At 59.7% G+C, this 82424-nt stretch carries 67 protein-coding genes, 1 tRNA gene and 3 pseudogenes (1 of these 71 only partly in view); 27 read left to right on the top strand and 44 right to left on the bottom strand.

Annotated features, from left to right (window positions below; translation table 11 throughout):
- Nucleotides 1-155: 155 nt before the first annotated feature.
- Nucleotides 156-2240: an ABC transporter substrate-binding protein gene (locus NKI69_RS24555; protein WP_352722678.1), complete on the bottom strand. Its 2085-nt coding sequence runs from the start codon at nt 2238-2240 to the stop codon at nt 156-158.
- A gap of 132 nt (nt 2241-2372) precedes the next feature.
- Entirely contained in the window at nt 2373-3839 is a 1467-nt protein-coding gene (locus NKI69_RS24550; RefSeq protein WP_352722677.1) for an alpha-glucosidase/alpha-galactosidase, read from the bottom strand.
- A gap of 213 nt (nt 3840-4052) precedes the next feature.
- Between NKI69_RS24550 and NKI69_RS24545 the strand changes: the two genes are divergently transcribed.
- A complete protein-coding gene (locus tag NKI69_RS24545; protein ID WP_352722676.1) occupies nt 4053-4961 on the top strand; it encodes an AraC family transcriptional regulator in 909 nt (302 codons plus the stop codon).
- A 27-nt stretch (nt 4962-4988) separates the two neighbouring features.
- On the opposite strand, the gene NKI69_RS24540 is transcribed toward NKI69_RS24545, so the two are convergent.
- From NKI69_RS24540 to NKI69_RS24520, 5 genes are all read right to left on the bottom strand, one after another.
- Nucleotides 4989-7016, bottom strand: a complete 2028-nt coding sequence (locus tag NKI69_RS24540) for an aldo/keto reductase (protein ID WP_352722675.1) — start codon at nt 7014-7016, stop codon at nt 4989-4991.
- Between the two features lie 35 nt (nt 7017-7051).
- On the bottom strand, nt 7052-8146 hold the full coding sequence (locus NKI69_RS24535) for an ABC transporter ATP-binding protein (protein WP_352441089.1): 1095 nt from the start codon (nt 8144-8146) through the stop codon (nt 7052-7054).
- An 8-nt stretch (nt 8147-8154) separates the two neighbouring features.
- Entirely contained in the window at nt 8155-8991 is an 837-nt protein-coding gene (locus NKI69_RS24530; RefSeq protein ID WP_352441090.1) for a carbohydrate ABC transporter permease, read from the bottom strand.
- The gene (locus NKI69_RS24525) at nt 8988-9848 is read right to left on the bottom strand and encodes a carbohydrate ABC transporter permease (protein ID WP_023809272.1); all 861 of its coding nucleotides are present in this window, start codon (nt 9846-9848) and stop codon (nt 8988-8990) included. Before NKI69_RS24525 ends, NKI69_RS24530 begins: the two co-directional genes overlap by 4 nt.
- Nucleotides 9849-10000: 152 nt before the next feature.
- The gene (locus tag NKI69_RS24520) at nt 10001-11272 is read right to left on the bottom strand and encodes an extracellular solute-binding protein (RefSeq protein ID WP_352722674.1); all 1272 of its coding nucleotides are present in this window, start codon (nt 11270-11272) and stop codon (nt 10001-10003) included.
- A gap of 85 nt (nt 11273-11357) precedes the next feature.
- On the opposite strand from NKI69_RS24520, the gene NKI69_RS24515 reads away from it, so the two are divergent.
- The 3 genes from NKI69_RS24515 to NKI69_RS24505 all read left to right on the top strand — a co-directional run bounded on the left by NKI69_RS24515 (nt 11358) and on the right by NKI69_RS24505 (nt 14171).
- On the top strand, nt 11358-12251 hold the full coding sequence (locus NKI69_RS24515) for a helix-turn-helix domain-containing protein (protein ID WP_352441093.1): 894 nt from the start codon (nt 11358-11360) through the stop codon (nt 12249-12251).
- A 321-nt stretch (nt 12252-12572) separates the two neighbouring features.
- Nucleotides 12573-12648, top strand: a tRNA-Phe gene (locus NKI69_RS24510).
- A gap of 212 nt (nt 12649-12860) precedes the next feature.
- Entirely contained in the window at nt 12861-14171 is a 1311-nt protein-coding gene (locus NKI69_RS24505) for a tyrosine-type recombinase/integrase (RefSeq protein ID WP_031204573.1), read from the top strand.
- 456 nt (nt 14172-14627) lie between these two features.
- Here NKI69_RS24505 and NKI69_RS24500 read toward each other — a convergent pair whose 3' ends face one another.
- The gene (locus NKI69_RS24500) at nt 14628-15062 is read right to left on the bottom strand and encodes a hypothetical protein (RefSeq protein ID WP_023671095.1); all 435 of its coding nucleotides are present in this window, start codon (nt 15060-15062) and stop codon (nt 14628-14630) included.
- Nucleotides 15063-15733: 671 nt separating this feature from the next.
- Between NKI69_RS24500 and NKI69_RS24495 the strand changes: the two genes are divergently transcribed.
- Nucleotides 15734-15946: a DUF3892 domain-containing protein gene (locus NKI69_RS24495; RefSeq protein WP_084634073.1), complete on the top strand. Its 213-nt coding sequence runs from the start codon at nt 15734-15736 to the stop codon at nt 15944-15946.
- Nucleotides 15947-16121: 175 nt separating this feature from the next.
- Here the strand turns inward: NKI69_RS24495 and NKI69_RS24490 are convergent, their stop codons facing one another.
- The 5 genes from NKI69_RS24490 to NKI69_RS24470 form a co-directional block, all read right to left on the bottom strand.
- Nucleotides 16122-16562 (bottom strand): Mov34/MPN/PAD-1 family protein, encoded by a 441-nt coding sequence (locus NKI69_RS24490; protein WP_352722673.1) that lies wholly within the window; start codon nt 16560-16562, stop codon nt 16122-16124.
- The gene (locus NKI69_RS24485; RefSeq protein ID WP_352722672.1) at nt 16555-18282 is read right to left on the bottom strand and encodes a ThiF family adenylyltransferase; all 1728 of its coding nucleotides are present in this window, start codon (nt 18280-18282) and stop codon (nt 16555-16557) included. The genes NKI69_RS24490 and NKI69_RS24485 overlap by 8 nt, the downstream gene beginning before the upstream one ends.
- Before the next feature lie 71 nt (nt 18283-18353).
- Nucleotides 18354-19493: an SMODS domain-containing nucleotidyltransferase gene (locus NKI69_RS24480; protein ID WP_031204500.1), complete on the bottom strand. Its 1140-nt coding sequence runs from the start codon at nt 19491-19493 to the stop codon at nt 18354-18356.
- A gap of 2 nt (nt 19494-19495) precedes the next feature.
- Entirely contained in the window at nt 19496-20986 is a 1491-nt protein-coding gene (locus NKI69_RS24475) for an SAVED domain-containing protein (protein ID WP_023685872.1), read from the bottom strand.
- Nucleotides 20987-21558: 572 nt separating this feature from the next.
- Nucleotides 21559-26661, bottom strand: coding sequence for a RecQ family ATP-dependent DNA helicase (locus NKI69_RS24470; protein WP_352722671.1), 5103 nt, complete (start codon nt 26659-26661; stop codon nt 21559-21561).
- A gap of 695 nt (nt 26662-27356) precedes the next feature.
- Here NKI69_RS24470 and NKI69_RS24465 point away from each other — a divergent pair.
- The gene (locus NKI69_RS24465) at nt 27357-28823 is read left to right on the top strand and encodes a caspase family protein (RefSeq protein ID WP_031204498.1); all 1467 of its coding nucleotides are present in this window, start codon (nt 27357-27359) and stop codon (nt 28821-28823) included.
- Between the two features lie 434 nt (nt 28824-29257).
- On the top strand, nt 29258-30541 hold the full coding sequence (locus NKI69_RS24460) for a RusA family crossover junction endodeoxyribonuclease (protein ID WP_050592024.1): 1284 nt from the start codon (nt 29258-29260) through the stop codon (nt 30539-30541).
- Between the two features lie 711 nt (nt 30542-31252).
- Here the strand turns inward: NKI69_RS24460 and NKI69_RS24455 are convergent.
- Entirely contained in the window at nt 31253-31594 is a 342-nt protein-coding gene (locus tag NKI69_RS24455; RefSeq protein ID WP_023685868.1) for a hypothetical protein, read from the bottom strand.
- Between the two features lie 12 nt (nt 31595-31606).
- Nucleotides 31607-32563: a Y4kA family protein gene (locus tag NKI69_RS24450; protein WP_352521988.1), complete on the bottom strand. Its 957-nt coding sequence runs from the start codon at nt 32561-32563 to the stop codon at nt 31607-31609.
- Between the two features lie 48 nt (nt 32564-32611).
- On the opposite strand from NKI69_RS24450, the gene tnpB reads away from it, so the two are divergent.
- The gene (gene tnpB / locus NKI69_RS24445) at nt 32612-33151 is read left to right on the top strand and encodes an IS66 family insertion sequence element accessory protein TnpB (protein WP_198031560.1); all 540 of its coding nucleotides are present in this window, start codon (nt 32612-32614) and stop codon (nt 33149-33151) included.
- 552 nt (nt 33152-33703) lie between these two features.
- Here tnpB and NKI69_RS24440 read toward each other — a convergent pair.
- The 4 genes from NKI69_RS24440 to NKI69_RS24425 form a co-directional block, all read right to left on the bottom strand.
- Nucleotides 33704-35248, bottom strand: a complete 1545-nt coding sequence (locus NKI69_RS24440) for a S8 family serine peptidase (protein ID WP_352722670.1) — start codon at nt 35246-35248, stop codon at nt 33704-33706.
- Nucleotides 35249-35312: 64 nt separating this feature from the next.
- Nucleotides 35313-35939, bottom strand: coding sequence for a cytochrome P460 family protein (locus tag NKI69_RS24435; protein WP_031204492.1), 627 nt, complete (start codon nt 35937-35939; stop codon nt 35313-35315).
- Between the two features lies 1 nt (nt 35940).
- Nucleotides 35941-36477, bottom strand: coding sequence for a hypothetical protein (locus NKI69_RS24430; RefSeq protein WP_023685861.1), 537 nt, complete (start codon nt 36475-36477; stop codon nt 35941-35943).
- On the bottom strand, nt 36478-37818 hold the full coding sequence (locus NKI69_RS24425; RefSeq protein ID WP_023685860.1) for a tyrosinase family protein: 1341 nt from the start codon (nt 37816-37818) through the stop codon (nt 36478-36480).
- Nucleotides 37819-38309: 491 nt separating this feature from the next.
- Here NKI69_RS24425 and NKI69_RS24420 point away from each other — a divergent pair, with 491 nt between their 5' ends.
- From NKI69_RS24420 to NKI69_RS24395, 6 genes and pseudogenes are all read left to right on the top strand, one after another.
- Nucleotides 38310-39275, top strand: a complete 966-nt coding sequence (locus NKI69_RS24420; RefSeq protein ID WP_023685859.1) for an endonuclease/exonuclease/phosphatase family protein — start codon at nt 38310-38312, stop codon at nt 39273-39275.
- A 260-nt stretch (nt 39276-39535) separates the two neighbouring features.
- Nucleotides 39536-40444, top strand: coding sequence for a chymotrypsin family serine protease (locus NKI69_RS24415; RefSeq protein WP_352461186.1), 909 nt, complete (start codon nt 39536-39538; stop codon nt 40442-40444).
- Between the two features lie 15 nt (nt 40445-40459).
- The gene (locus tag NKI69_RS24410) at nt 40460-41938 is read left to right on the top strand and encodes a hypothetical protein (RefSeq protein WP_352722669.1); all 1479 of its coding nucleotides are present in this window, start codon (nt 40460-40462) and stop codon (nt 41936-41938) included.
- A 51-nt stretch (nt 41939-41989) separates the two neighbouring features.
- Nucleotides 41990-43444 carry a LodA/GoxA family CTQ-dependent oxidase gene (locus tag NKI69_RS24405; protein ID WP_352463771.1) on the top strand — a complete coding sequence of 485 codons (1455 nt, stop codon included), beginning with the start codon at nt 41990-41992 and terminating at the stop codon, nt 43442-43444.
- Nucleotides 43441-44556, top strand: coding sequence for an NAD(P)/FAD-dependent oxidoreductase (locus tag NKI69_RS24400; protein ID WP_023685855.1), 1116 nt, complete (start codon nt 43441-43443; stop codon nt 44554-44556). The genes NKI69_RS24405 and NKI69_RS24400 overlap by 4 nt, the downstream gene beginning before the upstream one ends.
- Before the next feature lie 195 nt (nt 44557-44751).
- Nucleotides 44752-45942 (top strand): annotated as a pseudogene (locus NKI69_RS24395) (IS256 family transposase); the annotation flags it as partial.
- A gap of 426 nt (nt 45943-46368) precedes the next feature.
- Here the strand turns inward: NKI69_RS24395 and NKI69_RS24390 are convergent.
- The 9 genes from NKI69_RS24390 to NKI69_RS24350 all read right to left on the bottom strand — a co-directional run bounded on the left by NKI69_RS24390 (nt 46369) and on the right by NKI69_RS24350 (nt 53716).
- Nucleotides 46369-46818: an endonuclease gene (locus NKI69_RS24390; RefSeq protein ID WP_352722683.1), complete on the bottom strand. Its 450-nt coding sequence runs from the start codon at nt 46816-46818 to the stop codon at nt 46369-46371.
- Nucleotides 46819-47166: 348 nt separating this feature from the next.
- Nucleotides 47167-47586: an endonuclease/exonuclease/phosphatase family protein gene (locus NKI69_RS24385; protein ID WP_023686018.1), complete on the bottom strand. Its 420-nt coding sequence runs from the start codon at nt 47584-47586 to the stop codon at nt 47167-47169.
- Nucleotides 47556-48290 carry a hypothetical protein gene (locus NKI69_RS24380; protein ID WP_352722668.1) on the bottom strand — a complete coding sequence of 245 codons (735 nt, stop codon included), beginning with the start codon at nt 48288-48290 and terminating at the stop codon, nt 47556-47558. The genes NKI69_RS24385 and NKI69_RS24380 overlap by 31 nt, the downstream gene beginning before the upstream one ends.
- 21 nt (nt 48291-48311) lie before the next feature.
- Entirely contained in the window at nt 48312-48923 is a 612-nt protein-coding gene (locus tag NKI69_RS24375; RefSeq protein WP_352722667.1) for a trypsin-like serine peptidase, read from the bottom strand.
- Nucleotides 48924-49488: 565 nt separating this feature from the next.
- A complete protein-coding gene (locus tag NKI69_RS24370; RefSeq protein ID WP_023686013.1) occupies nt 49489-50202 on the bottom strand; it encodes a hypothetical protein in 714 nt (237 codons plus the stop codon).
- Between the two features lie 119 nt (nt 50203-50321).
- Nucleotides 50322-51596 carry an AfsR/SARP family transcriptional regulator gene (locus NKI69_RS24365; protein WP_156939324.1) on the bottom strand — a complete coding sequence of 425 codons (1275 nt, stop codon included), beginning with the start codon at nt 51594-51596 and terminating at the stop codon, nt 50322-50324.
- 315 nt (nt 51597-51911) lie between these two features.
- Complete coding sequence (locus NKI69_RS24360) at nt 51912-52217, bottom strand: hypothetical protein (RefSeq protein ID WP_023686011.1); 306 nt, start codon at nt 52215-52217, stop codon at nt 51912-51914.
- A gap of 24 nt (nt 52218-52241) precedes the next feature.
- Nucleotides 52242-52910 carry an acyl-homoserine-lactone synthase gene (locus NKI69_RS24355; RefSeq protein WP_023686010.1) on the bottom strand — a complete coding sequence of 223 codons (669 nt, stop codon included), beginning with the start codon at nt 52908-52910 and terminating at the stop codon, nt 52242-52244.
- A gap of 83 nt (nt 52911-52993) precedes the next feature.
- The gene (locus tag NKI69_RS24350) at nt 52994-53716 is read right to left on the bottom strand and encodes a LuxR family transcriptional regulator (protein ID WP_352460397.1); all 723 of its coding nucleotides are present in this window, start codon (nt 53714-53716) and stop codon (nt 52994-52996) included.
- A gap of 123 nt (nt 53717-53839) precedes the next feature.
- Between NKI69_RS24350 and NKI69_RS24345 the strand changes: the two genes are divergently transcribed.
- On the top strand, nt 53840-54394 hold the full coding sequence (locus NKI69_RS24345) for a hypothetical protein (RefSeq protein ID WP_352722666.1): 555 nt from the start codon (nt 53840-53842) through the stop codon (nt 54392-54394).
- A 396-nt stretch (nt 54395-54790) separates the two neighbouring features.
- On the opposite strand, the gene NKI69_RS24340 is transcribed toward NKI69_RS24345, so the two are convergent.
- Nucleotides 54791-55006 carry a hypothetical protein gene (locus tag NKI69_RS24340; protein WP_352722685.1) on the bottom strand — a complete coding sequence of 72 codons (216 nt, stop codon included), beginning with the start codon at nt 55004-55006 and terminating at the stop codon, nt 54791-54793.
- Nucleotides 55007-55027: 21 nt separating this feature from the next.
- On the opposite strand from NKI69_RS24340, the pseudogene NKI69_RS24335 reads away from it, so the two are divergent.
- The 8 genes and pseudogenes from NKI69_RS24335 to NKI69_RS24300 all read left to right on the top strand — a co-directional run.
- A pseudogene (locus NKI69_RS24335) lies at nt 55028-55300 on the top strand (UvrD-helicase domain-containing protein); the annotation flags it as partial.
- 131 nt (nt 55301-55431) lie between these two features.
- Complete coding sequence (locus NKI69_RS24330) at nt 55432-56037, top strand: hypothetical protein (protein ID WP_352722684.1); 606 nt, start codon at nt 55432-55434, stop codon at nt 56035-56037.
- Between the two features lie 370 nt (nt 56038-56407).
- Nucleotides 56408-57568, top strand: coding sequence for a patatin-like phospholipase family protein (locus NKI69_RS24325; RefSeq protein ID WP_352722665.1), 1161 nt, complete (start codon nt 56408-56410; stop codon nt 57566-57568).
- Nucleotides 57569-57617: 49 nt separating this feature from the next.
- Nucleotides 57618-58559 carry a hypothetical protein gene (locus NKI69_RS24320; protein ID WP_352722664.1) on the top strand — a complete coding sequence of 314 codons (942 nt, stop codon included), beginning with the start codon at nt 57618-57620 and terminating at the stop codon, nt 58557-58559.
- Nucleotides 58556-59830, top strand: a complete 1275-nt coding sequence (locus tag NKI69_RS24315; RefSeq protein ID WP_352722663.1) for a phospholipase D-like domain-containing protein — start codon at nt 58556-58558, stop codon at nt 59828-59830. The genes NKI69_RS24320 and NKI69_RS24315 overlap by 4 nt, the downstream gene beginning before the upstream one ends.
- A gap of 2 nt (nt 59831-59832) precedes the next feature.
- The gene (locus tag NKI69_RS24310) at nt 59833-61227 is read left to right on the top strand and encodes a hypothetical protein (protein ID WP_352463430.1); all 1395 of its coding nucleotides are present in this window, start codon (nt 59833-59835) and stop codon (nt 61225-61227) included.
- A 14-nt stretch (nt 61228-61241) separates the two neighbouring features.
- Nucleotides 61242-62462 (top strand): CHAT domain-containing protein, encoded by a 1221-nt coding sequence (locus tag NKI69_RS24305; protein WP_352460392.1) that lies wholly within the window; start codon nt 61242-61244, stop codon nt 62460-62462.
- A 6-nt stretch (nt 62463-62468) separates the two neighbouring features.
- Nucleotides 62469-64214, top strand: a complete 1746-nt coding sequence (locus tag NKI69_RS24300) for a CHAT domain-containing protein (protein WP_352722662.1) — start codon at nt 62469-62471, stop codon at nt 64212-64214.
- 475 nt (nt 64215-64689) lie between these two features.
- Here the strand turns inward: NKI69_RS24300 and NKI69_RS24295 are convergent, their stop codons facing one another.
- The 13 genes from NKI69_RS24295 to NKI69_RS24235 form a co-directional block, all read right to left on the bottom strand.
- The gene (locus NKI69_RS24295) at nt 64690-64968 is read right to left on the bottom strand and encodes a DUF2274 domain-containing protein (protein WP_352722661.1); all 279 of its coding nucleotides are present in this window, start codon (nt 64966-64968) and stop codon (nt 64690-64692) included.
- A gap of 13 nt (nt 64969-64981) precedes the next feature.
- Nucleotides 64982-66199 (bottom strand): TraB/TrbI/VirB10 family type IV secretion system protein, encoded by a 1218-nt coding sequence (locus tag NKI69_RS24290; protein WP_352722660.1) that lies wholly within the window; start codon nt 66197-66199, stop codon nt 64982-64984.
- A gap of 10 nt (nt 66200-66209) precedes the next feature.
- Nucleotides 66210-67238, bottom strand: coding sequence for a P-type conjugative transfer protein TrbG (trbG, locus tag NKI69_RS24285; RefSeq protein WP_031259890.1), 1029 nt, complete (start codon nt 67236-67238; stop codon nt 66210-66212).
- A complete protein-coding gene (trbF, locus tag NKI69_RS24280; RefSeq protein ID WP_352722659.1) occupies nt 67228-67959 on the bottom strand; it encodes a conjugal transfer protein TrbF in 732 nt (243 codons plus the stop codon). The genes trbG and trbF overlap by 11 nt, the downstream gene beginning before the upstream one ends.
- Complete coding sequence (gene trbL, locus NKI69_RS24275) at nt 67960-69282, bottom strand: P-type conjugative transfer protein TrbL (protein ID WP_352722658.1); 1323 nt, start codon at nt 69280-69282, stop codon at nt 67960-67962.
- Nucleotides 69283-69318: 36 nt separating this feature from the next.
- Nucleotides 69319-70044, bottom strand: a complete 726-nt coding sequence (gene trbJ / locus NKI69_RS24270; protein WP_023697876.1) for a P-type conjugative transfer protein TrbJ — start codon at nt 70042-70044, stop codon at nt 69319-69321.
- A complete protein-coding gene (gene trbE / locus NKI69_RS24265) occupies nt 70041-72491 on the bottom strand; it encodes a conjugal transfer protein TrbE (protein WP_352722657.1) in 2451 nt (816 codons plus the stop codon). Before trbE ends, trbJ begins: the two co-directional genes overlap by 4 nt.
- Nucleotides 72485-72757: a VirB3 family type IV secretion system protein gene (locus NKI69_RS24260; protein ID WP_023689361.1), complete on the bottom strand. Its 273-nt coding sequence runs from the start codon at nt 72755-72757 to the stop codon at nt 72485-72487. The genes trbE and NKI69_RS24260 overlap by 7 nt, the downstream gene beginning before the upstream one ends.
- Nucleotides 72757-73065, bottom strand: a complete 309-nt coding sequence (locus NKI69_RS24255; RefSeq protein ID WP_352722656.1) for a TrbC/VirB2 family type IV secretion system protein — start codon at nt 73063-73065, stop codon at nt 72757-72759. The genes NKI69_RS24260 and NKI69_RS24255 overlap by 1 nt, the downstream gene beginning before the upstream one ends.
- A gap of 11 nt (nt 73066-73076) precedes the next feature.
- Nucleotides 73077-74045: a P-type conjugative transfer ATPase TrbB gene (trbB, locus tag NKI69_RS24250; protein WP_352722655.1), complete on the bottom strand. Its 969-nt coding sequence runs from the start codon at nt 74043-74045 to the stop codon at nt 73077-73079.
- Nucleotides 74042-74455, bottom strand: coding sequence for a CopG family transcriptional regulator (locus tag NKI69_RS24245; RefSeq protein WP_023708017.1), 414 nt, complete (start codon nt 74453-74455; stop codon nt 74042-74044). Before NKI69_RS24245 ends, trbB begins: the two co-directional genes overlap by 4 nt.
- A 120-nt stretch (nt 74456-74575) precedes the next feature.
- On the bottom strand, nt 74576-76606 hold the full coding sequence (locus NKI69_RS24240; protein ID WP_352722682.1) for a conjugal transfer protein TraG: 2031 nt from the start codon (nt 76604-76606) through the stop codon (nt 74576-74578).
- Between the two features lie 356 nt (nt 76607-76962).
- Nucleotides 76963-77859 (bottom strand): LysR family transcriptional regulator, encoded by an 897-nt coding sequence (locus tag NKI69_RS24235; protein WP_352722681.1) that lies wholly within the window; start codon nt 77857-77859, stop codon nt 76963-76965.
- 134 nt (nt 77860-77993) lie between these two features.
- Here NKI69_RS24235 and NKI69_RS24230 point away from each other — a divergent pair, with 134 nt between their 5' ends.
- Together NKI69_RS24230 and NKI69_RS24225 are read left to right on the top strand one after the other, a co-directional pair.
- Entirely contained in the window at nt 77994-78323 is a 330-nt protein-coding gene (locus tag NKI69_RS24230) for a nuclear transport factor 2 family protein (RefSeq protein ID WP_352722654.1), read from the top strand.
- Complete coding sequence (locus NKI69_RS24225; protein ID WP_352722653.1) at nt 78320-79099, top strand: SDR family oxidoreductase; 780 nt, start codon at nt 78320-78322, stop codon at nt 79097-79099. Before NKI69_RS24230 ends, NKI69_RS24225 begins: the two co-directional genes overlap by 4 nt.
- Before the next feature lie 17 nt (nt 79100-79116).
- On the opposite strand, the gene NKI69_RS24220 is transcribed toward NKI69_RS24225, so the two are convergent.
- Entirely contained in the window at nt 79117-79593 is a 477-nt protein-coding gene (locus NKI69_RS24220; RefSeq protein WP_352722652.1) for an Lrp/AsnC family transcriptional regulator, read from the bottom strand.
- Between the two features lie 143 nt (nt 79594-79736).
- On the opposite strand from NKI69_RS24220, the gene NKI69_RS24215 reads away from it, so the two are divergent.
- Together NKI69_RS24215 and NKI69_RS24210 are read left to right on the top strand one after the other, a co-directional pair.
- Complete coding sequence (locus NKI69_RS24215) at nt 79737-80852, top strand: 1-aminocyclopropane-1-carboxylate deaminase (protein ID WP_352722651.1); 1116 nt, start codon at nt 79737-79739, stop codon at nt 80850-80852.
- Nucleotides 80853-81012: 160 nt separating this feature from the next.
- Nucleotides 81013-81804, top strand: a pseudogene (locus tag NKI69_RS24210) (alpha/beta fold hydrolase); the annotation flags it as partial.
- 370 nt (nt 81805-82174) lie between these two features.
- On the opposite strand, the gene NKI69_RS24205 reads toward NKI69_RS24210, so the two are convergent.
- Nucleotides 82175-82424: the 3' portion of a hypothetical protein gene (locus tag NKI69_RS24205; RefSeq protein ID WP_352722650.1), read on the bottom strand. Its footprint extends 254 nt past the window's final position; only the last 250 of its 504 coding nucleotides appear in the window; the start codon falls outside the window, past its right edge; its stop codon occupies nt 82175-82177.

Here is an 82424-nt window from a genome sequence, read left to right as displayed (position 1 = left end):
CCCACCCCCCCCCCCCCCCCCCCGTCCCGCTGCTGGGGGCGGGGCGGGTGTTTTTTACATCCGCGCCGCGGGGGGGGCGGGGGGGGGGGCGTGGGTGGGGCGGCCCGCCGCCCCCCCCCCGGGGGGCGGCAGGTCTCTCAGTCAGGGAGGTAAACCTAATTCATCGGCCCCTTCTCTCCGGGTTTGCCGGGCAGTTCTTGCGGGAACAATTCGTATTTCGCCTGCTTGTCGGCCGCGACAAAGACCCGTTCGCGGATGATCGAATCCTCGGCCCAGTTGAACATGAAGATCGGCGTGCCCTGTGGGATGTTCGAGAAACGCTTGTTGACGATCAGCGCGCCGGGATACTCCGTCAGGCCGACATTGTAGACGTGCTCCGTCGAGATCTTCTGGAATTGTTTCATCAGGCTGGCGCGCTGGTCATTGTCCTGGGTGGAGACGAACTTGTTGACGATGTCGACGAGGTCCTTTTCGAACGGCATCACATCGACCTCGCCGTTCTCCGGCGCACGATGGTCCCAGCTGGTGCGCGGACCGACCGGGGCAAGCTGCACGGTGTTCTGCACCACCGACGTCAGTTCCTGTTCGTTGCGACGGACCAGCCAATCGAAGCGGCCGGAATATTGCGAAGCGTCGCGTTGGGTCCCGTTGAGGCCGTTGAGCACGACCCGAAGCCCGAGCTTTTCCATCTGGGCGACGACGCCTTCGGCAAGGCTCTTGTCGGTCGTGTAGTCGTTGTTGACCAGCATCACGATCTCGACATTCTTGCCGCCGGCGGTGCCGGAAGGGAAATTCACGAAGCCGTCGCCGTCCGTATCCGTGAGGCCGGCCTTGGCGAGTTCGGCCTTGGCGCCCTCGAGGTCGAAGGGGTAGTAGACCGTCGAAGCGCGGTCGTAGAAGCTGGTTCCTGACGACAGGCCGCCGGGATAGATGGCGGTGAACGGTCCCTTGACCAGCGAGTCGCCGAGCGCCTTGCGGTCGAGCGCCATGGTGACGGCCTTGCGGAAATCCTCGTTGCGGTTCAACTCGCGGATCGCCTGGCCGCGTTCGTCCGGATTGCCCCAGCCATTGGCAGAAAAATTAAAGCGCAGATTGTAGCCGATGAGCCGCGGGCCGAAAGCAAGACGGGCCGGCGCGTTCGCCTCTGCCGCACGCTTCAGCGAGGCGACGAAGTTTTCCGGCTGCTCCAAATTGGAAAAATCGGCCGCGCCGGCCACCGCCTGGACATCGCGGTCGGCCCAGGTCGACAGCTTGTAGTGCAGTTCGTTGAGATAGGGCAGTTGATTGCCCTTTTCGTCGACCTTCCAGTAATAGGGATTGCGGCGCATGACGATGATGTCGTCCGGCCGGTATTCGACCGGCACCCAGCCACCCATCACCGGCATGTTCATGAATTCCGGCGGGAAGGCATTTTTGAACTGATCATAGGTATTCTTCGAGTATTTCGGATGCTGCGGCTTCAGGATGTGCGCGGGGCCCGGACAGAAGGTGCCGTAGGCCATGGCGTACAGGTACTGCTTCGGGAAGGCATCCTTGAAGGTCCATTCGACGGTGTAGTCGTCGATCTTCTTCAGCGTCGTGCCGACGCCGAAGGTTTCCGGCGTCGCACCGTTCAGCGGCGAGACGTTAGGATCGACCACCTCGTCGTCCCAGTAGAACATGACGTCGTCGGCATTGAAGGGCACGCCGTCCGACCACTTCGCTCCTTCGATGAGGTGCATGGTCAGCCTGTGGCCATCGCTCGACCAATCCCAGCTCCTGGCCAGGTTCGGCAGCGGCTCGGTGTCCTTGGCCTCGACCTGGAACATCGGGGCGGTGCGCGTCAGGCATTCGGAGAGGCCGATGTCGATGCCGCCCCAGCCTTGCGTCTGACCGGCGCCGTAGTTCCAGCCTTCCGGCCGCCCGCCGATGACGTGGCGCATCGTATCGCCATAGACGCCGATGCCGTCCTGCATGTTGCCCGTCTTGTAGACCAGCGGATCTTTCGGCAGCCTGTCTTTCACCGGCGGCAGCTTGCCGGTCTTGACGTATTTCTCGGTGACCCAGTCGGGCTCGTGATATTCGGGAAGCGCCTTGAACTCCAGGATCGAGTCTCGCGCGACATAGTTGATCTTGCCCTCGGCGGGAAACGGTGTCGGTTCCGGCGGAACCGTCGGCTCGGAAGCGTAAGCACTGAGTGCCGAGACCGAGACGCTCAGCGTCAGTCCGGCAGCAAGGCCGATATTGCGTAAATTCCTCACGGTCTCTCTCCCTCTTGTTTGTCCGGAGCGTTTGCACCCGCTCCGCCTCTCCTCGAATTCAAACGGCTTCGTGGCAATGAATCCGCCTCCCATGGATCCACCATCACCGCATGAATTTTCAGCCGGCCCGCCTCAGCCGGCTTGCTTCAGCGCGGCTTTTTCGGCGCGCAATTCCTCGATCGAGCGAACGCTGCGCCGTGCGGCGCCCGCCCACTCGCGGGTCTTCACCTGAGATGTCGACAGCCGCTCCCTGGCGGCCGGAACCGCATGGGCATATTGCGGCAGCCAGGCTGCCTGGGCGACGACCATTTCGTCGACCATCTGCCAGACCTCCTCCGGCGTCGAAACCGCGCCGACCAATGGGTCATGCAGCACGGCGAGCTTCAGAAGATCGATGTCGCCTGATATCGCGGCATGCACCGACATGCGCTGGACGTTGATCGAAGCGATGCAGGTGGCGGCGCAGGCTTCCGGCAACGTGATGCCGGCGGCCATGTTGATGCCAAAACGGTCGACGAAGCCCGGCGACTCGATGATGGCGTCCTGCGGCAGGTTGGTAATCACGCCATTGTTCTTGACGTTGAAGTGGCCGCGATAGACCCGGTTGGTCTCCAGCGCCTCCAATATGTGGCTGGCATGCTCGTTGGAGCGCTTCTCCCGGTCGATCGGCTTGGACGCCGCTTCGAGGAACTGCGGATATTCCGTCTCGAACCAGTTGCGGGTTTCGGTGGAGTAACGGAGATAGCCGCCAGTCTCGCCATGGATCCAGTCGGACATATCGATCCAGCGCGTGATCTCGTCGGGACGTTTGCGGTACCAGGGCAGATATTCGGAAAGATGGCCGTTGCTTTCGGTCGAATAGACGCCGAAGCGCTTCAGGACATCGATGCGCAGTTTCTCCTGCCTGGAATAGACGGGATGCGCCTCGAAGGCAGCCACCAGTTCGTCCTTGCCGATGGAGCGGCCGTTCAGGCGCAGGCCGATGAACCAGGTCTGGTGGTTGATGCCGGAACAGACATAGTCGAGCTCCTGCGTGGACTTGGCGCCAAGCACCTCGGCGATCTGCTCGGCGCCGTGCTGGACGCCGTGGCAGAGCCCAACAGTGTCGACCTTGCCGTATTCGATCGCCGCCCAGGTGTTCATCGCCATCGGGTTGGCGTAGTTCAGGAACTTGACGTTCGTCTCGGCGACCTCGCGCATGTCCTTGCAGAAATCCAGGATCACCGGGATGTTGCGCTGTCCATAGAGAATGCCGCCGGCGCAAATCGTATCGCCGACGCACTGGTCGATGCCATATTTCAGCGGAATGCGGATGTCGTCGGCATAGGCTTCGAGACCGCCGACCCGCACGCAGCTGATGACGTAGCGAGCGCCTTCGAGCGCCTTGCGGCGGTCGGTCGTCGCCGTCACCCTGGTCGGCAATCTGTTTGCCTCGACGATCCTGTCGAGGATCGCCTTGATCATCTGAAGGTTGTGCTCGCTGACATCGGTCAGCGCGAATTCGATATCCTTGAATTCGGGCACGCACAGGATGTCGGTGAACAATTTCTTGGTGAAGCCGACGCTGCCGGCACCGATGATAGCTATTTTGAAACTCATCAGCCGCACCTCACTCCACTTCGAATTGCAGGCAAGGAATGACAATGGGAAGCTGTAGCCACATGCCGCGACATGTATGCACGACAAGCCGGAATCCGGCTCGCCAACCTCCTGTCCGCTCCTCGACTGCGGATCTGTCTCGCTTTTCGACGGGGATTATGCGCTTATTCGCGAGCGCGACCAGAGAAGGATTATGCTTTCGAGGGTAATTTTGTGCTGCATGATTTAATAACGAACGGACAGTCCATGCGCACGATCTCGCTGCCGCGCGGCCGCCAGCGCCTGCACGCCATGCCGACGAGCACAGGCTATGAAGTGCGCGAGGACGAGACCTACGATTGGGACGGCCGCAAGCGCGGCCAGACACCGTTCACCGTGCTCCAGCACACGATCAGCGGAGCCGGCCGGCTGCGCTACGAAAACCGCAACTACCGCCTGCAGAAGAACGACACATTGCTGGTGCTGGTGCCGCACAACCACCGCTACTGGCTGGCTGGAGACGAGCGCTGGGAGTATTTCTGGATTTCGATGAACGGCGAGGAGGCGCTGCGCATCCACAAGTCGATCCTCAGCGTCTCGGGTCCGGTGTTTCGGCTGCAGCCGGCGACGATCGATCATCTTGCCGATTGCAGCCTGCGCCTGATCAAAGGCGCCGCTTCGCCGGGCGCTGCTTCGGCGATAGCCTACGAGGCTGCGATGGCGCTCTATGACGATGTCTTCGGCTCCCATGCCTTTGCCGAAAAACAGAGCGTCATGCAGCCGGTCATCGATCACATCGGTGCCAATCTCGACAAGTCGCTGCCGGTGGCGGATCTGGTCCAGATCAGCGGCCTCAGCCGGGCCCATTTCTCACGCTGTTTCGCCGAGAGCGAAGGCCTGCCGCCTGCCGAGTTCGTGCTGCAGCAGCGCCTGCAACGCGCGGCGAAGCTGCTGACCAAGGCGGATTTCCTGCCGGTGAAGGAGGTCGCCATCCTGTGCGGCTTCGAGGACGCGAACTATTTTTCGAAGGTCTTCCGCCGCTGCTACGGCATCACGCCGAGCCAATTCCGCACCACAGGCATGTACGCCAATTTGCGGACTCCGGCCAGGCGTGGCGTCAGGGCGCCTGATGACGAGACCTGACGCCGCGACCGTTAAGCCGGCAGTCAGCTAGGCAGCGCGCAGACTGCCGCCATCCAGCCATTCGAGATCGGCTTGCGAAAGCGTGATGTCGAGAGCGCGCAGGCTGTCGTCCAACTCATCCAGCGTGCGTGGCCCGATCAGCGGGATGGATGGGAAGGGCTGAGCGAGCACATAGGCCAGCGCAATATGGATCGGGCTCTTGCCCAGTCTCGCGGCAAGTTCGATCGCCCGGTCGCGGCGGCCGAAATTCCGCTCGGAGTACCAGACCCGCACCAGCTCCTCATTGTCTTGCTTGTCCCGACCTGCGCGATCGGTGAAGAAGCCGCGCCCCTGGCTCGACCAGGCGAAATTCGGCATCTGCCTGGATGTCAGCCAGGCCTTCCATGCATCCGTGGAGGACGTCACGCAGCCTGCCCAGATCGGCTCCAGCATTTCAGCCAGCGAGAAATTGTTGGACAGCGCGCCGGGCTTTTGCTTGCCGGTGCGTTCGGCATAGGCAATCGCCTCATCCATGCGTTCCATCGTCCAGTTCGAGCCGCCGAACGGGCCGCGGATGCGGCCGGCCTTGACCTCACGATCCATCGCATCGACGAATTCGCCGACCGGCACATCCGGATTGTCGCGGTGCATGAAGTAGACATCGACATGGTCGGTCTGCAGGCGTTCGAGCGACTGGTCGAGCTGCTTGCCGATCACATCGGGATAGCAGAGCGGTGAATGCGCGCCCTTGGCGATGACCACCGATTGCGCGCGCACGCCACGGCTTTTCAACCACTCGCCGAGCAGCTTCTCGGTATAGCCGCCGCCATAGACATAGCCGGTATCGAAAAGATTGCCGCCGGCCTCGAAAAAGGCATCGAGCAGGATCGAGCCTGAGGAAAAGGTACGGAAATCCTCGAAGCCGAGCGCCACCACCGATGCCGGCTTCGACAGGCCAGGAATGGTGCGCTTGGCGATCGCCGTGCCGCCGGACCGCAAAGGCCGGCCGGAGATGGTATTGGTACGCTGCTCGGCCTTCTCGATCCCGTATTCGAGGCCGGCGGCCGCCCGCCATTTGTCCAGTACACGCAAGGTGCCGAGGCTTTCCGCCCATGCCATGCCAGGCCAGGCGAATTCTTGGCCGCCGGCGCGGATGGCCTCACCGGCTGCGTCGACCTCGAAGGAATAGACATGGCGCTTCTCGTTGACGCTGATGGTCTCGCGCGTGCCATCGGATGCAATGATGTCGATCCGGCCGAGGCCAACGTCGCGGTTGCCGCCGGCGAACCAGAAGTCCGGCACCTCGATGCGTCCCTTGGTACCCAGGATGCGCAAGACATTGTCCTGGTTGAGCGAGATGCTGCAGGAGACCTCGGCGACAATGCCACCCGGGAAATGCAGCAGCGCCGAGGCCCATTCGTCGACGCCGGACTGGCCAAGATGGGCAGTACCGACCACCTTGTCAGGCTCGGCGAAGGGTTTTCCGGCCGCGGCGCCGGCAATCAACCGCACCATCGAGACGGGATAGCCGCCGACGTCAAGAATGCCGCCGCCGGCGAGATCGTTGGCGTAGAGCCGGTGCTCCGGCATGAAGCGCGGCATCGCAAAACCAAAGCTCGACTTGATCATTCTGATCTCGCCGATGACGCCCGATCTGATCAGTTCCACCAGCTTCAGCGTCTGCGGATGCAGCCGGTACATGAAGGCTTCGCCGAGAAACGTGCCGGCCTTGCGCGCGGCATGCATCATGGCGTCGGCCTCGAAGGCGGTCAGCGCCAGCGGCTTTTCGCACAGCACATGCTTTCCTGCCTCGGCGGCCTTGATCGCCCATTGCGCATGGCCGGGATGCGGTATCGAAATGTAGACGGCATCGATTTCGGGATCGGCAAGCAGCGCATCGTAGCCATCGAGGATGCGGGCGCCGGGGAAACTCTCGGCGAGGCCAGGCTTGGCGGGATTGCGGGCACCGATGGCGACCAGCTTTCCGGTGCGCGAATCGGCCACGCCACCGGCAAAGGACTGGGCGATGCTGCCCGGTCCGAGGATGCCCCAGCGAATGGGCGTGGTTGCGGTCATTGTCATTCTCCTTGAAGGCTGGAAACGGCGGCCGGTCAGCGCAGCCGCAGTCCTTTTTCGTCGAACAGGTAGGATTTGCGGATTGAAACGGTGATCTCTGATGTGTCGGGGACCTTTGTCGCGTCGCGCTGGATCACCACGTCGTCACCATTGGCCGTTCTTGCGTAGAGGAAACTTGTGCCGCCCAGGTGCTCGACCACGTCGATGGCAACCACAAGGTCGGCGTCGCCCTCTCCGGCATTGCCGAAATGTTCGGGCCGCACGCCGACAATGACCTTGCTGCCGATTTTTGGGCTGCCCATTTCGGGTGCAGCGCCGGTCAGCGGTTGCGTGATGCGGGTCTTCTCCTGACCCGCCAGATCGACCACGACGCCACCCGCATCGTGCCCGACAACCCGGCCCTTGATGAAGTTCATCTTCGGCGACCCGACAAAGCCCGCAACGAACTGATTGTCGGGGTTGTCATAGAGATCGAGCGGCCGGCCGATCTGCTCGATATGGCCGGCGCGCATCACGACGATCCTGTCGGCGAGCGTCATCGCCTCGGTCTGGTCGTGCGTGACATAGATCATTGTCGTGCCGAGTTCCTTGTGCAGCCGGGAGATCTCGACGCGCATCTGGACGCGCAATTCGGCGTCGAGGTTGGAGAGCGGCTCGTCGAACAGGAACACCTGCGGTTCGCGCACGATGGCGCGGCCGATGGCGACGCGCTGGCGCTGTCCGCCGGAGAGTTTTTTCGGGCGCCTGTCCATCAATTCGCTGATGCGCAGGATCTCAGCCGCCCGCTTCACCCGCCGTTCGGTTTCGGCCTTTGGATTGCCGGTCATGCGCAAGCCGAAAGAGAGGTTCTGTTCGACGCTCATATGCGGATAGAGCGCGTAGGACTGGAACACCATGGCGATGCCGCGGTCGGCCGGCTCGACATCGTTGACCACTTTGCCGCCGATGGCGATCTCGCCGCCGCTGATGTCCTCGAGCCCGGCGATCATCCTGAGCAGCGTCGATTTTCCGCAGCCGGAGGGGCCGACGAAGACGACGAACTCGCCGTCCTTGATGTCGATGCTCGCGCCATGGACGACCTCGAAGACGCCGAAGCGCTTGACGACACTGTTAAGCGTGACCGTTGCCATGCTGCCCCTTACTTGACCGCGCCGGCGGCGATGCCGGCGATGAAATGGCGCTGCAGCAGCACGAAGACGACGAGCATCGGCACCGTCAGCATCACCGCACCCGCCATGATGCCGCCCCATGACACCTTGGTGAGGCCGATCAGCGTGCCGAGCGCTACGGGTGCTGTCATCGAACCCGGCTGGCTGTTGATCAAAAGCGGCCACAGATAATTGTTCCAGGAGGCGAGGAACAGGATGATGGCGAGTGCGGCCAGCATCGGCCGCGCCAAAGGCAGCGCGACGAAGAGGAAGATGCGCCATTCCTTGACGCCCTCGACGCGCGCCGCATCGAAGAGATCGTCCGGCATCATCGAAAAACTCTGCCGCATGAACAGCACGCCGAGCGAATTGAATAGCGGCGGGACGATCAGCGCCACCCAGGTGTTGGCGAGCTTGAAGTCGCGCGCCACCATGATGAATTGCGGGATCAGCACGACCGCATAGGGCAGCGTTATGGTGCCGAGGATGATGGCGACAACCACGCCCTTGCCGAAGAACTGGTAGCGGGCCAGCGCCCAGCCGGCCATCGACGTCAGCAGCACCGACAGGACGGTGTAGGTCACCGCCACCGAGACCGAAATGCCTATGGCGCCGACGAAGTTCGTGTCACGCTGCAGATTGTTGAAATTGTCGATGAAATTGCCGTGCGGCAAAAGCTCGATGCCGGGGCTGAAGATGCCGTTATCCGGCATGGTCGAGAACACGACCATCATCCACAACGGAAACAGCCAGATCAGCGCCAGCGGCGTCAGGAACAAATGCAGAGCGATGCTGCGTCCCAGTCTGGCTGCGGAGCGCGAACTCATTTCGGTTCCCTCGTCAGCCACAGCTGCGCCAGCGTGATGGCGATCGCCAGGCCGGCCATGGTGTAGGCAACGGCCGACGCGTAGCCGAAATTGAGCGACCGAAAACCCTGGCGGTAAAGCAGCAGGCCAAGCGTCTCCGTGCCGCCGCCAGGCCCGCCGCGCTCGGTGATCAGGAACGGTTCGGTGAACAGCTGCATGGTGCCGATGATCGACAGCACGAGGCAGAACACGATGACCGGCTTCAGCAGCGGCAGGGTGATGTAGAAGAACTGCTTGAGCTTGCTGACGCGGTCGAGCGTCGCCGCCTCGTAGACATCTTCGGGAATGGACTGCATGCCGGCGAGCAGGATGATGGCGTTGTAACCGGCCCAGCGCCAGGTCACCGCGATCATGATCAGCGCCATCGCCGGCGTGACGTTGGAAAACCAGTCGATCTTGGGCAGGCCGATGCTGTTCAGGAGCTTGTTGATGATGCCGAAATCGAGGTTGAACATCAGCCGGAACACCGCCGAATAGGCAACCTCGCCGACCACCACCGGGGCGAAGAAGGCAAAGCGGTAGAGGCCGCGCGCCTTCAAGAGCGGCGAGTTCAAAAGCACCGCCATGACCAGCGCCAGCGAGATCATCACCGGCACCTGGATGACAAGGATGAGCAGCGTGTTCTTCAGGGCGTTGAAGAAGGCCGGATCGCCGATCAACCGGCCCCAGTTGAAGCCGGGCGCGAACCGCCACGGCACGGTACGCGTCGCCTGGAAGGAAATCATGAAGGAGCTGATGATCGGCCATACCCAGAAGATCGCGAAGATCAGCAGATAGGGCGTGAGGAAGCGATAGGCCGTGGCGTTGCGATTGCGCATCTTCCTCCTCCTTCATTTCGTTGCCGCTTCGGCCATGGCCCTCGCAGCAGCGGAGCCGGTTTGCCAGCAAATACAGGTCCCGTGGGAGAACCCCACAGGCCGCGACCAGGTCCGGGCGGCGCAAACGCCTGTCCCGGACCCGGCTTGGGAGGTTATGACTTGACGGGCAGTCCGGTTGCCGCCGCGATCTGGCTTGCGGCATCGTCGAGTGCCGTCTTGGCGTCGGGGTAGCCGCCGGCCAGATACTTGGTCTGCACGGCGCGGACGATGATTTCGGCGTCGCTCTGGAACTGCGTGCCGCGGCTCGGAACAACCTTCGGCAAGGTGCCGAGAATGTCCTTCCACACCGCCTGGCCGCCCCAATAAGGCAGGCCTTGCGAGACATAGGGATCGTCGAGCGCCGAGATCAGGGACGGCACCAGGCCGAACTCCTTCAGCATCGTGATCTGGCCTTCATTGGTTCCGAGCGTGTATTTCAGATAGGCGTAGGCGGCCTCCTTGTTCTTCGACGCCGAGGTGATAGCCAGCGAGGAACCGCCGAGATTGGCGGCGCGCGGCCCGTCGGCGGTGAGGCTCGGCATCAGATAGACGCCCCATTTGCCGTTTTCACCGGCCGATTCCGTGCGGATGGTGCCTTCATACCAACCGCCATAGATCTGGGTGGCGACGGTGCCGGCAGTGTTGTTGGTGATCTTGGTGCTCCAGTCGGCCGATGAGATGATGCCGGCGTCCTTCATCTCCTTGACCTTGGTCATGGCGTCGACGCATTTGGGCTGGTTGACCGTGATCGATTGTCCGTCCTCGGAGAAGTAGGCGCAGCCCTGTTCGTTGGAGATCATGCGGAAGAATTCCGAGTCACCGTTGAAATCGGCATTGGTCATCGAGGCGCCTGGGTTGGAGGCCTGGATCTTCTTGCCGGCGGCGATGAAATCATCCCAGGTCTTGATCGAAGCCGGATCGACGCCGGCCTTTTCGTAGAAGTCGCGGCGATAAAAGACGGCCACCGGGCCGGAATCCCACGGCATTGCGTAGGCCTTGTCGCCCACTTCCAGCTCGGTGCGCTTGAAATCGGGGAACTTTTTCTGGTCGTCGGCTGTGTAGCCCAGCGTATGCAGGTCGACGAAGCAGTCGGGGAACTGGCTCCAGTAATTCTCGGCCTCACCGTTCTCGACGGTGACGATGTCGGGCAGCCCGACGCCGCCGGCGGCGCAGCCGGCGATCGACTTGTCGTAGGTTGGCTGGTTGCCGAGATCCTGGACCGTGACCTTGACGTCGGGAAATTGCTTGTTGAAGCCGGCAATGGTCGCCTTCAGCGATGAAGCCGCGACATTCCAGCTCCAGACGGTGATTTCGCCGGATTGCGCGAAGGCCGGGGCTGAGCCCAGGGCAAGCACGAGCGCGGCGCAGGTCATTGTGATGCGCATTGAAATCCTCCCATTTCATTTGCTCTCTCACTGTGAGCGTGGCTAGACTATGCAGTGGGCAAGGCCTGTCGCCGTCAAAGGGAATATGAAATTGGCGGAAAGTAAGATGCCTGAACGGCCGTTCTACCAGCCTGGGGCCAGCAGCGTGGAAGGCCTGCCGCTGCTCCTGCAGATGTTTCACACCAATCCGCTGGTGATGCTCAAGCCGCATTGGCACGCCCAGGTCGAGGTTAATTTCATCGTGCGCGGCAGCGTGCATTACCGGATGAACGACTACGAGATTTCGCTGTCAGCCGGCGAGATGTGCCTGTTCTGGGGTGGCCTGCCGCACCAGATGGACGATTTGTCCGACGACGCCATCTATGCCGGGGCGCATCTGCCGCTGGTGCATTTCTTCCGGCTGCACCTGCCCACTGACATAAGGCACCGGCTGATGACGGGCGCGACACTGGTGACATCAGCCACCGACCAGTCCGACAACCATAATTTCGAGCGCTGGAACCGCTACGCCCGGTCCGGCGACCAGGCCAAGGCCGAACATGCCGTCAACGAATTGCTGCTGCGGCTGGAGCGGGTGCGGTTCGAGCCCTACCGGCTGGTATCCGCAACTCCGACCGACCAGGAAACAGGCAGCCCCTTCGACCAGCAATCGTCGCGCAATGTCGGACGCATGTGCGATTTCATCGCCGAAAACTTCCTCTACGACATCGATTGCGTGAACATCGCGGCGGCCGCCGACATCCATCCCAAATATGCCATGAGCCTGTTCAAGAAATCCACCGGCATGACGCTCAACGAGTATGTGAATCTGTTGCGGCTGAGCTATGCGCAGGCGCTTTTGATGCATCAGGACGCCAATGTGCTGCGCGTCGCCATGGATTCAGGCTTCGGCTCGCTCAGCGCCTTCAACAAGTCGTTCCGCAAGCTCGCCGGCATGTCGCCCTCCGATTTTCGCCGCGGCGTGACCGGCGTCAGATAGGCGGCGGCGACCAGTGGCGCGTCTGAGCCGCAAATGCATTGGTGCGCCTCGATCGCCGGCTAAAGGCAGTGCCACGGCATGTCAGCCGGCAATAGCGGCACGGACAGGGATGGCGAAGGCCGCATCGTGCCATGCCGTGCCCGATTCCGGCCTGCAAGCGGCATGGAAACCGGGGCACCGCACGGCATCGCTTTTCCTGCCCGAAATCGCCCACTAGGCGCTGGACAGGCCGAATTCCCGTGCTATAACCCACGCGCTTTCAAGGGGCGCCCACGGCGCCTCGATGAAATCCGGTCAACGCGTTTTCGTTTGCCGGAACAGGCCCAGATAGCTCAGTTGGTAGAGCAGCGGACTGAAAATCCGCGTGTCGGTGGTTCGAATCCGCCTCTGGGCACCATCCCCCCTTCTCCCGGCACTCCCTTTCACCGAACCTTCTACGCTGCAGCTTCTGCAATCGCTTGGAATTGTTGGTCTTTTGCGGTCGCATTGCGCGGTTAAGCGGGACACGGAGGGCTTCAGGAGCATTTGGTCCAACGAGGCGGGGGGATGGTATTTCCGTTGGTATTCGACATCCTGATGGTATCGAAACAGCCAAGGGAGACCTGACGAATGCCCCTCTCCGACGTGAAATGTCGAAATGCCCGCCCTGCTTCCAAGCTTGTGAAATTATCTGATGGGGGCGGGCTGCAGCTATGGGTACAGCCCACGGGCTCTCGCCTCTGGCGGCTCGCCTACCGCTTTGACGGCAAGCAGAAACTGCTCGCGCTGGGCAGCTATCCCCTTATCTCTCTCGCCGAGGCACGGGAGGCGCGCGATGACGCTAAAAGGCTTCTGCTAGCTGGCGTCGACCCTGGAAAGGAACGCAGCTTGCGGAAGGCCGATTCGGCAAAGGACACCTTTCGCTCAATCGCGGACGAATATGTTGACAAACTAAAGAAGGAGGGACGTGCTGACCGGACGATCAGCAAGGTCAAATGGCTGCTCGACTTTGCCTATCCGATAATTGGCGACAAGTGCATTCGGGAGATCGACCCGGCCACCATCCTTACCGCCCTCCGCCGCGTGGAGGTTCGCGGTCGATACGAGTCGGCCAGGCGACTGCGCTCCACGATCGGCAGCGTGTTTCGATACGCAATCGCGACCGCACGCGCCGAGACAGATCCGACCTTCGCCCTCAGAGGCGCACTCATCAGTCCGACGGTAACGTCTCGCGCCGCGATTACCGATCCGAAGGCCTTGGGCGGTTTGCTGAGGGCGATCGATGCATTTGACGGACAGCCTACAACCCGGGCCGGTCTGATGCTGATAGCGCTGCTGTTTCCCCGCCCCGGGGAGCTTCGCGTCGCTGAATGGGAAGAGTTCGATTTTGAAAGCTCGGTGTGGACCATCCCTGAAGCACGCATGAAAATGCGACGGCCGCACCGCATACCCCTATCAAAGCAGGCGATCAGCGTCCTGACTTCACTCAGGGAAATTTCTGGTGGTGGATCGCTGCTGTTTCCTAGTGTTCGATCGGCTTCACGTCCGATTTCCGACAATACGCTAAACGCCGCACTGCGTCGTATGGGTTACGGCAAGGAAGAAGCTACCGCGCACGGCTTTCGAGCAACGGCATCAACTTTGCTGAACGAATGCGGCGAGTGGCATCCGGACGCGATAGAGCGGCAGCTGGCCCACATTGAGAACAACGACGTTCGGCGCGCCTATGCCCGGGCAGAGCACTGGGAGGAGCGCATCAACATGATGCAGTGGTGGGCCGATTATCTGGATGAACTTAAGAGCAAAAACCCGCGGGTGAACTCAACCGAGGGACGCCGCAAGCCTGCTGTCCATACGATAACGCGACCATCCACTTTGAACCCAACAGCGGCCGTTCATCAAAGGCCGATACAAATCTCCAACCGCCGGAAATCATACTGACCGTCGAAAAACGCCGAAACTCGTCGCCAAGTCGTAGGCCCGGAGGGGGCAACTTTCTTTCCAGGACACTATTAAGGTTACCGGATGATGACGGTTGGTTTGGGGCCGAAAGCGCAAGGTCCGTTTTCGGGATTCCTGGGTCAAATTAACCCCTCAGGCCTCGAGCTTTTCGCCGTCAAAACGGCTGTTGAGGGATTGGCAGGCTATACCGCTGACGAAGCGCACATGTGAAGACCCGAGGATAAGTAACGCGCTTGGTCACGCGGGCGCTGCTGGTACTCGCTATTCACGAAATTGCCGATCACCCTGACGAGGTCCACTAAGCAATGGTGAACGTCATTTCTGAAGTCGCAAGCAACTCGGCCGCCCTGCTCCATTGAGGTCAGCCATGCCTTCGCGGAGCCGGCGCAATCTCTGCTGGAGCCTGCATGCTTCTTCAGGCGCAAGCGCTGTGTCTCAGTGCGGCATGAATCCTTTTCTCAGCCAAGCCAATATCTTGCTCCCATTGAGAACCCTGCGGACACGCCCGGCGGCCCAGCCAGCCTGCATGGTGGCGCCGGTGTGGCAACTGCAGACAATCTCATGCAACTGCCAATCGGAGAGTTCGAAGAAGCGTCTGGCTTCCCCGTAGGTATCCGATTGCATGCCCGATGCACGCAGCAGTGGATCGTCAAAGGCGACACTGATCGCCGATCCGACCGCGCGCGCTTCTCCGCGGACAGAGGGATGCAGATGCTCAGTCCCGGTGAGAGCCACAAGGGAGCGCGTCGGATTTCGATAGAGCAGTTCCGCCCACCGCTCTATCCGTTGCGTCCTTGTAGCCAGCAGAGCCGGCGATAGTGGACTGATGTCCGCGACTGACTGGAGTTGATCGAGTGTCTGGTGCTTCATGACTGCCTCCTGTTGGCCGTCCAATCCCTAGGCCTTTGCTGCAGGATTGGCTCACACGCTAAGCCGCCTCGTAAAGGAGCGGCGGCCGATCAGGTGTTGCCACCAATCGCCCACAGGCACCACGCGGCGGCATCTGCAGCGACACCAACTGCATTCCTTCGCCAATGTTCCAGCGGGATGAAAAAAACTGTGCGGCCGGCCGACCCGACGGACCCGGCTGGCGCACGCAGGATCCTGAACTGCTGGACGATGATGACGCAGGCCTGGAAAGGCGGCTAGGTTGGACCTTGCTTTTCAGGCTTGACCATGATGTTTCACTACCCGCTCGGTCATCGCGGGAAGGCCAGGAGCAGAGCCGCTGGCAACGATGAGTTGCGGACGAGGGCGGGCGGTGGAGGACGACGCCCTTGGGCCGCCAGGTCACTGAAGGACAACCGAAGCGGCGCTTCGGGCGTAAAAGCGATGTCCTTGTAGGTCTGCAATGTCTGCTTATGGAGGAACGGCGGGCAAGGCCTCTTTGACCGGCATGGGGCGCATTGCTGACCGGCAGATTTGGGGCCGAAAGCGGAAGAAATTCGCCCGGGTGAGTGGTATACAGACATGAGCGTTCAACGGCTCGAATTTCCTGTCTGGGAGCCTCTGATGCAGCAGGTGACATTTGGAGACGAGACATGACCAAGATCAAAGGCAAGAATGATGGCCCGGGGGGCCGGAACGAACATTACGACATCGGCAATCGAAAAGATGTTCCTCGAAGAAGCGTCGTGGCCGAGATTAAGCGTGGCGAACACCAAGGCGCACACGTCGTGAAAATTAACGGCCGGGAATATGCGCGGGACAATCCTGATCATTCGAAGAAGGATAATGTTAATCGAGCAGAGTGATCACATTTCGCCTCTGCATTTGGGCGATGCAACCGTAAGCAGTGATAGTCTCCGATCAGGCGGCGGTGGCCGGCAAAGTTCCTGTGCTAGCTCGGTGTACCATATCGCAGCCGGTGCGGTGAGCCCGATACAAAAACAGTAAATGAGATCGAGAAGCTGTCGGGCGGCCTGCCGCCTACGACGAGGAGTACCGGCGCCTCGCAGCGATACAACGGGTCGCCAGCGATTTTCCGCATCGCGGCAATGTCGGAGCCACTGGTTTCCGCATCGCGGCAATGTCGGAGCCACTGGGTTCGGCGCTGCCCCCAGGATGCGAGTGCCACTCACCGACGTAATACTGGCCCTGCCCCCATCGATCGCGAAGTAAAGCATCGAGGCCCTTCCGGCCCCGTTTGAACCAGGCCCGGCCGAAACGGGAATCCTCGGGCATTGCCGTGACTTCAGTAATTCGAACAGAGCGCCCCCCGTCAAAGTATTCCCCAACAAGAATGCCGCCGGTTTCAACACTGCCGGCCCGACCGGCCAACCTCGTAACCTCAGACAGCAGAGGCAGCTCAAACACAGCGGACACGTCAGGAGCGATCGAGCTGTATTTGACCTTAGGAAACTCAGACATTGGTGGCAACCAGTTCGATCTGGCCGTCTTCGTGTTGACGATAGTAGCTCAACGTCCGGCTCGGACTCTCAATTGCTTTCCGGATAAATCGCGTGCCAAACGCGGCCCATAATCTCATGTCCTCGGCAGTGGCGGGAAAGATCGGGTGCCAACAGCCGATCCCTTCCATCGTCGACTCCGAGCGCGCTGGGCTTGGCGTCTCCATGCTCGCCATGCGTTCCACAGCGTCAAAGTAGGGAAAGCTTACTTCGGATGCAGTATAGGCCAGTAGTCCCTCGGCCCTCCACGTTATAGCCAAGCTGACAAAGATCTTCTCCGTACCCCAGTCGAAATCGGCCATTCGACGCAGAACATCATCCGCTCCGGTGCAGTCCACCACCACGTCGGCGGCTCGCAGAGTGGCGATCACAGACTCATCGCTGGGGGGAAAGTTCGTTGCATGCCCAACAGTACGACCATCAATCATCGACGAATTTAACGCGTCCGCCAGTGCGACAGCCTTGTTCCGGCCCACGGCCTCAAGCCCAAGTGCATGCCGGGTCAGGTTCCCGACCTCAAGCCTCTCCCCATCCAGGATGACCAAATCGCGGTTGCCCATCCGGAGCAAGTTTTCCGCGACCGCACCCCCAAGTGCTCCCGCCCCCAAAAGCGCGATCCTGGACGAACCAAGCTTTTCCGATGAGGGGCCACGCCTGCGGAGTTGATCGGACGTCCAGTTCATGGTCCTCATCCAATCGAGCCGGCCGTGGGATTGGGCCACCGCCCTGTCCAGCATACGACGATTGGCTTCGATCGGACGGAAGCCATTCATTTTAGAATGGCGGTGTTGAAGAGGCACGGAGCCGATAGCCATCCAATGCAATCGCGATGGCCCATCCCCAACCCGTTCTTCGACGGGAAACCCCAACAGCAAAGTTGCGCTTTCATTCTTGTGGGTACGTTTGCGAAGCTGGACCCCGGCGAAGTGCAAGATCTCGCCCAGGTCAAACCCCTGTTCAGCAATCAGTGCGTTCAATTCGCTCCAGGTTGTCGGCAAGCCCCACGGTCTGACGACAGGTATCTTGTCGAGTCTCAGCCATACGCCCATCTGAACCGATGCAGCCTGCCCGGCCCAGGCTCCCCAGGAAATAGTCTTCACAATCGTGCCGCCGCTATCCGAGAAAGTAACCGTCACCCTGTTGGCACGCGCATGGGGGATATCAATGAAGGAGACGCTTCCCCAGCGTTGCTCCATCTCCATCCAAGACTTGAAACCGGAAATCGCCTCGTCAAAGCCAATCACTGGATGCGAGAGGTTCTTGGACGACGGCGGGACTTCGAACGGATCCCCGACCTGCTTCAACTGGCCGGTCGCAGCGGCATCAATCCACATCAGCAACCGACTGAGATGCCAAATCACCTTCTCAACAATGTCCGAGGGTTCGCCCGTCCACCTGTCTCTGCCAAAGGTGGCTTCCGGCCGGTCAAGACAAAGTTTACCAGTGCGCCATGGGTCGCGGCCCTCCGGCTTGCCATTGTATAGCTGATGCGGAAATGTGACCGTGGGGCCACTCGATGCGCAAGGATAAATCTCGACGCGATTATCCCCGGGCACGAATGACACCACCACGCGCCATCCGGTGCGGGTTGCCATGAATTCTGTCGCCGGCTCGGACAATGTCGCATCAATGGCTAACCACCATCGGCCTGGCGCGACACTGCTCCAGTTGTTCCTGACCATGACGCGCTCCTCGTCCTCAAGCAGCGAGAGCACCTCCTGCAGTGCTGGCGGCACCGAGGGCGAGTTCAAGATCAAGCAAATCGCTGCGTTGTCTGCGGCTGGGCAGGCTTGGTCGGGGTATTGAAAACCGATGGCGCCCGGTCGCCGCCGCGGGGGCCAGGCAATGGAAACTTCGTGCCGAGCAGTGAGCGCCACAGCTCGGCCGATTCCTGGGCATCGTTACTGTCCAGTGCTGCGCGAGCGCGGGACGCCGCCTCGCTGGCAGCCTTATGGAAGGCCCGGAAATCTTCCAGCGGCAAGCGCTTCAGCACGTCGTGCTCAGGAACACCATGATCCGGCAGAACCGGTACTTGGCCGATCTGAGCCGCGTATTCCCAAGTATCGCGAATGCTCTCGAGGACCTGTACGACACCCATCGCCATCGACGTGGTGCCGTCATTGATGACGTGACCGATCATGTGTTCAAGCGGGTAGCCTTTGGGATACTTCGGAAACTCTTCGGTCCCCTCCTGCTTCATCCACTTCAAGGACCGCACGATTTTGACGTAATGGCCATTGCAGACACGGTTCTTGGCCGCCGTCCACTGGATCTGGGCCAGCGGATGGGTCCGGCCCCACTCTCCCACGTCGCGATCGGGCAGATACAGCGGATGCGGTCGCCACTCGCTTGGCGCCAGATCGTTGAGCACTGACGCAGCTTCACCCAATTCCGAGGGGCGCCATTGCCGGTTGAGACGCCATGACGGATCTTCTTCGACGCTGAGGTTAGTCAATACGGAATTGGACCGGTAGAGACTTTCCATCACTGCCCGGGATTCTGGATCCTTCGGCAAGGCGGTGATGACCAGATCCAGGTCCACATAGGACAGCTCGATGCCAAAAGAACGCCCCTGCCAGCGCCACTTACCCTCATAGTGGCGATCAAGGAAGGGCACGAACTTCTTCATGGCCTGCTCAGGCGTCGTGTTCTCGTAGTCAATATTGGTCACGACGACGATATCAACGTCCGGCCGCTTGTCACCGCTAGGCCGTATGGCCGTCGAACGACGGACGCTACCTTGCAGAAAAGTAGCCACGACCAGCCCTTTGAGATCTTGGTCCGCGTCCAACCGCGCCCGCAGGGTCGAGGCCCCGCCCTTCCAGTCTTCCTTCTGCCTGTCGGTCGGTCGGATCGACGCAAGAAACTCATTGAATTGAGGCTTCAGTTCCATATTCATCCAATCCGGAAGGAGGGGTGGTAGGTCTTGGACCCGGTGAAGTCGAACTCGTAAACCTTCACCGGGCCGATGGCGTCCCGATGCTGGCCGAGGAAGAATGAAAAGGCGTTTGGCGCCGAAACGAAGATGTGGGCCCTGGCGCCGCCGCGCAGGCTAAGCGCCACCAGGACGTCAGACACTTGGTCAGCCATTTCTGCTGCATGAGTGCCGCCTGCTACCGACCCTGGGCCAACCCCGTTTGCTGCGGCGAAATGCAGAATCTTGCCAACGTTGCCCAAGGAGGTGCTAACATAATCCTCGACGTCCGCCAGTGCGTCCCGTGAAAGACTGATTGCCACCGCAACATCTTTGCCCGCCTCGATATCCTGACAGGTGACCGTCATCGACGGCCCCGTGAGCTTGTCGTCCGAGCGCCAGACGGAGGTGCCGCGGCGCCCCTTCTGCATGACTTCGACACCAGTGCCGCTTTTCATACCCAAGAGCGAACCAGCCAGAAATGCAACGGAGGCGTGGGTATCGAGATGAAGCCGAATATCCTTGGTCGTCTGGCGCACGCGCTCAAGGAATGTTCGGACCTCAGGCATGATCGTCTCGGTCCAATCATTTCCCGGACGCAGCAGCCGTTCGTCGAAATGATCGAGCAGCGACAGATGATTTTCCGGAGCGGCCAGTAAATAATCGGTCGGGCCATCACCGAACGAGCGGATGGCGACATTCCGCCGGTCTTCGCCCGCACGAATCCAATCCTGTTCCTGGCAAAGCAGTTCGAAATCTTCTCGGGACAACTTGTTGCGCTGCGTCGCCTTCAAGGCTCGGGCCGCGCCATCGAACCTGAATTCCAGCGTGTTTCCACCGGCCTTCAGCCCGACGCCACGGAAGTGAAAATTGACTTCATCGCGCATCTCTTCGAGCGACCTATGGCCCTCAACGATGTGGAATGTGTCCACAATCGTCTTGAGCTCTTCGTCGCTCGACAGCTTCAGGTGCTCGCGCCAGCATTTTCTGATCTTACCGGTCCAGCTGCGATCGGTCGTTCCGTCGAATAAAATTTCCACGTTGATCGAGCGGTCTTTCGACGTAATCAACTTCCGGAGGTCATCATCATCGCGAATGCGGTCGGTTGTCACGAGAGTGAACGTGGAATTCGTTGGCGCCTTCTCGACCGCCTCCTTGAGGCGCTCAAGGATTGAAAAGCGCGTCGCATGGATAAAGTCCGGGTTCGTCAGCTCCTTGTAACCGAACCGCCCTTCCTGGCTGACGTGGAATTTGACTTGGTGGTGGGCAACCTCGACCGCAAAAGAACGGCGGCCCGATTTCCCTGGGCTATAGCGCACCACCACATCGTCAAACCCTTTCGGACCATCGGCCTCGTATGAGACCTCGACAACAAAGTGTTGTTCCGGGTCACGAAGCCCCGACGCGTGAATCCAGAAGTATCGCGCCTGGTAGTCGTGCCCGTCCCAATTTGCGATGACTGCGTCAGCCACAGCTCCCCCACAGTATCCTCCAATCGATCCATTTCACACCAGCCCTCCTTGGTGGACGGGTCTTACTACCGGCCGCAGCCAATGGATTGGAATGCAATGATGTCGATTGCCCCGCGGTGATTTACCGCTCATTAACCGCATCTAGGTTGCAGAAACGATCGCTTCAAGGGTCGAACGAAAAAAGAACAGAGCGCGCCTCTCACCAATTCCGGATGATCAATCTAGGCTACATCAGCAGGTCCCAGCCTTTCCGAGCTATGATGAAACTCGGAAAACTACTTACATCGTGGCAGGGGCCGAATGGCAGCTTTTGGGCCGTTGCCAAGGGGGCCGAACGACCGGAATGAGGCGCATTGCTGCTCGACAGCATAGGGGCGGACAGCAGGCGGACCGCTTTCAGGTTTACGGAGCGCGAAGCGAGCGTTCAGGCTGAAAACGAAAAGGTCTCAAAACTGGCTCAAACATGACATTTTGCCGATTTGTCCATGAGAAATGCGCGATAACATCACATCGCACAATGTGAACTAATGAGCGAAGCTGTCCTAGTCGACCCACCGTCACACGGGCAACTGTCAGCCGAATACAAGCTCCGGCACAACCGCTTCCCAGACGTCTCGGTGAAGGTGCACCCGGAACTCTTCCTGATTGTCGGACTTGCGCCAGCGCACGATGGCACCGACCTCGCCGCGCAGAAAGCTGAGGCCTTCGGGAGGCGACCAGCTTCTGGCCATGCGTCCGAGGGCCTGCCCGTGCTTGTCCTGTATCGCCCAGAGCGGGCCATGGCGCACGATCTGAATCGGATCTCCTGCTTTCGCCGCCGAGATGGCGGCGAGGGAGGGATGGCCCGACCTGAGACGCCCCGCCCATGACAGGTCCACGGTCTTGAGGTTCGGCACCTGGTACAGCGCGGTCGGAAGAGCCGCGCCGTCGGCGACAGCCGGCGCGGCTCGGCGCAGCACATGCTCTTTGTCCTGCTGGACGAACGGATGCTGCGCTTGAGTAATGATCGCGAGGCTGCGTCGCGCTCGGGTCATGGCGACATAGAACAGGCGGCGCGGCGCATCGGGGTCCTCGCCTTTGGAAGGCTTGTCCCAACCGCCATTCAGGATGACGACATCCTCGAAATCCAGACCTTTCGATCGATGCGCCGTCAGCAGCAGCAGCGCGCGCTGATCGCTGTGGGCATCATTGGCCCACTCAGCGAACCACTCGACAAGGTCCGGCACGGGCATGGTCTTGTTCGCAAGCTCCTTCGCAAGAGCGGCGATGCCTTCGGCGATCAGATCCGTCCAGCGATTGGACGGTATCGCGTTCAGCATATCCATCAGATCACGGACGGCCAGCAGACGCGTATTTTCGCGGCGCAGTGTGTCAATGAACTGCTGCATCTCGCGCAAGCGCCAGATGCCGGGCAGGCTCTCGTTTGCCATCTCCACCGGGATACCAAGCGTTTCGGCATAGGCCCGCACCGAAGCCAGCCGCCGCCAGTCGCGCGCGATGATCGCGGCGCGCGACCAGCTCCACTCCGGATCAAGACGCGAAAGCCGGACGAGTTCATCCACTGCGGCCGTCGCCTGCGCCACGTCACCGGCTCGGCAGTCCAGCACCTGCACTCGCCCTTGCGCAACCGGATCGAGCGCCGCCATGTCTCCGCCGGGCGGCGCCTTGCTGCGCCTGCGATCTATGGCAATGTCGTGTCCCGCCTTCATACGGTCAGCGGCGGGCGCAATCACCGCGTTGGCCGCCGCAATGATATGTCCGGTCGAGCGGTAATTCTCGATCAGGAACTGCGGTCGTGCACGATAGTCGGCCTCGAACTGCCGGATGAAGCGGATGGACGCCCCGGCGAAGGCGTAGATGTTCTGATCGTCATCGCCCACCACAAAAAGGCTGAGCTGAAGGTCCGGATCGTCCAGTGAGCGGCCCGCAATGGCCGAGATCAGCGCGTATTCCTCAGGGCCGATGTCCTGATACTCGTCCACCAGAATCCAGCGATGACCTTGGATCAGGGTGTCGCGTTGTGCCTCCGCCTCGGGCTTGCTGAGCCCTTCGCCGTTCAACAGGCGCACGGCTTCCATGACGATCCCATCGAAGTCGTGCATCGTCTCGTTCGCAGTTCCGGCAAAGCTCGCTCCCACCAGCCGCATCGCGAGGGCGTGGCATGTGGATATGGTCACTGCATTCGCGTCATCGCCGATCAGGTGGCGCAGCCGGATGCGTATCTCCGCGGCGGCATGACGGTTGTAAGTCAGAACAAGGATGCCGCGCGGATCCTCGCGACGGACCCGGATCAGATAGGCGATGCGGTGCACCAGAACGCGCGTCTTGCCCGAACCCGGTCCTGCCAGGACCAGGACGCTGGTCTGTTCGCGGTCGTCGGCAACGATCTCTTGCTGAACTGGGTTCTTCAGTGCCTCAACGATCGCTTTCCAGGAGGTGCCGGTGGTTTGACGCCGGATCTCGCCGCCCTTGCCGGGCATCCAGCGGCGCAGGAAGGCGTCGCGTTCCAGCACGAAGTAGTCCTCGGACAGCCGCAGCGCCTGATCCATCGCGGCAAGGCCCTTTTCGGCATAGGCCGCCATCACATGGGTCTGGATCGTCTGCTCGGCGTAGTGTTCTTCGAGGGGTACAAAATCCTTCACGGTGAACAGGCCGCCCGAAGGGTTCAGATGGACCGTCATCGCCTGCCGGAAGATCGTCAGCCCCTTGCCCAGAGTCACCACCTCCTGCTCGTGCAGCCACAGAAGTGCGCGGTCCATCAGCTTGGTCATGTCCTGAATGCCGCTGCCGCGCAGCAGGGCGTCTCCGGTCAGGGTGGCGAGCAGATCGCCCATTGTGGTTTCGACCTGGATGTCCTTACCGCGGCTGCCCTTCGGCAGCTTGCCCAGAAGATGCCCCAGCAACAGTTCTGCGCCCTGCCGCCGCAGGCTTGCCGTCTGTTCCAGTGCCTGCCAGGTCCGTTGCAGCGTCACCATCAATGTGTTGCGCGAAGCCTTGCGCAGCCGCAGATTGCCCTTGCCACCATCCTGATCGCGCCCGTCACGACCCATGCTGCGCAGCAGCTTTTCCACGATGTCGGGTCGCACCGCGCTGTGCCCCTGATTGCGGAGCGCCTGACAGGTTTCGGCCAGATGCAGGGGAATGCCTCCGGCACCTTCGGCATCGGGGGCGGCCTCGCGCATCAGGGTGGTCAGCGCGGTTTCAAGCCGTGTGGCCTGCGCCAGCCGCTGCTGCGAATGACCCTCGACGGCGACATGGACAAAGACCGTGACCACGACGTCGTTGCGGGCGATCCCGAGCGCCTCGAGATCGGCCATCGCCTTGTTCAGCATACCCCCTGTCAATCCGCTGATCCCGGCAAGTTCATCGGTGGAAATGCCCTGATCGGGGGACGCGTTCATCAGGTGGCGGGTGATATCCAGAAGCTCCTTCCGACGGGTGCCGGTGATCGCGGCCCTGGCCAGGATCGCTTCGACTTCTTCCAGGTTGCGGATCCTGAGGGATGAGGGGAAGACCTGAACCCGGTTCTCCTCGCGGCGCAGCAGCTTGGCCTCTTCCAGCCAGGACACCGCAGTCTTCACCCTGGTATCGTCGGTGGTGCTGTCGCGCTCGAACTCCTGATCGCGTTCGGCTCGCACGACCTCGCCCGAGGTGGCGACCACGGTGCCGGTCTTCTTCGTCCGCTCGTCCAGCCGCCGCAGGGCCTTGACGATCGCGCCGATTTCATGTCGAGCCAGGCGCGAGCGGGCCGAAAGCGAGAACTGCCGCTCCACATCCTCAGCGGCGAAGAGCAGCACGCAATTGGCATGGGCGCGATCGCGGCCCGCCCGCCCGGCTTCCTGCAAGTAGTTCTCCAATGAGCCCGGAACGTCGCCATGCACCACCAGCCGGATATCGGGCTTGTCGATCCCCATGCCGAAAGCGTTGGTCGCGGCAATGATCCGCAGGTCGCCTATGCGGAAACGCTCCTGAATGTCGCGCTTCTCCTCGGGCGTCAGACCGGCGTGGAACCGTTCCGCTGACAAACCCTGCTGTTTGAGGAAATCGGCAACGCGTTGCGTCTCGCTGCGGGTGGCGCAGTAGACCACCGCACCCGAAGCGCCGTCCTGTGGCAGCCTGGCCTCGATCACGTCGAGGATATCGGCTAGCTTGGTGCCGCGCTGCGTCGGCCGGACCTCGAAGCTGAGATTGGTGCGCACCGCGCCGCCGTCCAGCAGCATCAGTTCGCGCTCCAGACGTGACTGGAAATGGTCGCGGATGTCGCGCACCACTTCGGGCTTGGCGGTGGCGGTCAGACAAAGCACTGGGGCAGCAGCTTCATCCCCTACGGATTCCTTGATGAAGCGGCTGACATAGCGGTAGTCGGGCCGGAAATCGTGGCCCCATTTCGACACGCAATGGGCCTCGTCCAGCACCCAGAGTCCGATTTCACGCTGTGCCAGAACCGAGCGGACCGAGTTGCTGCGCAATTGCTCGGGCGAGATCAGCAGCATTGCCGCCTCGCCCATACGCACACGGTCCAGCGCATCCTGCCGCTCGGGCATCGACAGCATTCCGTTGACGGTGACGGCCGAGGAAATGCCCGCCCGCGCCATGCCCTGCACCTGATCGGCCATCAGCGCGACCAGCGGAGAGATCACCACTGTCAGCGCCCCAGTCTTGTCGAATTTCGACAGGGCGGGGATCTGGTAACAGACCGATTTGCCGGTGCCGGTCGGCAGGATGCCGAGGATGCTTGCCCCGCGCATCGCCTCATCGACGATCCGCTCTTGGAGGGGGCGGCCCGTATCGTCGACCGGCTGCGCGCGGAAGGCATCAAACCCGAACCAGCGCGACAGTGCGCGGATCGGGTCGTTCTTCTCTCTGCACCAGGCGCAATCCGGGCTTCCGCAGTCGGTATCGCGCAGATGCCGCACGATCAGTGCCGCCTCGCGGAACTGCGCCCGCACCCAGGGCGGCATGACGGAATCCCCGCCCGCAACCAGGATCCAGGACAAAGCATAGGCCATAGGCCATCCGAGTTGCGGGCTGGAAAGGCGGTTCAGCGTCTGCTCGACCCGCCTCTCGCAGGCGCGCCCCGCCAGTAGCCGGGAAATCGCTTGCCTTGCCGTAGATGGTTCGGGCGCAGGAGCCCCCCGAATCTCCTGGAAGACCGCGTCGAACCCGCCTGGGTTTTCCATCCTCGTGGTGACGAAATGAAAGGCCGCCACTGCATCGGGCTGGTCGGCGTTCTGTTGCGTCAAAGCTGCTAACTGATTGCGTAGCACCTGGAACACTAGCCGCGCATCCATTTCCGGGTCGTTGACATGGCCCGCTTGTAAGCGACCGTCGTGGTAGTGCTTGACCAGGTGGTGGTAGGGGTTGCGCGGAAACGCGAGAGGGTTGAGCCACAAGGTATCGATCGGCGATCGAAAAAGATTAGCCAACCGAGGCCGCGCCGCGACCAGATGAGGCAAGTCATGTCGAATGATGTTGTGGCCGAGCAGATGCTCGGCCTCGGCTGATTCTGCTCCCAGACGGTCAAGGGCCGCCACGAGATCGCGTTTCTTTGCCAGGATTGCGGGACGAGCGTCATCGCGCACCGCCGCAAAAGCGAAGATGGTGGCGGTTGCAGGATCCACTTCCAGATCGACCGAAACGCAACGCTGCAGAAAGGGTTGGAAAGGCTCAGTCATACTGCAACGCTGTACTCACGGGATGAAACGGTCAGCGATCATGGTCGCGCGCTCGACGAAAGGTCAATGTCGCCGGCCGCCGAAGGTGGATCCAGTAGATGTACGGTAGAGCACCTCATTGCCAGATGTGATGGGGGAAGGATACACCGGAGAACGTCGTCGCGGCATGTTGGCTCTGCAACAGTCGACGGAACCGGCGGAAGACTGCGATTAGCTCAGAGGCCTATCTGACGTTCGTCCGGCAACGGCTTGCGAAGGGGAAGTGGTTCTAGCCGCGACGGTCACCACCGCGTCAAACGACCTCGGCGCTAACAATGTCGGCTCCTGGAATACTTTATCAGCTTTTCCAATGACCAGTATGCGGCGCCTTCCTGTCCGGCAGCTGTGGGGCCGATTCCAGACGGTCTGCTCTTGGATCATTGCTGGAGGATAGCTGTCGTTGAGCGTAACCTGGTTTCAACGGCGACTTCCAACCCCCGAAGCGGTCGTTCACTAGCTCGCATTAGCGACTGACTAAAATCTCGTCGTAGTTCTAAATCGCGATTCGAGATTTCAACTGTACTTCGCGACAGGTTCAAGCGCGGCGGCACCCTTGGAGCTCGCCCCGCGAGTAAATTGTTCCAGCCGGCGGTTTAAGCGGCTATGGTACTGACATCGCCAACAATCAGCATCTGCAGAGACCTCCGAGGCCGTACTTGATCCAACAGCGTGCAGCACTTGTCATTGGAAATGCCAACTATACCGGCCAGAACACAAAGAAGCTCAGAAACCCCGTCAATGACGCGACGGCGATCGCGAGGAAGTTAAAAAAATACGGGTTTGGTCTAACATCGGTTTCTGATGGCTCATTTGTCCAAATGCGCACCGCGCTGAGCACATTCCAAGGCACGATACAGCCGGGCGGCGTAGCTCTGGTCTTCTTTGCAGGTCACGGCATCCAGATTGACGGCGAGAACTTCCTTTTCGCCTGTGATACGGATGCAGGAGGTGAAAACCAGGCGAAATATTCGTCCCTTTCGCTCAACCAAGTCATCGATGTCCTCGACCGATCGAAGGCGGACACGAAGATCATCATTCTCGATGCGTGTCGTGAAAACCCGTTCGAGGCTGCGTGGCATCGATCGGGCGCAAATCGAGGGCTTGCCTCAGTTTTCGCTCCGCGCGGGACGATCATTGCCTATGCGACGTCGCCGGGTCATATAGCGGCCGATGGGTTGTCCAGCAATGGCGTGTATACCGGCGCGCTGCTGCAACATATTGACGTGCCGGATACTCCGATCGAGACTGTCTTCAAGCGCGTGCGCAACACCGTCGCCGCCGATACCAACGGGAAGCAAATTACCTGGGAACACACTTCCTTGGCCGGGGATTTCTATTTCAACACGAGCGCCATGAGCTTCGTAACCACCTATGCGTCGTCATCACTCGCGGACAGCCTTTTCGTGCTCGATCCAGGCAAAACCTCACACCAAATCATCCGAGGCCTGAAGAGCGTGGACTGGTACACGCAAAACCCTGCGATGGACCGTCTGACGCCGACCTTCGCGAACACGGTCAAGGACGAGACGCTCTTCGTCTTGGGCCGCAACATCTATCAGGCTGCGCATGGCGGCGCCCGATCGGCAGAAGCCTATATCCGGAATTTCTTAGGCAAGACTAGCGGGATGAAGCCTGAAAAAATCCGTCCGCTGCTCGATGGCATCCTTTACGAGATTTTCTTCGACTCGAGAGGTGAACTCCGTGAAGCCATTAAAGGCAATATGTTCAGCGATGCGTTCGAGCTAGAGAAATTCCCGCAGTTCAAGGACAGCTTCGAGTTCATCGCCGAAACCCTGATCGGAGCGCACGGTGATTTCTACAGGGTGCCTGGCAAAGGCCATATGCTATCCGCGTCGGTCGTCACGAAGGCCGAGAAGCGCGGCCGTCTGGTCACGGGCGTGTTCGTCGACACGGTGAACGTCTTTAGCCTGAGCGATCCTGAATATGCAGTGGAGGAAGGCGAACCGACGCCGGCGCGAAGCGTAAGCCAAGACGCTTTCGAGGAGGAACTCGCAAAGGAGCTGATCGTCCCGAAGGGATTGCTGCAGGTGAGATACACACCGGCGCTTCAACCCATCGATCCAATCCGGTATCCCTATGGCTGGGGCGTCTCAAAAAAATAGCCTGAGGAGCTGTGAAATCGTGTCAGCGAGCGCAGAACCCCAGTCCCGACAACTATGTCAGCAAACCACCCCGCGCTGGCCGTTGGCGTCGATCTGACCGATCGGCGCGAGGATGTGGATTTCCCGAGGCAGATTTGGGCCGGAAGCCGCCAGTCTGCTCCCGGGCGATATCTACGATAAGCTGCCTTGCAACACACGATCGTTCCCAATCGCATGGACCGTCCAGCGCGCACTCCGGAAGCGCGTTGAGGCCCCAATCTCGACGCGGCACGACTGCCCTGCTTGACATGAGCGATGCAGGCGCGCAGATCGCCGATTGTTAAGGCATCACGTCCGTCGACCATTTTCGCAAGGTCGCGGAGCGCCCCTGATCATTATATGTTCGCTGCGATGTCACAGGGGGAGTTAGCCAGCGTGGCCAGATCGAAGAACTGATGCGGCGGGGCACCAATCGGGCTCGAGACGAGCGCCTGGCGGTCGCGCGCTACCGCAAGCGCGCCAGGCGAGGCGTGAGTGTGTTGGTGCATGACATTGAGCCGCAGTCAAAGAGGATGCGGGACGCCGATCGAGACCGGTTCCAGACAGCGGTGTCTGAACAGATGGCGACCTTCTCGCGGGCACCGTTCAATGGACCCGTCGCGCTGAAGATCGACCTAGCGACCACCAGCCGAACTGCGCCGCAGGCGCACACGATCGCGAAGAACCTGCTGGATCTCCTCGGGAAACGGCGGGCGGGGGTGCCGGGAATGCGTCGGCACCTCCTCTACAAGAACGATGCTCAGATCCAGGCGCTCTCCGTCAGCTGCCGGCACGGCGAAGATTATCCGATGATCCATGTGGCCGGCCGGCCCTTGTCGGCGCTGCTCGACGATATGGAGCTTGCGGCCGAAGCGATCCGTGTCGACGAGATGGAGAATTATGGAGACGTCTACCGGTGGGACCAAGAGGAAGAGGCTATGGAGGATCTTCGCAACCTGATCCGCGATGAGCGTGGGCAGCGCGAGCGGCTGGGTGACGACTTCTACGACGCGTACTTCAAGATGCTTCGCTGGAGCGCGCAACGCGCTCTGCTCGGGTGTAGCGGCATCGACATCCCTGTCCTCGGTTGGATGTACGGGCGTCCGGAAGGGTCGACGCCGATTCTGCCGCCCGATCAATGGGCGCTGCTGATCGGCCGGTCCAAGCTGCGCCTTCAGCTGGGCGACCTTCCGATCACCCCGGGCAGCTCAGGGGCCTTCAAGCGCAGGGTTGAGGAAGAGATCGCAGCCTTCAAGCAGCGGTGGGACTGGGTCATCAGTCCGCTGGTGATCGCCGTCGCTCTCCAGGTGGTGGTACGTCCGAGCGCAGCGACCCCCGCAGCAGTGCTTCACGACCTGGACAACATCGTCCGCGATTACCTCCTGCCCCGGATCATCCCGTCATTCGGCACGGTGACCGATCATCGTTGGACGATCGACTTCGACGAACTGCGCCGACGTGATCCCGTTCTCGCGGACCGATGGGGTCCGAACCCAACGCCGCCTCCGGGCACGAAACAGGGTGTGACGCGGTACGAGGCGTGGCGGCTTCCACCGGTCGAGGGCGGACCCGGTTTCGTCAGCGTCGCGCTCGTAGCGGATATGGACGGACGCGGCGATACGTTCGACCGTATCGACGAGTGCTCGCGCAAGTGGGCTGACGCACAGTCGAGCACGTCTGGTAAGCGACAGCGATGGTGATGATCCGGGACAAGGACGACAAGCTTGGTTGATTTGTTCTGTCTCGGGCCCGGCCATGGATCGCGGTCTATGAGACCTTCGCCGACCCAAACTTCGTCGGCGAGTACGCGCGGGAGCCGGATACACGCTTCTGGGGGATGTATGTCGCCTGCCGGCTGCTCGATCCCGGCAAGACGCTTCTGCCAACTGCAGGTTCACATGCCGAGGCGACCGGGCACTACGTCAACCACATATTCCTCAGCGATACGGTGGACGGTGTAGTGAAGTGTGCGCCGACATAGTGTCTGAACCATAGTGCTACACGTTGACGGCTGCTCTTAGGATAATTAACCGATCATCGGAGCGGCCGAACTGAGGCTGCCGTTCAGACCGTAGAGAACTCGGGAGGAGATGCTGACGCCCGCGGAATACGTGCCAGAAGTCGATGCCTTCCGCACTATCAAAAGCCGAATCTAGTATCCTACTTTGTCCATAAGCACCCGCAACTCGGGCTGAGGCGCGACCCAGAAAGTTCGAAAAGCTTCCAGGAAACCCCAGCCCAAACTGGATGCCTTCTAGGCAGCCTTGCTCCGCGACCATTTTCGGTCGGCGCTTATCTCCCGTTTCTCCCAAGTTGAGCAGCGTCCGGGGATCTATGATCGACGTACCGATGACGCCAGCCTGGATGAGAAGCCATCAACTGTAGTCGACCCTTTGGGCGTCTGCTTCCTCCTAACCGCCGGAGGAGAAGCCGCAACACGAGGAATGGGCGGAGAACGTATCCAGACCCTCAATCGCCTGGGGCGGGTTCATGATTCGCTGAGCGATCGGATCGTCTCTCAGCGCCGGATCCGACGCGACAGCCAATTTCAACGCATTTACCGTATCCTTGGGAAGAAGGATCTCTAAGCTGCCGCCCGGGCCGTTTTTGTCCAACCAATCGCGAAAAACCTGTTCCTTGCCATGTCTGCGATACATATCGAGAACTTGAAATATATCCCGCGCCGCAAACGACACAGGCTCGTCAGCCGTCATGAACGTGACAAGATTGCGTGGATCCGATTGGTCGGACATGGAGATACCTTCCTAGTTAGTGTTTATCTGGACAACCGTCTGAAAAGCCTTTCTCGCAATCGAGCGGTCAACAGCGCGCGCGGCGTTTAGTGAAGTTGGGTCACCCGTTGCTGACAAGAACTGCCCCTCGTATTGGCCTCGGGCGTCCCGGAAATCACTGTTAGCAGACTCGGGTATCGACAAGCCGATGATAACTTTATGCGTGTCGATGCGCTTTGTTTCCGCAACAAGTCCTGCCTCTGCGAGCCGGAAGCTGCGTTCTGGCAGGGGATTGAACACCACCTTCGGGGAGGCCGTCCCGCTAATCGTCGTTTCGAAATTCAGGGTCTCAGTAATAGTCGGTGCACTTCCTGTTGCGTCTTTCTTAGCTGCCAAGTTGCCGAGCAGGCTTAGGTAGACAAAATTGTGCAGCATGCCCTCGACGCCTATTTGACCCGCGATCGGGTAAATGTAGTTGGGTCCGACGATCTTGCCTCGACAGCCCCCGTAGGGCGGATGAGCGATTAAGTTATCAACTTTGTCAGTGACGGTAAATTCTCGCGTGTTCTGACGGGAACGATCCAAACTGGCATCAACTCCGAGCTCGAACAATCTTGCGGGAAATTTATCGAGAAACGATGTAGATGCCGATAATTGGTTGTCCAATTTCATATCAAGTTCAAAGTTGTACGCGATACCACTTGACCAAAATAGAGACACCAGTTTTCTGGCATTGCCGGTAAGCGCCGAGGGGGAGAAGCGAGTAATTTCGTCGGGAGAGGCCTTCAGTTGGCGTCCGATTTGCCGCGAAGGATCGTCGACCCCCTCCCCGCCAGTCAAATAGTCGACAAGAGTATTGCGAATGCTCTGGCGCATTTCACAACGGATTTGATTCACGATTCCAAACGTATCAACGCCCGTCACCTCTTCCGGCAACGGTCTTATAGCACATCCGGAAACCATAGTTTGTGCTGCTATGACAGCCGTCAATATCCTTTTCAAGATAACGCCCGCCCTTGATTCGCCCTACATGATTGAATGAGGCATCAGGACATCTTATGGGCTCAGGAAACACTCTCTCTCTTTCTTTTCCACAGAACAGTTTGCTATACTGGCGATCAGGCTATCGATGTTCCATTCTGGCAGACGACGAAGTATGGGATAAAAATTGACCCATTGACATGCGAAAGCCCCGACCTACCGTTCGCATCTGGCATTCACACCGACATGCGCAAAGGGCACGATGGCCTCGCCACGCTGATCCAAGAACATCTGAAGAAGGATCTTCTCGGGGCATCCGTTCGTGTTCCGCGGCAAGAATACCTCGCTCCTGAAGATCCCTTTTGGGATGGCACGGGGCTTTGCCTGTTCACCAAGCGAATCGACCGTGGAAACTTCTGGTGGCCGGGTTGGCGGAGCCAGGTGGCTAGGTGCCGCTGTCGCCGGCGCAACTCGCGACGCTGCTCGAAGCGATCGATTGGCGTACGCCGCAGCGCTTCTGGCGACCGCATCTGGCCAGGTGAAATTCGCAGCAAAGACGCAGCAAATCGAGGGAAGTTGCTGCTCAGACACGGCTGATGTCGTCGAGGATCGCGACGGTGAGATCGAGCGTCTTCACTCGATCATCAAGCAGCTGCAGCGCGCGCAGGTCGGCTACCGTTCTGTGAATCGGCTTGGAAAATTGGAGGCGCCGATCGGGAGGGAGTTTTGGAAACCGTTTTACAGGGTAGCTGGCCTGCAGCGATCGTCACCACGGCAAGTTTGAGACTCGGCGCGGTCGCTAAAAAAGCAGTGGCTTGCCGGCTATCTCAACGAGGTCAACGAGGTCCGAAAGATCCGACCGTTGGGGATTGGTAGCAATAGTGCCCGAGGCGATAGGAACCTCGACACCGAGCTCTCTCCTAAACACTTGGGCGTCTGCCTCCACACTGACTCCGATGCGGCCGATTCTCAGTACCTTGAAACCACTTTGTTTCAATACGTCCGCAGCCAGTTTCATCCGCACTGGCTGGGAGCCAGTTTGTCCCGGCGGCATTCGAACACGTACCGTGGCCCTCGTTTTCATGACCAGTCACCTTTCATGGCGACCAAGCATACACGGTTGTCAGCCATATGGCAGGCGATTGGTTATCAAACTTGTGCGAGGGCTTTGGCCGCGTCGACGAGACCGTATCCAACCGCGTTGTTGGGCTGGCCTACGGCCGGGAATCCCATTGCATTGCGTCCTTGAGAAATCGGTGTGCATGACCCGGTAAGCATGGCTTTGACTTCGCTGGGCGACAGGGTGCGCCCCTTTGCCTTGGCTCGCTCAAGCATCAAAGCGACAACCCCAGCAATTTGCGGTGTCGCCGAGCTCGTCCCTGATGCGCCGACCCATCCGTCATCGGGAAGCGTACCGTCGCCGGCAGGATAATCGGCGCCTCCTAAGTCTCGGTCCATTTCGTTTGCGGGCTGGGTTGGCATCATGATGTAGATGGCTCGGGGGGTCTGGCCGCATAATCCCGCTACATCCGGCACTCTCCGATTCAAGAACATACCGCTCATATAGCCGCTGGCATAGTTACTTGCCTCCAACCCGAAATTCTCGTCACTGTAAACGCCCCCCACGGAAATCACGTCGGGCTCACTGCCCGGCCACGCATAGTGGCCGTTTCCTGACGCGAAGAGCACAATTTTGCCTTCGGCAATGACATCCAGAAGGGACGCTTGGAGGATCGGAAAGACCTGCTCTCGGTCATAGCCCCATGAGCAGCTTATGATATCGGCTCCCTGATCGGCAGCATCCTCGATTGCATCCTGCGGGGGGTCGGTGTGCTGGAAGCCTAACACCTCCGCACCGGGAGCGACCGCAAAGACGTTGTAAGTGATTGCCGTGCCGTGCCCCTCCACGTCGATGTGCGGGCGCGGGGCTGAGTTCGTCTTTACCGGCGTCAGCGCGAGCTTGTTTTTTGTGTAGTAAGGGTGCGGAAAAAAGCCTGTGTCGACGACCGCCACGCGGACACCCGCCCCTGAGACACCTTTAGGCACATTTAGCAGCTTGCGGATCGCAGCTTCATTGAGTGAATGGAATTTTGCATTGGGCGCTTTTGCACTGGGTTGCGCGAAGAACAGAGGAGGAGGAATGAACACCAAGTGATCAACGCCATCGGCTACTTTGCTGGAAACACTCAATGACTTTTCGGGCGCCAGAAACAAATCTTGCGGGCTTGGCTTCCAAAAGCTCTCAGCGAACATCCGAGTTGAGCGCAATGGGGACTGCTGCGGGCTGGCCTGCACGACCAGTTTTTGCCCGATAATTTCCTGAACAACATGGGCCGGACCGCGCATCGAAACGGAGAAGCGGCCGCGCCGCACAACCGTGCAGCCGACGGCCTCAAGTTTTTCGAGCGCACGTTCCCGTTCCTCTGGAAGCGGTCGAAAGGCATCGATATTGCCGGAAGTCAGTAGGCCAATCTGTGCTTGAATGGGCTCACCGCTTTTCGTCGAGGTTGCGACGCTGAACGGCACCTCCTCTGCCAAACGGGCGATGCGCTCAGCCAACGGCTTGGAGGTTTTGACGATCGGCTCGAGACCCACTCCGAATGACAATACCTTAGGCGTGGGCCACGTGCGCACACGACGCACCACAATCTTTGCCTTACCGATCGTTGTTCGCGAAATTTTGCGCGCTGCCATACCAGCCCCCAAGGTTCTTGTTAAGATCACTCGCCGAGCGCCGGCGGTGCCACCGCCTAAGTTGTCAGCGCCCCTGCCCGTCTGGAGACGCCAGCTTTCTCAGGGTGGGGTAGAACTGCACCCACACATTGTCCTTGCTCGCATGGGCCTTGTGACAGTTGGCGCACGCGACATCCGGAAAAGCCGGAGCTGATGGCAGGACCATGGCGCCGTTGTTGAAAACATAGTAGGCCCATGCGGACCCGCTGGGCTGCCTGCCAGGTCTGCTTAAATCCTTAACCGCGACCTGAAGGCCCCGGAAGTCGCCGTTGTATTGTCCTGCGGCCAGGACGCCTTTGGGTTCTCGGTCCGCGGCGGCGAATATTTCCATAACCAGGGTCGTGGGATCCGCGAACTCTCCGGTTTCTACAAAGACCTTGTAGGCGTGGGGATCGAGGTAGACATTGTGGAACAGTGCTTCGACCGCGCGCTCGGCCTCAAGCGAAGTCATGGCGGCAAGATTGTTCTTGTAGGACAAGCCCAGGTTAGAGCCCACAAAGACCCAAGTGTCGAATCCTTCAGGAACCTTAAGCTGCCCATTCTCCTCGTAGGTCGGTGTAAACTCCGAGGGGTCGGCGGCAACGGGACTTGCCATGCTTAGCAACAGAACGCCGAGCACAGCGGAACGGGCGGGTGAACCCTTACCGCTCATCTTAGCTTCGCTCCACAACATGTGAGCCCGCGGCGTCCTCCACGACCACCGAAGCAACGGTTGTCGACAAGATTTGCTCCTTGATCGTGGTTGGGAAAGGGGTTCCCGCCTGGCCAGCCGGCAGCGGCTCCGTTACCAGTCGGTATCGCCGCGTCTCGATGGTTGGATCGGTGAAGTCAAACCAGGCCCTCGAACTCACATCGTCAAGCGTCGCATTGCAGCTCAAGGCCAGGTTTGGACCAACTTGCCGGAGCTTATAGTTTGATCCAGCTGCCAAGGTGAGCTTCTTGCATCCCTCAGCCGTCCATCGCTCGAAGACAGCGATCCACTCGTCCGGCCAAGGCCCTCCTGTCATTCGGGTGGGCATGGGCGTGGCGTTGGTGAGCTCGACAAGAATCTCCTCAGCGTGCGCGCATACAAAATCATAATTCCAAAGGTCTATCGGATCCGGTCCGATGCGTTTGGGCAGCATGTGTGCCCAGTCGATCACCCGAAACATCGGCCGAATATGCAGTTCAAATACCGGCGTCCGGGCCATCTACCGCTCCTCAATCTCAAGGCGCTGGATGAGATTTGAGATCGAAGCAAGGCGGTCATTGACCGAGTCCTGAAGGTTGACGCGCTCGGCGGGCGGTACAAGGGGTAGCGCCGAGGTGACGACCGTCAACTGCCAGCCGTCCAAGAGATCCCGGCCATTCGCCTTGCTCAGATCGACATATACGCTCGCGCCGCCATGGTGGCCGTGTCCTGCGCGACCCTTCCAAATCACAAGGCGGTCAATCAAGAAGCCGTCGCGTTCTGAGGATGGACCGCCGGCTAATGGGTCAAAGCCCGCGGGATGAACATAGACCAGGATTTCGTAGCTCGCCTCAAGAGACGGCGACACACCGACCAGCTTGAGCAACCGCCTCGCGCCCTCCTTGGTTGGGGCGGCCACGCTAGTCGTCATCGCGCGCAGGCCAACTCGATCGGGCGACAGCGCGTTGGTTGTTCGGGTTCCTGCCATCTGTATTTCGGCCTCGCCATCCGCCGCGAAATCGAACTCATACAGGTAACCCAAATCCATCGTCGCGACGATCATTTGGTTGACGGTTCGACTCTCCGGTTCAACCCACACGGTAGCCGCGCCATTCTGGGCAGTTTGGCTATTAAGTCGCTGCCAGCGAGCCCAGGTAAGGTCGATGAAACTGTGGAAGGACCAGAAGATCGGGTCCTCGGCTGCAGTTCCAGGATCGCCCATTGTGGGGCCGATCGTACCATGCATGGTGTTGTGGGCATGAAGCTCAAGATAGCCGTAGCTCGGTGCCGGCTTTGCGTCCCCTGCAAACAGATTCCAGTCGTCTTCATTTATCGCGACGGCAATATCGGCGGGATCCCATTGTGCCGGTCCCGCGTCAACACCCCACCGGCCAGCATGAAACAGCGGCGAAGCCGTATCTTCGAATGCTTTCGGAAAGCGTTTGCCCGAGGCGTTTTCCTGCCAGTTCCAATATGGGAGGGTAATGTTCGAGGTACGAGGAGGATCCGATGCACGTAGGAGATCCTCAAAGAGCAGCAGGTGAATGCGGTGCCAAGGTAGGAATTCCTCGCTCCCATGTTCGCACGAACCAACCGTGCCGTCCGGATGAGTGCGATCCGCGTTGTGAAGTGCGGCTTGATAGTCGTACCCGGCGGGATCATTCGGATTGACCTCGCTCCGCTTCCGGAGAATCGAAATCGCATAGCCGTAATCAGCGACTTCCTGCGGTGTCAGCTGATCGATGTTTTTCCTCGTGCGCGTTTCGCCCGCCACGGCGCGCGAGTGGAGTGCATTGAAGAGCCATGGGCCAGTGAGGCTTCCGCAGGTGAGAACGCTGAGTACTGACCGTCGGCTAAGCATTGCTTCCCCCTTGGGTACTCCGAAAACCGGACGATGGATGAACCGTCTAAAACACGGCCTGTCACAGCTTACTGTCGGCGGCGTGACTCGGGCGTGACAGCCCCGGTAGCGGAATGATTGTCGTCTGATTGCCGGTCCGCAGCTGCCGCCGGTTATGAAAAGGTAGTGCAGAGTTCGCCGGGCTACGGAAGAGAATTCCTTCGCTGGCCCAATCGGGCGAACCTTCAGCCGCCGGACTATGCAGGCGCGTTTTGCTCAAGCCGGGGAGCGCCTTGGAATTAGTCGGCAACCCGTGCCAGCGACTTGTCACGCCCGAGTCACGGCGCTGCGGCTACGCTTCAATCCACTTACGCGAACTGCAGGGGGGTCAGCCCGGGTTCGTCGCAAAAGACTGGAGTGCACGAAGGCCCACGCAGCATTTGTTCGCGTGGCAGTGGGTGCTTCTGATGAGTAGCGAGGAGAATTGACAGCCCAATCGGAGAGCAGACGCCATGTCGTCGTCCTTCTACCTTCCAATTCTCGGCACAATCTTATTCTGTATTCCGTCCCTTGCATTTGCCGAGACAAATATTCGTCTGGCAAGCTGGAACATCGCCAATTTCCATCACCACGTCGACGTGGAACTTCGCGAAGGAATTGGTACAAAGCGCCAACAAGCCGATTTCGAGGCGTTAAAGCGTTACGCTGAAGGACTGGCCGCTGACGTAGTCGCACTGCAAGAGGTCGGAACCCAGGAGGCGGTTGCTCGCCTGTTCCCCGCGTCCGAATATCAGACTTTCATTGAGTCTCGATATGTCGAGGACACGCAGGCCGCAGCCTCGAAGGATATTCACGCAGCTGTCGTCGTTCGCAAGCGAGATGACATTAAAGTCCTTGAGCAAAGGGACATCCTCGGCCTTCAGATTGCCGATGTTGATGAAGACGGAGGCACTCACTACACGCGACGCGGCACGGCTTTGAAATTGGACGTGTTTGGGACTTCGGTCTGGGTGGTCTCGGTCCACCTAAAGTCGAGCTGTTCAACGCAGGCCGCGCCCGATCAGAGCACCGATACGGATTGCTTGATCTTCTGGCAGCAGCGGCTCCCGTTGAAGGAATTCATCGACGAGCGAGTTGCGGAGCACACGGCCTTCATCATCGCCGGTGACTTCAACCGGCGTTTCCGCCAGTTTAATTTCCAGGATCCGATGTGGCGTTTTCTAAATGGCGAGAACCTCGATGAGCCGCTTCTCGTAGCGTATCCGGAGACCGTCACAAGGAAGTGCCCAACGCGACTTGGTGCAAGCACCCAGCCAATTGACTGGATCGTGATGGACGCGAAGGTATCGGACTGGTTCAAAGAAGGCTCGTATCGGGTAACGCGCTCCAAATTCGCCGATGTAAGCGCCGCCGGTGGGCAAGGGAGCGATCGGTTAAGTGATCACTGCCCAATCCAGATTGATCTCGTCCTCCCCTAGGCACAGCGCGCAAGCGAAAACGCCAGCCATGACCAGTGATCAACGGGATCGGATTGAGAGAATGCAGATGTACGACGCCTTATCCTCAAGCCGGAGCGAACATAGTGTCGTCGAAGCGCTCGCAGTCTACTGAGGTGGCTAGCCGCGCCCAGCCGCAAATTTTGAGCCAGGGTGGGCATGTTTCAAGGACGCAGTTTCGACATGATGCTCGGCTGAAGAAACAGGCTGTTTTTTTGCGAATAGCCGCGGATAGGGGGTTAGTGGCGAAAAGCCTTGCGTCAAATCGTGCCATGACATCCCGAACGACGTTTCGATTGCTACAGAATGCGAACCTCGTTGGGATCGGATACGGTGCGAAGGAGACAGCCGGGAAGATCACCGGTGACCTAGCCGTCCGGGTTTATGTTAGACGAAAAATTCCCCTGGCTGATCTCGCACTCGATCAGAAAATCCCTCGGTTTGTCGCCGGAATAGCGACTGATGTGATCCCGATCGGCCAGCCGCGCTTTCATTCCAGGCCTGCGCATCTCGGCATCGGAATCAGCCACGTGCGAGGCAAGGCAGGCTCCCTGGGCTGCTTGGTACGAAAGCCCGGCGATGAGGCCTGGTACATACTTTCGGCGTGTCATGTTTTGGCGCTGTCCGGCGCCGGTGAGATTGGTGACTTGATCGTCGAGCCGCCTGCACCGTCGGCAACTTCGACACGGCTTGCTGTTCTGGCTGATTTCGAGCCTCTCCAGATAGGCGACGAGCCGAACAGGTTCGATGCGGCGGTCGCTCGTTTGGACCATCTAGCCGACGTCACCAACATGATCCCGGCGATCGGTGAGCCGCAATGGCCTCTTATGGAGCCCTTGCTCTATCAAAGCGTACGCAAGCACGGCGCAACCTCGCTGCACACGGTCGGGGTGGTGTTGGACACCCAAGCCGAAGGGCTGATCGTCTCCGGTGGACAATCATATGCATTCGCCGATGTCGTTTTCGTCGGTGGCGCTGAGAAGGCCTTCTCTCTCGGAGGAGACTCCGGTGCGCTCGTCGTCGACGCGATGTCGCGGCGGGCTGTTGGACTTGTCGTCGGTGGTACCGCGCGAGGCACGTTCATAAGCCCGCTGAAGGCAGTTTTTCGCCGATTCGGTTTGGAGGCACCAACATCGACGCCAGTCGTCTAACAAGGAGGACAGTTCATGCCCCTGGGCAATATATTCATTTGCACTTCCATCAGGCTGTCCGCCGCCTGTCTGCTATCCGTCTTCGCGGCTGGTATTTCCCGAGCGGAGGAGATTTCGGCCGGACATCCTCGCAGTCAACTCAATGGACACGCCTTCCAGCTCAAACAGTTCCAGGTGGAGGGCGGTAGCGAGCAGGCTGCGATCGCATACTACAAGGATGTGATTTCGAAGCAGCTTTTTCCGGGGCAGCCAACTGATGCGATCCTATCTACGTCTATCGCCGATCTGCTTGCATATTTTGGTCATACGAACGTCAAGTCGAGCGATCTTCACGCCCTTACCTCGCAGCAGTTGATGGCGCTCGGCTCGAATGATGAAATCCTGGCGATCCGTTTTTTTGCGCCGAAAATCACTGATGTCGCGGAAAAGCCAACCGATCCTCCGGCCGGCGGTTTCGGCTGGCGCAAGCTGGTCAGGTTCAAGGCGAAGGCGGGGTCGCCGGCCGACTCGAACGGTATTGGAACGCTTTATGTCCTGCAGAATACGTTTGAGGCAACCGCAACCGGCGACCCGTTCGATCCCGACCGGAATGTCTCCAAATTCAACCAGGTCATCATCACACGCAAACTCGGCAGCGGCCCGTACACTGGCGACAAGCGGCCCACTTTCTTCATGACTTATGGTCCGTTCGTTAAGCTCGATTCAGCCGGCAAACCGGAAAAGATCGATGGCGCCTTTCAAGAAAACGGACCGATCATCTTCAATCTCAAAGCGACGTTCGATGAGGACGACCGGGATCCCGAAACCAATTCGGCCGCGCAAGAATACTTCGTCGCGGATTCCTGTCAGCAGTGTCACGGCGGGTTCTCTCAAGTGAGAGGAAAGCTGAATTTCCTCGACACCGATCATTGGTTCGACCGTGTGCTGCCGGAATATGGGCTGACCGACTCAAAATTTAACGAGGAGGATTTCACGTCACTGGCGCAATCGCCGTTCGGCCTTCTCTACGACGGCGGCAAGGACACCGCCGCGCCGGAATTTGCATCGGCGTTCGACGCCATCAGGAAGTTCAACGAGGAAGTAAAAGCACAGAATACCGAGGTTGGGGGAGGCAACAATTTTCAGCTTAACGCAGTCACGAAATGGCTTGAACTGCATGGGCCGGGAGCATCCGGAATAAACCGAGTCCCGCCAGCTGGGCGAGGCTTCGGTACCGACCCCTGGAACCCGGCCCGCGAAGAGGATCGCAAGCTCGTCTACTACCTCAACCGATACTGTTATCGGTGTCACAGCTCGGTCAGCTACAACGTGTTTGACCGGGCGGCCGTCGCGCAGAGAGTCGCCGGCATCAACGAGCGAGCCGTGGATGTCGGTGACTCCGGATTCTGGATGCCTCAGGACAGAATTTTCCCCGGTCTTGCCATAAACCAGGGTGTCCCGGAAGCCACGGAGGATCTTCGCGAGTTCCTGGATCTCCTCAATGGAATGCAGTGATCGGTCGCATGACGTCGACCAAACCTCAACTTCGAAGGGAGGAGCGTTGCTATGCCGTATCGAATCTATCCAGCGATAGGAATTGCCAGGCTCGGAAACGACCTCGACAGGTTCTATGTCGGCCCGGAACGACCCGGCCATCGCGGCGTCGAAATCGACGCTGCGGGGGTGGAGACGGCCGTCACCGAATACAAAGTCGACGCAGATCAGGTCAAAAGACAGGCGGCAAGGTTCAGGTTGTTCGAACTGCCGCCCGATGGCGGAGCACCTCAGCCTGCGCAACTCGCCGCTGGCTCGACCGTCGAGTGGACCGTGCACCTGGCAAACAGGAAAGCTGCAGTACAGCGGCCGGACGGCCCTCCCTCACAGCCGCTTCGACCACAGCTCATTGCAAATGCAAGTCAGCTGCTCGTTGACCCGGGCAGCCGTTCGATCACTGGCGCCAGCGCCTTAGCGGTTCGCTTCAATACGGGCGAGTACAAAGGACGACGCGTGCCACTCGGTGAGTTACGGACGGATAAGGACCAAAACCTGCTGGTCTGTGGCGGGTTCGGTTTTTCTTCCTCGCCGACCAACGCACCGCTCCCAAGTTTTTATACAAATCCGGGCTGGCACGACGACACATCGGATGGGTTCGTGAAGGCAAAAATCCGGCGTGCCGACGGCAGTTTTGACGAGGATGTCGAGGGGGCATGGGTGATTGTCGGACCGCCGGACTATGCGCCCGAAGTCCAGGGTGTCGTCACGCTGTACGATATCCTTGCCGATGTCGGCCACGCGAACTTCGGCGTTCCCGCACCGGCCCAAATCTCATTTACAAACCACATTTTTCCGATGCTGCTGAGGACCAGGCGGCTGCAATGGGTTAATTCGGACCCGAACTGGAGCGAAGTCAGCGAAGATTGGGCCGCGCTGGGCAACAACACAGCCGCGGCTGCGGCGCTGCGCAGTGAAAACGCTGACCATGTTCGCGATATCGAAGGCCTGCTGCAACGCTATCGCCTAACGAGCTTGCAAAACCAGGCTTTGGATCAATGGGTACTCGGAAATTTCGCTTCGGACTGGGTTGGGTTACCACAGGTTCCAGCTGGTTTGATGGCGGACGGACTGACACGGGCGGCGCTCGACGGTACTATTGGCCGGGGATTCTATCCTGGCATCGAGGGGGGTATCCTCCTGACTGACCCAACGATCTATCGGGTTCCCTTCGACTACCGAATCGACCAAGCTCAGCTGGCGCCCGGCGACCTGACTGCGCACATGGCGCTGCCCTGGCAGGCGGATTTCTTCGACTGTCGTGGTAACTGGTGGCCATCGCAGCGCCCCGATACCGTGCGAATTTCCGCATCGTCTCCGGCTACGTTGCAGTGGGCGCGCGGGGTCACCAGCCACCTTGACATGGTGCACAACTTCTCAAAATTGGGATTCGTCACTGCGCAAGTGGATCCGGCAGGCAACACCGTGTTCGTCGAGACCCAGCGATCCGATCCAAACCTGTTCGCATGAGCAGAGAGCCGGAACTCGACCTCGATGCCCTGATCATCGGTGGCGGCCCGGCCGGCAGTGCCTGCGCAAATCGGCTGGCACGAGGCGGAGCTCGCGTCGCCATCGTCGAGGCAACGGATTATTCGGCCTTCCGTATCGGAGAAGTCATAGACTCTTCAGCCCAGTCGCACCTGTCATCTCTCGGTCTTGAAGCGCTGGAAACCCAAGCGTGGGCGTCTCGCTGCAGCGGCGTCATGGCCAAGTGGGGAAGCTTGGCGAGCGAACCGCGGGTCCCGATGCTGAAGCTCCAAGGTCGGAGCTACCGTCTGGATCGCAATCGGTTCGACCAAGCTTTGTTCAATTCAGCGGAGCAGGCTGGTGCAGCAGGATTTACGCGCAGCAGGGTAACAAATCTCGAAATCGACCAGGGCAAATGGAAATTTGCGCTGCAATCCAGCGAAGGCCTGGCTCAGGGTCGAACAGAATGGATAGTGGCCGCTACCGGCCGAAATCGCCGGGCTCCCGGTACTCCGTCGCAGTCCAAACACCGGCTGGACCGACTTATCGCAATCGCGATGATCGGCGGGGGCGAGAACTCGGAGGCGCATATCTTGCAAGAAGCACTGCATCTTCAAGCCGCGTCGAGCGGCTGGTGGTATTCGATAACAACTCCCAGCGGTCGTATCGTCGTGGTTTTTTTGACCGACGCCGACCTGCTCCCCGCCGGAAAACGAGCACAGTCCGAGTTCATGCTGACCCAATTGTGTCAGGTTGCGCTGCCGGTGCTTACAACGAAGATCGCCGAGACATGCTTGATGGAGTACAGGTGGTCTGGGTTTGGCGCGGGATCGGGCATCCGAACTATCGGAATGGCGCAAAATTGGATAGCTACTGGTGACGCGCTCACGGCCTATGATCCGCTTTGCGGCAAGGGAATAGCATGCGCGCTTGGATCGGGCATTGAAACAGCCGATTTGATACTGGATTCCAGCTCACACGACGGCACGGCACGGTCGAAGTGGGCGGATCGCGTCATGCGGCAATACAATACGCATGCAGTTGAACGACTCGCCAACTACGGGCTGGAGCGCAGATTTTCCAAATCGACGTTCTGGCGACGCCGGCAAGACTGATTTGTGGTGTGCAACGCTTGCGGGATGCGGCAGGGGCGCGACTTGTGGCAGGCTGAGCAAAGTCGCGGGTGTCGGTCGCACCCAAATCCCCCATACCGGTAATGTGCTGAGAGTTCTGCAAATTCGCTGAGAGGGGGCGGTCATGGCAGGCTGGTGATTGTTCACGTCACCTGATTCCCGCGAAGGAACGCCACCATGACCAAGACTGAAGTTAAGACCGCCAGCGCTGCCGTCAAAGACATTCTGCTTTCGAACCCGGATGGATTGCACGAAGTGCTCCGTGCGGTGATGCAGGAGGTGCTTGAGGCCGAGATGGAGGAGGCGCTGGGTGCCTCGAAGAGCGAGCGCACGCCCGAACGGCTTGGCTATCGCTCGGGCTATTACGGCCGTACCCTTGTGACGCGGGTCGGCAAGCTCGAGCTGCGGGTTCCGCAGGACCGTGCCGGGCGCTTCTCCACCGAGCTGTTCGAGCGCTACCAGCGTTCCGAGCGGGCCTTGGTGGCGACGCTGGCGGAGATGTATGTGCAGGGCGTGTCGACCCGCAAGGTGAGGCGATCACGGAAGAACTGTGCGGCCATGCCTTCTCGGCCTCGTCGATCTCGGCCATCAACAAGCGGCTGGACGAGAGCCTCGCTGCCTTTGCCAGGCGCCCCCTTCAAGAGCCGTTTCCTTACCTCATCCTCGATGCGCCTACGAGAAGGTGCGTGAAGCCGGTGTTGTCATGAGCCAGGCGGTGCTGATCGCGGTCGGTATCGACTGGGACGGAAGGCGCCAGATCCTGGCCGTGGAGATGGCCAATCGCGAGAGCCGCTCGGCCTGGAGGGACTTCCTCGTCGGCCTCAAGGCGCGCGGCCTCAAGGGCGTCGAGTTGGTTGTGTCCGACGATCACGCCGGCCTGGTGGCAGCGATCGGCGAGGTGATCCCCGAAGCCGCCTGGCAACGCTGCTACGTGCACTTCCTCAGGAACGCGCTCGATCATCTGCCGAGGAAGCACGGCGACGACTGCCTGCAGGAATTGCGCTGGCTCTACGACCGGCGCGATCTCGCGGAGGCCAGGGCTGATCTTGCCGCATGGCTTGCCAAATGGTCGGCACGCTATCCGCGCCTGACAGGCTGGGCCGAGGATGCCATCGAACAAACCCTGACCTTCTTCAGGCTGCCGAGACAGCACCACAAGCATCTCAAATCCACCAACATGCTGGAGCGGCTCAACGAGGAATCCGCCGGCGCACCTATGTCGTGCGCATCTTCCCCAACACCGAAAGCTGCCTGCGCCTGGTCAGGGCGTTGGCCGTCGAGACCAATGAAAACTGGATGGAGGCCAACCGATACATCAACATGGACGACCTGCGCGAGCACAAGAAGCTCGCTCTGCGCCAAGCCGCATGGCCAGCATCATGGCTGCCCCATTTTGCAGAACTTGACGCACACAACCCCCATACCCAACACATTGCAGGTCTCAGCCAATGTGGCGAGCATGGCCATTTGCTTCGGCTTGGCTGTTTGGCTTGTCCGCGAAACCGCGTTGTTTGACGCGAGCCGATTGAAACGCGACATTCCCTACGGAAGTTTGAGGTAACTGCCTGTCACGCTTTGATCCACATTTCCCTAACGCGGGACAAGTGTTCGACGCGGACGCCCTTTGAATGTTCGCAGCAAGCGGATTCCTGAGTCAGGGGAAATGAATGCATATACGTGCCGCCGCATTCATCCGTTCAGCGCGCACACGACAATGTTTGGTTGACACGGACTACCCCAGTTTGCCGCAAACACATGCAGTCGGAAAACGCGAGGTCGGTGCACGTCAGCCGGTCAATACGAGCGCTGTCGCCCAGTCCAATCGATCAGCGGATTGCGGTTGCCTTGCATTTCGGAAATAGCTGCGTTGCGATGCAACTCCCATTCGTCTGGCGCTTCGGTCGTATGCCAAGCCAGCAATGTCTTGAACCTCCCGCCATCGTAGCGCCGGCCGATAATGCCCGGATAGCGCAGCATGAAATAGAGCGTCGCGCGCGCGACCGCGCCCTTGCCACCCTTTGGCTCGAATGTCTCCTCTTCAACACGGCCGCAGTCTTGCATCGTCCGTTCAAGTGTGTGCTGCACGAGGGGGCAGTTTGATCGGAAGCTGTTGCATCGTGTTTCCCAGGAGAACAGGTGATGCAGATCGCCGCGCATCGGCTCCTTCTTCTCGAACCAGCTTTGTGGCACCACGTGCTCGCAATTGTACGGGAACCGGCTTCGATCGTCGCCTCCAGCCCGGATGACTCCAACAAACCTCGCTCAAGCAGCGCTTTTTTGGCTTCGAGCCGGTGGCGTTCGACTTCGATGTCCGCTTGAATGAAGATTTCGGGATCGGCTTCGAAGCCGGAGTAGATGCCGCGAAATTTGCCGTTCCGCCTTAGATTGACCAAGGGTAGACGTACTTGGAGGGCTGGTAGTTCAGTGGCCTGGTGTGCGTCTGCGCAAGAAGCTCGATGACAGCCTCCGTGAAGTTTGGCAGTTCTGGCCTGACTCTCCCCCAATAGGCCTCTTTCGCAACCTTGTCCGCAGCGCTGTCGTAGTACGGCCGGTCAATGACATGCGGTGCAACGGAAGACCGAGCTGGCGTCTCTAGCCCTCGCCAAAGACGAGCACGCTCGTTGTCGGTGAGCTGGGAAGCAACCTTGGTATCCACGAGTTGAGGCGTCGATCCACCCGAAAGCCTGACAAGGATCGGCCTGTGGTCCGATATCTCCAGAACCTCTCCATCGTCCGGTCGAGTGCGATGATCATAAAATCGTCGTCGCTTGGCACCAGATTTGGCGATAGGAAAAGGTGGTCGATGAGGGATTTGAAAGGCGCCTTGATATACGTGATTTGATTGTCAGCCGCATCCTTGGCAGTCAGCGGCACCAAGCCGGCACCAAGCAAATCATTCAAGTCCCCCGACTCGAGCGACGCGTTTGCGTCGCCCCCGATCAACCAATCGGTATCGTGGCTCTCGTCATTAGCGAGTTCGGCTACAGCCGCAGCCAGCAGCCGCGACGCCATGCGGCGGCGCAGCTTCCCTCGTCCTTTGCCTTGAGGTGGATTGGGACGAGATTGAAACGTGACGCTGCACCGGCCAGCCTGGTGTTGACCTGAAAGAGAGCCGGAAACCTGTCGAATACTTTGCCATGCACCGCTTCGAGGCCGAGCGAACCGAAATCCCGGCTGGAAACATTAAACCAACGGTGGACTTTCTCGGGCCAGGCTAGCTGCGAGACCTCGACTGTCGCCGAATTCCACATGACAGTCGTGATTTGCAGCTCTGGTGCCGCGTCTTGGCTCGCGAATACTCGCCAGGTTAACACATTGTATTTTTCGGCGAGGTGTCGGGCCAAAGCATCAGTCGCTTCCTGGCTCGATTCGACGAAAACCCAGATGTCGAGATTCATCTCGACGACTATCCGCGCGACGCTGTCGAGCTTCTCCTCCCACCGCCTGTTGAACCACTCGATATTCCAGAAGCCGATGTCGACGTCCTGATCCTCGCCGGAATATGCACTGACGACCCGCTCCATTCCACCGTTGCCGGAAACAGTCCTGCCAAGTGAGCCGAAGAACCCCATGAGTTCGTCAGCGCCGCGAAACAGCGTCATAAGTTGTCGAGCATTCTTGTCGCCATTTTGAGAATCCTGTTCGATGGCGGTTGCAAGCGCCGAGAATTTGATACCCTCATTCGACTTTTCTTGCGCCGCGTGGTGAAGCGCCACCGGCTCCCCCGAGCTTCCCGCCTAGGTGTCCGATTCGTAACGAACGACACGAGCATCCTGCCAAGTTACTGTGTTGTCCCTGATGGCGACTTCCTTCAGCCGGCCACTCGGGTGCTGAATGATATTTAGCTTGTCCTTGTCGCCAACGCTGAACGTTTGCCGCAACAGCGACATGTGGCTGAAGGTTGTGCCGGGGTCACCGTCCACCGCGACAAACATGGCGTCAAGCCCACCGCTTCCATCCTCGGCTACTACTGGGCTTGTCCAAAACAACTTGTCCGGCCGTAGCCTGACAGTTGACACTTGTCGCACGCTACCGTCGGGAAGTGCGGCGAAGTCAAACAAACCTCGGCTCCGCGCCGCGACGTCGCGGTTGTTGATGACATCATGGTTTGTGCAGAGAATTCCCGGCGCGACAAGAAAGCCCGTGCCACTCCACGAGCCAGAATTGCCCTCGTAGTCGATACCCGAAGCTTCGATCTTGCAGACCGCACATGACCGCGCAGCCCCCTCTTCCAACCAATATGCCGGCCGCAAGTCGTTCCCGAATATTTGCTCAGTTTCTCGAACATCGTGCTCGCCATTTCCGTCAAGCCGTCGAATTTCTTCGGCCGTTTCTGATGGCTGTTTCAATCAGCTTTGGGTCCTGGGCGAGGTTGTCCAACCCCCAGTTCTTGCTTGTGGCCACGCTTTTCGCCGCGGCCACAAGCGGCTGTACCATTTTTTGCTTCCGTGAAATGTTCTCATTGCTGCCCGACATTGTCCCTGCCCTCTGATAGCGGTGAATGGAGATGCTGGCTGCCATCATCGGCGACCAAACGTGGCTCGATTTGCTTGTTCACAACTCGGTGGTTGAGGGGCGTATCCGCCTTCCGCAATCTTCATGAGCGCTTCGAAATGAAACTCGAAATGCATCCAATCCCGATTCAGCAATAGCCCGTGCGAATGAACCCTGTCTCCTCCATCGTGCGAGCGAACCCGCGATTTCACGGTCACCGGCTTTCGTGGTCGCGATGTTCGATTTGCGCTTCGGGGCATCATTTTGAGGTGCCGCCGTCACATTACGGCGACTTGCGTTTTCATTTCGCCCCAAATTGCAATCAGCAAGCGCGTCGCGCCGGCCGTCATGTAGGCGTGAGAACCGCGCTTGCTACCAAAAGCGTCATTCGCCATAGTCCGCTTTTGTGCCGTCCACCCCTCATCCATTCTCCATCGCTCGCTTTCGGCTGGCGTTCATGTAACTGCCGAGCAAATCCGAAATCGCGGTGATCGCACTCGTGCCGCCGGCAAGCAGCCCGGCAGTCAAAAGCACGTCGACTGCCTTGAACGCGGCCAATTGACATCCGCTCGGCATAGGCGCGAACATTGGCGCCAGGACCCGTACGCCGACCAGGCTGACCGCCAACGAAATCAAAAACGACAACGCCAATCTCTCAAGATCAATCTTGCTCTCGGTAACCGCCAGATCAACATTGACGGTTTCCAATACTTTACCCTGGTTACTGATTTGTTCCCGCGCTCCTGCGAGCAGGTTATCCGGCCCAACTACGATGTCCTTCGCATGGGCCATCGCCGCGGGCTTACTTGACCGGAAAGCTTCCTTGATGACTTCTTCGTGAGTGTTGAGAGCCTTCTCCAAGGCGACGCGCTTGGCGTTAAAATCCTTGCCGGCCACCCTGACCCTTTCCTCTTGCTGCTTGCGCTGCTCTCCAAACCAAATCTCAGTCAGGACGGCCGTTGCTCGTTCCGTGACGGCCGCGATCGCAAGAAAACTGGCAAGGAGGTTCGGGATGACGCTGGTCAGGAGATCGGCTTTGAAACCAACGTTTTGAAAACCGACATTCGTCGCCACCAAAACAGCCACCAATGCGGCTACCGACGCACCCCACTTGCCAAGCAAAAGGCCCTTCATTCACCCCTCCATTTTTCGACATCGCCATCCCACAGCTGGCCGGGTGGCGGGGCGCTGCTGACGGACAAGCGACGTTGCAACGCCCCGGATGACCGACCGACACCCCAATCGGGCTCGCATCACCAAGCCAAGCTTTGTCGCTGGTACTTGAGAAACTGGCGAAACTTATTCGCGGGGGCGTCATCGCTCCCGAAATTATCCCGCTCCGCTCGCTCTATTTCACCGACAATCGCCCTTGTGATCAGCGTAAGTTGGCGATCAAACGCGCTTGAACTGCCGCCTTCCTTCTCGATAGACCCGGTCCAAAGCAATTGTCCGGAAAGACGCGAAGATGACTCGCTCCGTTGTCGTGGATTGACCATGCTGAGCCAGAAGCCAAGCTGAGTTGTCGTTCGAGGCGCAACGTGGAATGCGTACGCTTCGGCAGCGCTCGAGTGCGAGGGCCAGTTCCCTGTGCCGCACTCCACAATATCAAGAGCCCGATAGTTGGAGAGGGAGAAAACGATCTTCTCGTAGAGAGACGCGTCGACGGTATCCAGCCCGAACCCATTCAGCGCTCGCGTCAGCAGTAGGAGCGGTCGCTCGCCCTTCCTTTTTGTCGCCGAATCTCCACAGGATGACGCCGAAGCGATGTCCGGCCGACCAGACAGGCGCGAGCGTGCCAGCTTGTCCCTTAGTTCTTCGAGTTGCGGTGGCGGAAAGCGCCCTCTCTCACCTCGGTAGGCTTTGAGGCAGCGTGCATAGGTGAGTTCGGGCGTGTTGTTTCCACGGTTGGCTAGCGCATCCTTGAGTTTCTGGGTCCAAGCGGCCTGGTCCGCGGGATCATCATCAAGGAGTCGTTCGGCAATCGCGTCAGCCAACAACATCGGTAAGGTTGCTGTTGCCAAGATACGGCGTAAGGCGTTTAGAACCTGCTTCTTATACCAAGCACGTTCTATTGAAACCCATTCCACCAACTCTTCTTCGAGGCCCCACCCAAACTCAATGCCTTCAAGAAGCTCTTCGCGGTAGGTTTCGAGCAAAAGATTTGCCTTCTCTTCCGCTCGATTCTCAATATGCTTTGTGACCCCAACCAATTTCAAATTTTGCCGCAAACTGACCACGTCAAGAGAAATCTCGGAAAGCGCCAAGGATCGCATGGACCCGGCTGATGGCACGATGTCTACCCCAGCAGTTTGCCGGCGAATACGAACTGACAGTTGCCGGAGCGCAGCCGCGGAAGCTCGTTCCGTGGACTGCGGCCAAAGCATGGACCTGATTTCCTGAACCTGCGCTGTAAAATTTCGGGTGGATGAAAGTAGGGCGATCAGAGCGTATCCCTTTGCCGGGATGCTGATCGAGCGGCCACCTATGCTAGCCGCAGGGCGGCCCATAATTTTTACTTCGACAGCCAAGCAACCTGCCCCACCTAATATTTAATCCGTTGGCCACATTACGCACTGTCGACCAATTTGCAAGAAATGATTACCAACCTTCAAAGTCTGGGTCGGAATAGTCCGCAATCAGCGTTATAGGTACAATTCGTCTGGCCATTCCGACTGTTTCAATAGTAACTTGCATCAACCAATAGCCCATCTCTGGACTGCTCGTCCTGCGCGCGGATTGATAGTGACTTCAGACCGTTTCCACTACGATCGCCACCTGCGGGCGCCATGGATAACTCTGTCGATTCACCAACACTGTTCAGGTGCCGATAGTTCGCGCGTAGACTATTGGCTGTTGTCGCATTTCTTCTCTGGATCTGGCTTCCATTCCGCAGCTTTGAGCAAGGTGCCCTGCTGGCAGATGTCGGCGTCACCACTGACAGTGCCCGTCACGGTCCCGTACGTGCCAGGAATTGGCTTCGGGCTGGCATGCGTAATGTTGTAAAGCTGGTCCTTGTCTTTCAGCACGACACAGCCGCTTTCAACGCCCTTCTCCGCGCATCCTGAGACATTCACCTGCTGGGCTTGAGAACCGAATGTAAGCGCCGCCAACGCCGTGGTTGTGAAGATAGCTAGAGCAAGCTTTTTCATCTCATCCTCCTAAGGTCAGTATTGCTAAGCACATGCGCGCCGTTGGCCTTCAAGTGCCTGGATCCCTTCGATAAACGGTAGCTGGGTTCCGCGTCGGACCAGTAGCGAATAATCGATACCAAGGATCTTGCGGACGCTGGCAAGTGCGGCCTCATTCACCTCGATGTAGGCGACGATGTACCATTCGCCATTTTCTTCCCTGGCCATGCCCAGGGGCTCGGCTCGCCACTTCAGCGCGCCGTGGTGAGGCATGAAGTAGGTTTCCTGGACGCCGCCGACAGCGCCGAGGCCCTCGTCGAGCGCGTATTCCATCACCGCGCAGCACAGCTGTGTCAGCGTGCCTCTCAAGCCGGTTGAACGCTTGCCGGGAACGACGAAGGTGCGCGTCCACTCAGCCCAATCGGAACGTCGGGGAACGCCCGACCTTTCACACATGTGAGGAAAGACCTCCGAGACCATGTGCGGCTCGCTCGTTGGGATCAATCGAGCTGAGGTCACCACACGACCATCTTCGAGACCCAGCAGGTACGTCGCCGCGTCCGTATCGAACTGGTCCAGCTCCCGACCGTCGGGGCTTGGAGGGCGCCAGCGCTTCTGATGCACGAAGAAGTCGTGCCGGCGGCGCAAAAACTCGTCGAACTCGCTTTCATAGAGGTGCTTATTAAGCGCATTGACGACATGAACAGCAATCATCGCGCGATCCCCTATCCTTCCCCAGAAGGATAGTTGCAGCCGCGCTAAAGTACGTCACCTGTCCGATCGGACAGTTGACAGGCCTATGGGTGGATTAGCCGCCTGCGAACCGCCTCAACGACCGCTTGCGTGGTTGTGCCGACGCCAAAGGCGTCACGTGCCTGCATTGCATGCCATTTAACCGTGCGCTCGGTCATGCCGAGGATTTGGGACGTCTCCGACAAGGTTTTGCCGGCCGCTGCCCACAGGAGCACTTCCTTTTCCCGCTCTGTAAGTACGCTATCAAACTCGCCATCGACGTGCGCCAACGCCTGGATTGACATGCCGGCGTAGACCGCCATCGTTACCAGTTGCACCTGTTGGCGGGGCGACAGACTGCACGCCTTTTGCGAAGAGGCGAAGGACAGCACTGATTGCCAATGATGGACGCTAAGCATCGGCACAGCGAAGCCGCTCCAGATGCCGAACTCCGTCGCCTCGCCTGCAACGCGTCGGGAAGCCTCTGTGTCAGACCATTTTGCCGGCACTTCGGCCCAGAGGAATGGCTTCAAAGTTTTTGCCGAGTAGATGCAGACGCCGTCAACTGCTGCATGCTCTGCCTCGATATAACGTTCGAACCAACCCTCAGGCCAGCCGTTCAGTTCAACCATTGGGGCAAGCTTTTGGCCGCCAAGGGGAACACCGCTCAGGATCAGGTGCTCGAAGCCCAGGTTTCGCACGGTATCGAGAAGATCGCTCAATAGCGGCCCGGTTGCCGTGTGCTTCCGGCAGCGTTCGACAAAGTCGAATACATCTGAATCGATCATCGAATAGACGCCCCAATTCGTATGCCCCGATGCAATTATGCGCCAAATTTGGCAGCTTGTAATATCTTATTAAAAAAGGGTAGTGGTGTTTCAAACTCACCCACTACGTTACATTGCGCCAAAATGACGCTCGAAGAACGCAAATATCCTGGTGAGCTTGCATCCGCACAGCAGGTTCACACCCTGGCGGAAGAATACCGTAGAGCAGCATGCCATCTCCTTCAACTCGGCCGACCCGGCAAGCCGCTTTCCCGAGCGCCGTTCAGAATGGCGGCAATCCATGCGATTGAACTCTATCTGACTGCGCTTTTGCTCCACTTTGGGCTCAATCCCAACCAGATCCGTAGGATGCAGCACGACCTGTCGGCGCGGACGGAACATGCTTTGGAGTCGGGGCTGCGACTTCGCGCCAAAACGGCCAAGCATCTTCAGTCCCTCAGCCAGAACCGAGAATATCTCGTTACCCGTTACGGCCCGGAACTCGCAGCAACCGCCTCGCAGTTAAACCGTCTGACCGCTACCCTCGAAGAGGTGGCGACAAAGGTCACTGTATTGATCACGCTGCCGCCGAGAAGGCCCAAGCAAGCACACTCGGCTATCGACGAGCTTGAAGGCCAGTATCCAGCCACCCTGTTGCAAGAACCGAAACCCAAGGACACGACAAGTGCGCGCCAGTAGCAACGGATCACACTGCAGCGGCAAATGGCATGCCACCGATGGGACACGCCAGCGTGCAATTCAACGTTGCTTTCCACGGTGATTTGAACATCTCAATCTCTCCGTGATAGGTCGGCGTCGGGATCTCTTATTTGCCGAGCGTATCGAGTGTGGCCTTGACAAGATTGCTATCTGGCCGCTTGCGCACCTACCGCCCTGGCTTCTTTGAGCGGTTGTTTTCGGCGGGAAAATGGAAGCTGACCCTGGACCCGAAACTGTCGGGACATTTCCGGCTGGCTCAAGATAGGGAAGTCGAGTTTAGCTGCCCTGACATTGTGGCGATTTCGACCGGCAAGGCCCTCTTGTGGCATACAGTCGAGATACGAGCTCGCGGCAGAGCAGTCACGCTGTCGGGCACTATCGGGTGACGCGGCCGCACAACTGCCCGCAGACCTTCACGCCTTCATCAACACTCATATCTTTGGTCTGATCGATAACGAGAGAGAGTGCTTCCTCGATGTCGACGACAGACTTCGGGAGATCACCGAAGGCAATAGGAAGTATCTTGCCCAGGCCGATCTCGGCAGAGCCATTGCCAGCGTCCCTGGCGCCGCGGCAGGCGCCCTCTCTCACCCGCTTCTCAACCCAAACTTAATGCCTGCGGGGCTCAAAGCATCCCTCCCTGCCTCATTCGCCATGCTAACCGATCCGGCTGTTCGCCACGCTTACAATGAAGCGTTCGTCAGATCTGAATTGCAAAAGTTCCAGACATTCTTCGACGACCTCGACGGGGGTTCGTTTTCCCGCCAGCAGCGCGAGGCCTGCATCCGCCGGGAAGACAACAACCTGCTCGTTGCCTCCGCAGGGTCCGGCAAATCCGCGACGATGGTCGGCAAGGTCGCTGTTCTGGAGAAGAAGCTCTATCGGCCTGACGAGATCCTGCTTCTGGCCTACAACAAGAGCGCAGCCGATGAACTCAAACGAGGGTCATTGAGGCAATCGTCCAAAGCCTCGTCGATAGTGATCCGGAATTCGCCCGACTGTGGAGCGACCTTCTCGTGGTTCATCCCAAGGCCGACATCCCAGTCGAGTTTTTTGACGCCCAGGCCGACTACCGCCGCTATGTGTCGGATAGCCTCAGGAAGGGTAAGGCCACTATCGGATCCCTGCCGGGCGTGATTGTAAAGTCGCTGCAGGAACAGAAGATCGCCAACTGGCTTTGGCAGCATTCCGTCAGCTTCGCGTATGAGCGGCAGATCGCGGTAGAGGACGATGACGGCACGGTCCGCCATCTATATCCCGATTTCTATTATCCGCAGACCGAAACCGTGCATGAGGATTTCGCGCTCAACGCCGACGGAACGTCGCCCTTTGCGGACTATGCCCTGCACGCCGAGAAAAAACGGCAGGCATATCGCCGCAAGGAGATCGATTTCTTCGAGACGACTTCAGCCCAGGCCAGTAACGAGACGCTGCTTAGTACGCTTGAATCAGAACTGGCGCAGCGCTCCATGCCTTTTCGAGCGCAAGACCTACGCCGAAATCACCAAGGCACTCGACCCCGTCGTGATCAAGCACTACCACCAGCTGATATCCACCTGCCTGAAGTTTATCGAGTTTTAAATGGTAGTTGGAAGTTTCAACAACACCAACCAAAACCGTAACGTGTTTCGCGTAGCGGCCATTGAATCACCGAAATTGGGCGGAGGCTGACTGGTACCTGAAACTGTGCAAGTTAGCTCCTTGCCAGAGTTTCAGTTGATCGATTTCTTGCAGACAACGCGCGCCGTGACGGTCAGATTGTCGGCCACCCGCATGATAGAACATGATCGGTGTATCCTTGACTGTAGCAGGCAAGTTCACGTTAGTAACATTCCTTGAAATTCCTTCCGACTGAATATTCACGTCTTCATCGCTGGTTTCGCCATCGCTTTTTCTTAGCAGACGTGGAATTCTCCCTACATCGCAAGGAATTGCTCGCTCCGCCAAAATCATTCCGACTGGTGGCCGTCTTCGCGATTTGGAGGATCCTCAATGTCCGACGAGACGCAGCACGATCCAGAACAGGCGCCCTTCGAAGTTACCGACGTCTTGGGAGGTCCGAAGCTCGAAGACGGCATCGGACTGTGTCTATCGGGCGGCGGTTTTCGCGCGATGCTGTTTCACCTTGGAAGCCTGATCCGATTGAACGAAGTCGGCTTGTTACCCGCCATCAACCGGATATCGAGCGTTTCGGGCGGATCGCTCGCCGCAGGCATCCTGGCTGCGGGTTGGTCAGAGTTGGGTTTTGCTAATGGCGTCGCCACTAACTTCAACGCGAAGGTTTCGGAGCCCCTACTCCGGCTCGCCAGGAAGCATGTCGACGTGCCGGCGATCCTGTTGGGCTTCATTCCGTTCGTGCACGCCGCCAACGTGGCCGCAGGCGCCTATGAGCGGACAGTGTTTCATTCGAAGACGCTGAGGGACCTTCCCGATCACCCCCAATTCGTCTTCACCTCCACGAGCCTGCAGACCGGCGTGCTGTGGCGTTTCGCTAAGGAACACGCGGCGGAATGGCGGGTCGGAAAATGGACTGAGCCCAATCTGAAGCTGACTCTTGCCGTGGCAGCCTCGGCCGGTTTTCCTCCGTTGCTTTCGCCCACGAGGATCAAGCCCCCCAAGTCCAGTATCAAATCGTGGGGCGAACCTTCAACGTTGACGGCGTCGGCCTTCACCAAACGACTGTTCCTGACCGACGGGGGTGTATACGACAATCTCGGTCTCGAACCGATTTGGAAACGTTATCGGACGCTCTTAGTCAGCGATGGCGGAGCGGCTACGCAACCGATCGCCCGACCGTTCACGAACTGGTACTCACAATTTCGCAGGGTGCTAGATGTCTCGCTTCAACAAGGTATCAACACCCGGGTTCGCATCTTGCATGGTCTTGAAAAATCGCAGGCCAGAACGGTGGCCTATTGGGGGATCGGCAAGACGGTAGACAGCTATGGCAAGGGCAATCCGCTGGAGTTTACGCCGCAGATGACCGCTGAAGCGGCCAGGGTACCGACGAGATTGACGAAGTTTCCGAGGGAGACACGGCAACTGCTGGTCCGTGCTGGGTACGCGCACACCGCAGCAGCGCTCGCGGCCAGCCGGATTCAGATACCCAATCCTCTCGCCCCGAATTTCGACCGGCTCCCAAACGTCGCTTAGCGGACAATCGATGTCTTTCGTCAAGCAGAATAAAGCATACTAAGACTGGATGCGGACGGCGGCCGAAATCCCTTACGCATCGGACGTCCTGAGGCTCGCGGTGAGCGTGCGTCTAGCCGACTTCCGCATCCAAGACCACGAAGCCGCAACCGCGATTTTCGAGGGCTACCGTGCGGGACTGCTAGATCCTGGTCCGACGCTGCTCGACGAGAGGGAGATGTGGATGCGGGACTATGTCATGGTCAGCGACCAGGAGCGAAAGTCGTTCTGGGAAGAGATCGACAGGCGTCCCGACGCAGAACCTTCGGAGGATGCGGGGTCGGCGCTGCTCGCAGGTTTTCCCGTTGGTTCTTCGATCGAGCGTTACGCACGCATCACCAAGGGCGGAGGTAGCCTAGGCCGACCACGCTTCGTCGCCGTGGCGAGATGGCGCGGGGGACGCATCGCTCGCGAAGCCAAGGCGCTTCTTCCATCCGGATGGGATTTGGCAGTGGGGAACGCCGGCAGAACGAACAGGTTCGACGACATCGTTAACGCCCCTACGCGCGCGCCGGATCCCTTTCTGCACACGGCACACGGATTCATAGTCAGGCGGATCGCCCCCGACACACGCAAGATCGAACGCGGCTCAGACTTCGCCCGCAGGCTCGACACGAAGCTCCTAAGAGCCATGGGTTCGGAGATCGGTTCGATTCACGCTTCGACGCCACGTCTCGTCGAAGCCATCCTCGACGATCTCGAACGCAGGGACGCAGATTGGCTACAGGCCGCGAAGGTCGCGGCTTCGGTCGTTGAAGCGGACTTCGCGAATGGAAGGCGCCGGCCGGCAGTGGCAAATCGACAAAGGGGGATTGATCTTCGCGGGAACAAGCATAGAATGCCTTTCTATTTAGAATGGCATATGATTATTTTTCCACATCCAGTATGTTCTGGGACGGTGTTTTGCTCAATTGTTCGGTCATGCGGGTGTCGCGAAGGGCAGCGATCATGAACGGCCAAATTCAAGGGGGGGATATGGTTCAGGTCGATTTCGCACGCTTGAAGAAGGTCGCTGATCAGGTCGACGCACTTCAGCAAGGCCAGTTGCTAGGGAAATTCCAGCCGACCCGCATTCCAAAGATCGATTTTCCAACCACCCCCCTCAGCGTCTCGTCATTCGAGGCGGGCGTGAGCCCCGATTGCACGTACCGATTGATCTCTGCGGCGCTAGAAGAGGCCAAGCATACGTTGCTTGTATACGTCTATGAGATTCATGCCGACTACATGGTCGAGCTCGTCAAGAAGGCACACGAAAAGGGTGCCAAAATTCGTCTCATGTACGACCGCGGGGGCACCCATCCCGAAGAACGCGAGGTGCTTGATGCGCTCGAGGACGACGGCTTCGAGGTCAGGCCGGCGCCGTCGAGCGGCGGGCGTGGTGTCTTTACGGTCTGCCACCAAAAATTCGTCGTGATCGACGGCAAGACCGTTGTCGTCGAGAGCGCGAACTGGGCCAAAACTTCGATACCACTCATTGAGCAGGGGGACCCTTTCAAGAAGGGAAATCGCGAATGGATGCTCCGCATGGACGACGCGGAAATTTCCAAGTTCTTTACCTCCGTGTTCGACGCCGACTGGAACATCCCCGATCTTGGTGGGCCCGGCGCACTAGTATCGGTCGACGAGGACGACATTGTCGAGGCGCTAATGGTGCCCGCGGAGCTTGTTTCCTATCCGCAGAAAGTTTTCGAGATCGACAAGTTCGACGGCTCCGTAGACGTCATGCCGATATTTTCCCCCGATAACTACTTCGATGTCATCTCGGATCGCCTGGAGAAGGCCGAAGAAAGCATCATTCTGCAACAACAATACATCCTGGCGGGCGACAAGGTCGACGATCTGCTCCAAATCGTGGCGGAGCGCCGCGACAAAGGAGTTGACGTGCGGATAATGGCGAGCGCCACGTTCCCGAAGAACTGGAATCTTACCGTGGAGACCTTGGACGCGGTCGGGCTCAAGGACTGTCTGAAGGCGCTGAACCTCAAATTCTTTACACACCTCCACAACAAGGGGGTCATAGTCGACCGCACACATGTGGCGGTCTCCTCGACAAATTGGAGCGCCAATTCGATTACGAAGGCGCGTGAGGCGGGCGTACTCCTGACGTCAAAGCACCTAGCCGGCTACTACGCCAAGGTCTTCGACGAGGATTGGGACGAAGGCATCGCTGCGGACGACGTCAAGAAGAAGCTGCTAGAAGTGAGCGGCGGGGAGATCGTCTGAACATGGACCTTCTGCGCCTGAGAAGGCGGGAGCTCGAGCGGCGAACAAAGGAACTGCCGGCGGAAGTCGCGGAGTGGAAGACTCTCGCCGAGACCGATCTCGACTCGAACTTGCACTGGAGCCAGATGGAGGCGATCGCCGATTTGATTGCCGCCTTTAGCAGCAGGTACGACACGCTGCTCGGCAACCTACCATCTGAAAACGACCAGTCCTTATACGAATCCGGTCTGTACGACATTTTGATGGCGATTGGGTCGGCGCAACGGGCCTGGGATTTCTTCCGCAGGAAGTTCGACCAGCGCAGGTCCGACCGCTTCCGCAAGCGTCTGCGGGCGGCCGACATAATCGCGATCGACTGCTATGACGCCGCGATCGGGGCTGCGAAGGCCAAGGGATGGATCGCCGCGGAAGACGTGAGAGAGCCGCCCCTCACCTACCTCAGTCCAGAACTTTCTGCGATGACCTGGGCTCGCGGTACCCGTCCGAATGACGGGCAAAGCGAGGAACTCGCAGGCAGTACCCTTCCGATTCCCGTGGTGGAAGTGCCTTATGACCAGACGGCAAACGTGTGGGAATTCCTCTCTATCTGTCACGAGGTCGGCCACGAGATCGATGCCGATCTGAAACTGCTCTCGGCGATCAAGACGAATCTTTCCAAGGCGTTCGAAGGCACCGCGTTGCCGCAGCCTCGCCAGAGGCGTTGGCTGGGGTGGGCCTCGGAGATATTTCCTGATCTGCTCGCGCTGCATTTTTCGGGTCCCGCCTTCGCGTACATGCTGCGCAATATACTGATCCTTCCTCCTAACCAGGTGATGCAGATCATCCCGGGTGACGCACACCCAAACCATTATATCCGAGTAATGCTGTGCACCCAATACATCAGGACTATGGGCGCGGCCTCGCCGGACGCGACCTTCCGCAGCGCACTCGAACAGCATGCCGACGCGCTGGAAGCCGATTGGAAGCCGCTGTATGAAGATTCCGCGGCCCTGAACGACTACCTGGCCGACATCCCGCTGGTCATCGCTGGAGTGATGGATTCGGCGATACCCGCCATGGAGGGCGCGACGTTGCGTTCCCTGGTGGAGTACTCGAAGGAGCACGAGGACGCGATCACGAAGGGCGCCACCTCGCTAAGGCAACTCAACTCCCAGTTCGGCATCGCCCCCCGCCACGCCGTTTCGGTGGTGAGGATCGCAATCAACGACGCGATCGTGAACAACTCCCTGGACAAGGAAATAGATGCCCTCTCGACCAACGCTATCCAGCTTCTCGAGCACAATGCTCCCAAGGGCAAACGCAGCATAAATGATCCCCTCGCCTCTTCCCCCTCAGCACGCAAATCCAGGATTGATCGTTTCGTATCGCAAGAGTTGAGTAGGTCGCTGCAACAATAGAAAGGATGACCAACATGGACCTGATCGTCCGCTTCACTCGCGAAAGCAGCCTGCCAAACGCGAGAGGCTCCTCCATATCTCCCGAGCAGGTTTTTGGCTCGGAAGAAGCCTATTTTGTCGCATGGGCCGCCTCAGAGGAGGAGATGTCCGCCCTGCCGGCATCGGAAGGAATGCTTGTCAGCCTGCCGCCGTGGTCGAGCGATCCGTCGTCGGGGCTGGCCTCAGACTGGCTGTGGGGATTGGTGCCACCGGAGGCCCAGCAAAAGGTCGCGATGGCGAATGAGCCGGTCCAACTCATGATCCAGAGTGGTAACGTGGGTGTCGACCTCCTACCTTGGGAATCGCTTCTGCGCTTGAATCTGAACCCGGTGGGATTCTCGGTCGCTCGTCTAGTGCCGTCGTCGCTCAGACCACCGCCGCTCACGGTCGTGCCGCCGCTCCGCATGCTGCTTGTTTCGTCTAATGCGCACGACGATATCGCCTTCAATGAGCGCGACAGGTCCATTCTGCGGGAATCTGCGGATTCGCAATTCTACGACGTGAGGGAAGCCAGGCGTGCGACCGGAACGAGCGTGATGGAAGTCGTGCAAGAATTCGATCCGCATATCATTCACTTCATGGGTCACGGAGGCATCGTGGGCGGCGAAGGCGCCGTAGTTCTCCGTGACGAGACAACCGGGCTGACGAACTGGATCCGCGCCTCGCAGGTCTCCCGCGGTCTGCCGGTATCGACCAGGCTGCTGTGCATCAGCACCGGTTTTTCGCAGCGCAACTACGACATATCCGGCCTAGTTGGCTTTGCGCATGCACCGCAGTCCGTTCGCCTGCCCACCAGCATCGTCAACCGGTCGGACGTCGACGAGAGCGGTGTCGCTGCGTTCTGGGGCGAATTCTATTCCGAGTTGATAGCCGAACGTGGAAACGTTCTCAGGGCATACAACACCGCCGTCGCCCGGCTTGCGCGCGCTGGGACGTTGACCCCAACAGAGAGTTTCTCGCTGGTGATTCGCGAGGACGGATACAGACCCCTGAGACTCGGAAGTACGATCGACCCGATGCAGCATGCGGCCGAGGTTCAGGCCCAGCTGGCTGCCAGGCTGGCGACCGACTTGCAGGAAAAATTGAAAACGTTCGGGGATACCGAGATGGGGAAGGCTTTGGGGGAAAGCTATGACGAAGAGCGGTCGCGCTTCTCCGACTTATCCTCGACTGCCGAGAGCTTTAAATCGGAGTGACTACTGATGCCGTATGACGAGTTCAGGCTGCAGATAACGCCAGGCATCGACGGACAGTTGGCGCTTCAGATACTCGAAACACCCATAGCCGCATCCGCTGGACCGAAGGGGCGGCCCGAAGCTGTGTTCGCGGCAGCGGACCTGGCAGCGATCCGCGACAAGGCAAACTTCGGCAATGGGGGCAATTTGGGGGAAATGCAACGTATCGGTGAAGCGGTCTACAAATCCGTCACCAATCCTGCCGTGCAGGCAGCTCTCGACGCAGCGCTTCAGATATCTTCCGACAACAATCGGACCCTTCGCATCGTATTTTCCACTCTTTCGCTAGACGGACCGCAGCAGGGCGTTCGCCTGTCCGAAATTCCCTTCGAGACCATCTACACACCCGGAAGCGGGTTCTACGCATCAGCCATGCGGACGCCTGTAAGCAGGACCCTCGTTGCCAAGCCGGACCGAAAGACCGTTCCGCTCTCACCGCCACTGCGCATCTTGGTGGTTGCGGCAAGCCCACAAGGGTGGCCGCCGGCCGACGTCGCGAAAGAAACTGCAACCGTCAGGGAGGCGTTGAAGGAACTGGACGCGAACCGCCTTGTGTCGATCGATCAGTGTACCCCACCGACGCGTGGCGAATTGAACAAGCGGCTGTTGAGTGGCGGCTACCACGTCCTGCACTTCGCAGGGCACGGGGGCGTCGGGCAGATTGGCGGTGATCCTACGCCGCGTGCGTTTCTTTGCCTCCAGGCGGAGGATGGAGGCCTGGATCCTCTCGACGCATTCACGTTCGACTCGATGTTAAAGAATTGCCCTTCTGTAAATCTTGTCGTCATCACCGGATGTTCGACAGCGGCGCTTCCGCCTCAGATTGCAGGAGCTCCGTATGCAACCACGGCATTCAACGGAATAGCGCAGCGGTTGGTCAGCCCGGGAAGTCTCTCGAATGTGTCGGCGGTCGTCGCGATGCAGTTCGATTTGGAATCGGCGGCGGCAGTATCTTTCAGCGGCAGATTTTACGGGGCGCTGCTCAATCCCGGTACCACTATCGACGAGGCTGTCACTGAAGCCCGATCGCAGATCGCCGCAACGACGTCGATAGGATCTCCTGGGTGGGCGAACCCGGTCCTTTACTGGCGTTGCAATGACGGTCGTCCTTTCGAGGTGCGAACTTATCAAGACGAAACACTTTCGCCGGACGATGAGAAGAAGATCATGGCGCTCAAAATCCAGGTGGAGGCCTATCTGAGCAGCCTGCAGGATCTCAGGATGCAGCCCGCGGCGGTACAGGCAGTCGCCTCGGACTTTCGGCAGTCGATCGTCGCGAAGATTGACGGCTTCCTGGCGCAGATCAGCGACGTTATGGGGAATGCGATAAGGTTGAAGGGCGGTCGGCCGGACGCGAACGACGAAATTGGGTTTGGTCTTTCCGCGAGGCTCAGCGCCGCAGCGCGAATGGATAAGGTGCGGGCAAAGATCAGCTTCGAGGAGGAGGCCTTCGACTTCACATCTGCGGCAAAGGGTGACAATGTGTCAAAGGCGCCGCTCTCCAACGCTGCGGCTGGCGTGCTGGAGATATTGATCGAGAACGTATCGGCCGGCGCCATATGGCCGGCGGGTGAGTACGAGATTGCGCGGTTCCGCATGAAGGTCAAGGACCGCACTCAGAGTGCCCGCGTCCTGACGGTCTTCGAATTGGATATCGAAGCAGACCCTGTTCGTTTCTATTCTAGCCTTGATGGGTATGCCTTTCTGACGTGAGCCGATTGAGCCGGCCGATGGCGCACCGCGGCTAACCGCTTGCCGAGGACGACAAGGTCAACCGCTCCCACCCATTTATGACCTCTTCGACCAGTGGGCTAACCAGCCGATCCTTGTCATCGGCGCCGCCTCGCCGCCACATTGTCCGCGTCAGGGCTTCGTATCTGCCGCCGCTGTAGAGGACCGTCCGGTCTGGGCGACGCTGCTTTGAGGGCTGCTATGGCCCTGGGAGACTGACCGCGGCCCAGGCGAGGTGGGGACTGGCGAAGGCTATCCCGTGGTCGCCCTGAACTATTCGGCCGCCTGATAAGCGCTGGCAAAATCGTTAGCTTGGGAAGGAAGGCTGCTCCGGCCAAGAAACCTACCTCAACGCGTAAAGCGAAAGCCTGATCTCAATTTTGCGAAGCGCTCGCTGGGACCGGCCGCAACGCGGTCAGGATCAAGAACCTAGCGTGCGACCAAGCGACACCAAGCGCTACCCGTTGTCCAGCTTGGAAGATGATTGCCGTCGTGGTTTCTCCGACACGCCAGCGCCCGGCAGACCTTCTTTTCTGGCCTTGGCAAACGCCCGGTCGCCTTCCAGGAACCCGACCAGCATAAAGGGGATCAGTTCCGCCACCGTTTCGGACTCGCCATAGGTCTCACGGTAAAGTGCGGCATAGTCGTTGAGTGCTTGGCTCAAGTCGGCGGCAACGGTGATGGTGATCTTCGAAGGTGTCCGGTCCGGAAGTTTTCCGAGTTTCAGGTTAGCCATGAAGTCCTCCTGTTCACCCCGTGTATGGCCGCAACACGAGGTCCTTGTGCACGATGACGCGCAACGGCCAACCAGGGCGGACGGTGATCGTGGGTTGGACGTTCAGGTTCTTTTCAGTGATCCGTTGGCCGGCTTGACTGACGTTCTGCTGGGTGGATTCACGAATCGCCTTGACTAAGTCGCTTTCGTTTTCCCCAAAGGTCAACTCGGTACCAACCCCCAGCAATGTGGCCACGGCGATGCCCTTGATCAGCTGCCAAGTATGGAAATCCACCTTGTCCTCGAGCCCGGCATAGCCGGCCGCGTCGGTCACGGGCAGATTGTCGATTTCGATCGATGAGCCGTCCGGCATCACAATGCGTTGCCACACCAACAGAGCGCGCCTTTGGCCAAAGGCTACAACGCTATCGTAGGTGCCGATCAGCCGTGAGCCCTGCGGGATGAGCAGGATGCTGCCGGTGACGCTGTCGCGCACATTCTCGGTAACCTGCGCGACGACGAGGCCGGGCAAGTCGGAATTGATGCCGGTGATCAGGCTTGCCGCAATCACGCTGCCGGCCATGATCTGATAGGGCGAAGCCGGCGTCTGCAGCGCATGCGGATTGTAGATCCCGCTGGTGTTCCGTTGATCGATAAAATCGAGCTTGCGCTGTTGGTTGTTCTGGTCGCCCTCGGCCGGGGCGACGGAAGCTCGCGTGCCTTCGGTATCTGGCTGCTGAGGCGCCGTCTCGAAAGGTGAACGTCCGCCCTGCCCATTGCTAAAAGCTTCCGTTTGCTGGAGTCGGTTTTCGATGCGGAAGAGGACTTGCGACTCGCGCGCCTCAATCGCTTGTTGTGCAAGCCGCTGCGCCTCGGCGGAAACGTCTTGCCCAGGTGCGATGCCAAGCTGGCGCTGGTGCTCGAGAATAGGACGGCCGAGATCCCCGGGCAGCGGCGGTCCAAGCACCGGAGCCTTCGGCTTGCTCCCGGAATAGTCCTTGGGCAGCGATTCAAGTCCCTCGGCGGTCGGCTTGCTGTCCGTGCTGTAGAGCTCTTCGGCCTGCTGTTTCAGGCGCAATGCGGATCCCTGCAGCGCCATCATCGTGACGCCAAAAACAGCGCCGGAACCAACAGCAGCGATCGCGACGATTATGCCGCGCCTGAACCGCACCGGTCGGCGGGGCGAGGCTCGCAGCTGCAGCTGTTCGGGATTGAGCTTCGGCGGAGCATTCGGATGGGAAGTATCGGTCATGAGCCTCCCCTCACCTGCCAAAACGCGAAAACAGCGAAACCCGCCGCGGCGGTTTCCGACCGTCGGTTCTCGTAATGCGCACCACCTGCTGCTGTTTGGTGCCCAGCCTTAGCTCGGCCGCAGCAAAGAGGCGATCGACGATGTAGTAGTTGCCGCGCATGCGATAGTTGACGAGCTGGTTGTCCCCGTCGGCTCCGACGATGAAGAGCGGCGGCGCCTCACCTTGGTCTATACGGCGCGGGAATTCGATATAGACCCTGCTGCCATCATCAAAGGCGCGCGTCGGTCTCCATGGTGGCGTGTCGCCGGCGATCGAATAGCGGAAGCGGATGTTTTCGAGTGCTACGTTCGAGGCCGCGGGCATTTCAGCCTCGGCCTGAGCGTTGCGCCGCCGAAGCGCCACGAGTTGGTCTTCGCTGTAAATCCAGGAGAGCGCCGCCATGGCAGTTTTCTCAGTGCTTTGAAGCTGCAGGTGATAGGATCGCCTGTCCGTCGTGATGACCAGGTTGGTGGCAAGCCCCGGCGCGAATGGCTTCACCAGCACATGAGTGCGCTGGTCATCGCCTGAGCCACTAACGGTGTCACCGATCACCCAACGGACCGTATCGCCGGCTGAGACCGAGGTCAGCTTCTCGCCCCGCTGCAATGAGATATCGGTGACGCGCTCCGGCGCGGCGTAGAGCTGGTAGAGCGCGCCGTCGGCAAAGGGGTAAACCTGCACCGCATTGACATAGCCAAACTTGGTGGGTTGTTGCGTCGCCGCCTTGTTGGCATCGGCGACCTGTTCTTCCGGCGAGCGCTTATCTGGGGCGGGCTTGCCGGGTGCGGGCATCAACTGACCAGGCAACGGTAACGGTTTCGGCACTTCCACGACCTTGACCGGCTTCTCCGGCGCCTTCTCGATCGCGGCTGGTTTGAAGTCCTCGTGGTCATAGGAAATCTGAGGCGGCGGCACTGGCTTCGAGGCACAGGCCGAAAGAACCGCAGCAGACGCCGACAGGATCAAGGCAGCACGAAGCAATTGGGCTCTATTTGTCATTGGCGGGCTCCTTAGGGGAAACGGGGGTTGGCGCGGCGCTGTCGAGCTCGCGCGACCAGTCGATGGCGTTGATGAAGACGCCGAGCGGGTTCTTGCGCAGCTGCTCGGTTGTCCTAGGCGGGCGGATGAGGATGGTGAGGATCCCGATCCAGCGCGTCGTGCTGGCGAGGCTGCCGCGCTCGAACACCTGCTCGGTCCATTTGACCTGGAACGAGCTGTCGGAAGCCCTGACCACGCTGGTCACCTGCACTGACACGCTGCGCGTGCCGATTTGGCCGAAAGGGTCGTTCGCCTTGGCATATTCGTTGAGGAAGAGCGCCGCTCGGTCGGTGGCAAAGTCGTAGGCCGACAGCCAATTCTGCCGCACCAGAACCGCATCGGTGGAAATCGAACGAACATTCTGGATGAAGCGGCTGAGATGCCAGGCGATCTGGGCATCGTCGGGCTGGTAGTTTTGGACTGCCGGCGCGACCGCGTGCGCCTCGCCAAAGCGGTCGACCTCGACGACATAAGGCACGACGCGGCCCTGCATCGATTGCCACAGAAGCCCACCGGAAAGCCCCGTCGTCAGAGCCAGGCAGCCAAAGGCCATGAAGCGCCAGTTCTTGGCCTGGACGCGCGCCGTGCCGATGCGCTCATCCCAGAGTTGGCTGGCCTTCTGGTAGGGTGTTACGGGTTCGGGCGTCTTTCCATAACGCTGAACGGGTCGCTTGAAGAGCATCTAGTCTTCCTTGTCATTGAGGGAGGGATTGGCGCCGCTTCCGCCCCGATCTCCATCGCGCACCGCCTGCGTGGCAGCATTGCGATGGGCGCGTGCGGTCTGTTCGGAACGCAGACGCCTTGCCCAGACCGGCGCGGGGTCAGAGGCTGCAGCGGGCGAGGTTCCTGTCTTTGACGCGGTCGGCATGCCGCCGGTCGCGGTCCAGCCGGCATCGCGACCGGCGTCGGCACAACGGCTGAATGGTTCTGCTGCGGATCGCATTCCCCGCATCGCGGCGCCGCTAGCGGCACTCGCAACCCCCTGCAGCCCAGCAGCTACCCCGGACAGCCCGGACTCGGGCGATGTCGCGCGCCCCGTCTGCCAAGCGACGGTGGCAGCGGACCCCATGGCGGTGCCGGCACGGACTGCGGCGAGGCCGCCGCCTGTTGCCATGCGCGCGCCGGCAAACGCAGCGCCTCCGGCAACGAGCGTTGATCCAGCTGCGGCCGCCGTTGTTCCAAGTGCCGCGCCGGCGCCAAGCTGCGGCGCGCCGGAAACAAGACCCGAGGCAATCCCGGGGCCGAAAATGCCGAGCCCAAGCAGCGCCAGCGCACCCAGCACCTGAGACATGGCCGCCGCCAGGTCCGGCTCCTGGCCCTGCAGGGCGGACGCGAACTCGCCAAAGAGCGTGGAGCCGATGCCGACGATGACGGCAAGCACCATCACCTTGATGCCCGACGAAATCACATTGCCGAGCACGCGCTCGGCCAGAAACGCCGAGCGGTTCCAGAGCGCGAAGGGCACCAGGACGAAGCCGGCCAGCGTGGTGAGCTTGAACTCGAGGATGGTGATGAAGAGCTGGATGGAAAGAATGAAGAAGGCGATGAGGACCAGGAACCAGGCCAGAAGCAGCACGAAGATGGTGAGCGCGTTACCGAAGATCTCGGGGAAGCCTACTAGCTGGCTCGCTTGATTGAGGAGCGGCCAGGCGCCCTCAAAGCCGGCCGCGGCAATGCGGCCTGGCCGTAGGAGACTGTCGGCGGGCAGGTTGCCGGCCGATGCGTTTATGCCGAGACCGGCAAAGGAGCGGTAAATTATGTCGGCGAGGTTCTTGAAATTGTTCAGGACGAAGGCGAAGGCGCCGACATAGAGCACTTTGCGAACAAGCCGGCCAAGAATGTTGGGCTCGCCGCCGAACGCCCAGACCAGGCCCGCGAGCGTGATGTCAATGCCCATCAGAATGGTGGTGAGAAAGGCAACGTCGCCCGAAAGCAGACCGAACCCACTGTCAATGTAGCGGATAAAGGTCTCCATGAAGCGATCGATGACTCCGAGGTCGTTCATGTCGCCGCCTTCCTCGTTGTCTTAAAGAGCTGACGATCAGTTGCCGGGATAAGCCGTGCCGGTGCCCAGGAAACGCTTCGTCGTCTCGCGAGCGGCTTCCTCGGACTGCGCCTTGCGCGCCGCATCCTCGGCCTCGGCCCGGAACTGGGTCGCAAGCAGCGTCTGGATCTGCATCTGCTGCTTGGTCGAAAGCGCGATCAGCTGATTGGTGGCCTGGCTTGCCTCGAGGGCACCTGCCGCGCCCTGACTGCGATTGACGAGGTCGGTAAGCAGGTCGCCATCGGCCTGCACGTTCTCGACGATCTGCGACTGCGCGCTCATGGTCTGGCGGAACGCCTGCATGGCGCTCTGCCAGCGCTCGCGCGCGGCGCTCGCCACATCGCTGACCTTGATGGTGGCGTCGTAGCTTTCCGGATATTGCCGGCGCCACTGGTCCTGCAGCTTATCGAGATCGAAGCTCAGGCCGCTCGCCTGGGTCATCAGACCGTCAATCCGTTGGAGCGAGCCGGTAAGCTGGCCCACGGAAGAGAAATCCAGGCGCTGAAGGTTGCGCGCCATGTTCTGCAGCATGGTCGCCTGGTTCTGAAGCGACTGGATTTGGTTGTTGATCTGCTCCAATGCGCGTGCTGCCGACAGCACATTCTGCGTATAGTTGGACGGGTCAAACACGATGAGCGCATAGGCCGGCTGGACGTAGTCAGCCATCGGTTTGGCGATCAGGGAAACGGTGACCAGGCTAGTAAAAAGGCGGCGTCCGATCATGACGATTGCTCCTTGTTAGGTTGAGGAAATTGCTGGAGAAGCTCGGCAGCCCAATCCAGGCCGCGCGCACTGAAGAAACGGGCGGCAAAGCTGCCTCGCCCTTCTTCGGAAAGAATATTGTCGATCAGGGTCTGCGCGGCCGGGTCGGAGGCGCCGCAAAGCGCAAGAGCGATCGGGCCTAGCCCGAGCTCGAAAAGGCGATTGCCGCGGCGCGACTGCAGATAGTAGTGGCGCTTCGGCGTGGCGCGGGCGACCAATTCGATCTGTCGCTCATTAAGACCGAAGCGCTCATAGGCTGCCCGTGCCTGCGGCTCCACCGCACGATCATTGGGGAGAAAAATGCGCTGCGGGCAGCTCTCGATTACTGCGGGTGCGATAGAAGAGCCGGCGATGTCGGCAAGCGACTGCGTCGCGAAGATGACGGAGACGTTTTTCTTACGCAGCACCTTCAGCCATTCGCGGATGCGGGCGGCAAAGAGCGGGTTGTCGAGATAGACCCAGGCCTCGTCGAGCATGAGCAGCGTCGGCCGCCCGTCAAACCGGTCCTCAAGACGATGGAACAGATAGGTGAGCACAGGCAGCACAGCGCCTTGGCTGTGCATCAGCTCCTGGGTCTCGAAACACTGGACATCCGAGATGGCCAGCCGGTCGTCATCGGCATCGAGCAGCCGGCCGAATGGACCGTCGAGCGTGTAGGGCATCAACGCCGATTTGAGCGCATTGGACTGAAGCAGGACCGACAGGCCAGTCAGCGTGCGTTCCTGCGCCGGCGCGGTGGCGAGGCTGGTGAGCGCCGACCAGATTGCCTCCTTCACCTCCGGGGTGACGGTGACATTCTCGTGGGCAATGAGGCCGGCGATCCATTCGGCCGCCCAGCTCTGTGTGGCCGGGTCGTCGATGTGGCGCAGCGGCTGGAAACCAAGCGCACCATTCGCACCCAACGCATGGTGGTCGCCGCCCATGGCAAGCGCGGCGGCGCGGGCCGAATTGCCTTTGTCGAAGACATAGATTTGCGCGCCAGCGTAGCGCCGGAACTGCAAAGCGATCAGGGCAAGCAGAACCGACTTGCCGGCACCGGTCGGCCCGACAATCAGCATGTGGCCGACATCGCCGATATGGGTCGAAAGCCGAAACGGCGTCGAGCCGCTGGTTTCGGCGAAAAGAAGCGGCGGAGCGTAATCGCCGGTGACCTCGGCAAGGTGCTCGTTCTCCGCTGGACCTGCCCACACGGACGACAGCGGCACGAGATGGGCAAGGTTAAGCGTGTGAACGAGCGGCTGGCGAACGTTGGCGTAGACATGACCCGGCAATGAACCAAGCCACGCTTCGACGGCATTGATGCTTTCGCGAATGGTGGTGAAGCCGAGCCCGTTGACGATCCGCTCGACGGCGCGAAGCTTTTCCGCGGCGGCTTTACGGTTCTGATCCCACACCGTCACCGTTGTGGTGAGATAGCCGAAGCCGACATGATCGCCGCCCAATGCCTGCAGTGCTGCATCGGCATCGAGCGCCTTGTTGTCGGCGTCGCTGTCGACGAGAGGCACCGGTTCGTTGGTCACCACCTCGCGCAGAATAGCCGCGATCGATTTGCGCTTGGCAAACCACTGCCGGCGGAGCCGAGTCAGCGTCTTCGTGGCTTCCGCCTTGTCGAGTGGAATGAAGCGCGTCACCCAGCGATAGGCGAAATCCTGGTTATTGAGCGCATCAAGGATTCCTGGCCGGGTGACGTTCGGAAAGCCGAGAACTGTGAGCGTGCGCAGATGCTGCTCGCCCAGCATCGGCTCTAGGCCGCCGGTCAGCGGCGCGTCAACCAGGACGCCGTCGAGATACATTGGCGTTTCCGGCACGGCGACCGGATGACGGCGTGTCGAGATCGTGCCGTGCAGGTACGTCAGGGTCTCGGCATCGTCGAGCGCGCGCACCTCGGGCACGAAGCCCGAAAGAAGATCGAGAACGCGGTCAGTCTCGTCTCGGAACCGGGCAAGCTCCTGGCGCCAGTCTCTTTCCCCTCCCAAGTCATGCGAGTCGACGAGAGCACTTTCCGCGCGCGCTTGGCCATCGGGCCCAGGCATGAAGACCAAGGTCAGATGATAGATGCTCTCGAAATGCGCGACCTTGCCCTCGAAGGCCGCGCGCCGTTCCTCATCGATCAGCCATGAGGCAGCATCGGGAAGCGCCGAGCTGGGGTAGCCCAGCGCTTCGCTGCGCTCGGCCTCGAAGAATAATGCCCAGCCGGAGCCGAGCCTTTTCAGCGCATTGTTTGCCCGCGCGCATATGCCGATAAGTTCGGCCTCCGTCGCGCTTTCAAGGTCGGGGCCACGAAACCGCAATGTCCGCTGGGAGCTGCCATCCTTGTTGAGCACGATGCCGGGCGCGACGAGTGCTGCCCACGGCAGATGGTCGGCAAGCCGGTCGGCTTTGCCGCGGTATTCGGAAAGCTTCAGCATGCAAGCCAGCCCTTTTGACGAAGATGACGGACAAGCACGCTGGCAAAATCCGGATCACGCCGTGCGGCAAAGACCGCGAGCGTGTGGCCGGCGATCCAGAGGATCAGACCGGCAATCCACTGCTGCAGGCCTAGGCCGATGGCCGCGGCCACCGTGCCATTGAGGATCGCCACCGCCCGCGGCGCGCCGCCGAGCAGGATCGGCTCGGTGAGCGCCCGATGGACCAGAACCTCGAAGCCTTCGATATGCTGCTCTCCGGTGCTCATCAGACGACTGCCCCGCCGCCAAAGGAGAAGAAGGAAAGAAAGAAGCTCGAGGCCGCGAAGGCGATCGACAGGCCGAAGACGATCTGGATCAGCCGGCGGAAACCGCCCGCCGTGTCGCCGAAGGCAAGGGTCAGGCCGGTGGTGATGATGATGATCACCGCGATGATCTTGGCGACCGGCCCCTGCACCGATTCCAGAATCTGCTGCAGCGGCTGTTCCCACGGCATGCCGGAGCCGGCAGCGTGGGCCTGGGCCGTGAGAAGAAGCGCGACGGCGGCGGACGAAAGAAAGCAAATTTTCCTGCGCATGAGACGACCTTTCAAAGCTGCTGGAGTTGCGGAAGGGTGAGCGGGGTGACGGCGTAATCGCCGCTGCCGTCGAGACCCGTGACCTCGGCGATCGCGTCAACGCGGCGCGCGGGCCCTCTTCCGGCAATAAAGATGACCAAGTCGACGGCATCGGCGATCAGCCGGCGGGGAACGGTGACAACGGCTTCCTGGGCGAGCTGCTCAATACGATAGAGTGCGGAGCGTGCCGAATTGGCGTGAACCGTGGCAATGCCGCCGGGATGTCCGGTGTTCCATGCCTTCAACATATCGAGCGCTTCCGCGCCTCTGACTTCGCCGACGATGATTCGGTCGGGCCTCAGCCGTAAGGTCGAGCGTAAGAGATCGGCGAGTGTGATGGAGCCCCGCCTCGTCCTCATGGCAACGCAATCCTTGGCCGCGCATTGCAGCTCGCGGGTGTCCTCAATTAGGATCACCCGCTCATCGCATTCGGCGACTTCTGCCAGTAGAGCATTGGTAAGTGTCGTTTTGCCCGACGATGTGCCGCCGGCGACCAGGATGTTGCGCCGCTCGCGAACCGCCTTCCTCAGGGCATCAGCCTGCAGCGGGAGCATGACGCGATCGGCGACATAGTTGGCCAGCGTGTAGAGTTTTGCCGCCGGTTTGCGGATAGCGAAGCATGGCGCCAGCACGACCGGCGGTAGCAGACCCTCGAAGCGCTCGCCTGATGGCAATTCGGCACTGACAATCGGACTATCTGCATGCGCCTCGGCGCGTACATGGGAGGCGACGAGCCGGATGATGCGTTCCGCCTCGGAAGGATGCATATGCACGCCTGTATCGACCCGGCCTTCTCCCAACCGGTCTAGCCTGAGCGTGCCATCGGGATTGACCATCACCTCGATGACGGTCGAATCGGAAAGGGCCTCGGTGATCGCGGCGCCCATGGCTGTGCGCAGCATGGCTCGGCGGCGGTGGTCCGCTGCGGGATGAGAGTTCATCCTTCGCCTCCGTTGCCATTGCCGTAACCAAGCGAGCGCTTCCCGGAGGCAATCTGGCGACCGACCTGCTCGACGAATTTGTCAAAGCGCTCTTGGGCGATCGCCTGTGTCGCCCGATCCGGAATTGGCGTGTGGGCATGAAGCGTGATTGAAAAGCGGATTAAGAGCGCCAGGCTCTCCAGAGTTATTTCGGCGTCGCGCCTGACATGGTCGAGATCGCGGGAAAGACGGTCCAGCCGCTTGCCGTAGCGCTGGTCGAGCTCGTTTTCACCACGCCGTTCGATGAAGGCCTCGACCGCTTTCGCGACGATAGCCGATTTCGTGGTCGACGGGTTGCGGCTGAGGGTTTCCAGCTTCTCGCTCAATTCGGGTTCGAGCAGAAACTGGTGGCGAATGCGATGGGGCTTCATACGTCTCGTTCCGACTGGCCGGCGCTGATGCGCCGGCGGTGCGAACGAACATCGCCGAGATCCGCAAAATCGCTTATGGGCGTTATCTACGCCGAGATACGCCTCAGTTGCGGAAAGCGTTCAGAAGCCGGGGATGATGTCCTTGTCGTCGCCCCTTCCCTCGTTGAGGCCGTAGGCGCTCGCCGCGGTAGAAACCCGGTCCATGACGCGCTTGTCTGCGGGTGCCTCGGCGTCATCGTCCGACAGATTGAAGAGGTCATCCTGATCAGGCTCCCGAGAAACGACGACGTGTTCTTCAGGCAGGCCGGGATGACGCTGCTGTTGCACGCCGCTCCCTTCTTCGATTGCCGCGCCGGCGTTTTCGTCATCGGCAGCCAGACGGCGGTCAACACTGCGGACTTGTCCGCTCCAATCGTCGGGGCGCGACGCAGGACAGTCCGCGTACAGACCCTCCCGCAACACCGGCGCCGGCAGCACCCGTTCGGTGAAATTCGGATCCTGGTAATAACGCAACTTCTGGGCGCGGATCGGCGGCAACCCCGAAACAAGGATTAATTCGTCAGCTTGCGGCAACTGCATCACTTCGCCAGCCGTCAGCAGCGGGCGAGCAGTCTCCTGGCGACTGACCATGACGTGCGAAAGCCAGGGCGCCAGCCGGTGGCCGGCGTAGTTGCGCATGGACCTGAGTTCCGTCGCCGTACCGAGCGCATCCGATATGCGTTTGGCCGTGCGCTCGTCGTTGGAGGAAAAGGCAATGCGCACATGGCAATTGTCGAGAATGGCGTTGTTCTCGCCATAGGCTTTGGAGATCTGGTTCAAGGATTGCGCGATCAGATACGCGCGGATGCCGTAACCCGCCATGAAGGCGAGCGCGGTCTCGAAGAAGTCGAGGCGGCCAAGAGCCGGAAATTCGTCTAGCATCATGAGCAGTTGGTACTTGCGGCTTTTCTTCGGGTCACCTTCCAGCCGCTCCGTCAGTCGCCTGCCGATCTGATTGAGCACCAGTCGCACCAGTGGCTTGGTGCGCGAGATATCCGATGGCGGCACCACTAGATAGAGCGACATCGGTCGTTCCGCATCCATGAGGTCGGCAATGCGCCAGTCGCAGGCCGATGTTGCCGAGGCAACCGTCGGATCACGATAGAGCCCGAGAAATGACATTGCGGTCGAGAGAACGCCAGAACGCTCGTTCTCTGACTTGTTCAGCACCTCGCGAGCCGCCGAGGCCACGACGGGATGGACCCGAGGTGTGTCCGCCGTGCCGAGGTGGTTGGTGGTCATCATCCGCAGCAGTGTCGCGGCAAACGAGCGTTGCGGATCCGACAGGAAAGTGGCGACGCGCGCGAGCGTCTTTTCTTCTTCCGCGTAGAGCACGTGCAAGATGGCCCCGACCAAGAGTGAATGACTAGTCTTCTCCCAATGATTCCGCCGCTCCAGCGCGCCTTCCGGATCGACGAGAATGTCCGCGATGTTCTGAACGTCGCGGACCTCATCTGAACCCCTGCGCACTTCCAGCAGCGGGTTATAGCGCGCCGATCTCGAGTCGGTCGGATTGAACAGGAGGCAGAAAGAGAACTTCGACCGCCAGCCGGAAGTCAGCTGCCAGTTCTCGCCTTTGATGTCGTGAATGACGGCCGAGCCGGTCCAGGAAAGAAGCGTTGGAACGACCAATCCCACGCCCTTGCCCGAACGTGTCGGCGCAAAGGCCATGACATGTTCCGGCCCGTCATGTCGCAGATAGTGATCCTTCAGTTTGCCAAGGAAAACGCCGGCCGGCTCAAACAGGCCTGCCTTCTCGATTTCCCGAGCCGCGGCCCATCGTGAGGAACCGTAGGTGGTGACCACCCCCCTCTGCCGCGCGCGCCAGAGGGAGCCAGCTATTGCGGCCGCACACCCCAAGAATCCGCTGGCTCCGGCAAGCATGCCGGCCTTGTCGAAGACCTCAGGCGCATAGGCGTCGAATTGAAACCACCATTCGAACAGTTTCCACGGCTTGTAGATCGGCCGGGCCGCCGCGGCAAACCATGGCGCGCCAAGCTGCGGCTGATACTCCAGCATGTGGGCGCACCATTGCGTTGCCGCCCATACGCCAACGATGACGATGGCGAACACAACGACTATCTGGCCGACAAGGAGCTTCGTCGGTGTCACGGGCACAGCCTCCACTGTTTGGTAGTAGATGGAAGCAGCATGACGTGACGTTTCAGAATATCGAAGATACCCAATATACGCGCCCGTGCGATGCAGTGAACGTTGCAGGCTTGGCAGACTGGGGCGCCAAGAAGTGTCATCGCGAAGGGCGAAGAGCGAATGACTTGTATGGTGCCGTTTCCAGACTGTCAGCATACCGGCGGCGGCAAAAAACTAAGCAGACGTCGATGGACTAGGTTGCTGCTGACCTGGACTCCAGGATTCTCACGTAGATTCGTCTGACCGGTCGCGATGAACACCCTACGAAAAGTAGGTTTCCGGACACCCCGATCTCAGTACTGATACAGCGCTTTTACCTACTCGCGGTCGAAGGCCCGTGCCATCTCGATAAAAGCTTTAAACGCCGCTGATGGATTTCGCCGGCCTGGATAATAAAGGCATAGGGGCGAGAGCGCTGGCGTCCAGTCTTGCAGGACGTGCACAAGCCGTCCCGACGCTATGTCTTCACGCACGTCTGCTTCCCACAGGAATCCTATCCCGATCCCTTCCAAGGCAGCCGTTTTCGTCAGGCTCGCTTCGTCGAGTGTGATCGGTCCTTTGACATCGATCTGGATCGATCGGCCGTCTCTTTCGAAAGGCCAGCGAAACAGCGCACCGTTGGGAAGCCTCACTCGAATACAGGAGTGAGAAAGAAGATCGGGAGGACTGACGGGCTGTTCACGCTTCTCAAAATATGTGGCAGACGCCACCACAGCGTAGCTTTGCGCGCGTCCGAACGGAACGGCGATCATGTCACTTGGGACAAGATCCGCACTGCGTATACCCAGGTCGAACCCTGCGGCAACGATGTCGATGATGCGGCCCTCGGTGACCACGTCGACATGCACCTTTGGATACTGTCTAACGAATTTGAGAACGAGAGGTGAGAGGGCTTCACGGGCGGCCATGGCGAACGCGTTGATGCGCAGGGTTCCCGAAGGGGTTTGCTGCTGCGACATCGCGCTGTCCATCGCCCCGTAGATGTCATCCATAGCTGGCCCGACCTGATCGACAAAGCTACGGCCGGCATCGGTCAGCGAGACACTGCGGGTTGTCCGGTTGAACAAGCGGATGCCGAGCTGTCGCTCGATCTTGCCGATCGCGTTGCTGATCGCAGTTGTCGAGAGCCCGAGTTCGAGTGCCGCGGCGCGGAACGATCCCTTGCGGGCAATGGCAAGGACAGCGTCGATCTCGGTCAGACTACGGCGTGGCATTGTTTCGATTTTCGTATCAACACATCCCAATTTGTCCAGATTATCGTATCGGATGTCAATCGCTAGATTTGCCGACATGAGGTTGGGAACCAAGCGTACCAGCCTCTGAAGCCGACAATCGGCAGGAGATGGAAATGAGCATCAAGCTACCCAAGCCCATAGCGGACTACTTCGAGGCAGACAGAGAACGGAATGCAGAAGCTGTCGCCCGGTCATTCACCGAAGGCGCCATCGTCAGGGACGAAGGTCACACATATGTCGGACAGGACTCGATCCGGCGGTGGAAAGCAGGCGCGTCAACGAAGTATACATACACCGTAGAGCCGTTCATGCTCGGCTCCGAAGGTTCTCGCACCGTCGTCACAAGCCACGTCATCGGCAACTTTCCCGGTAGCCCCGTGGATCTGAGATACTTCTTCATTCACGACGGCGAACAGATCACGGAACTGGAGATCGTGCTATGATCCCGTTCCTGACCCTTGAGGGTAAACGTGCCCTGATCACCTCAGGCACGCGTGGCGCCGGGGCCGCAACCGTCGCCCTGTTTCAGGAACTCGGCGCCCAGATCGTTACCAGTGCACGCTCCAATCCCGGCAGACTCGACGAAGCCGCCTTCGTGACGGCCGACCTGACAACACCCGAAGGGTGTTCTGCTCTCGCCAATGGGGTGCGCGAGCGGATGGGCGGCGTCGACATCATTGTCCACATGCTTGGCGGGTCGTCGGCGCCGGCGGGAGGCTTCATGGCTCTCAGCGATGCCGAATGGACCAGGGAGCTGGGGCTGAACTTGCTGCCAGCAATACGGCTCGATCGCGAGCTCGTGCCTGAGATGGTGGCCCGCGGCAGCGGCGTCGTGATCCATGTCACGTCGATACAGGGCGTGCTGCCATTGCCGGAGGCCACGACGGCGTATGCAGCCGCGAAGGCCGCGCTCTCCACCTACAGCAAGAGCCTGTCGAAGGAGGTTTCGCCGAAAGGCGTTCGCGTTGCCCGGGTCTCACCCGGCTGGATCGCGTCAGGGTCCTCTGTGCACCTGGCGGAGCGGCTGGGCAAGGAACATGGCGGCGATGTCGAAGCGGGCATGCGCATCATCATGGGTTCGCTCGGCGGCATCCCACTCGGCCGGCCATCGACACCCGAGGAGGTGGGAAGCCTGATCGCGTTCCTCGCTTCCGACCGCGCGGCCGGTATCACAGGATCCGAGTTCGTTATTGACGGCGGCACGATCCCGACAGTGTAGAAAGCGCACCGCTTGCGTCAGAAGGGAAGGCGCGCGTTCTCCTTTACCTCTTTCATGACGAAAAAGGTTCGCGTCTGGCGAACTCCTGGCAGCGCGATCAGCTTGTGTCCGTGAAGCTTGTTGAAGTCTGCCATGTCGCGCACGCGGATCTTCAGAAGGTAGTCGAAGTCGCCAGCCACGAGATTGCAGTCCAGGACTTCCTTCATTTTATGGACTGCGTCTTCGAATGCGCCAAAGCTCTCCGGCGTCGAGCGATCCAGCACGACGCCGACCATCACCAGTGTGCCAAGCCCGACGGACAAGGGCGCTATCTCGGCACGCACTCCGGTGATGTTTCCTTCATCGAACAGGCGCTGCGTACGACGATGACATGTTGCAGCACTGACGTTCACACGGTTCGCCAACTCCGCATTGGTGAGTCTGCCATCGCCTTGTAGGGCGCGAAGCAGCCTGATGTCGGTGCGGTCGAGAATGGGCGTGGAAGATTCTTCCATAATTCCTCGAAATTTGATTTGCACATCTCTGATCAGCCTTGATTATCCCGATTGCTGAAGAATTTTCAATCAAATTAGAGAGCACATTTCACTGCGTTTCACATACATTTTTTCCAATGAAAGTGACAATTGAGGGCATAGGAATGTCGCTACTCGAAAAGTTCGAACGCTATCCGCTAACGTTTGGGCCCACCCCGATCGAGCATCTTCCGCGGCTGAGCGCAGCGCTTGGAAACAAGGTGCAGATCTACGCCAAGCGCGAAGACTGCAATTCCGGTCTGGCGATGGGCGGCAACAAGCTGAGAAAGCTCGAGTACATTATTCCGGACGCGATCGCTTCCGGCGCGGACACTCTGGTTTCGATCGGCGGCGTTCAGTCGAACCACACCCGCATGGTGGCAGCAACCGCCGCGAAAATCGGCATGAAATGTGTCGTGATCCAGGAGAGGTGGGTGCCGCACCATGATGCGGTCTATGACCGGGTAGGCAACATCCTGATGACGCGACTGATGGGCGCTGACAGTCGGCTAGTGCACGACGGCTTCGACATCGGCATTCGCAAAAGCTGGGAAGACGCGATCCGGTCGGTGAAAGACGCCGGCGGAAAGCCCTATCCCATTCCGGCCGGTGCTTCAGTCCATAAATACGGCGGGCTCGGCTATGTCGGCTTTGCAGAAGAGGTTGCTCGACAGGAAGAGCAATTGGGTTTCGCGTTTGACTACATCATTGTCTGTGTTGTCACCGGCTCTACCCAAGCAGGCATGATTGTTGGTTTTGCGGCACAGGATCGTGCTGACAAGGTTATCGGAATTGATGCCTCCGGCACGCTCGAACAGACCCGCTCGCAGGTCCGCCGCATCGTCGACGACACCGCTAGCCTCGTCGGACTCGGGCGCTCCGTTCGCGACGAAGAGATCGTGATCAAACCAGACTACGCTTATCCAGCCTACGGCATTCCGTCCGAAGCAACCAACGACGCGATCCGCCTTGCAGCCCGGACCGAGGCGATGATCACAGACCCGGTCTACGAGGGGAAGTCGATGCAAGGTCTGGTCGATCTGACCCGGAAAGGGTTTTTCGCCGAAGGCTCGAAGGTGCTCTACGCACACCTCGGCGGCGCCCCCGCCATCAATGGATACAGTTCCTACTACAAGGACGACGGCGCCAATCCCGTGAACACGCCGCTGAAAGACCAGTCATCCGCAACAGAACGAGATCAGGGTCCGAACATCACTGATTACCCGCCTATGTTCCCGTAGGCCTTCCAACTCGCCATAAATCCTGTCGATCTGCGCCCGGCAACGCCGGCGTGAACCCTTCTGCGTGCGTTTGGTGAGGGCGTACGCGACCGGCGGAGGTGAAGTCCTTAGAACCGGACCAAACAATCGCTCATCTCCCAAAACTGAAAAGGAACTTGCAATGAAAACCGCAACGAAAAGCCTCTTGGCGGTAACCGCACTGACGGCAGGCCTCGCGTCAACCGTCACGTCCCAGGCAGCCGACCGCATCCCCGACACGCAGACTGTTAAAAACGTCGTGCTGGTGCACGGGGCGTTTGTCGACGGTTCCGGCTGGCGCGGCGTTTATGACGAACTCACACAGCGTGGCTATCGCGTCACGATCGTTCAGAACCCGTTGACCTCGCTTGAGGACGATGTGGCAGCAACCAAGCGTGCTCTCGACCGGCAGGACGGTCCAACGGTTCTCGTCGCCCATTCCTGGGGCGGGACCGTCATCACCGAAGCAGGTATGGACCCGAAAGTCACCAGTCTCGTTTACGTCTCGGCGCTGTCGCCTGAGGCCGGTCAAACAACTGCCCAGCAGTATGAAGGGTTTGCTCCGGCCACCGAATTCGTACTCGAGACGACCGATGACGGTTTCGGCTACGTGAAATCTGAAAACTTCAAATCCGGCTTTGCCCATGACGTTAGCGAAAGGGACGTGGCCTTCATGAGGGACTCGCAGGTCCCGATCAACATGTCGGCTTTTGGCACCAAGCTCAAAAATGCGGCATGGCGGTCGAAGCCATGCTGGGCTGTTATCGCCACCGAGGACAAGGCATTCGACCAGGCTATGCTCCTGCACATGGCAGAGCGAATCCGCGCAAAAATCACCAAAGTCTCCGCAAGCCACGCGCTCTTCATGACTCAGCCGAAGGTCGTGGCCGAGACGATCGACCAAGCAGCGCAATCGGCCTCCCAGTGGTCGCAAGTGAGCTGGATGTCGTTAAAGACATTCGGACTATTGCGACGAACCGGGAATTTCAAACCAGGTGTTACGACTACAACGGTCGGAGGGAATCCACTTTCTCCGGCCGTTCCGCGGCTTTGAAATCCCAACAATAAATCACACGGGTCATCAAAAAAGCCATTACGTATTTCTAGGAACCCGCTGAACAAACGTCTGCTTTTAGGCTTCCGTGACCGCACCCTGAACGTCCGAAATCGGGCGCAAGCAGTGGTTGGCGAAGTAAAAAGATCGAGAACTGTTCCTGTCGCGATAACGCCACCGCCAGTGCCGGCCGATTGCCCCGATTGGAACAACGGGCCCTGTATTCGGCCGTACGCTGCTCGGACTTGAATTACTCGTCCGGCTTCTGCAGAACGGGCGACGAGGCATTGATGGTTTCTTGAAATTCCCGGAGACGCGAAACGACTTTGTCGAACGACAGTGGCTTTTCATCGAACATCATCGGCGGCATGCCACGGTGGTCGGAGCGCAGGTCCGCAGTCGCATTTCGGAAGGCACAAGCTGAAGCGTCCCGGGCCACCCCCGTATCGTAGCTCGCCCAGCTAGAGCGGAAAAAGACCGCCTTGTGCTTGGCTACCTGT

Source organism: Mesorhizobium sp. M0491, assembly GCF_040321265.1.
Taxonomy (GTDB): domain Bacteria; phylum Pseudomonadota; class Alphaproteobacteria; order Rhizobiales; family Rhizobiaceae; genus Mesorhizobium.
Note: the sequence above shows the minus strand (reverse complement) of the source record. Positions and strands in the feature narration are given on the sequence as shown.

What these genes read in the sequence shown, in the direction of transcription:
- NKI69_RS24235 (WP_352722681.1), bottom strand. Translation starts at nt 77,859, where the DNA reads ATGCCACGCCGTAGTCTGACCGAGATCGACGCTGTCCTTGCCATTGCC.
- NKI69_RS24530 (WP_352441090.1), bottom strand. Translation starts at nt 8,991, where the DNA reads ATGAGTTCGCGCTCCGCAGCCAGACTGGGACGCAGCATCGCTCTGCAT.
- NKI69_RS24320 (WP_352722664.1), top strand. Translation starts at nt 57,618, where the DNA reads ATGCGGACGGCGGCCGAAATCCCTTACGCATCGGACGTCCTGAGGCTC.
- NKI69_RS24525 (WP_023809272.1), bottom strand. Translation starts at nt 9,848, where the DNA reads ATGCGCAATCGCAACGCCACGGCCTATCGCTTCCTCACGCCCTATCTG.
- NKI69_RS24515 (WP_352441093.1), top strand. Translation starts at nt 11,358, where the DNA reads ATGAAATTGGCGGAAAGTAAGATGCCTGAACGGCCGTTCTACCAGCCT.
- NKI69_RS24470 (WP_352722671.1), bottom strand. Translation starts at nt 26,661, where the DNA reads ATGACTGAGCCTTTCCAACCCTTTCTGCAGCGTTGCGTTTCGGTCGAT.
- NKI69_RS24345 (WP_352722666.1), top strand. Translation starts at nt 53,840, where the DNA reads ATGACGCTCGAAGAACGCAAATATCCTGGTGAGCTTGCATCCGCACAG.
- NKI69_RS24350 (WP_352460397.1), bottom strand. Translation starts at nt 53,716, where the DNA reads ATGATCGATTCAGATGTATTCGACTTTGTCGAACGCTGCCGGAAGCAC.
- NKI69_RS24370 (WP_023686013.1), bottom strand. Translation starts at nt 50,202, where the DNA reads ATGAAGGGCCTTTTGCTTGGCAAGTGGGGTGCGTCGGTAGCCGCATTG.
- NKI69_RS24505 (WP_031204573.1), top strand. Translation starts at nt 12,861, where the DNA reads ATGCCCCTCTCCGACGTGAAATGTCGAAATGCCCGCCCTGCTTCCAAG.
- NKI69_RS24490 (WP_352722673.1), bottom strand. Translation starts at nt 16,562, where the DNA reads ATGTCTGAGTTTCCTAAGGTCAAATACAGCTCGATCGCTCCTGACGTG.
- NKI69_RS24325 (WP_352722665.1), top strand. Translation starts at nt 56,408, where the DNA reads ATGTCCGACGAGACGCAGCACGATCCAGAACAGGCGCCCTTCGAAGTT.
- NKI69_RS24410 (WP_352722669.1), top strand. Translation starts at nt 40,460, where the DNA reads ATGCCCCTGGGCAATATATTCATTTGCACTTCCATCAGGCTGTCCGCC.
- NKI69_RS24500 (WP_023671095.1), bottom strand. Translation starts at nt 15,062, where the DNA reads ATGAAGCACCAGACACTCGATCAACTCCAGTCAGTCGCGGACATCAGT.
- NKI69_RS24485 (WP_352722672.1), bottom strand. Translation starts at nt 18,282, where the DNA reads ATGGTCAGGAACAACTGGAGCAGTGTCGCGCCAGGCCGATGGTGGTTA.
- NKI69_RS24460 (WP_050592024.1), top strand. Translation starts at nt 29,258, where the DNA reads ATGCGGCGGGGCACCAATCGGGCTCGAGACGAGCGCCTGGCGGTCGCG.
- NKI69_RS24300 (WP_352722662.1), top strand. Translation starts at nt 62,469, where the DNA reads ATGCCGTATGACGAGTTCAGGCTGCAGATAACGCCAGGCATCGACGGA.
- NKI69_RS24215 (WP_352722651.1), top strand. Translation starts at nt 79,737, where the DNA reads ATGTCGCTACTCGAAAAGTTCGAACGCTATCCGCTAACGTTTGGGCCC.
- NKI69_RS24535 (WP_352441089.1), bottom strand. Translation starts at nt 8,146, where the DNA reads ATGGCAACGGTCACGCTTAACAGTGTCGTCAAGCGCTTCGGCGTCTTC.
- NKI69_RS24480 (WP_031204500.1), bottom strand. Translation starts at nt 19,493, where the DNA reads ATGGAACTGAAGCCTCAATTCAATGAGTTTCTTGCGTCGATCCGACCG.
- NKI69_RS24310 (WP_352463430.1), top strand. Translation starts at nt 59,833, where the DNA reads ATGGACCTTCTGCGCCTGAGAAGGCGGGAGCTCGAGCGGCGAACAAAG.
- NKI69_RS24295 (WP_352722661.1), bottom strand. Translation starts at nt 64,968, where the DNA reads ATGGCTAACCTGAAACTCGGAAAACTTCCGGACCGGACACCTTCGAAG.
- NKI69_RS24355 (WP_023686010.1), bottom strand. Translation starts at nt 52,910, where the DNA reads ATGATTGCTGTTCATGTCGTCAATGCGCTTAATAAGCACCTCTATGAA.
- NKI69_RS24425 (WP_023685860.1), bottom strand. Translation starts at nt 37,818, where the DNA reads ATGCTTAGCCGACGGTCAGTACTCAGCGTTCTCACCTGCGGAAGCCTC.
- NKI69_RS24315 (WP_352722663.1), top strand. Translation starts at nt 58,556, where the DNA reads ATGAACGGCCAAATTCAAGGGGGGGATATGGTTCAGGTCGATTTCGCA.
- NKI69_RS24225 (WP_352722653.1), top strand. Translation starts at nt 78,320, where the DNA reads ATGATCCCGTTCCTGACCCTTGAGGGTAAACGTGCCCTGATCACCTCA.
- NKI69_RS24290 (WP_352722660.1), bottom strand. Translation starts at nt 66,199, where the DNA reads ATGACCGATACTTCCCATCCGAATGCTCCGCCGAAGCTCAATCCCGAA.
- trbE (WP_352722657.1), bottom strand. Translation starts at nt 72,491, where the DNA reads ATGCTGAAGCTTTCCGAATACCGCGGCAAAGCCGACCGGCTTGCCGAC.
- NKI69_RS24405 (WP_352463771.1), top strand. Translation starts at nt 41,990, where the DNA reads ATGCCGTATCGAATCTATCCAGCGATAGGAATTGCCAGGCTCGGAAAC.
- NKI69_RS24540 (WP_352722675.1), bottom strand. Translation starts at nt 7,016, where the DNA reads ATGACCGCAACCACGCCCATTCGCTGGGGCATCCTCGGACCGGGCAGC.
- NKI69_RS24245 (WP_023708017.1), bottom strand. Translation starts at nt 74,455, where the DNA reads ATGAAGCCCCATCGCATTCGCCACCAGTTTCTGCTCGAACCCGAATTG.
- trbL (WP_352722658.1), bottom strand. Translation starts at nt 69,282, where the DNA reads ATGAACGACCTCGGAGTCATCGATCGCTTCATGGAGACCTTTATCCGC.
- NKI69_RS24520 (WP_352722674.1), bottom strand. Translation starts at nt 11,272, where the DNA reads ATGCGCATCACAATGACCTGCGCCGCGCTCGTGCTTGCCCTGGGCTCA.
- NKI69_RS24430 (WP_023685861.1), bottom strand. Translation starts at nt 36,477, where the DNA reads ATGGCCCGGACGCCGGTATTTGAACTGCATATTCGGCCGATGTTTCGG.
- NKI69_RS24435 (WP_031204492.1), bottom strand. Translation starts at nt 35,939, where the DNA reads ATGAGCGGTAAGGGTTCACCCGCCCGTTCCGCTGTGCTCGGCGTTCTG.
- NKI69_RS24495 (WP_084634073.1), top strand. Translation starts at nt 15,734, where the DNA reads ATGACCAAGATCAAAGGCAAGAATGATGGCCCGGGGGGCCGGAACGAA.
- NKI69_RS24255 (WP_352722656.1), bottom strand. Translation starts at nt 73,065, where the DNA reads ATGCGCAGGAAAATTTGCTTTCTTTCGTCCGCCGCCGTCGCGCTTCTT.
- NKI69_RS24400 (WP_023685855.1), top strand. Translation starts at nt 43,441, where the DNA reads ATGAGCAGAGAGCCGGAACTCGACCTCGATGCCCTGATCATCGGTGGC.
- NKI69_RS24385 (WP_023686018.1), bottom strand. Translation starts at nt 47,586, where the DNA reads ATGGCGTCGCGGCTGCTGGCTGCGGCTGTAGCCGAACTCGCTAATGAC.
- NKI69_RS24260 (WP_023689361.1), bottom strand. Translation starts at nt 72,757, where the DNA reads ATGAGCACCGGAGAGCAGCATATCGAAGGCTTCGAGGTTCTGGTCCAT.
- trbB (WP_352722655.1), bottom strand. Translation starts at nt 74,045, where the DNA reads ATGAACTCTCATCCCGCAGCGGACCACCGCCGCCGAGCCATGCTGCGC.
- NKI69_RS24305 (WP_352460392.1), top strand. Translation starts at nt 61,242, where the DNA reads ATGGACCTGATCGTCCGCTTCACTCGCGAAAGCAGCCTGCCAAACGCG.
- NKI69_RS24455 (WP_023685868.1), bottom strand. Translation starts at nt 31,594, where the DNA reads ATGTCCGACCAATCGGATCCACGCAATCTTGTCACGTTCATGACGGCT.
- NKI69_RS24360 (WP_023686011.1), bottom strand. Translation starts at nt 52,217, where the DNA reads ATGAAAAAGCTTGCTCTAGCTATCTTCACAACCACGGCGTTGGCGGCG.
- NKI69_RS24220 (WP_352722652.1), bottom strand. Translation starts at nt 79,593, where the DNA reads ATGGAAGAATCTTCCACGCCCATTCTCGACCGCACCGACATCAGGCTG.
- trbJ (WP_023697876.1), bottom strand. Translation starts at nt 70,044, where the DNA reads ATGATCGGACGCCGCCTTTTTACTAGCCTGGTCACCGTTTCCCTGATC.
- NKI69_RS24230 (WP_352722654.1), top strand. Translation starts at nt 77,994, where the DNA reads ATGAGCATCAAGCTACCCAAGCCCATAGCGGACTACTTCGAGGCAGAC.
- tnpB (WP_198031560.1), top strand. Translation starts at nt 32,612, where the DNA reads ATGAGGCATCAGGACATCTTATGGGCTCAGGAAACACTCTCTCTCTTT.
- NKI69_RS24440 (WP_352722670.1), bottom strand. Translation starts at nt 35,248, where the DNA reads ATGGCAGCGCGCAAAATTTCGCGAACAACGATCGGTAAGGCAAAGATT.
- NKI69_RS24550 (WP_352722677.1), bottom strand. Translation starts at nt 3,839, where the DNA reads ATGAGTTTCAAAATAGCTATCATCGGTGCCGGCAGCGTCGGCTTCACC.
- NKI69_RS24420 (WP_023685859.1), top strand. Translation starts at nt 38,310, where the DNA reads ATGTCGTCGTCCTTCTACCTTCCAATTCTCGGCACAATCTTATTCTGT.
- trbF (WP_352722659.1), bottom strand. Translation starts at nt 67,959, where the DNA reads ATGCTCTTCAAGCGACCCGTTCAGCGTTATGGAAAGACGCCCGAACCC.
- trbG (WP_031259890.1), bottom strand. Translation starts at nt 67,238, where the DNA reads ATGACAAATAGAGCCCAATTGCTTCGTGCTGCCTTGATCCTGTCGGCG.